Annotated in this window: 129 protein-coding genes, 1 tRNA gene, 1 other RNA gene and 1 pseudogene (2 of these 132 running past the window's edge); 78 read left to right on the top strand and 54 right to left on the bottom strand. The window is 59.9% G+C overall.

What is annotated here, in order from left to right; genetic code table 11:
* A protein-coding gene (gene recJ, locus KUW67_RS13585; RefSeq protein ID WP_224825862.1) for a single-stranded-DNA-specific exonuclease RecJ crosses the window boundary here: on the top strand, positions 1-782 show its end. The gene continues 976 nt to the left of window position 1, outside the view; 782 of the gene's 1,758 nt are visible here — the last part of the coding sequence; its start codon lies beyond the left edge, outside the window; the stop codon is at positions 780-782.
* A 72-nt stretch (positions 783-854) separates the two neighbouring features.
* Positions 855-929 (top strand) — tRNA-Glu (locus KUW67_RS13580).
* A 7-nt stretch (positions 930-936) separates the two neighbouring features.
* On the opposite strand, the gene cueR is transcribed toward KUW67_RS13580, so the two are convergent.
* The 6 genes from cueR to KUW67_RS13550 form a co-directional block, all read right to left on the bottom strand.
* Positions 937-1,329 (bottom strand): Cu(I)-responsive transcriptional regulator, encoded by a 393-nt coding sequence (gene cueR / locus KUW67_RS13575; RefSeq protein WP_224825861.1) that lies wholly within the window; start codon positions 1,327-1,329, stop codon positions 937-939.
* On the bottom strand, positions 1,326-3,800 hold the full coding sequence (locus KUW67_RS13570) for a heavy metal translocating P-type ATPase (RefSeq protein WP_224825860.1): 2,475 nt from the start codon (positions 3,798-3,800) through the stop codon (positions 1,326-1,328). The genes cueR and KUW67_RS13570 overlap by 4 nt, the downstream gene beginning before the upstream one ends.
* A gap of 88 nt (positions 3,801-3,888) precedes the next feature.
* A complete protein-coding gene (locus KUW67_RS13565; protein WP_224825859.1) occupies positions 3,889-4,899 on the bottom strand; it encodes a GGDEF domain-containing protein in 1,011 nt (336 codons plus the stop codon).
* On the bottom strand, positions 4,896-5,492 hold the full coding sequence (locus KUW67_RS13560) for a heme NO-binding domain-containing protein (RefSeq protein ID WP_224825858.1): 597 nt from the start codon (positions 5,490-5,492) through the stop codon (positions 4,896-4,898). The genes KUW67_RS13565 and KUW67_RS13560 overlap by 4 nt, the downstream gene beginning before the upstream one ends.
* A 60-nt stretch (positions 5,493-5,552) precedes the next feature.
* Positions 5,553-7,265, bottom strand: a complete 1,713-nt coding sequence (locus KUW67_RS13555; RefSeq protein ID WP_224825857.1) for a DUF4153 domain-containing protein — start codon at positions 7,263-7,265, stop codon at positions 5,553-5,555.
* Positions 7,266-7,361: 96 nt separating this feature from the next.
* Positions 7,362-7,823: an Lrp/AsnC family transcriptional regulator gene (locus KUW67_RS13550; RefSeq protein WP_224825856.1), complete on the bottom strand. Its 462-nt coding sequence runs from the start codon at positions 7,821-7,823 to the stop codon at positions 7,362-7,364.
* A 106-nt stretch (positions 7,824-7,929) separates the two neighbouring features.
* Between KUW67_RS13550 and KUW67_RS13545 the strand changes: the two genes are divergently transcribed.
* From KUW67_RS13545 to KUW67_RS13535, 3 genes are all read left to right on the top strand, one after another.
* Positions 7,930-8,172, top strand: coding sequence for a DUF6356 family protein (locus tag KUW67_RS13545; RefSeq protein ID WP_224825855.1), 243 nt, complete (start codon positions 7,930-7,932; stop codon positions 8,170-8,172).
* A 68-nt stretch (positions 8,173-8,240) separates the two neighbouring features.
* Positions 8,241-8,570 carry a helix-turn-helix transcriptional regulator gene (locus tag KUW67_RS13540; RefSeq protein WP_224825854.1) on the top strand — a complete coding sequence of 110 codons (330 nt, stop codon included), beginning with the start codon at positions 8,241-8,243 and terminating at the stop codon, positions 8,568-8,570.
* The gene (locus KUW67_RS13535) at positions 8,563-9,582 is read left to right on the top strand and encodes a permease (protein ID WP_224825853.1); all 1,020 of its coding nucleotides are present in this window, start codon (positions 8,563-8,565) and stop codon (positions 9,580-9,582) included. Before KUW67_RS13540 ends, KUW67_RS13535 begins: the two co-directional genes overlap by 8 nt.
* A gap of 18 nt (positions 9,583-9,600) precedes the next feature.
* Here the strand turns inward: KUW67_RS13535 and KUW67_RS13530 are convergent, their stop codons facing one another.
* The 3 genes from KUW67_RS13530 to KUW67_RS13520 all read right to left on the bottom strand — a co-directional run bounded on the left by KUW67_RS13530 (position 9,601) and on the right by KUW67_RS13520 (position 12,422).
* On the bottom strand, positions 9,601-11,160 hold the full coding sequence (locus KUW67_RS13530; RefSeq protein WP_224825852.1) for a trimethylamine methyltransferase family protein: 1,560 nt from the start codon (positions 11,158-11,160) through the stop codon (positions 9,601-9,603).
* Between the two features lie 98 nt (positions 11,161-11,258).
* The gene (locus KUW67_RS13525) at positions 11,259-11,975 is read right to left on the bottom strand and encodes an HAD family hydrolase (protein WP_224825851.1); all 717 of its coding nucleotides are present in this window, start codon (positions 11,973-11,975) and stop codon (positions 11,259-11,261) included.
* A 168-nt stretch (positions 11,976-12,143) separates the two neighbouring features.
* Positions 12,144-12,422 (bottom strand): DUF3572 domain-containing protein, encoded by a 279-nt coding sequence (locus tag KUW67_RS13520; protein ID WP_224825850.1) that lies wholly within the window; start codon positions 12,420-12,422, stop codon positions 12,144-12,146.
* Positions 12,423-12,506: 84 nt separating this feature from the next.
* On the opposite strand from KUW67_RS13520, the gene KUW67_RS13515 reads away from it, so the two are divergent.
* Positions 12,507-13,877 (top strand): diguanylate cyclase, encoded by a 1,371-nt coding sequence (locus KUW67_RS13515; protein WP_224825849.1) that lies wholly within the window; start codon positions 12,507-12,509, stop codon positions 13,875-13,877.
* Here the strand turns inward: KUW67_RS13515 and KUW67_RS13510 are convergent.
* The 4 genes from KUW67_RS13510 to KUW67_RS13495 are packed head-to-tail and all read right to left on the bottom strand — an operon-like array spanning position 13,874 to position 15,782.
* On the bottom strand, positions 13,874-14,344 hold the full coding sequence (locus KUW67_RS13510; RefSeq protein ID WP_224825848.1) for a periplasmic heavy metal sensor: 471 nt from the start codon (positions 14,342-14,344) through the stop codon (positions 13,874-13,876). The two genes, KUW67_RS13515 and KUW67_RS13510, sit on opposite strands and share 4 nt — an antisense overlap.
* Positions 14,345-14,347: 3 nt before the next feature.
* A complete protein-coding gene (locus KUW67_RS13505) occupies positions 14,348-14,674 on the bottom strand; it encodes a hypothetical protein (RefSeq protein ID WP_224825847.1) in 327 nt (108 codons plus the stop codon).
* Positions 14,664-15,245 carry an RNA polymerase sigma factor gene (locus tag KUW67_RS13500; protein WP_224825846.1) on the bottom strand — a complete coding sequence of 194 codons (582 nt, stop codon included), beginning with the start codon at positions 15,243-15,245 and terminating at the stop codon, positions 14,664-14,666. The genes KUW67_RS13505 and KUW67_RS13500 overlap by 11 nt, the downstream gene beginning before the upstream one ends.
* A 54-nt stretch (positions 15,246-15,299) precedes the next feature.
* Complete coding sequence (locus KUW67_RS13495; protein WP_224825845.1) at positions 15,300-15,782, bottom strand: EF-hand domain-containing protein; 483 nt, start codon at positions 15,780-15,782, stop codon at positions 15,300-15,302.
* Between the two features lie 187 nt (positions 15,783-15,969).
* On the opposite strand from KUW67_RS13495, the gene KUW67_RS13490 reads away from it, so the two are divergent.
* Positions 15,970-16,365 carry a DUF983 domain-containing protein gene (locus KUW67_RS13490; RefSeq protein ID WP_224825844.1) on the top strand — a complete coding sequence of 132 codons (396 nt, stop codon included), beginning with the start codon at positions 15,970-15,972 and terminating at the stop codon, positions 16,363-16,365.
* Between the two features lie 7 nt (positions 16,366-16,372).
* Complete coding sequence (locus tag KUW67_RS13485; protein ID WP_224825843.1) at positions 16,373-17,062, top strand: NUDIX hydrolase; 690 nt, start codon at positions 16,373-16,375, stop codon at positions 17,060-17,062.
* On the opposite strand, the gene KUW67_RS13480 is transcribed toward KUW67_RS13485, so the two are convergent.
* From KUW67_RS13480 to KUW67_RS13470, 3 genes are read right to left on the bottom strand one after another with little or no spacing between them, the layout of a single operon-like run.
* Positions 17,034-17,936 carry an EamA family transporter gene (locus KUW67_RS13480; protein ID WP_224825842.1) on the bottom strand — a complete coding sequence of 301 codons (903 nt, stop codon included), beginning with the start codon at positions 17,934-17,936 and terminating at the stop codon, positions 17,034-17,036. The two genes, KUW67_RS13485 and KUW67_RS13480, sit on opposite strands and share 29 nt — an antisense overlap.
* A gap of 38 nt (positions 17,937-17,974) precedes the next feature.
* Entirely contained in the window at positions 17,975-18,856 is an 882-nt protein-coding gene (locus KUW67_RS13475) for a fatty acid desaturase (protein ID WP_224825841.1), read from the bottom strand.
* Complete coding sequence (locus KUW67_RS13470) at positions 18,843-19,076, bottom strand: DUF2061 domain-containing protein (protein ID WP_224825840.1); 234 nt, start codon at positions 19,074-19,076, stop codon at positions 18,843-18,845. The genes KUW67_RS13475 and KUW67_RS13470 overlap by 14 nt, the downstream gene beginning before the upstream one ends.
* A gap of 83 nt (positions 19,077-19,159) precedes the next feature.
* Between KUW67_RS13470 and KUW67_RS13465 the strand changes: the two genes are divergently transcribed.
* Complete coding sequence (locus tag KUW67_RS13465; protein WP_224825839.1) at positions 19,160-20,017, top strand: helix-turn-helix domain-containing protein; 858 nt, start codon at positions 19,160-19,162, stop codon at positions 20,015-20,017.
* Here KUW67_RS13465 and KUW67_RS13460 read toward each other — a convergent pair.
* The 9 genes from KUW67_RS13460 to KUW67_RS13420 form a co-directional block, all read right to left on the bottom strand.
* Positions 20,001-21,782 (bottom strand): SLC13 family permease, encoded by a 1,782-nt coding sequence (locus KUW67_RS13460; RefSeq protein WP_224825838.1) that lies wholly within the window; start codon positions 21,780-21,782, stop codon positions 20,001-20,003. The two genes, KUW67_RS13465 and KUW67_RS13460, sit on opposite strands and share 17 nt — an antisense overlap.
* 21 nt (positions 21,783-21,803) lie before the next feature.
* Complete coding sequence (locus KUW67_RS13455; protein ID WP_224825837.1) at positions 21,804-22,739, bottom strand: DMT family transporter; 936 nt, start codon at positions 22,737-22,739, stop codon at positions 21,804-21,806.
* Positions 22,736-23,548 carry a TIGR00282 family metallophosphoesterase gene (locus KUW67_RS13450; protein WP_224825836.1) on the bottom strand — a complete coding sequence of 271 codons (813 nt, stop codon included), beginning with the start codon at positions 23,546-23,548 and terminating at the stop codon, positions 22,736-22,738. Before KUW67_RS13450 ends, KUW67_RS13455 begins: the two co-directional genes overlap by 4 nt.
* A gap of 106 nt (positions 23,549-23,654) precedes the next feature.
* A complete protein-coding gene (locus KUW67_RS13445; RefSeq protein WP_224825835.1) occupies positions 23,655-24,218 on the bottom strand; it encodes a 5-formyltetrahydrofolate cyclo-ligase in 564 nt (187 codons plus the stop codon).
* A complete protein-coding gene (gene mgtE, locus KUW67_RS13440; protein ID WP_224825834.1) occupies positions 24,215-25,588 on the bottom strand; it encodes a magnesium transporter in 1,374 nt (457 codons plus the stop codon). Before mgtE ends, KUW67_RS13445 begins: the two co-directional genes overlap by 4 nt.
* A 153-nt stretch (positions 25,589-25,741) precedes the next feature.
* Complete coding sequence (locus KUW67_RS13435; RefSeq protein WP_224825833.1) at positions 25,742-26,167, bottom strand: CAP domain-containing protein; 426 nt, start codon at positions 26,165-26,167, stop codon at positions 25,742-25,744.
* A gap of 38 nt (positions 26,168-26,205) precedes the next feature.
* Entirely contained in the window at positions 26,206-27,546 is a 1,341-nt protein-coding gene (locus KUW67_RS13430; RefSeq protein ID WP_224825832.1) for an 8-oxoguanine deaminase, read from the bottom strand.
* Positions 27,539-28,351: a histidinol-phosphatase gene (gene hisN / locus KUW67_RS13425; protein WP_224825831.1), complete on the bottom strand. Its 813-nt coding sequence runs from the start codon at positions 28,349-28,351 to the stop codon at positions 27,539-27,541. Before hisN ends, KUW67_RS13430 begins: the two co-directional genes overlap by 8 nt.
* Before the next feature lie 51 nt (positions 28,352-28,402).
* Positions 28,403-28,771, bottom strand: a complete 369-nt coding sequence (locus KUW67_RS13420; RefSeq protein WP_224825830.1) for a helix-turn-helix domain-containing protein — start codon at positions 28,769-28,771, stop codon at positions 28,403-28,405.
* 330 nt (positions 28,772-29,101) lie between these two features.
* On the opposite strand from KUW67_RS13420, the gene KUW67_RS13415 reads away from it, so the two are divergent.
* Positions 29,102-30,061, top strand: coding sequence for an NADPH:quinone oxidoreductase family protein (locus tag KUW67_RS13415; RefSeq protein WP_224825829.1), 960 nt, complete (start codon positions 29,102-29,104; stop codon positions 30,059-30,061).
* Between the two features lie 80 nt (positions 30,062-30,141).
* On the opposite strand, the gene KUW67_RS13410 is transcribed toward KUW67_RS13415, so the two are convergent.
* A complete protein-coding gene (locus KUW67_RS13410) occupies positions 30,142-30,996 on the bottom strand; it encodes a LysR family transcriptional regulator (RefSeq protein ID WP_224825828.1) in 855 nt (284 codons plus the stop codon).
* A gap of 123 nt (positions 30,997-31,119) precedes the next feature.
* On the opposite strand from KUW67_RS13410, the gene KUW67_RS13405 reads away from it, so the two are divergent.
* Together KUW67_RS13405 and KUW67_RS13400 are read left to right on the top strand one after the other, a co-directional pair.
* Positions 31,120-31,329 carry a DUF1127 domain-containing protein gene (locus KUW67_RS13405; RefSeq protein WP_224825827.1) on the top strand — a complete coding sequence of 70 codons (210 nt, stop codon included), beginning with the start codon at positions 31,120-31,122 and terminating at the stop codon, positions 31,327-31,329.
* A gap of 137 nt (positions 31,330-31,466) precedes the next feature.
* Positions 31,467-32,243, top strand: coding sequence for a Bax inhibitor-1/YccA family protein (locus KUW67_RS13400; protein ID WP_224825826.1), 777 nt, complete (start codon positions 31,467-31,469; stop codon positions 32,241-32,243).
* Positions 32,244-32,319: 76 nt separating this feature from the next.
* Here the strand turns inward: KUW67_RS13400 and KUW67_RS13395 are convergent, their stop codons facing one another.
* The 5 genes from KUW67_RS13395 to KUW67_RS13375 all read right to left on the bottom strand — a co-directional run bounded on the left by KUW67_RS13395 (position 32,320) and on the right by KUW67_RS13375 (position 36,199).
* A complete protein-coding gene (locus KUW67_RS13395) occupies positions 32,320-33,699 on the bottom strand; it encodes a DUF3179 domain-containing (seleno)protein (RefSeq protein WP_224825825.1) in 1,380 nt (459 codons plus the stop codon).
* Positions 33,700-33,885: 186 nt separating this feature from the next.
* On the bottom strand, positions 33,886-34,389 hold the full coding sequence (locus KUW67_RS13390) for a GNAT family N-acetyltransferase (RefSeq protein WP_224825824.1): 504 nt from the start codon (positions 34,387-34,389) through the stop codon (positions 33,886-33,888).
* 70 nt (positions 34,390-34,459) lie between these two features.
* Positions 34,460-34,627 (bottom strand): 50S ribosomal protein L33, encoded by a 168-nt coding sequence (gene rpmG / locus KUW67_RS13385; RefSeq protein ID WP_007814563.1) that lies wholly within the window; start codon positions 34,625-34,627, stop codon positions 34,460-34,462.
* A gap of 121 nt (positions 34,628-34,748) precedes the next feature.
* An RNA gene (rnpB, locus tag KUW67_RS13380) (RNase P RNA component class A) lies at positions 34,749-35,119 on the bottom strand.
* Positions 35,120-35,536: 417 nt separating this feature from the next.
* Complete coding sequence (locus KUW67_RS13375) at positions 35,537-36,199, bottom strand: GntR family transcriptional regulator (protein WP_224825823.1); 663 nt, start codon at positions 36,197-36,199, stop codon at positions 35,537-35,539.
* 156 nt (positions 36,200-36,355) lie between these two features.
* Between KUW67_RS13375 and KUW67_RS13370 the strand changes: the two genes are divergently transcribed.
* From KUW67_RS13370 to KUW67_RS13325, 10 genes are all read left to right on the top strand, one after another.
* Entirely contained in the window at positions 36,356-37,411 is a 1,056-nt protein-coding gene (locus tag KUW67_RS13370) for a Gfo/Idh/MocA family protein (RefSeq protein ID WP_224825822.1), read from the top strand.
* 103 nt (positions 37,412-37,514) lie between these two features.
* Positions 37,515-38,522, top strand: coding sequence for a TRAP transporter substrate-binding protein DctP (gene dctP, locus KUW67_RS13365; RefSeq protein WP_224825821.1), 1,008 nt, complete (start codon positions 37,515-37,517; stop codon positions 38,520-38,522).
* A 21-nt stretch (positions 38,523-38,543) separates the two neighbouring features.
* Positions 38,544-39,143 (top strand): TRAP transporter small permease, encoded by a 600-nt coding sequence (locus KUW67_RS13360; protein WP_224825820.1) that lies wholly within the window; start codon positions 38,544-38,546, stop codon positions 39,141-39,143.
* Positions 39,140-40,435 (top strand): TRAP transporter large permease, encoded by a 1,296-nt coding sequence (locus KUW67_RS13355; protein WP_224825819.1) that lies wholly within the window; start codon positions 39,140-39,142, stop codon positions 40,433-40,435. Before KUW67_RS13360 ends, KUW67_RS13355 begins: the two co-directional genes overlap by 4 nt.
* Positions 40,435-42,171 carry a bifunctional sugar phosphate isomerase/epimerase/4-hydroxyphenylpyruvate dioxygenase family protein gene (locus KUW67_RS13350; RefSeq protein WP_224825818.1) on the top strand — a complete coding sequence of 579 codons (1,737 nt, stop codon included), beginning with the start codon at positions 40,435-40,437 and terminating at the stop codon, positions 42,169-42,171. The genes KUW67_RS13355 and KUW67_RS13350 overlap by 1 nt, the downstream gene beginning before the upstream one ends.
* Complete coding sequence (locus KUW67_RS13345; protein ID WP_224825817.1) at positions 42,168-42,962, top strand: citryl-CoA lyase; 795 nt, start codon at positions 42,168-42,170, stop codon at positions 42,960-42,962. The genes KUW67_RS13350 and KUW67_RS13345 overlap by 4 nt, the downstream gene beginning before the upstream one ends.
* 67 nt (positions 42,963-43,029) lie before the next feature.
* A complete protein-coding gene (locus KUW67_RS13340; protein WP_224825816.1) occupies positions 43,030-43,926 on the top strand; it encodes a sugar phosphate isomerase/epimerase in 897 nt (298 codons plus the stop codon).
* Positions 43,907-45,316 carry an aldehyde dehydrogenase family protein gene (locus tag KUW67_RS13335; RefSeq protein WP_224825815.1) on the top strand — a complete coding sequence of 470 codons (1,410 nt, stop codon included), beginning with the start codon at positions 43,907-43,909 and terminating at the stop codon, positions 45,314-45,316. Before KUW67_RS13340 ends, KUW67_RS13335 begins: the two co-directional genes overlap by 20 nt.
* A complete protein-coding gene (locus KUW67_RS13330; protein ID WP_224825814.1) occupies positions 45,316-47,109 on the top strand; it encodes a thiamine pyrophosphate-binding protein in 1,794 nt (597 codons plus the stop codon). The genes KUW67_RS13335 and KUW67_RS13330 overlap by 1 nt, the downstream gene beginning before the upstream one ends.
* Before the next feature lie 12 nt (positions 47,110-47,121).
* Complete coding sequence (locus KUW67_RS13325; RefSeq protein ID WP_224825813.1) at positions 47,122-47,886, top strand: HpcH/HpaI aldolase/citrate lyase family protein; 765 nt, start codon at positions 47,122-47,124, stop codon at positions 47,884-47,886.
* 78 nt (positions 47,887-47,964) lie between these two features.
* Here KUW67_RS13325 and KUW67_RS13320 read toward each other — a convergent pair.
* The 6 genes and pseudogenes from KUW67_RS13320 to KUW67_RS13295 all read right to left on the bottom strand — a co-directional run bounded on the left by KUW67_RS13320 (position 47,965) and on the right by KUW67_RS13295 (position 52,796).
* A pseudogene (locus KUW67_RS13320) lies at positions 47,965-48,596 on the bottom strand (tyrosine-type recombinase/integrase).
* 235 nt (positions 48,597-48,831) lie between these two features.
* The gene (locus KUW67_RS13315; RefSeq protein ID WP_370634993.1) at positions 48,832-49,494 is read right to left on the bottom strand and encodes an N-acetylmuramoyl-L-alanine amidase; all 663 of its coding nucleotides are present in this window, start codon (positions 49,492-49,494) and stop codon (positions 48,832-48,834) included.
* Complete coding sequence (locus KUW67_RS13310; protein WP_224825811.1) at positions 49,494-50,306, bottom strand: hypothetical protein; 813 nt, start codon at positions 50,304-50,306, stop codon at positions 49,494-49,496. The genes KUW67_RS13315 and KUW67_RS13310 overlap by 1 nt, the downstream gene beginning before the upstream one ends.
* 34 nt (positions 50,307-50,340) lie before the next feature.
* Positions 50,341-51,822 (bottom strand): Asp-tRNA(Asn)/Glu-tRNA(Gln) amidotransferase subunit GatA, encoded by a 1,482-nt coding sequence (gene gatA, locus KUW67_RS13305; protein ID WP_224825810.1) that lies wholly within the window; start codon positions 51,820-51,822, stop codon positions 50,341-50,343.
* Positions 51,822-52,109 carry an Asp-tRNA(Asn)/Glu-tRNA(Gln) amidotransferase subunit GatC gene (gene gatC, locus KUW67_RS13300; protein WP_224825809.1) on the bottom strand — a complete coding sequence of 96 codons (288 nt, stop codon included), beginning with the start codon at positions 52,107-52,109 and terminating at the stop codon, positions 51,822-51,824. The genes gatA and gatC overlap by 1 nt, the downstream gene beginning before the upstream one ends.
* Positions 52,110-52,139: 30 nt before the next feature.
* Complete coding sequence (locus tag KUW67_RS13295; protein ID WP_224825808.1) at positions 52,140-52,796, bottom strand: ceramidase domain-containing protein; 657 nt, start codon at positions 52,794-52,796, stop codon at positions 52,140-52,142.
* A gap of 77 nt (positions 52,797-52,873) precedes the next feature.
* On the opposite strand from KUW67_RS13295, the gene KUW67_RS13290 reads away from it, so the two are divergent.
* Positions 52,874-53,566 (top strand): metal-dependent hydrolase, encoded by a 693-nt coding sequence (locus KUW67_RS13290; protein ID WP_224825807.1) that lies wholly within the window; start codon positions 52,874-52,876, stop codon positions 53,564-53,566.
* 104 nt (positions 53,567-53,670) lie between these two features.
* Here the strand turns inward: KUW67_RS13290 and KUW67_RS13285 are convergent, their stop codons facing one another.
* Complete coding sequence (locus KUW67_RS13285) at positions 53,671-54,123, bottom strand: nucleoside deaminase (RefSeq protein ID WP_224825806.1); 453 nt, start codon at positions 54,121-54,123, stop codon at positions 53,671-53,673.
* A 64-nt stretch (positions 54,124-54,187) separates the two neighbouring features.
* Between KUW67_RS13285 and KUW67_RS13280 the strand changes: the two genes are divergently transcribed.
* From KUW67_RS13280 to KUW67_RS13250, 7 genes are all read left to right on the top strand, one after another.
* A complete protein-coding gene (locus KUW67_RS13280) occupies positions 54,188-54,976 on the top strand; it encodes a pseudouridine synthase (RefSeq protein WP_224825805.1) in 789 nt (262 codons plus the stop codon).
* Positions 54,977-55,153: 177 nt separating this feature from the next.
* Positions 55,154-56,023, top strand: coding sequence for a 5-bromo-4-chloroindolyl phosphate hydrolysis family protein (locus KUW67_RS13275; RefSeq protein ID WP_224825804.1), 870 nt, complete (start codon positions 55,154-55,156; stop codon positions 56,021-56,023).
* 15 nt (positions 56,024-56,038) lie between these two features.
* Entirely contained in the window at positions 56,039-57,232 is a 1,194-nt protein-coding gene (locus KUW67_RS13270) for a toxic anion resistance protein (protein ID WP_224825803.1), read from the top strand.
* 4 nt (positions 57,233-57,236) lie between these two features.
* Positions 57,237-58,187: a DUF2927 domain-containing protein gene (locus tag KUW67_RS13265; RefSeq protein WP_224825802.1), complete on the top strand. Its 951-nt coding sequence runs from the start codon at positions 57,237-57,239 to the stop codon at positions 58,185-58,187.
* Positions 58,184-59,470 carry an NADH:flavin oxidoreductase/NADH oxidase family protein gene (locus KUW67_RS13260; protein ID WP_224825801.1) on the top strand — a complete coding sequence of 429 codons (1,287 nt, stop codon included), beginning with the start codon at positions 58,184-58,186 and terminating at the stop codon, positions 59,468-59,470. Before KUW67_RS13265 ends, KUW67_RS13260 begins: the two co-directional genes overlap by 4 nt.
* A gap of 18 nt (positions 59,471-59,488) precedes the next feature.
* Positions 59,489-60,568 carry an SPFH domain-containing protein gene (locus KUW67_RS13255; protein WP_224825800.1) on the top strand — a complete coding sequence of 360 codons (1,080 nt, stop codon included), beginning with the start codon at positions 59,489-59,491 and terminating at the stop codon, positions 60,566-60,568.
* A gap of 47 nt (positions 60,569-60,615) precedes the next feature.
* Complete coding sequence (locus KUW67_RS13250) at positions 60,616-61,716, top strand: TFIIB-type zinc finger domain-containing protein (RefSeq protein ID WP_224825799.1); 1,101 nt, start codon at positions 60,616-60,618, stop codon at positions 61,714-61,716.
* A gap of 235 nt (positions 61,717-61,951) precedes the next feature.
* Here the strand turns inward: KUW67_RS13250 and KUW67_RS13245 are convergent, their stop codons facing one another.
* The gene (locus KUW67_RS13245) at positions 61,952-62,605 is read right to left on the bottom strand and encodes a S24 family peptidase (RefSeq protein ID WP_224825798.1); all 654 of its coding nucleotides are present in this window, start codon (positions 62,603-62,605) and stop codon (positions 61,952-61,954) included.
* A gap of 108 nt (positions 62,606-62,713) precedes the next feature.
* On the opposite strand from KUW67_RS13245, the gene KUW67_RS13240 reads away from it, so the two are divergent.
* The 19 genes from KUW67_RS13240 to KUW67_RS13150 all read left to right on the top strand — a co-directional run bounded on the left by KUW67_RS13240 (position 62,714) and on the right by KUW67_RS13150 (position 72,643).
* Positions 62,714-62,992 carry a hypothetical protein gene (locus KUW67_RS13240; protein ID WP_224825797.1) on the top strand — a complete coding sequence of 93 codons (279 nt, stop codon included), beginning with the start codon at positions 62,714-62,716 and terminating at the stop codon, positions 62,990-62,992.
* A complete protein-coding gene (locus KUW67_RS13235) occupies positions 62,989-63,213 on the top strand; it encodes a hypothetical protein (protein WP_224825796.1) in 225 nt (74 codons plus the stop codon). Before KUW67_RS13240 ends, KUW67_RS13235 begins: the two co-directional genes overlap by 4 nt.
* A complete protein-coding gene (locus KUW67_RS13230; protein WP_224825795.1) occupies positions 63,213-63,479 on the top strand; it encodes a hypothetical protein in 267 nt (88 codons plus the stop codon). Before KUW67_RS13235 ends, KUW67_RS13230 begins: the two co-directional genes overlap by 1 nt.
* Positions 63,480-63,772: 293 nt before the next feature.
* Positions 63,773-64,048, top strand: coding sequence for a hypothetical protein (locus KUW67_RS13225; RefSeq protein WP_224825794.1), 276 nt, complete (start codon positions 63,773-63,775; stop codon positions 64,046-64,048).
* A gap of 167 nt (positions 64,049-64,215) precedes the next feature.
* Positions 64,216-66,336, top strand: coding sequence for a helix-turn-helix domain-containing protein (locus KUW67_RS13220; RefSeq protein WP_224825793.1), 2,121 nt, complete (start codon positions 64,216-64,218; stop codon positions 66,334-66,336).
* The gene (locus KUW67_RS13215) at positions 66,333-67,058 is read left to right on the top strand and encodes an ATP-binding protein (RefSeq protein ID WP_224825792.1); all 726 of its coding nucleotides are present in this window, start codon (positions 66,333-66,335) and stop codon (positions 67,056-67,058) included. Before KUW67_RS13220 ends, KUW67_RS13215 begins: the two co-directional genes overlap by 4 nt.
* A 2-nt stretch (positions 67,059-67,060) precedes the next feature.
* Entirely contained in the window at positions 67,061-67,414 is a 354-nt protein-coding gene (locus KUW67_RS13210) for a hypothetical protein (RefSeq protein WP_224825791.1), read from the top strand.
* Positions 67,411-67,659 carry a hypothetical protein gene (locus tag KUW67_RS13205; protein WP_224825790.1) on the top strand — a complete coding sequence of 83 codons (249 nt, stop codon included), beginning with the start codon at positions 67,411-67,413 and terminating at the stop codon, positions 67,657-67,659. The genes KUW67_RS13210 and KUW67_RS13205 overlap by 4 nt, the downstream gene beginning before the upstream one ends.
* Positions 67,660-67,673: 14 nt before the next feature.
* Entirely contained in the window at positions 67,674-68,288 is a 615-nt protein-coding gene (locus KUW67_RS13200) for a DUF3164 family protein (RefSeq protein ID WP_224825789.1), read from the top strand.
* Positions 68,289-68,338: 50 nt separating this feature from the next.
* Positions 68,339-68,611, top strand: coding sequence for an HU family DNA-binding protein (locus KUW67_RS13195; protein WP_102856333.1), 273 nt, complete (start codon positions 68,339-68,341; stop codon positions 68,609-68,611).
* A 58-nt stretch (positions 68,612-68,669) separates the two neighbouring features.
* On the top strand, positions 68,670-69,002 hold the full coding sequence (locus KUW67_RS13190) for a hypothetical protein (protein ID WP_224825788.1): 333 nt from the start codon (positions 68,670-68,672) through the stop codon (positions 69,000-69,002).
* Positions 68,999-69,238 (top strand): hypothetical protein, encoded by a 240-nt coding sequence (locus KUW67_RS13185; RefSeq protein WP_224825787.1) that lies wholly within the window; start codon positions 68,999-69,001, stop codon positions 69,236-69,238. Before KUW67_RS13190 ends, KUW67_RS13185 begins: the two co-directional genes overlap by 4 nt.
* 51 nt (positions 69,239-69,289) lie before the next feature.
* Positions 69,290-69,784, top strand: a complete 495-nt coding sequence (locus KUW67_RS13180) for a regulatory protein GemA (RefSeq protein WP_224825786.1) — start codon at positions 69,290-69,292, stop codon at positions 69,782-69,784.
* On the top strand, positions 69,771-69,983 hold the full coding sequence (locus KUW67_RS13175) for an ogr/Delta-like zinc finger family protein (protein ID WP_158525036.1): 213 nt from the start codon (positions 69,771-69,773) through the stop codon (positions 69,981-69,983). The genes KUW67_RS13180 and KUW67_RS13175 overlap by 14 nt, the downstream gene beginning before the upstream one ends.
* A 1-nt stretch (position 69,984) precedes the next feature.
* Positions 69,985-70,323 carry a hypothetical protein gene (locus KUW67_RS13170; RefSeq protein ID WP_224825785.1) on the top strand — a complete coding sequence of 113 codons (339 nt, stop codon included), beginning with the start codon at positions 69,985-69,987 and terminating at the stop codon, positions 70,321-70,323.
* An 8-nt stretch (positions 70,324-70,331) separates the two neighbouring features.
* A complete protein-coding gene (locus KUW67_RS13165) occupies positions 70,332-70,526 on the top strand; it encodes a hypothetical protein (RefSeq protein ID WP_224825784.1) in 195 nt (64 codons plus the stop codon).
* Between the two features lie 88 nt (positions 70,527-70,614).
* Positions 70,615-70,983, top strand: a complete 369-nt coding sequence (locus KUW67_RS13160) for a dATP/dGTP pyrophosphohydrolase domain-containing protein (RefSeq protein ID WP_224825783.1) — start codon at positions 70,615-70,617, stop codon at positions 70,981-70,983.
* The gene (locus KUW67_RS13155; RefSeq protein ID WP_224825782.1) at positions 70,980-71,897 is read left to right on the top strand and encodes a hypothetical protein; all 918 of its coding nucleotides are present in this window, start codon (positions 70,980-70,982) and stop codon (positions 71,895-71,897) included. The genes KUW67_RS13160 and KUW67_RS13155 overlap by 4 nt, the downstream gene beginning before the upstream one ends.
* A gap of 125 nt (positions 71,898-72,022) precedes the next feature.
* The gene (locus KUW67_RS13150) at positions 72,023-72,643 is read left to right on the top strand and encodes a hypothetical protein (RefSeq protein ID WP_224825781.1); all 621 of its coding nucleotides are present in this window, start codon (positions 72,023-72,025) and stop codon (positions 72,641-72,643) included.
* Between the two features lie 110 nt (positions 72,644-72,753).
* Here KUW67_RS13150 and KUW67_RS13145 read toward each other — a convergent pair whose 3' ends face one another.
* The 8 genes from KUW67_RS13145 to KUW67_RS13110 all read right to left on the bottom strand — a co-directional run bounded on the left by KUW67_RS13145 (position 72,754) and on the right by KUW67_RS13110 (position 78,767).
* Complete coding sequence (locus tag KUW67_RS13145) at positions 72,754-72,957, bottom strand: hypothetical protein (RefSeq protein WP_224825780.1); 204 nt, start codon at positions 72,955-72,957, stop codon at positions 72,754-72,756.
* A complete protein-coding gene (locus KUW67_RS13140) occupies positions 72,957-73,391 on the bottom strand; it encodes a DUF1353 domain-containing protein (RefSeq protein ID WP_224825779.1) in 435 nt (144 codons plus the stop codon). Before KUW67_RS13140 ends, KUW67_RS13145 begins: the two co-directional genes overlap by 1 nt.
* A gap of 186 nt (positions 73,392-73,577) precedes the next feature.
* The gene (locus KUW67_RS13135) at positions 73,578-73,796 is read right to left on the bottom strand and encodes a hypothetical protein (protein ID WP_224825778.1); all 219 of its coding nucleotides are present in this window, start codon (positions 73,794-73,796) and stop codon (positions 73,578-73,580) included.
* Complete coding sequence (locus KUW67_RS13130) at positions 73,796-74,626, bottom strand: lysozyme (RefSeq protein WP_224825777.1); 831 nt, start codon at positions 74,624-74,626, stop codon at positions 73,796-73,798. Before KUW67_RS13130 ends, KUW67_RS13135 begins: the two co-directional genes overlap by 1 nt.
* Before the next feature lie 26 nt (positions 74,627-74,652).
* Complete coding sequence (locus KUW67_RS13125) at positions 74,653-75,279, bottom strand: hypothetical protein (protein ID WP_224825776.1); 627 nt, start codon at positions 75,277-75,279, stop codon at positions 74,653-74,655.
* Positions 75,280-75,321: 42 nt separating this feature from the next.
* Positions 75,322-75,738, bottom strand: a complete 417-nt coding sequence (locus KUW67_RS13120; RefSeq protein ID WP_224825775.1) for a hypothetical protein — start codon at positions 75,736-75,738, stop codon at positions 75,322-75,324.
* Entirely contained in the window at positions 75,735-77,471 is a 1,737-nt protein-coding gene (locus KUW67_RS13115) for a terminase large subunit domain-containing protein (protein WP_370634984.1), read from the bottom strand. The genes KUW67_RS13120 and KUW67_RS13115 overlap by 4 nt, the downstream gene beginning before the upstream one ends.
* A 15-nt stretch (positions 77,472-77,486) precedes the next feature.
* Complete coding sequence (locus tag KUW67_RS13110) at positions 77,487-78,767, bottom strand: phage portal protein (protein ID WP_224825773.1); 1,281 nt, start codon at positions 78,765-78,767, stop codon at positions 77,487-77,489.
* 249 nt (positions 78,768-79,016) lie between these two features.
* Between KUW67_RS13110 and KUW67_RS13105 the strand changes: the two genes are divergently transcribed.
* The 18 genes from KUW67_RS13105 to KUW67_RS13020 all read left to right on the top strand — a co-directional run bounded on the left by KUW67_RS13105 (position 79,017) and on the right by KUW67_RS13020 (position 91,956).
* Complete coding sequence (locus KUW67_RS13105; protein ID WP_224825772.1) at positions 79,017-79,937, top strand: XkdF-like putative serine protease domain-containing protein; 921 nt, start codon at positions 79,017-79,019, stop codon at positions 79,935-79,937.
* On the top strand, positions 79,934-80,869 hold the full coding sequence (locus tag KUW67_RS13100) for a P2 family phage major capsid protein (RefSeq protein ID WP_224825771.1): 936 nt from the start codon (positions 79,934-79,936) through the stop codon (positions 80,867-80,869). The genes KUW67_RS13105 and KUW67_RS13100 overlap by 4 nt, the downstream gene beginning before the upstream one ends.
* 2 nt (positions 80,870-80,871) lie before the next feature.
* Positions 80,872-81,294 (top strand): hypothetical protein, encoded by a 423-nt coding sequence (locus KUW67_RS13095; protein ID WP_224825770.1) that lies wholly within the window; start codon positions 80,872-80,874, stop codon positions 81,292-81,294.
* Between the two features lie 9 nt (positions 81,295-81,303).
* Positions 81,304-81,762, top strand: coding sequence for a hypothetical protein (locus tag KUW67_RS13090; protein WP_224825769.1), 459 nt, complete (start codon positions 81,304-81,306; stop codon positions 81,760-81,762).
* Positions 81,759-82,196, top strand: a complete 438-nt coding sequence (locus KUW67_RS13085) for a phage baseplate assembly protein V (protein WP_224825768.1) — start codon at positions 81,759-81,761, stop codon at positions 82,194-82,196. The genes KUW67_RS13090 and KUW67_RS13085 overlap by 4 nt, the downstream gene beginning before the upstream one ends.
* The gene (locus tag KUW67_RS13080) at positions 82,196-82,489 is read left to right on the top strand and encodes a PAAR domain-containing protein (protein ID WP_224825767.1); all 294 of its coding nucleotides are present in this window, start codon (positions 82,196-82,198) and stop codon (positions 82,487-82,489) included. Before KUW67_RS13085 ends, KUW67_RS13080 begins: the two co-directional genes overlap by 1 nt.
* A 1-nt stretch (position 82,490) precedes the next feature.
* On the top strand, positions 82,491-82,844 hold the full coding sequence (locus tag KUW67_RS13075; protein WP_224825766.1) for a GPW/gp25 family protein: 354 nt from the start codon (positions 82,491-82,493) through the stop codon (positions 82,842-82,844).
* Complete coding sequence (locus KUW67_RS13070; RefSeq protein ID WP_224825765.1) at positions 82,841-83,737, top strand: baseplate J/gp47 family protein; 897 nt, start codon at positions 82,841-82,843, stop codon at positions 83,735-83,737. The genes KUW67_RS13075 and KUW67_RS13070 overlap by 4 nt, the downstream gene beginning before the upstream one ends.
* Positions 83,730-84,302, top strand: coding sequence for a phage tail protein I (locus KUW67_RS13065; protein ID WP_224825764.1), 573 nt, complete (start codon positions 83,730-83,732; stop codon positions 84,300-84,302). The genes KUW67_RS13070 and KUW67_RS13065 overlap by 8 nt, the downstream gene beginning before the upstream one ends.
* Positions 84,299-84,997: a hypothetical protein gene (locus KUW67_RS13060; protein ID WP_224825763.1), complete on the top strand. Its 699-nt coding sequence runs from the start codon at positions 84,299-84,301 to the stop codon at positions 84,995-84,997. The genes KUW67_RS13065 and KUW67_RS13060 overlap by 4 nt, the downstream gene beginning before the upstream one ends.
* A 1-nt stretch (position 84,998) precedes the next feature.
* Entirely contained in the window at positions 84,999-85,643 is a 645-nt protein-coding gene (locus tag KUW67_RS13055) for a hypothetical protein (RefSeq protein ID WP_224825762.1), read from the top strand.
* Entirely contained in the window at positions 85,636-86,808 is a 1,173-nt protein-coding gene (locus KUW67_RS13050) for a phage tail sheath subtilisin-like domain-containing protein (RefSeq protein ID WP_224825761.1), read from the top strand. Before KUW67_RS13055 ends, KUW67_RS13050 begins: the two co-directional genes overlap by 8 nt.
* A gap of 15 nt (positions 86,809-86,823) precedes the next feature.
* Positions 86,824-87,330, top strand: a complete 507-nt coding sequence (locus KUW67_RS13045) for a phage major tail tube protein (RefSeq protein WP_224825760.1) — start codon at positions 86,824-86,826, stop codon at positions 87,328-87,330.
* 13 nt (positions 87,331-87,343) lie between these two features.
* Complete coding sequence (locus KUW67_RS13040) at positions 87,344-87,637, top strand: phage tail assembly protein (RefSeq protein ID WP_224825759.1); 294 nt, start codon at positions 87,344-87,346, stop codon at positions 87,635-87,637.
* A 115-nt stretch (positions 87,638-87,752) separates the two neighbouring features.
* Positions 87,753-90,329, top strand: coding sequence for a phage tail tape measure protein (locus tag KUW67_RS13035; protein WP_224825758.1), 2,577 nt, complete (start codon positions 87,753-87,755; stop codon positions 90,327-90,329).
* The gene (locus KUW67_RS13030; RefSeq protein WP_224825757.1) at positions 90,322-90,777 is read left to right on the top strand and encodes a phage tail protein; all 456 of its coding nucleotides are present in this window, start codon (positions 90,322-90,324) and stop codon (positions 90,775-90,777) included. The genes KUW67_RS13035 and KUW67_RS13030 overlap by 8 nt, the downstream gene beginning before the upstream one ends.
* Positions 90,774-90,980 carry a tail protein X gene (locus tag KUW67_RS13025; RefSeq protein ID WP_224825756.1) on the top strand — a complete coding sequence of 69 codons (207 nt, stop codon included), beginning with the start codon at positions 90,774-90,776 and terminating at the stop codon, positions 90,978-90,980. Before KUW67_RS13030 ends, KUW67_RS13025 begins: the two co-directional genes overlap by 4 nt.
* 4 nt (positions 90,981-90,984) lie before the next feature.
* Entirely contained in the window at positions 90,985-91,956 is a 972-nt protein-coding gene (locus tag KUW67_RS13020) for a contractile injection system protein, VgrG/Pvc8 family (RefSeq protein ID WP_224825755.1), read from the top strand.
* Between the two features lie 69 nt (positions 91,957-92,025).
* Here KUW67_RS13020 and KUW67_RS13015 read toward each other — a convergent pair whose 3' ends face one another.
* From KUW67_RS13015 to KUW67_RS12985, 7 genes are all read right to left on the bottom strand, one after another.
* Positions 92,026-93,195: an HlyD family efflux transporter periplasmic adaptor subunit gene (locus KUW67_RS13015; RefSeq protein ID WP_224825754.1), complete on the bottom strand. Its 1,170-nt coding sequence runs from the start codon at positions 93,193-93,195 to the stop codon at positions 92,026-92,028.
* Positions 93,195-95,348: an ATP-binding cassette domain-containing protein gene (locus tag KUW67_RS13010; protein WP_370634992.1), complete on the bottom strand. Its 2,154-nt coding sequence runs from the start codon at positions 95,346-95,348 to the stop codon at positions 93,195-93,197. The genes KUW67_RS13015 and KUW67_RS13010 overlap by 1 nt, the downstream gene beginning before the upstream one ends.
* Positions 95,349-95,443: 95 nt before the next feature.
* Positions 95,444-96,745 (bottom strand): TolC family protein, encoded by a 1,302-nt coding sequence (locus tag KUW67_RS13005; RefSeq protein ID WP_224825752.1) that lies wholly within the window; start codon positions 96,743-96,745, stop codon positions 95,444-95,446.
* 239 nt (positions 96,746-96,984) lie between these two features.
* Entirely contained in the window at positions 96,985-98,040 is a 1,056-nt protein-coding gene (locus KUW67_RS13000) for a YeeE/YedE family protein (protein WP_224825751.1), read from the bottom strand.
* Positions 98,041-98,077: 37 nt separating this feature from the next.
* Entirely contained in the window at positions 98,078-98,416 is a 339-nt protein-coding gene (locus KUW67_RS12995; protein ID WP_224825750.1) for a helix-turn-helix transcriptional regulator, read from the bottom strand.
* An 11-nt stretch (positions 98,417-98,427) separates the two neighbouring features.
* Complete coding sequence (locus tag KUW67_RS12990; protein WP_224825749.1) at positions 98,428-98,919, bottom strand: heme-binding protein; 492 nt, start codon at positions 98,917-98,919, stop codon at positions 98,428-98,430.
* The gene (locus KUW67_RS12985; RefSeq protein ID WP_224825748.1) at positions 98,916-99,290 is read right to left on the bottom strand and encodes a hypothetical protein; all 375 of its coding nucleotides are present in this window, start codon (positions 99,288-99,290) and stop codon (positions 98,916-98,918) included. The genes KUW67_RS12990 and KUW67_RS12985 overlap by 4 nt, the downstream gene beginning before the upstream one ends.
* Positions 99,291-99,355: 65 nt before the next feature.
* Here KUW67_RS12985 and KUW67_RS12980 point away from each other — a divergent pair, with 65 nt between their 5' ends.
* From KUW67_RS12980 to KUW67_RS12930, 11 genes are all read left to right on the top strand, one after another.
* Positions 99,356-100,096 (top strand): cytochrome c biogenesis CcdA family protein, encoded by a 741-nt coding sequence (locus tag KUW67_RS12980; protein WP_224825747.1) that lies wholly within the window; start codon positions 99,356-99,358, stop codon positions 100,094-100,096.
* 18 nt (positions 100,097-100,114) lie between these two features.
* Complete coding sequence (locus KUW67_RS12975; RefSeq protein WP_224825746.1) at positions 100,115-100,693, top strand: thioredoxin family protein; 579 nt, start codon at positions 100,115-100,117, stop codon at positions 100,691-100,693.
* Positions 100,694-100,815: 122 nt separating this feature from the next.
* Positions 100,816-101,295: a sulfur oxidation c-type cytochrome SoxX gene (gene soxX, locus KUW67_RS12970; protein WP_224825745.1), complete on the top strand. Its 480-nt coding sequence runs from the start codon at positions 100,816-100,818 to the stop codon at positions 101,293-101,295.
* A gap of 26 nt (positions 101,296-101,321) precedes the next feature.
* Complete coding sequence (soxY, locus tag KUW67_RS12965) at positions 101,322-101,744, top strand: thiosulfate oxidation carrier protein SoxY (protein WP_224825744.1); 423 nt, start codon at positions 101,322-101,324, stop codon at positions 101,742-101,744.
* A 24-nt stretch (positions 101,745-101,768) separates the two neighbouring features.
* The gene (gene soxZ, locus KUW67_RS12960; RefSeq protein ID WP_224825743.1) at positions 101,769-102,098 is read left to right on the top strand and encodes a thiosulfate oxidation carrier complex protein SoxZ; all 330 of its coding nucleotides are present in this window, start codon (positions 101,769-101,771) and stop codon (positions 102,096-102,098) included.
* Positions 102,099-102,126: 28 nt separating this feature from the next.
* Positions 102,127-102,984 (top strand): sulfur oxidation c-type cytochrome SoxA, encoded by an 858-nt coding sequence (gene soxA, locus KUW67_RS12955; protein ID WP_224825742.1) that lies wholly within the window; start codon positions 102,127-102,129, stop codon positions 102,982-102,984.
* 122 nt (positions 102,985-103,106) lie between these two features.
* Positions 103,107-104,801: a thiosulfohydrolase SoxB gene (gene soxB, locus KUW67_RS12950; protein WP_224825741.1), complete on the top strand. Its 1,695-nt coding sequence runs from the start codon at positions 103,107-103,109 to the stop codon at positions 104,799-104,801.
* Between the two features lie 18 nt (positions 104,802-104,819).
* Entirely contained in the window at positions 104,820-106,094 is a 1,275-nt protein-coding gene (gene soxC, locus KUW67_RS12945; RefSeq protein ID WP_224825740.1) for a sulfite dehydrogenase, read from the top strand.
* Positions 106,078-107,124, top strand: a complete 1,047-nt coding sequence (locus tag KUW67_RS12940; protein WP_224825739.1) for a c-type cytochrome — start codon at positions 106,078-106,080, stop codon at positions 107,122-107,124. The genes soxC and KUW67_RS12940 overlap by 17 nt, the downstream gene beginning before the upstream one ends.
* Positions 107,125-107,127: 3 nt before the next feature.
* Complete coding sequence (locus tag KUW67_RS12935; protein WP_224825738.1) at positions 107,128-107,832, top strand: c-type cytochrome; 705 nt, start codon at positions 107,128-107,130, stop codon at positions 107,830-107,832.
* Positions 107,833-107,863: 31 nt separating this feature from the next.
* Positions 107,864-108,133, top strand: partial view of an NAD(P)/FAD-dependent oxidoreductase gene (locus KUW67_RS12930; protein ID WP_224825737.1) — the beginning only. 996 nt of this gene lie beyond the right edge of the window; only the first 270 of its 1,266 coding nucleotides appear in the window; its start codon is at positions 107,864-107,866; its stop codon lies beyond the right edge, outside the window.

The following is a 108,133-nucleotide window of genomic DNA, read 5'->3' as shown; positions in this document are numbered from 1 at the left end:
TGGCCGAACGATTGGACGTGTTGAACTCTGAGCGCCGCGAGATCGAAAACGCCGTGCGCGCCGCCGCAATGGAACAGGCGGAGGCGCGCGGGCTCGACGCGCCGCTTGTCTGGGCCGCTGCCGATGGTTGGCATCCGGGCGTCGTGGGAATCGTTGCCTCGCGCCTGAAAGAGGCGACCAACCGCCCCGCGATTGTGATCGGCTTTGATGGGGATGCGGGCAAAGGATCGGGCCGCTCGATCAGCGGGGTCGATCTGGGCGCAAGCATCCAGCGCCTCGCCGAAGAAGGGCTGTTGGAGAAAGGCGGCGGGCATAAAATGGCGGCGGGTCTTTCGCTGAACCGCGCGCAGTTGGAGCCCGCGATGGCACGGCTTTCAGAGCTGCTGGCCAAGCAAGGCGCAGGAGAGGCGGGGCCGAAGGACTTGCGGTTGGACGGGATGCTCATGCCCAGTGGGGCAAGCATTGATCTTGTAGAACAGATTGAAAAGGCTGGACCTTTCGGCGCGGGCGCCCCTGCCCCGCGCTTTGCGTTTGCCGATGTGCAGGTGCTTTTTGCCAAGCCCGTGGGCGAAAGCCACCTCAAGCTGAGCTTTGGTGACGGGCTGGGTGCCAAGCTGGACGCGATTGCATTTGGGGCGTTTGATACCACCCTTGGCCCGACACTTTCGAGCCTCGACAAAGGCGCGCGGGTGCATCTTGCGGGACGGCTTGAAATCAACACCTGGGGCGGGCGGCAATCTGTTCAGCTGCGTCTGGAAGACGCCGCATTGGCACATCCATAAATCGTCACGTTTGGTGCAAAAACCCTCTTGCCACCGCCCAGCACTTTGCCTAGATAACGGCGCACTGAGAGTGGCCCGTTCGTCTATCGGTTAGGACGCCAGGTTTTCAACCTGGAAAGAGGGGTTCGATTCCCCTACGGGCTGCCATTTCTCCTTACAGCTTTGCATTGCCCAATGATTTCAGGATCGGACAATCCGGTCGGTCATCCCCCGCGCAGGCTTTCACAAGGCTGGACAGCGTATCGCGCATTTCTTCAAGATCGGTGATTTTCGCCTCGATATCTTTCAGATGATCGCGCGCCAATGCGCGCACGTCGGCACTGGCACGATCCTGATCCTCCCACAGGGCCAGCAATGTGCGGCAGTTTTCAATCGTGAACCCCAAGGCACGGGCGCGGCTGAGAAAGGCCAGCTTGTGCATGTCGCTGTCACGAAACGCGCGGTAGCCGTTAGTATCGCGCGGTGGGGCTACAAGGCCGATCTCTTCATAATAGCGGATCGTTTTCGGCGGGATGCCGGCACGTTTGGCCACTTCGGAGATGTTCATGCGGGAACCTCTTTGAAGGTCGGTTTGCTCGGGTCCGGGGCTGCGTGCGGGGCCGCGACCCAACGCAAGCGCAACGCATTGCCCAGCACGAAAAGGCTCGACAATGTCATCGCACCGGCGGCGAGCATAGGCGACAACAGCACGCCCGTCGCGGGGTAAAGAAGGCCCGCGGCAACCGGGATCAGCAGGATGTTATAGCCAAACGCCCAGACGAGGTTTTGTCGGATATTAGCCAGCGTTTTGCGGCTGATCTGCACGGCGTTTACCACGCCGTCCAGCGCGCCCGACATTAGCACCACATCTGCCGCTTCAATCGCCACATCCGTTCCGGTGCCGATCGCAATGCCGATATCAGCCGTCGCAAGCGCCGGGGCGTCGTTGATGCCGTCGCCAACAAAGGCGACCGCGCCGCCTGCTTGCAAGTCCTTGAGGGCATGCGCCTTTTGATCGGGCAACACGTCCGAGATGACGGTGTCGATACCAAGCTCATCTGCGATGGCCTGTGCGGCAGAGCGGGCATCTCCGGTGATCATGGCAATGCGCAGGCAATTGGCTTTGAGGGCGGTGATCGCCTGATGTGCCCCGCGTTTCACCGGGTCAGAGACAGCGAGCGCTGCCGCAAATTTTCCGTCGACCGCCACATAGATCGGCGTCTTTCCTGGGCCAAATTCAACCTCAGCCGGAAGTGCGATACCTTCCCGCGCTGCGAGACGCGCAGCTCCGATCAGGATGGATCGCCCGTCGATCTGCGCGCGCAACCCGTAGCCGGGCAAGGTTTGCGCCGCATCCACCGCGCCAAGTTTGAGGCCCATGGACTGCGCATGCGCGAGGATGGCGCGCGCGATGGGATGTTCGGAATGCGCCTCTGCTGCGGCGACCCAGGAGAGAACGCTCGCTTCGTCAAAGTCGGACGCAATATGGATATCGGTCAAAACAGGGCGACCTTCGGTCAACGTGCCTGTTTTGTCGAACGCGATTGTGCGCACCGATTGCAGGCTTTGCAGCGCATCACCTTTGCGAAACAGCACGCCCAGCTCTGCCGCGCGGCCTGTTCCGACCATGATCGACGTGGGTGTGGCCAAGCCCATTGCGCAAGGACAGGCGATAATCAGCACCGAGACGCCCGCGACCAAGGCAAAGCCAAGGGCCGGCTCTGGGCCGAAGGCAAGCCATGCGAGGATTGTGAGCGCGGCCACCGCCATGACCGCAGGCACGAACCATAAGGTTACCCGGTTCACCAAATCCTGAATGGGCAAGCGCGCGCCTTGGGCTTGGTTGACCATGCGGATGATCTGGGCCAGCACTGTCGCCTCGCCCACTGCGGTGGCGCGGATGTCCAACGCGCCTGCGCCATTGACCGTGCCACCAGTGACCGCATCGCCCGGTGCCTTTGCGACGGCGAGCGGTTCCCCGGTGATCATGGCCTCGTTCACATAGCTTTCGCCAGAGGTGACCAATGCGTCTGTCGGGATCGTTTCGCCGGGGCGAACACGTAGAAGGTCTCCGGCACGCAGGTCGGCAACGGGGCGTTCTTGCAGGGTGTCGCCGTCGATGACCAAAGCCATTTTAGGACGTAGGTTCAGTAGCTTGCGGATCGCAGAACCGGTCCGCCCCTTGGCGCGGGCCTCAAGGGTGCGGCCCAGCAAGATGAGGGTGACGATCACGGCGGCAGCCTCGAAATAGACGGCTCGTGCGCCGGGTGGCAGAAGCGATGGGGCGAAAAGGGCCACCGTCGAGAAGCCCCATGCGGCAGAGGTGCCGAGCGCGACAAGCGCGTTCATATCGGGGGCGCGGCGCAGCAAGGCCGGGATGCCGAGACGGAAAAAACGTGCACCGGGCCAGAGGAGCACAAGGCTGGTAAGCACAAACTGGATCAACCAACTGGTCTGAAGGCCAATATTGGCCATGACCCAATGATGAAAAACGGGGATCAGATGGCCACCCATTTCAAGGATGAAAACCGGCAGCGTCAGCAGGGCCGCAATCAACGTCATGCGGCGCAGTTCGGTGCTGTCATCGGCGGGGGTGGCGGGCTGCTCTGCCAATTCGAGTTCGGCGGGATAACCGGCTTGGGCCAATGCGCCCGAGATAGCGCTGGGTGCAGGGCCGCCGACAAGGGTCGTTACACGCGCTGTTTTGGTGGCCAGATTGGATTGTGCGGACAAAATGCCCGGCACCGCGTTCAAAGCGGCTTCGATGCGGGCGGAACATGCGCCGCAGTTCATGCCGGCGATGGCGAAATTATATGTCTCTGTGCGGGCGGGCGTTCCAGCCTCTTCAAGGGACGCAAGAATCTGCAGCAAGTGCGACGGCCCTTGATCGAACTCAATGCGCAACATGCCAGTGGCCAGATTGACCTCGGCACGGTGGACGCAGTTCAGCTTGAGCAAAGCAGCTTCGGCGCGAGCTGCGCAGGCACCGCAATGCAGGTTATCAACCGGGAAGGTTTGAGTTTGGGTTTGAGGCGTCATGACCGGGATCTTTCAAAAGACACCCATGATATAGGGCTTCCAGTCACTGGAAGGTCAAGCACCCCACCCTGCGCACCTCGTCGCAGGGTCAGGCGGTTTTGCGGGCTTCATCTTCGATGTCCCGCAAGGCCGATGCGTAAAATGTGTGGCACGCCCGGCCCGCGCGTTTGGACGCATAAAGTGCGACATCCGCGTCATCCATCAGGATGGCGGCTTGCGGATCTTCGTAATCAGCGCTGATCGTGGTGCCCGCGCTGGCGGAAATACGGCACTCCTCCCCATTGAAGGGGATCGGTTTTTCAAGTGCCGCGATCAGGTGTGTCGCGAGGTCTTCGATGCGCGTTCGGTCTGTCAGGCCGTGCAGCAGCAAGACAAATTCGTCGCCCCCCACGCGGGCGATGGTATCGCCGGCACGGGTCGCCCCGATCAGCGCGCGTGCAACAACCTGCAAGACGTGATCGCCCGCGGCATGGCCCATCGTATCATTGACTGCTTTGAAGTAATCCAGATCGAGATGCATCAGCGCAAATGGCATCTGGTGATCCAGGACCCGGTCCAGCACATGATCCATCGCGCGGCGATTTTTCAGACCAGTCAGCGTGTCGGTGAAGGCCTGTTCTTCCGCGGCGATCTTGGCCCCTTGAAGACGTAGGTTCAGATCGCGCGATTCCTCCATCACGGCGGACTTGGCTTCAACGAGATACAGCATCTCGACCGTCAAATCGGTGGGCGCGAAATCGGAATTGGTCAGACCAAAGCGACCGACAGCCTCAATCACCGAGATCCCAAAGGACAGATTCAGGATCAAGCCCTGATTGGCCGGTTGGGCGACAAGAACCCCTTTGAAACTGGTCTGATCACCATTTCGAAATTGCAGATGAAGCGGGCGCCCTTCAAGGCTGAGCAAGCCTCGCATCGACGGCTCACACCGGGGGCGGCGGATGTCGAACACTTCAAGAAACCGCATACCAACCAGATCATCGCGCAGCAATTTGCGCAGCGTCGGGCCTGCATGGCTGATATGGCCAGTCGGGCCGACCAACATATGCATCGGCATCATCGTATCGAGAAATCGATTGAGATCACAAAGAGCCGTCATGGTGCACCCGTCGGAGCGGTGACCAGCTCGAAACTGCGGCCCTTTGCAAAGGCTTCCTCGACCACGTCAATCGAGAGGCTTTCGACGGCACCTTGTGTGCGTTGATGATCCAGCAAGACAAGCGCGCCGTAATCATCGGCCATCGCGCGCAGAACGCCCAACAGAACATAGCCAAACCCCGGCATGGCCCCATGGCATTCCAGCGAAAACCGGGACGGCGTATGATCGCGCAGCACAAGGTGCGGCAGGCCAAGATCAGGCACCGCAAGGCGTGCACGGTCGGGCAAATCATCGAGCGAGTGGATGAAGTCAATGAAATCCGCCCCGCTGAACCGCAGCAAGCGGCGCACGGCCCCTTGGGTCGGATGAGAAACAAGATAAGTTCCGAGATCTTCCAACAGCTCGTCACGGGGCTTGCCCAAAAGACCCACAGCCGCGTCCATCACGGCTTCGGTCAGGGCGTCGTCGTAATGCAACATCGCCTCGAACGCATTGAACCCCAGATCGGCGCGGCGGGTAACATCCTCCCACGCGGCGTCACCATAGGTATCAAGAACGAAACACTGGATCGCCCGGTTCACCAAACCATGCATGAAGTCACTCCTTACCGCGCTGATCCTGCGCAGAGGAGTGTTAAGAAACGCTCAATATCTCTAATTGAACGGATTAAAGGTCATGTCGCCCACCCTTAGAGCGTTGATATCTACGGGTGTTACGGCAAAGCCATCACTCAGGATTTGCGCGATCAAGGCCTCGCCAGTGACGTCGATGCGGGGCTGTTGGCGCAGCAGCAGACCGGTTTCGGACAACCAATAGACCAGCGGGCGATTGGCCTGCGTGCCGATGAGCAACGCATATTCCAAGCCCTCCGCGGCGGTCAGAAAATCGGCCTGCACAAGAAGACAGCGTTCGGGCAGGTCCGCGTCAACCTGCAGGCAGGTGCGGCGGATCTCGTCAAGCTGCCACGGGCTGAGCTGGGTGAACGCCGCCTCGGGGAAGGTCATGCCCTCAGGGCGCGTGATTACGCGCTCCCCCAAAAGCGCGATGCTGGCGGCACGGCGGGCGTCCTCGGATGCACCGGTATTGTCTGTATCCGCCGCTGCGAGCGCCGTTTGCACCAGCGGGTCATCGCTGTCCGAGAGGGCCGCAAACGCAGCAGCCCCGGCCTTGCCCCAGTCGTAGCGCAACTTGCGAAAAGGCAGCTCATCTGCGGTGATCGCGCCGCGCTCGAACCGGGCAAGTTGCGAGTTGACCGACAGTTTTTGCGGGTGGATCAGCGGCGTCATGCAGAGCGCCAACGCCGCCATCACGCCCAGCGCCAGCCAGACATTGGCGCGCCGGATGCGGGCCATCCAGTCGGGTCCGCGCAGAACCGTGATTGCATAGGTAACACCGTAAGCCAGCGTCACGGCAGCGATGAAGAAGGCGGCAAAGCGCGGCGGGGTCCAGCCATATTCGACCACCCGCAGCACCACCGCATAGACGGCCAGCCCGGTCAGGACGACCAGCAACCCACAGGAGATGCGCGTGGCCGTTTGCATGATCGGCCCGGCGATAGCGTCCTCGTCGTCCCGCTCCACTGCGACGGAGATAAGCGAGATCAGCCCGATCGCTGTGGCCATCATCACAAGCGCGGGCGACAATGTATCAAAGAGGTTGGACAGCCCGCGGAAGGGCAGTGCCAGCAGAAAAATCGTGACGATCACCGCCAGAGGGATCAGCAAAAGGCGTAGCAGGCTGAGCACCAGATAAGGCGAGATATAGTCAGACAGCTCGAAGATGACCGCAAGACCGAGCCCCAAAACAAGGCCGGTGAAGATAAAGGCGAACACCTCTTCATTAATGAGGTCCTCGATAATCGTGATGCCCACCAGATCAAGCAGAACGCCCGACAGCGCCAGCATAGCCCAGCACAGGCCTGCGAAAATCCACGCGGCCGTGAAATGCACTACAAGCCGCCACGAGGTATCAAAAAGTGCGGTGTAATCGCGCCAACGCCCGTCGCGCAGCGCACAGATCACAAAGGGCAGCACCAGCGAGATCAAAAGGAGCGTTACGATGATCAGATGACCGCTGTCGAGCGTTGCGTCCAGCGTCTCAAAGCGCAGACTGGCAAGGCCGACCAGAAACGCCACAGGCACCGCGACCACGAGGCCGCTCGTAACCGCTTTGCGCACGGGCAAAGGCCCCATCGCCGTCATCGCGCTGATAAAAAAGCTGACGGCCAAAGCCCAAAGACCCAGAACCACCGAGTGTGCCAGATCAAGATCGTGCAGCGGGTCGCTGAGCGCCCAAAGCGTCAGACCGCCCAAGCCTCCCAATCCGGCAAGGGTAGTGCGGAACACGGGTTTGGACGGCTCGGTCATGGGGGCCTCATTGGACAAGCTGCTCTTGTGGGGCAGCGTAACGCGGGGCGTTTGGGGATGCCAGAGCCATCGCGGTTTGGCCGCAGCGCGTCTGGTTTACGTGGGCAGTGCCGTGGTGTCCTTGATGTCGTCCATCACGAAACTGGCCGAGATTTCGGCGACGGGCACTCGTTTGATCAGACGCTGGTAAAAGCGGTCATAGTCTTTGACGCTGGCCACGCGGACGCGCAGGACATAATCCAGATCACCGCTCATACGATGCGCACCGATGATTTCAGGAAGGGCTTTGACGGCGGCCTCGAACCGCTCCAGCCAGTGGGGTTCATGAGAGGCTGTGCGGATCATCACAAAGACCGACAGGCCAAGGCCCAGCGCATCCGGGTCGACCAACGCAACGCGGGCTTTGAGGATGCCCGCCTCCTCCATCTGTTTGACGCGGCGCCAGCAGGCATTGCGCGACAGATGCACCAGTTCTGACAGCGCATCCATGCTGATCGTGGCGTCCCGTTGCAAGACCGACAGGATTCGGCGGTCTGTTTCGTCGATAATATGGCTCATATATAGGATGATATCTCATATCCTGCAGATTAACCAGTATGATTGGGATATCGTCTCTGCCATCTCGTGCAAAATTGCATTGAGATACACAGACTAGAGAGAGCCCATGTCCGCATCCCAAACCAACCCCGCCCGCACGGGTTTCTTCGCCTCTTTCAAGGCCCACCCCGCCAGCGTGGGGGAAAGCTATTTTGGCCATATGCTGTTCGCTTCCCGCTTCGCCGCCCGTCTGTTTGCGATCGCCATCGCCGCCCTGATCCACGCGATTGTGCCTGCGTGGTTTGAGACGACGGCCAGCGACCACATCAAGGCGATGGCGGATGAGATGGCGGCGCGTAAGGCGGGCTAGGCACACAAATTTGACAGTACGCAATTAAACTATTATTCTAGAATTATAGTTTAATAAGGAACTGCGTCATGCTGTCGATTGAAGAAGCCTGTCAGGGATTTGCCGCCGTCGGTTCAGAGCCGCGCATGGGCGTCTTGCTGGCGTTGGTTCAAGCGGGCCACAAGGGTCTGCTCTTTCGCGATGTGGCCGAGCGAACGGGCCTGCCCGGCTCCACCCTGTCCCATCACCTGCGCTTTCTGGCGGCGGCCGAACTGATCACTCAGGAACGACGCGGACGCGAGACGATCAATCGCCCGAATTTCGAGCGTCTGGAGCATCTGTCCTCGTTCATCCTCGCCACATGCTGTGCGGCCGTTCCGGATGCTGAGCTGACCGTGGACGCGCAGTCCAATGACTGAGCTTCTGGCCCGCCTCAACACCTCCCTCACACCGCGCTTAGCCACGGTTTGGGCCGTTTTGGCTGCCTTATGTCTGCTTCTGGCATTCGCAGCACCTGACCAACTCCCCCTTTCATTGTGGTTCACGGCACAGGCGGTCTGGTCCACCCTGCCCTTCATCCTCTTCGCCGTCGCCTTGATTGCTGGGTTAGAGGCGACCGGGGCTGCCTCGGTCCTCTCCAAAGCCTTCGAGGGGCGCGAGATACGGATGATCTTTCTGGCAGCCCTTTTCGGCGGGCTGGCCCCATTCTGCTCGTGCGAGGTGATCCCATTCATCGCCGCGTTACTGGCGGTTGGCACGCCGCTATCGGCGGTGATGGCGTTCTGGCTCGCCTCACCGCTGATCGACCCGCCAAGCCTTGTCATCACCGCAGGCGCAATCGGTTGGAATTTTGCCATCGCAAAGGCCGTCGCGGCTGTGGGCATCGGGCTTCTGGGCGGGTTTGTTACGAAATGGATTGTCTCAGCCGGTGCGTTGTCCGATCCACTGCGCGCCCGCAAAGGATGCAGCGCTTGCGGCAGTGACCCGTTCGCTGGCCGCCCCGTTTGGCGCTTCTGGACCGACGCCGAGCGGGTCGAGCGGTTCAGGACCGCAGGTCTGCACAACCTGGTTTTCCTGCTGAAATGGCTGACGCTGGCCTATTTTCTGGAAAGCCTGCTGATCGCTTACATTCCTGCCGAAACCATCGCGGGCATCGTCGGCGGTGCCGGCCTTGGGCCGATCATTCTGGCCGCATTGGTCGGCGCACCGGCCTATCTGAATGGCTATGCCGCCCCGCCGCTTGTTGCCGGGCTGATGGAGCAAGGCATGACCGCAGGGGCTGCAATGTCGTTCATGGTCGCAGGCGCCGTCAGCTCGATCCCCGCGATGACAGCCGTTTTCGCGTTGGTCCGGCGTGAGGTCTTCGCGCTTTACGTGGCTCTTGGTTTCACCGGCGCAGTTCTGAGTGGCGTGCTTTATAGCCTGACCTAAGCAGCCTCAGAAATCCGCTTAAAAATCTGTGGGTGCGCCGCCTTCGGATTTGCGCTTCTCGACGAAGGCCGCAAGCTCGTCCTTGATGGCGATGTCCATCGGGGGTGCTTCAAACTCTGCGATGATCTGCTTGAAGAGCTTATGCGCCCGCTCGGCGGTCCAGACGCCACCGGCCAGCTCCCAGCCTTCATAGTTGCGCCAATCCGACAGGAAGGGCTGGTAGAAGGCCGTCTCATAGCGATCCTGCGTATGCTGGATGCCAAAGAAATGGCCATCATTGCCCACATCCGCAATCGCATCGACCGCGATCTCGTCGGGGCCGGTGTCACAGATCACGGGCTCCAGATAACGCTGGATATGCTGGATCACTTCGCAATCCATGATGAACTTTTCGGGGCTGGCAATCAGCCCCCCCTCCAGCCAACCTGCAGCGTGGTAAACGATATTGGTGCCCGACTGCACCGACGCCCAGAGCGAGTTTGACGTCTCCCACATCGCCTGACCATCCGGAACATTGGCCGCGCACACGCCGGACGAGCGCATGGGCAACCCGTAAAACCGCGCCATCTGCCCGGTCATCTGGGTGGAGCGCATATATTCCGGCGTGCCAAAAGCTGGCGCGCCTGATTTCATGTCGACGTTGGAGGTGAACGTGCCGATTACGCACGGGCATCCGGGCTGCACATATTGAAAAAGCGCAATTGCCGAGAGCGCTTCGGCCAAAGACTGCGCCACAGCACCCGCCATGGTCACAGGCGCCATCGCCCCGGCCAGAGTGAACGGCGTCACGACAACCGCCTGCCCGCGCCGGATCAGCCGCAAACAGCCGTCAATCATCGGAATGTCATGCTTGAGCGGCGAGGTCGAATTGATGTTGGTATACATCTTCGGCGAAGCGTCGAATTCCTCATGGCTCCAGCCGCCGGAGATGCGGATCATCTCCATCACATCCTCAACCCGCTCAGCCCCCAATGAGTAGGCATGGGCAACCTTGTCGCACAGCGTCAGCTTGTCATACAGCACATCCAAATGCCGGACGGAGGCGTGGATATCCACCGGCTCTACCGGGTAGCCACCGGCAAAATGAATGCAGTTGAAATACTGCGTCAGCTTGAGCAGGTTCGCGCATTGCTGGCGGCTGCCCGAGACCTTGGTGCCGATCTCAAGATCCAAGTAGTTGGGCGGCGAGGACACGTTGCCGAAAAGGATGTGCTTGCCGCCGATCGGCAACGCGCGGTCCGGATTGCGGGGCGTGATCATGAACTCGGACGGCGCCTTGGCGATCATCTCCATCACCCAATGGCGATCCATCTTCACGTTGGTGCCGTCAATCTTGCAGCCTGCCTCGCGCAGAATTTCCAAGCCTTCAAGGTTCAGAAACTCGATCCCGATTTCCTCGAGGATGCGCATGGCCCCGTTGTGAATCGCCTCGACGCCCTCGGGACTAAGCGGTTCGGTCGGGGCATCCGTATTGACGGGAATGCGCCATGGCATCTGACTTATCGCAGCGCCACCGGTGCGAGCGGCATGGCCTTTGCGCCCACCAGAACGGCGACGGCGAGGGGCGGCATCTTCCATAGGGGTTCTCCAGGATCACGTTTGATCCATGGAACCATCCGAAGCCGGCTCAGAGTTTTAGAAAACCGACATATTCTGTCGCTTTTAAAATGCGCAGCCTATTGCGCGGCGGTGCTGACTTGTTCCAAGTCATTCAGCCAAGCGGGCAAACCGCCCACATCGGGCAAGACCGCATCGGCCAGCGGGGCCAGCTCTTCTTGCGTGGCAAGCCCGGTCAGAACACCCACAGCACACATGCCTGCCGCACGCGCAGCGATCAGGTCGTGACGGCTATCCCCAACCATGAGCACCTGATCTGGGCGCAAATCCATACGGTCGCAAAAGCCCAGAAGCGGGCCTGCATCGGGTTTGGCACCATACCCGCTGTCAAACCCAACGACGTAATCCAGAAGATCGCAGATACCCGCGCTTTTGAGATGCGCACGGGCGGGCACTTCGGCGTCATTGGTCACGCAACCCAGCTTGATACCCTGGCTGCGCAACCGCCCCAGAAGCGGTAAGAGCGGTGCGGCTTCGGTCATCGGAGCCACGGCGGCGGTGCGATTGATATGGGTGATCAGTGCAGAAGGTGTCGTGCCGGGTAAATGCGGCAACAACCGTTCCGCGATCTCACCAGGCGTGCCAGCAACGGCCGGCGAGCCCGGCAAAAAGCGTTTACGGCCCGGATCATACTCGATCGCGTTGGACAGCAGCTGCATGCGAAGCATGTCACCGCCCGACAGTTTCATCAAGAAACCATAGGCCCAGTCGCCCCACGTTGCGTGAAAATCAAATAAGGTGCCATCCTTATCGAACAGCACACCCGAAAAGTGCATGATGCGATCCTCCCTCGCCTCACCAAGATGGCGGTTGACGTGAGGTTATGCAATAGTCTGCAACAAAGTTGCGACAGTCCGGCAAGGCTTGGCCGAATATTGCGCAGCTTTTGCTGCATTTTGAGGCAAATTGGTTAACGCCTTGGCTGCGCCGTGACCGAGGCGCGCTTAGGTCCAGTGAACTTGTGCGCCGCCCGGCAAGGACTGCCGCGCCGTCTGCGGAGTGGTATAGTCAAATCCGTTTGCATCGCAAAACCGTACGACCCAAGCGTCATCCATCATCAGGAAATCCAGCACAGAGATCAGGAATTCCGGGTCACCGGCGCGGATGCGCATATCCTCGGCGCTGGCACCGGTCGCACCCATGAAAACGTCCCGCAGGTCATCATCGCCAATCAGAAAGGCGAGAGCTTGCAGAGCGATAGTTTCGGCGGATTCTTGCTTCATGACGCGCAGAGTTAATAGATCGGGAACGTTTTATTAACCCTTTTTCGAGCAAGCTGTGAAAACCACGATGGAAAAGGCTTCGTCATGCCGGGACGCGTCCTGATTATAGATCCGATTGCAACCAACCGCATCTTGCTCAAGGTGCGGCTTGCCGCGTCGAATTACCGTGTGCTGCAGGCAAGCACGCTGGCGGAAGGGGTATCGCTGACCGGGTCTGCGACGCCTGATCTGATCGTGATTGATCAGAGCCTGATTGCCGCTGATGTGTCCGCGCTAAGGGGGCTGACCCGCGCGCATCCCTGCCCCATCGTTGTGCTGACCCCACCCGAAGGGCTGTCGGCACGCGCCCAGATGTTGGCCGCTGGTGCTGCCGATTGTCTGCAAAAGCCGATCAACGACGCGCTGCTTCTGGCGCGGCTGCGCAGCCTCATGCGGTTTGAGACGACGCGTCGCGAAACCGGCCTGCGCGATGACACCAGCCGGGCGCTGGGGCTGGCCGAGGACGGCGTGGGGTTTGCCCCGCAAAGTCGCGTCTCCGTTGTCACTGCGGGCCCTGCACAAGCTCATGAGTGGGCACAACACCTGCGCGGCGAGACCAGCGCGCAGGTCAACGTGCTAAGCCTTGATGACGCGTTGGATCTGGGCGATGCGGACGCGGTGCCCGATCTTTTCCTGCTGGCGCTCTCGGATAAAGAGGATGACCTGCATCTGCAAGCCATCACAGAGCTGCGCTCGCGCGCCGCGACGCGCAGTGCGGCAATCATCGCTGTCACACCGCAAGATGCCCCGGTCACAGCCGCCATGGCGCTTGATCTGGGGGCCGATGATGTCACCAGTTGCCCGTTTGATGCGGCCGAGATTGGACTGCGCATCACGACCCAGCTGCGTCACAAGCACCGGGCGGATCAGTTGCGCGCAACAGTGCAGCACGGGTTGCAAGCCGCTGTCACCGACCCGCTGACAGGGCTTTTCAACCGCCGCTATGCTTTGGCGCATCTCAAACAAATCGCGGAACGCGCCGCCGAGGAAGGTGCACCCTATGCGGTGATGATCCTGGATATCGACCGGTTCAAACTGGTCAATGACAGCCACGGCCATGCCGCGGGCGACAGTGTTTTGCGTGCGCTTTCAAGCTGTCTCAGCGATAACCTGCGATCTGTTGATATGGTGGCACGCCTGGGGGGCGAAGAGTTCGTGATCGCCCTGCCCGATACGGGCGAGACGCAAGCCAGGATCGTGGCCGAACGGCTGCGCCAGTTGGTCTGCGACATGCCCGTGGTGGTCGACGCCAAGACCACACTCCGGATCAGCGTCAGTATCGGGCTGACCATCTCCCTTCCCGAAGTGACCGAATGTGCCGACCCGAACGACTTGCTGGAGCAAGCCGACATGGCGCTTTATGGCGCCAAGGATAATGGCCGCAATCAGGTCATCATGAGCCCGAACGCCGCCTAGGGTCGCTTACCGGGACCACGGCGCAAGACCTCCTCCAGACGATCTGCAAAGGCGGCGCGGTCTGCCGCACCCATCTCGGCGATATGCTCTAAAAGCGCCGTCTTGCCTGCGGCCTGACGCGCCTGCGCCAACGCGCCTTGCGCCTCAAACACACGCGTCATCTCGGCGACATCCAGCGGCTCGGTCCTCAACACGTTCAGGAATGTCTGAAAATTCTCGCGCGCCGCAGCCCGGTTGGGGCGGTCTGATCTGTCACGGATGGCGCGGCGCAGGGCGCGGCGATCCTCACGGCTGAGCGCCGCTGTATAAGGGCCAAAGCTGACATCGCTCATGCGCGGGCCACCCTTTTTCCCGCTGGAGACAGCGCCCACCACTGCGCCCACGATCAAAAGGTTGAGCGCCAGCGACAGGACAAGCACAACCCGCATCCAGCGCGGCGCGCGGCTTTTTATCGTTTCCTCCGTCATGACTTACCCTTCTTCCAGCAAGGCATCGAAGCCCGGCAAGTATTCGACCGTCTGCACCTCGATCAACGTCTCAACCATCTCAGGCGGGCTGATCCCTATCCACACACCCGCCATCGTAGCCGTAACCAAACCCGCCATCGCAGGCCAACCGCCCAAACCCTGCAGCACGTCGCGCAGCCTGTTGCGACGCCGCACCGGCGGTGCATTTGCTGCAAGCGCTGCGTCGGCATCGGCCAGTATACGTGCCTGCAAGATGTCCGAAGGTTGCGGAGCGTCATCGCGCGCCGCCTCAAAGAACCCCTCAAGCGGGTCGTTTTGGTCAGTCGTCATATCCCAACTCCTCGCGCTTAGGTGCTAAAGCCGCCCCCAAAGCTCGTTTGCCACGGGCTGTCAGACTTTCGACCGCCCGTGCGCTGATCTCCATGATCTGCGCAATCTCCGGGTTCGCCAAGCCCTCGATATGGCGCAGAATTACCGCCTCGCGCTGCCGCTCTGGTAACTGGTTCAAGGCCATTTGCAACGCCGCCGCGCGGTCTTGCGCGATCAGGCTTGCCTCCACCGATGGCGTGCCATCCTCGGGCTCGGCGATCTGATCGAGCCCGACCCCACGCGTTTTGCGTAGCCGGTCGGTGCACAGATTGCGCACCACACGATAGAGCCAAGTGGCCGGCTCTGCCTCGCCTTGCCGCCACTCCGGCGCGATTTTCCAAAGCCGCAGCATCGCCTCTTGGGTGACGTCTTCTGCCTCGGCCAGATCGCCCAACATGCGCGCCGCAAAGCCCAGCGCGCGCGGGCTCAGCCGCTGGGTCAGCACCACGGCCGCCAGCCGGTCGCCATTGGCGAACCGGACCAGCAGGCCCGTGTCACTGACCTCTGACATCGCATCAAGCGGCATATCCATGGCTCACGATTAGAGCGAAACGGGCAGCAGGTCACCCCGCTGCCCAACCGCGCTTCAGCCATCATTCTGGTTGCGGCGCTTGTCAGCATGCGCCCGGCGCTTGTCCTTGGCGGCGTCAAATTCAGCCTTTGTGACAGACCCGTCCCCATTGGTATCCATGCGACCAAAGCCGCCGCCGCCACGGCGCTTGCCGCGCATCTCGGTCAGCTCTTCGGCGCTCAGCTCGCCGTCGCCATTCGCATCGACACGCTCGATCATGCGGGCGGCGCGGTTGGCTTTGCGTTGCTCGGCTGCGGCGGTCAGCTCCTCCGCGCTCAGACTGCCATTGCCGTCGCTGTCCATCGCGGCAAAGCGCGCCGCGCGGTGGGCCTCAATCTCGGCCTCTGTCAAAGTGCCGTCGCCATTGGCGTCCAGTTCCTCAAAGCTGGCTCCTCGCGGGCCAGAGACGCTTTCGGCATAGGCCATCGGAGCGGCGGCCAGCGTGGCCCCAAGAACAATTGCGCCTGTCAGAACGGTGAGTTTCAAAGTCTCGGACATCAGGTTTTTCCTTCTTCATGCTCGTCACGCACAGCACCCTGCCGCCCGTGATCTGAGCGTTAAACGGGGCGCTTGCCGCTTTCCGTCGCACATTGTGACGGAAATCTGCGGCATGCAGCCGCAAGGACGGTTTGGCCAATGGGAAACCACCCCCAAAAGGCGCAGTGTTAGCGCCAAAGGAAAACCTATGACCACAGCCCAACACCCATTGTCAGACCGCCCCGTGCGCCCCGCCTTGATGCGCGGGTGGCGACGCAAGTGCCCGTGCTGTGGCACCGGTCCGCTGATGAATGGCTATCTGAAAGTGCGCGATCACTGCACGGTTTGCGGTGAAAAGCTGTCCCATCACCGCGCCGATGATGGACCGGCCTATCTGACGATACTGATCGTCGGCCACATCATGGCCCCGCTGATGCATATCGCCTTCGTGCGCTACCGGCCTGATCCGCTCTTGATGGCCACGGCCTTTACCATTGGCTGCGTGGCGCTGTCGCTTTACCTTCTGCCGCGACTCAAAGGGGTGGTTGTCTCGTTGCAATGGGCCAAGCGCATGCACGGGTTCGGAGCCGCCCCCACCACCTGACAGGGGCATGATGGACAAATCCGCAATCAGAGACGCCGCGACCGTGATCGTGCTGCGCGATGCCGCGACGCGCCCTGCGGTGTTGATGGGCCAGCGCGGCGCGACAGCGGCTTTCATGCCAAACAAGTTTGTCTTTCCAGGCGGGGCTGTGGATGCAGGCGACGGGGATGTCCCTTTTGCAACATCGCTCAACCCGGTCTGTTCAGGGCGGTTGTTGGATCAAAGTACGACCGCGCCCACCGCCCTCGCCGGGGCCGCCATCCGCGAGCTTTGGGAAGAAACAGGCCTGATTCTAGGCGCACCGGGCGACTGGCCTAATGCTGCGCCTGACTGGCAGAGCTTTGCGGCCCAGGGCATGCAACCCGATGCCAGCGCGCTGAAATTCGTCTTCCGCGCCATCACGCCACCGGGTCGCCCGCGCCGCTTTGATGCGCGGTTCTTTCTAGCCGATGCCGCCGCGTTGCAGGGCGATCCAGACGATTTCACCCATGCTTGTGACGAGTTGAGCCATCTGCAATGGGTCCCGCTTGATCGCGCCCGCAGCTTTGATCTGCCCTTTATTACAGAGGTTGTTCTGGCCGAGGTCGAAGGACTTTTGCCCGCGTTGAAGGCCCCCGACTCCGTCCCGTTTTTCAAGAATGACGACGAGGAAAGCCTGTTCCTGCGCCTCAAAGCGACAGGATCAGCACCAGGATAGACAGCACGATCAGGCAGACGCCCAGCACTTCGCGCTTGTCTGTTTTCTCGCCAAAGAAAAACTGTGAGGCGAGAAAGGCGAAGACCAGCTCGACCTGCCCCAGCGCTTTCACATAGGCCGCGTTTTGTAACGTGAAGGCCGTGAACCACCCCAGCGAGCCGATCATCGAGGTCAGCCCGACCCAGCGCGACACCCGCCAGCTTTTCAGCACCAACAGGATTTGTCCGCGCTCGCGCAGGGCCAGCCATGCGCTGAGCAGAACGGTTTGGGTGACGGTGACTAAGGCCAGCGTCATCATAGCCGCCAAAAACGGATCGGGTTGTTCCAGCGACAGCGACGCCCCGCGATATCCGATGGAGGACATGCCGAACAAAAGGCCCGAGAGCAAACCCAACCCCGCCGCGCGGTTCCAGATGCGGTCGCTCCAGCGGCCTTCGGCTTTGGGCGGGTCCGACAAGACCAGCACGCCCGCCAGCCCGATGAAGATCGCGACCAACGCCAACGGGTGCAGCCCCTCGCCCAGCAGCACAAAGCCGATGATCGCGGTCTGGATCACCTCGGTTTTCTTGAACGTGATCCCGATGGCGAAGTTGCGGTGCTGAAAGATCGACACAACGCACATGGTGGCGATGATCTGGCTGACCGCTCCGGCCAAGGCGAACGCCCAGAAACGCGGCGAGGTGTCGGGCAGCGCCTGATCGGTCAGGCTCGCATAGGTCCAGACCAGCAACGCGGCCAATGGAAACGAATAAAGAAACCGCGACAAGGTCGCCCCGCCCGAACTGAGCGAGGTGTCCTTGAGGTGCTTTTGCAGCATGAAGCGCAGGTTTTGCGCAAACGCCGCCAGCAAGGTGATCGGGATCCACAGGGCCATGGCAGCGTTATCTGCCGCAACGCCCTGTCATGCAAGGTTTATCTGCGCCAAAGCGGGTGTGCTACAGGATCCTTGGCGCGCCAGAAATAGCGGCGAAAAACCTCGGCGTAAGAGGTGTAGCGGTAGCCGCCATTGCGCTGCAAATAACGATCAGGGTTGCCGAAATAGACCTGCGGCAGGCGATACCACGGCAGCCTCGGGTGCATGTGATGGACGACATGCAAGTTGTTGTTCAGAAACAAAAATGCCAGCGGCCCACGATCTTCGATAATGACCGTGCGACCACGGGCGCGCTCATGGGCCTGATGCTCAAGGAAGGTGCGGATTTTCAGGACGGATAGGCCCAGATAAGCAGCGATTAGATAGGCCCAAAGCGGGATAGCCGCCAGCCAGACCCAGGTCAACACCAGCGCGATGGACGGCACATGCCAAAGCCAGCCGCGCAAAACGGCGAGGTCCCCGTCGCGGGCAGCCCGCCAATCGGCACGCATGAAGGCGATTTGCGCAATAACCGGCCCGATCACAAGACGCCCCAGAAGGGTGTTGTTGAACCGCAAGACAGCGCGGGTCGTCGGGGCCAACTCGTCCCAATCGGCCGCGTCCAGATAGTTGCTTTCGGGGTCGTCATAGGGGTCGGTCAGCAGGCTGTCGGTGTGATGCGCCAGATGCGTCTCGCGAAAACGATGATAGGGGATCGCGAGGCAGAGCGTGGGAAAGACCAGCGCCTCGTTCAGCAGGCGATTGTCGAACGGATGGCCGTGGATCACCTCATGCTGGAGCGAGCAGAACAGCGCAACGCACAGCGCCGTCACGACGATGGCCAGCGGCAGGGAGAGCGCCACCAGCCATGTCGTCGCCACCGCCCAGACTGCAAGGCAGCCAAGGATTAGCGCAAGCGTCGGCCATTCAATGCGCGGCATGGCGGCCCCACTGGATATGTGCCCAGATACGCTCGTAAACGATATATGTGGTCAGACCGACGCAGGCGTTGATGATCGCCATCGCGCCGCCGATGCCCCAGGATCCGGTCAGCAGGAAGCCCACCAGAGCCATGACAGCAAGGCCGATCAGGTTCCAGATGACAGCCTTGACGATGGTCCGTGTGCGGGTTTCGCTTGTGAAAGAAGACAGGGATTGCATGGGGTCAGGGATAGGCCGTTTTTTGCCGTTACAGAATTCTGTAAATAGTTAGCAAAATCTGCAAATGGTGATATTAATCAACAATGATTGAAAAAACCGACAAAAGAGATCGTGCCAAGCTGTTCCGCGACCGGCTACTGCAAGCCATGGCCGACGCACGTGAGACGCAATCAGGATTGGCGCGGCGCATCGGGGTCGATCGCTCGACGATCTCACAAGTGCTCAGCGGAGGCGGTGCGCGTCTGCCTAATGCGCAGGTCGTCGCAGAATGCGCGGCGGCATTGGGCGTGTCGTCAGACTGGCTTTTGGGCCTTTCGGAACGGCCAGAAAGTGCCGCTGATATCCTTGCCACGGCGGTCGAGATTACCGCCGCGCCACGCGCGCTGATCGATCAGCAGATCTTCGACTGGCATATCGAGGCGGCGGGTTACAAGATCCGCCATGTTCCCGCTGGCCTGCCTGACATGATGAAAACTCGCGAAGTCTTGCAGTGGGAATACGAGCCGTCGCTGGGCAAGACGACCGACCAAGCCATCGGCGCATCCGAGGACCGCTTGCAGCTGATGGAGGAATCGCGCTCGGATTTCGAGATCGCGTTGCCCAGCCACGACTTGCACGCTTTCGCCCATGCGGAGGGGTATTACGCAGGTCTGCCCGCCCATCACAGACGCGCCCAACTGGACCGGATGATCGCCCTACATGAAGAGCTTTACCCCTCCCTCCGCCTGTCGCTTTTCGATGCGCGCAGGCTCTATTCGGCGCCAATCACGGTCTTTGGGCCAATGCTGGCAGTGATTTATCTAGGTCAGAACTATCTCGCGTTCCGCGACACCGAACGGGTCCAGGCCTTCACCCGACATTTCGACGGGTTGGTGCGCGAAGCGGACGTAACCGAGCGGGACCTGCCCGCGCATCTTCACGCCCTTAAAGCGGCCATATGAACGGGATCAGGAAGCTGGCCAGCAGTCCAATGGTCAGGTTCAGTGGAATGCCGACGCGCAGGAAATCCGTGAATTTATACCCGCCGGGGCCGTAGACCAGCATGTTCGTCTGATAGCCGATCGGCGTGGCGAAACTGGCCGAGGCTGCCACCATCACGGCCACCACAAGCGGGCGCGGGTCGATGCCAAGTGCGGTCGCAAGCCCGATAGCGATGGGCGTGACGACCACCGCGACGGCGTTGTTCGAGACCAGCTCGGTCAGCACCGAGGTCAGCAAATAGATCGCCCAGACCAGCAGGAAGGGCGGCAGATTGCCCAGCGCGGGGGCAATTGCCTCGACGATCAGCGACACCGCGCCTGAGGCTTGCAGCGCCTGCCCGATCGCCAGCATCGCAAAGATCAGCGCCAGCAAGCGGCCATCGACAAAGCCAAACGCCTCGTCTGCGTCGATGCAGCGGGTCAGGAAAATGACAGCGACGGCAAGGATCGACAGCATCAAAATCGGAGCTACACCAAGTGCGGCCAATGTCACGATCCCCAGCAGCGCAAGAACGGCGATGGGTGCATGGCTGCGCCGGAACCCGCGCGCAGAAGGCTGGCTCACATCGACCAAATCCATCTCGGAAGCGAGGCGCTGAATATCCTCCGGCGCGCCTTCCAGCAGCAGTGTATCGCCCACGCGCACGATCAGATCGTCCAACTGACGGCCAATGTTCTGGCTGCGCCGATGCACCGCAAGCGGATAGACACCAAACCGCCGCCGCAAGCGCAACGCGCCCAGCGACCGGCCCACCATCTTGCAGCCCGGTGTAATCAGCACCTCCACAGTCGAGGTCTCCACCGCCGACACCTGATCCACGCGCTTGAGCGATTTGTTGCGCTGCAGGCTCAGCAGTTCGGTCATCTGGGTACGCAACACCACGCGGTCACCGACCTGCAATTCAACGCCCTGCAGATTGCGCCGCAACGACAAGTCCCCGCGGATCACGTCAATCAGCCGGACGCCATCGCGCTTGAACAACTGAACGCCGGTGACTTCGCGCCCGATCAGGTTGGACTCCGGCGGGATCACGGCTTCGGTAAAGAACTTCATCCGAGATTTATCGCTAAGCAGGTTCGCCATACTGTCCCGGTCCGGCAGCAGGCGCGGCGCGATGAAGCGCAGGTAGATCATGCCCCAAGCCACAAGCGCCAGACCCAGCGGCGTGACCTCGAAGATCGAAAACGCCTCTAGCCCCTCGGCGCGCGCAACGCCGTCCACCAGCAAGTTCGTGGACGTCCCGATCAGGGTCAGCGTGCCCCCCAGGATCGCCGCATAACTAAGCGGGATCAACAGCTTGGAGACCGACAGCCCCATCGTGCGCGCCAGTTGCGTGAAAACCGGGATCATCACAACGACCACAGGCGTGTTCGACACAATAGCCGAGGACAGGACCACAAACGCCATCAGCAACACAATGGCCAGCGCCGGGTTCGTCTTGGCTTTGCGGTCGGCGACCGACGTGAACGCCTCCAACGCGCCCGTGCGCACCAGCGCGCCCATCACGATGAACATCGCCGCGATCGTCCATGGCGCGGGGTTCGACAGCACGTTCAGCGCCTTGTCATAGGGCAGCACGCCCATGACCAGCATCAAGGCAACGCCGCCGATGGCCACGACCTCGGTCGGGTAGGTTTCGCGCAAAAACAGCACGAACATCACCACGACGACGCCCAATGTGGCGACGGCGCCTCCGGTCGATCCTAGGGCAAAAAGCTCGGTCACGTTTGGGATAACCCTTTTAAGTCAGGCCGTATCTTCGCCTGTTGCGCCGGTCGGCACAAGCGCCACATTGGGGCGCGGCTGCACCAGGAAAAGCCCCACAAACATGATCGCCATGGCCGCCCAGACCGGGCCGGCATAGGCTTCACTCAGCAGCAACATCGCCCAGATGACGCCGAACCCGGTGACCAGATAACTGATCTGCACGGCAAAAACCGGCCCCGCGCGGCCCACGAGCCAAACATAGGTCGTGTAGACTGTCGCATGGATCAGCGCTGACAGTGTTAACGCCAGATCGGGCAGCCCGTAAGGCGGCAACGGAGAGATCCACTGACCAGAGCCAATCGCCACCGGCAGCATCACGATTGTGCCGATCACAGAGGCGCCGAAAAGCACCTGCACCGGGTCCAGCCCATGCGTGCCCCATTTGGCGACCACGTTGCCCTCCACCGCGTAAAACATCGGCGCGATCAACGCGACGGGGATCCAGAACAGCATGCCTGGCTCAGGCAGGCTTGCATCCGGCGCGACCAGCAAGATCACCCCCAGCAACCCGCAAGCCAACCCGGCAAAGCGCAGCGCGCTGAACCGGTCGAGGTCAAGGGACAGCGCAACGGGAAAAGCCAGCATCGGCACCAACGACAGCAGGATCGACACAATGCCCGAGGGCAGATGCGTGATCGCCTGATAACTGGCCGAGTTCGGCAGCACCGTCCCGATCAGCGCGATCATCAGATAGAAAGCCAAGTGTTTCGCGCTTAAAGGCAATCCCTTGCCGCGCGCAGTATTCAGCGCGCCCAGCGCCACCGCCCCGATAGCCAATTGCCAAAAAACCAGACCGAAATGTTTGTAGCCTTCGCTCACGGCGATCTTGGCCAAAGGTTGGGTCACACCCCAGCCCGCGCCCGCAATCACAAGGACCGCGATCAGGCCCGCGCGCCCTGTGTTGACCGTGCTCATGGCAGGCTTTCAGCTAATCGCCCGCCAATGCGAAGTGCCTTACATTTCAAGGCCTTACCGGTCTTATCATCGGTCTCGACATAAAGCCCTGCCAACGTGGCCTCGTCGGTCGCAGGCGTGAACCGCCCTTTGCTCATGCCCGTAATGAAGCGGCGCAAAGGCTCTTCCTTGTCCATCCCAATGACCGAATTGTAATCGCCGCACATGCCTGCATCGGTTAGATACGCTGTGCCTTTGGGCAGCACCATCGCATCGCCCGTGGGAACATGGGTATGGGTGCCCACCACGACCGACGCGCGCCCGTCGCAGTAATGCCCCATCGCCATCTTCTCGGATGTTGCTTCGCAATGGATGTCGATCAGACTGGCCTGCGCCAAACCTCCCAGCGGGTGGGTCTTCAGCACGGTCTCCACCGCCGAGAAAGGATCATCAAAGGGCCGCTTCATGAACACCTGACCCAGCACTTGCGCGACCAGAACCTTGCGCCCGCCCCGCGCTTCATAGAGCCGCGCGCCCTTGCCGGGAGCGGCCTTGGAGAAATTCAAAGGCCGCACGATGCGGGGTTCCTGGTCGATAAAGGAGAGCATCTCGCGCTGATCGAACGCATGGTCCCCAAGGGTCACGCAATCGGCCCCAGCCTCCAGCAGCGCCTTTGCATGGGCCGGCGAAAGCCCCGCGCCATTGGTCGCGTTCTCGCCATTGACCACCACAAAATCGAGCCCAAGGCTTTCGCGCAGCCCGGCAAGACGCTCGGTCACCGCGGCGCGTCCCGCGCGGCCCATGACATCACCTAAAAAGAGAAGTTTCATGAAGATGATGGGTAGGGCGCAGAACCTGCAAGAGCAAGGGTTCAGAACAGCCCGCATGCGATTTGCTCAAAAATATCACCAAAGAAGCCTTTGAGGCCGGGACCCGCTAGCGCGGCGCCACCTCAATCACATTTGTTTCCGTGATGACCAGATCAAGCGGCTGATCGGTCGGCTCCAACGGCAGATCATCCGCCTCCTGCGCACCAAAAGCAAAGCCCACGGCCAGCACGGATCCACGCGACCGCAGCCCCTCTAGCGTGCGGTCATAAAAGCCACCGCCATAGCCCAGACGGCCCCCTTGGCGGTCAAAAGCGACCAATGGCACGATGACGATCTCTGGCACCATCAACCGCTCCACCGCAGGTACCATGGCTTTGAAAGGGCCTTCCACAAGCGCGCCATCCGGCTCCCATTGGCTGAACACCAAAGGCCGGCCTTTGCCCCGGATCACCGGGACGCCCACCGGGCCATAGGCCGCGGCCTCGGCCATTGCGGGCAGCGGATTGATCTCTGAGTTGATCGGCATGAAGCCCGACACAGGCACACCGCGATGCCCGGCCAGAAACTCCGAAAGGATCGCGGCCTGCCCGGGGCCTGCGGCCTCGAACGCGGCCTTGCGGCGCGCGAAGGCGGCCTTGCGGGCGGTAGACTTGACCGTCTCCAAGCTCACAGAAGTACAATCGCCGCGAGGCCTAAAAAGGCAAAGAACCCAACGACATCCGTCACAGTCGTCACAAACGCGCCCGAGGCAAGCGCCGGGTCAACGCCCAGCTTTTCAAGCACCACCGGGATCACGGTGCCAGCAAGCCCCGCCACGACCAGATTGACGATCATCGCCACGGCGATGACCACGCCCAGCATGGGCGAGCCGAACCAGATGACGCCCACAATGCCCATCACGACCGCGAAAATTGCGCCGTTCACAAGCCCCACCAGAACCTCGCGGCGGATGACCCGCCAGACGTTTGAGCCGGTCAGGTCTTTCGTCGCAATCGCGCGCACGGCCACGGTCAGGGATTGCGTGCCTGCATTGCCGCCCATGGAAGCCACGATGGGCATCAGCACAGCCAGCGCCACGAACTGCGCGATGATATCCTCAAACTGCGCGATCACCAGCGAGGCAAGGATCGCAGTCACCAGATTGACCGCCAGCCACGGGAAACGCCGCTTAGTGGTGTTGATCACCTTGTCGCTCAGCGAGCCCTCACCCACACCGGCCAGACGCAGGATGTCTTCCTCATGCTCTTCGTCCAGCACGACCATCGCGTCGTCGATGGTGATCACACCGACCAACCGCCCATCCTCATCAGCGACCGGGGCCGAGATGAGGTGATACTGGTTGAACGCATAGGCGACCTCTTCTTCGGGTTGGGTCGCGGGGATGATGCGGAAACTATCTTCGGTGATGTCGGTCAGCTTCACCGCACGCGGCGCGCCCAGCAGCTTGCCCAGCGTCACATAGCCGACGGGCTTCATGCGCGGATCAATCAGAATGACATGGTAAAACTGTTCGGGCAGATCATCTTCGGCGCGTAGGAAATCAATGGTTTGACCGACATTCCAGTGGGCCGGCGCACGCACGACCTCGCGCTGCATCAAGCGACCGGCGGATTCCTCGGGATAGGCCAGCGCCTGCTCGACCGCGACCCGGTCAGCATCGCCCAACGCCTCCAGCACGGCCTCTTGCTGCGCGCCGTCAAGATCCTCGACCAGATCGACAACGTCATCGGATTCCAGATCACGCACCGCGTCTGCCAGTTCTGCAGGTTGCAGCGTATCGATGATCTCGTCGCGCAGGGCATCGTCCAACTCGGACAGCACTTCACCGTCCAGACCGGTCTGCCAAAGTGCGAGAAGATCGCGCCGCTCAGCCGGGCTGATCTGTTCCAGAAGATCGGCGATATCAGCGGGGTGAAGCGGCTCCAGCAGCGTCTCAAGCGAGGCGGCATCCTGCGTCGTCGTCGCCTCCAGAATGGCGCCAACGTTCCCCGCGTCCAGCGCGTAGCTTTTGTCTTTTTCTGGCTGTGCCTGCTCGCTCACATCGCACCCCTTTGGCTTGCCCTGTGCATAGCATGTTCCGGCGACGCGAACAGCGCCAAAACACGCCTCATGAGACGGTGGTGAAACTTCACGCAGCGCAGAGAGCGTGCCGCATCAAGCCTACCTTAGAAACGGCTCGTAAGCCTTTGACCATCAACACGGTTCAGCAAGAACCAGAACCCAATAAGGTCCGGCACGCCCCAACCCGTATTCACGCACATCCCTGAGAAGCATGTTACGCCGATGCCCGTCAGACGCCTGCCATCCCTGAAACGCTGTGCGCTGATCGGGATAACCGTTGCCGATATTCTCGGCCCCCAAACAGGCGCGGTAGCCGCCACGCCGCAGGCGCTGGCGCAAGGTGCTGCCATCGCTGCCTTTATGGGCAAAGAAGCCATTGCGCGCCATGTCCTGTGCATGGGCCTGTGCGATCGCGGCCAAGCGCGTGTTGGCGCGAACGGGCTCTCGCCCACCTTGCGCGCGGAAGAGCCCGAGCATCCCGTCAAATTCACCCGACGACGCCAATGTGGGTGTCGCGGTTGACGCTGTATTCGTCACAGTTTCCGACACACAAGACATCAGAAAAAAACATGCTATCAGAAGGATAAAGCGCATAGTTAAACCATTTCCGCCAGCCCACGCGCCAGCCTGTTCTGAGTTTCAATCATCAACGGCAAGTCTTGCGTCGTAAGCTGCCCCTCGGCCACGATCCGTCGACCTTCGACGTAAAGATCGCGCACCCGCGTTGGACCGGCAAGCAACAAAGCCGCCGGATCCCAGCTGCCCGCGCTTTCAATGCCAGACACATCCCAGATCGCAATATCGGCCCGTTTGCCCACGGCGATCTGGCCGCAATCAGGGCGACCCAACACCTCGGCCCCGCCGCGCGTTGCAATCTCCAACGCTTCGCGCGCGCTCATCGCGTCAGCCCCGCGAGTGACCCGTTGCAGCAGCATGGCCTGCCGGGCCTCTGCGACCAGATTGCTGGTGTCATTGCTGGCCGAGCCATCGACGCCCAGCCCGACCCGCACACCCGCATCGCGCATCGCCCGCACCGGCGCAATGCCAGAGCCCAGCCTGCAATTGGAGCACGGGCAATGGGCGACGCCTGTGCCCGTTTTCGCAAAGAGATCAATCTCTTGCACGTCGAGTTTCACGCAATGGGCATGCCAGACATCCGCGCCCGTCCAGCCCAGATCTTCGGCGTACTGCCCCGGACGGCAGCCAAACTGTGCCTTGGAATAGGCGATGTCCTGGTCGTTTTCTGCCAGATGCGTGTGCATCATCACGCCCTTGTCGCGCGCAAGGATCGCGCTGTCCCGCATCAGCTCGCGACTGACCGAAAAAGGCGAACACGGGGCCACGCCGACCCGACACATCGACCCCTCGCGCGGATCGTGAAACCTGTCGATCACCCGGATCATATCGTCCAGAATATCCGCCTCTGCCTCGACCAGCGCATCGGGTGGCAGGCCACCCGCACTTTCACCAATGCTCATCGCGCCGCGCGTCGGCTGGAACCGGATACCGAGGGATTGCGCCGCCTCGATCGTGTCCTCCAATCGGGATCCATTGGGATAGACATACAAATGATCCGAGCAGAGCGTGCAGCCCGACAGCGCCAGTTCCGCCAGCCCGACCTGCGCCGAGACGCGCATATGATCCGGCGTGAAGCGCCCCCAGATCGGGTAGAGCGTTTGCAGCCATCCGAAAAGCAGCGCGTCCTGCCCTCCCGGCACAGCGCGGGTGAGCGTCTGATTGAGGTGGTGATGGGTGTTCACAAGGCCCGGCGTCACAACACAGCCCGTTGCCGTCAACGTCTCTCCGGCCGAGCGCAGGCCGGTCCCGATTTCGGCGATCACGCCGTCGCGGATACGGATATCGATGCCTGACAATTCGCGCCGCGTATCGTCCATGGTCAGCAGCGTTGCGGCGTTGCGAATGACGGTCTCAGTCATGGGCGTAAGGTGCCAGAAGGGCCAGCGCTTCAGCGTGCAGACCAGCCGAGCTGGCCGCGATCACCTGTCCGCCCTCGTGCACTGGCTGACCGCGCCAGTTGGTCACAAAACCGCCCGCCGCCTGCACAACCGCCATGGGCGCCTGAATGTCATAGGCCTGCAATCCGGCTTCGACCACCAGATCAATCTGGCCCTGCGCGAGTAGCGCATAGGCATAGCAATCCATCCCGTAGCGCACCAGTTGCACCCGGTCGCGCACGGCCTCGAAGCCTGCGCGATCCGCATCCGTGCCCACTTCGGGGAATGTCGTGAAAAGTGTAGCGGCCTCAAGTCCCTGCCCGTCGCAAACCTGCAACGCATGCGCCCCTTGCGGCCCGGTCATCTGTGCGACGCCAAATCCGCCCTCGAACCGCTCGCCAATGTAGGGTTGATCGACAATCCCGTAGATCGGGCCATCCGCGTTGGAAAGCGCGATCAAAACGCCCCAAGTGGGCGTGCCGCTGATAAAGCCGCGCGTGCCGTCAATCGGATCCAAGACCCAGGTCAGCCCGGACGAGCCCGCAACATCGTCAAACTCTTCCCCCAGAATGCCGTCTTGCGGGCGCTCTCGCGCCAAAATCGCGCGCATCGCCTGCTCGGACCCGCGATCCGCCGCCGTAACAGGGTCAAAGCCCGCCGCATCCTTGTTGTCGGCACTCAACCCCAGCTTGCGGAAATACGGCAGTGTTGCAGCCCGCGCGGCATCGGCCAATGCGTGGGCTGTCTGGCGCAGCTGCGCCTGCTCATCAATGCTGAGATTTGTCATGGTCGCCTGCACTCCGCCTGCTAAGGCGGTAGCGCGGGCGAGCCGTTGGCGTCAAGCCACGTCTGACAGAACGCGCGCCAGATCAAACAGGCGACGACGCTGGTTCTCCGGGATCGCGTAATAAGAGCGCACAAGCTCCATCGCTTCCTTGTCGGCCAGAATATCGTTTGGTGTCCCCGTACCAACCGTGCCAACATCATGGCCCTCAAGCCCTTCAAAGAAAAAGCTGACCGGAACATCCATCGCATCGGCGATATCCCAAAGACGCGACGCGCTGACGCGGTTCATGCCGGTCTCGTATTTCTGTATCTGCTGAAACTTGATCCCCACTTTCTCGGCCAGTTGTTGCTGAGTCATACCGACCAGCCAACGACGATGGCGGACACGCTTACCAACATGCACATCGACGGGGTGTTTCATTTCTTTTGCTCCTATTTTTTCCCAACACGGCGCTCGATAACTCTAAATATCCGAGCGCCCACCACCGGTTTAAGCGGCCCGCGCTCGCGCTATCTAGGGAGAAATCGGATTATCAATTCTCATTTTGGTTGAGGACGAGAGGCAAACTAACTTTAAGACAGGTCCGCCGTCTCAACCCTTGCGTGTGATTTGCAAAATGCAACGATCCACATTTGGTTTACCCTGCGTAAGCTTAACGTAAACATCGTCTGGCGCCCTCAGAGCGCTGGTTTCGACAGAATCGCCGCGTTAAACAGCATTCACGACATGCCGCGACAGGGGACCTATTAGATGAAAGCCTTTCACATCACCGAACAAGGGGCGTCTCCTGCGTTGATGGACCTGCCGAAGCCAGAGCCTGCGCAAGGACAAGTTCGTCTGCGCATCGCCGCCTGCGGTCTGAACTTCGCGGATCTCTTGATGATCAAAGGCCAGTATCAGGACACGCCCGAGCCGCCCTTTACCCTCGGCATGGAGGTTGCAGGCACCGTCGATGCCATCGGTGCCGATGTCACGGACTGGCAACTTGGCGACCGTGTGGCGGTTTTTGGCGGTCAAGGCGGGCTGGCTGAATACGCCTGTTATGATGCGGATCGCTGCATGGCCTTGCCCGAGACGATGGATTTTACCACTGCGGCGGGCTTCCAGATCGCCTATGGCACCAGCCATCTGGCACTGACCCACAGCGCGCGGTTGCGCCCCGGCGAGACGCTTTTGGTGCTGGGGGCCGCAGGCGGCGTCGGCCTGACCGCGGTCGAGATCGGTAAGGCGATGGGTGCAACCGTCATTGCCGTCGCACGCGGCACCGACAAGCTGGAGGCGGCTCGCGCTGCCGGGGCGGATCACCTGTTTGACAGCGACACTACCGACCTGCGTGCAGAGGTCAAAGCGCTTGGCGGGGCAGATGTGGTTTACGATCCGGTTGGCGGCGATCTTTTTACCGCGGCCCTGCGCAGCACCAATCGCGGCGCGCGCGTGTTGGTCATCGGCTTTGCCAGTGGGGATATCCCGCCCATCCCGGCCAACATCCTTCTGGTCAAGAATATCTCGGTCATTGGGTTCTATTGGGGCGGCTATCTGAGCCTTGATCCACAAGCGATGATCGGCTCTATGCAAGAGCTGATGCGCTGGCATGGCGAGGGCAAGTTGCACCCCCATATCAGCCACACCCTGCCCTTGGAGCAAGCGGACGAGGCTTTGGAGTTACTCCGCGCGCGCAAATCGACCGGCAAGGTCGTCGTGACGATCTGAGGCAAAGCTTTGCGGGGCAGACGCGCGCCAGATCAATCCATACGCCCGGGGGCGGTAGCCTCACCGCCTAAATCAATGCCCTAAAACGTCTTCCATGCCTGCTCGATCAGCCCGGTCAACTCCGTAATGACCTCCGACTTATCGGGATTGCGGGCATACATATTCACTTTCGTCGTGCGCAGCTCCGGCAAAGCCCCCCCATGGGCGATCCGCTCGGCATAGTCAGGCTCGCTGCCCTCAATCATCACATGAACAGCCAGATCGGCGCTGACGGAGGCATCAATCGTGCGCGAGCTATTGGATTCCACCCCCATCTCCCAAGGGATACCCGCCGCATCCAGCGCCTCGATCGCACCTTTGCGGAAAATGCAGTTCTTCTCGAACGCCAACCGCAAAGGGCGTTGCCGCCACGCCTGCCCGCCGGGCGCGCCCAGCCAGATCAGGGGCTTTTCGCACAGGATCTTGCCACCGGGGTCGCAATGATCCTCGGTCGTCAGGATCACATCGACCTCGCCGCGATCAAACTGACCTTTCAGCGCCCGCGTAAAAGACGACAAAAGCTGCACGCGAATGCGCGGATACATCTCGTGCAACCGCCGCAATACCTGCGGGATCGCGGGATAGACAATGTCATGGGGGACACCCAGCGTGATCTCCCCTTCAAACTCTTGCGCGGTCAGACGGCTGAGCGCTTCATCATTCAGCGATAGCATCTTGCGGGCATAGCCCAGCAACTGCTCCCCTGAGGCGGTCAGCGATACTGTGCGGTGGGCGCGTTCAAAAAGGCTGAGATCAAGCGCCTCTTCCAATCGTTTGAGCTGCATCGACACCGCCGATTGCGTCAGGTTCAAAAGCCCTGCCGCCCGGGTCACCCCGCCTGCATCCGCCACGGCCACGAAAGACCGCAGGGCCGTCATATCCATATTTCGGGCCATATCACATTCCTTGATGGATTAATTCATAAACATTCGTTTTTCATATGAACCACATTGCCCCATATAGATCAACAAGATTGATACACACCCGCAAACACATCACGCATTCCGAAAGGACCCGATATGACCACGTACACGATCCACCGCACAACCTCTGCCCGCGCCACCGGCTTGTTTGACCGCATTGCAAACGCCTTCAGCCTTTACCGTCAGCGCCGCCAGCTGGCTGATCTGGACGCCCACATGCGCGCCGATCTGGGCCTGACCGAAGCCGATATCCTGCGCGAAACGAACCGCTCGATCTGGGACGCACCGCAGAGCTGGCGTGCCTGAGCCAAAAAACAGACTGTTTTAGTCATAAATCCGGACTGAAACGCTTGAAATGGCAGGCGTCTCTGCCAATATTTGACCCAAGACCGTTGCTGGCACCCGCCCGCGACGCAAACAGGGACCAACTGGAGACGTCAAACATGGCACAATATGAGACGATCCGGAGCACGGCAGGCGTCCGTACAGCCGAGATCGACGAGGGCCTCAAAGCCCATATGAACAAAGTCTACGGCACGATGTCCGTCGGCATGCTGATTACAGCATTGGCCGCTTGGGCAATCGCTGGCCTTGCGACAACAACTGACCCGGCACAAGCCGCGGTGCAGATGCAAAACGGCACATTGCTGACCGGTCTGGGCGCGGCGCTTTATACATCGCCCCTGCGCTGGGTCATCATGTTCGCCCCGTTGCTGATGATTTTTGGCTTCGGTGCCGTCATGCAGCGCGCCTCTGCCGCAGCGACACAGCTGTTCTTCTTCCTGTTCGCCACGCTGATCGGTGTGTCGCTCAGCTCGATTTTCATTGTCTTCACGTCCTTCTCGATCGTGCAGACCTTCCTCGTGACCGCGATTGCCTTCGCGGGTCTCAGCCTCTGGGGTTATACCACGAAGAAAGATATCTCGGGCTGGGGATCGTTTCTGATCATGGGTGTGATCGGCCTTCTGGTCGCGATGATCATCAACATTTTCCTGCAGTCGCCTGCCATGATGTTTGCGATCTCGGGCATCGGTGTTCTGATCTTCGCAGCGCTCACCGCCTATGACACGCAGAACATCAAGAACCAGTATTTGGCGCATGCCCATATGGGCGATGCCGAGTGGCTTGAGAAATCCGCCATCCACGGCGCGCTCAACCTCTATCTGGACTTCCTGAACATGTTCCAGTTCCTGCTGATGTTTATGGGTCAGCAAGAATAGCGGACACCGCAACCGAACACAGAAAAGGGCCGGTCACTGCGACCGGCCCTTTTTTCATCTGCGCGTGTCAAAGACCCTATTCCGGCCAAAGCATCGTGTCCGGATGAAATTGCGACCAGGCAAACCAGAACGCCTGATGGCTGCCCAGATCGGTCCCATCCGCATCCACCGCGCGAATACCGCCGGCATCCAACTGCAACTGCACATTCTCCACCCGGATCGACGCGCCCTGCTGCAAGGCGACCATCGCGGCACTGCGCTGGAACGCCACCGGCGTGCCAGAGGCGGTCACAACCCCGATCACATCCTCATGCACGGGCAAACGCGGGTCCACATCCCCCACCGGGAAGATCGGACCACCCGCATCGCGCCCGTTTCGGAAGTCGAAATCCCGCCCCAAGGCCAGCTCTTCGGCCAGAACGGTGGTATCCGGACGCGCCTCTTTCCACGCGCCCCATTCCGAGGTCACGACACTGGCCTGCTCCAGCTGCACGCCTTTCGCGGCCAATTGCCCCGTCACTGCCTTCCCCAGAAACGTGTCAAACACCGAATAGGTGTTCACATCATACATCACCTTGTTGGAGCGGATCAGCAGCCCCGAGGTGCGAAATACCGGACGCTCCACGCCCGCAGGCAACTCATCGGTGAAATACGCCTGCGCAGCCCCACATAGCGTGCAGTAAGGAATGCCCAAATCACGCCCGCCCAACGTGTCATTGATCATCTCGCGCACTTCCATGATCTGACGCGGATAGGCGCGGGCCTCGCCGTTGATCTCAATGCCAAAGACGATGTCATCATCGTCCAGCCAAGTGGCCTCCGCTGCTGACGTCACTTCCGGATTGTCCGCCGCCGGGATGCAGTTGCACCGCTCATCCGTGGTGTCATAGGCGCGATCATCAATCAGCACCCCGCCCCACGAGACCATGCGCCAATCAATATCGCCTTCAACAAAGATACGTTCCCAACCGGGAATGAGGTTGGTGAAAATCGCGCGCTTGACCTCCAGATAATCGGGCGGCGCGGGGATATCCCACGCAATCAGATGATCGGTCACAACACCCCACGCATTGCGCGGCGCGATCTCTTTGCCCAGCAAGCTGGACGCCGCCTCTGCCAGCGCGGCCGTCAACTCCGGCCCGTTGGAAAAGCGCATCAGATCGCTGATGATCCAGGCCAGCCTTGGATCGCCCGAGGCCGCCACCTCGGACAATGCCGTTCTCTGATCGCGGCCCCATGTCGACTGGGTCACACTATCGACAAATGCCATCTTCACCGCCGTCTGCAAGCCAGGCGACAGCGACCCCGAAGGCACCACAGGCGGCGCTCCAAACTCCGCAATCACATATTCAGGCAGCGCCGCAGTCTCTTGCGCCCAAAGATCTCCCGCACTGAAAACCGATAAAACCGCCACAAGGGCAACAGGTTTGGCAAATGTCGTGACACGAGGCCTCATGTAGATGTCCTTCAAAATTTACAAAAGATCATCCACAGCCTCACCGCAAAGCCGCCCCCAACCCAATCACGTCTCATCAGGCCTGCGTGAACGCCTCCTTCTTTTGTCCCCAAATACCTCGGGAGCGCGAGGGCAGCGCCCTCGCATCGGGCGATTTGCGCGCAAGCGCAAAGCGCAACCCGCCTCTCAGAGCGCGCGCTCCATCCGCACAGCCGGGAAGACCACCCCTGTGCCAAGCGTAACCTCCATCGGTCCCAAAACCTCAAAGCCCACAGCCTTGTAGAACGGCACGGCCGTGCGCGTTGCCCAGCATTCCAGCGTGACAAGGCCATTGGCGCGCGCAACAGCAAAACTGTGCTGCATCAGCGCCCGGCCAATCCCCTGCCGCAAGGCCAGCGGATCCGTCACCACATGGCGGATATCTCCGCGCGTCTCACGCCCTTTACGCGTCCAGCCGCCTGCCCCAAGAAGCTGTCCATTATCACCCTCGGCCACATAATACGTCCCGCACGCCATCAGCGACGGGCGCGCCTTGATCATGCCCGGCAAAGCCAACACAAGCGTGGAGGGCGGATAATCCGCTTTCAGCAGCTTGGGATAGCTGCGTCTCAGCAACCGGTCGACCGCCCCCAGATCGCCGGGCGTCGCGGTGCGGATGCGAAAGCCCGCACGGGTGTCGTCTTGATGCATCACGTTCTCCTGAAACGAAAAAGGCCACGCATCTGCGTGGCCCTTCAAAACTTGTCTGATCAAAGACGGCTTATTTGATTTTGCCTTCTTTGTATTCGACATGCTTGCGAACCACAGGATCATATTTCCGTACCACCATCTTTTCAGTCATGGTGCGTGCGTTTTTCTTCGTCACGTAGAAATGGCCCGTGCCCGCGGTCGAGTTCAGACGGATCTTGATCGTGGTCGGCTTCGCCATGGGTCGTGTCTCCTGATCGCGAGAGCACCCCCTCGCGTGTAAACCTAGAAGCCCGCCTTTTAAGGATCACCCGCCCCCTGTCAACCGGATTCGCGGCGTCAAAGCACGCGGGGCTGAAAATATGCACGGACGGCCTGTAAGCCGGATTCTGTTCCGGGCGTTGCCGCCCTTCGATGACCATTCCTCTAAACGCAAGGTTACCCCTGCGCCTCTAGCTGCCAACCCGGACCTCTGGGCTGAAACGTCCCTGCCGCACGCGGCGCGAGGTCCCTATTCGGCGTTGCTCCCGGTGGGGCTTGCCATGCCGGTCCGGTTGCCCGTCCCGCGGTGGTCTCTTACTCCACCGTTTCACCCTTACCCTGCATGCAGGGCGGTCTGTTCTCTGTGGCGCTCTCCGTCAGGTTGCCCTGCCCGGGCGTTACCCGGCACCGTCGTTCCAAGGAGTCCGGACTTTCCTCGACGCTTGCGCGCCGCGGCCATCCAGCCATCCGTGCGAGAGGTGGCTTACGCCCCGCGCCCCCTCGCGTCAATCTGTAGAGCAAGACGCACTCAAACCGGATACAACGTGTAGCTTGGTGCTGATCAAGCGTCGGCATGACGTCGGAGCTTTGCAAATACTCACATATGGAGACCAAAGTCAGTCTATATCCCGGACTGCAACAAATGCGGCTGTGGGGGACAAACCGGACTTGTGCAACTGCGGCTATTGCTGGCGCAGCATTTGTTGACGCGTATAGATACTTATTTACGTCATCATACTGAGTTTCATCAAAGCGGTCATTGAAGCCAGCAAAGGTGCGACAGAAACGGACAAGGCTTTCAGCAAATATCTAGGTGAGTTCCACCATAAAGCTTCGTCACGATGCCGGGCCCACAAACGACACAATAAAAACTCTCAGGTCTTCAATCTTACAGCTCCGCCATCGCCGCCAGAGTGTGCTCCAGACCCAAACGGATATGTGTTTCCAAGGCCGCTTTGGCTTTCGCGGTATCGCGGGCCAGTGCTGCATCGAACATTGTCTTATGTTCGAGCACGGCGTCGGCACCGCGATAAGTCAGAACAAGCATTTGATAGCGCAGGTATTTGTCGAAGATTGTACCGTGCAGCGATAACAGGTTCTGCGAATTGCAGGCCTGAATGAGCGCTTGATGGAATTCCCAATCATAGCGCTTCCAAAGCTCTTTTTGCGTGACGTCGCCGTCCAGCATCCTTTGTTCGATCAGGTGCAGCTTGTGATGGGCCGCGACAAGGTTTCCTTCCCAATCCGCATCCCCGCATGCGATCGACGTTTCAAGCGCCGAGCATTCCAGCAAAATGCGCAACTCGGCGATCTCTGTCAGGTCTTCGGCGGATACGGGGCGCACGAAAAATCCGCGCTGTTCGGCAGCTTGCACAAACCCTTCGCTGGCCAAACGGTTCAGCGTTTCGCGTAACGTTGACACGCTGGCGGCATACCTGTCGCGCAGGCCGTCGAGCTTCAGCTTGGCGCCGGGGGCCAGCTCGCCAAAGATGATGTCGTGCTTGATGCGTTCATATGTGCTTGACCCGACGGTGGGTGCGGATTGTGACATGACAGACCTTATGGTTTCGAATGCGTCGGTGAATAACACGATCATCCGATATTTCTCAATGCAAGATAAAATCAGCTGTTATTAAAAATATCATATATTATTGCGAATCTAATTCCGTCTGCTAACGTGCCCCCGAGAAAAGGGGATGAAAGCCACATGGCGCAACCAAGAAAATTAGCGGTCGTTGGGGCTGGTCTGGTCGGACAGCGCCACATTGCGGCGATCGGTCAAGTGCCGGGCGTCGAACTGGTCGCGGTCGTGGAGCCTGGGCCGAGTGAACAAACCGTTCCCGTTTATCCTGATCTGAACGCGCTATTTGCCGCAACGGATGTCGATGGCGTCATTCTTTCAACACCGACCCTTTTGCACGTGCACGGCGGCATGGAATGCGTGGAGCGTGGCATCCCCGTTCTGATTGAAAAGCCGCTGGCGGCCTCGGCCGATGATGCGGAAGGGTTGGTGCGCGCCGCCGCCGTCAAGGGTGTGCCGATCCTTGTGGGGCATCACCGCAGGCACAATCCGATCATCCAGAAAACCGCCGAGCTCATCAAAGACGGCGCAATTGGCCAAGTGCGTGCCGCGCAGGTGACCTGCTGGTTCTACAAGCCAGATGATTACTTTGACGTCGCCCCGTGGCGTAAGAAGGCGGGCGCTGGCCCGATTTCTGTCAACCTCGTGCATGACGTCGACTTGATGCGCCACTTCTTAGGTGAGGTCGTTACGGTGCAGGCGCAGATAGCGCGCTCCATGCGCGGATTTGAAAACGAAGACCTCGCTGCTGCCGTTTTGCGTTTTGAAAGCGGGGCCGTTTGTACGATCACCGTGTCGGATAGCGTGGTGTCGCCGTGGAGCTGGGAGCTGACATCGCGCGAATACCCGATTTATCCGGCCACGAACGAATCCTGTTACCTGATTGGCGGCTCTGAGGGCGCGCTCAGCATCCCTGATATGCGGCTTTGGCAGCATGAAGGGGGCACAAGCTGGTGGAACCCGATCAAGGCGACGGCGATGCCCGTCAGCTCGTCTGATCCGCTCATCAATCAGATTGCACATTTTGAAGACGTGATCCGTGGCCGCGCTAACCCCTTGGTTACAGGGGAAGAAGGTCTCAAGACACTGCGCGTTGTCGAAGCGATCCAGATCGCCGCGCAAACGCAAACCACCATTCACCTTGGCGACCTAGCCGCAAAATCGGCAACGGCGGGTGGATAAAATATCTGATATTTCTTAAAATGTATTGCGAAATGAAGAAAACACGGCATTAATCTGCCGCATAACCTGCCCGAACGGGCATTCAATCGTCTGGGAGGACACTATGAAACTTACAATGACCCGCCGTTTTGCGATGGCCGCCATGGTTGCAGCTGGCACAATTGCCACCGCTCCTGCATTTGCCGATGGACACGCTATTCAATTGCGCATGTCCACATCCGGCTCCGAAACGGATGCACGTTCCGTCGCCCTCGCCGAAGTGTTCGGCCCCGCCGTCGCTGGCTTTGCATCCTACGAGCCATCCTATAACGCGACATTGTTCGACCAGGGCACCGAGTTGGACGCGATCAGCCGTGGCAACCTTGAAATGTCGATCACTTCGGCACAGGAACTGGCACAGTTCTTCCCCGAGTTCTCAATCTTCGCCACAGGCTACGTGCATCAGGACGCCGCCCATCAGGTGCGCGTGTTCAACGATCCGCTGATGGCGCCGTTCCTTGCGACGGTCGAAGAAGAGCTTGGCGTGAAACTGTTGTCCGTCATGTATCTGGGCCGTCGTCACGTGAACCTGCGCCAAACACGCGAAGAACTCGACGTGCAGACACCAGCTGATCTTGCTGGCGTGAACCTGCGGATGCCGGGCACGGATGCGTGGCAGTTTCTTGGTGCCGCTTTGGGTGCAGCACCGACACCCATGGCCTTCACAGAGGTTTACACCGGCCTGTCCACCGGCGCGATTGACGGTCAGGACAATCCGCTGCCGACAGTTGTGGACCGCAAGTTCTACGAGGTGACCAACCAGATTGCTCTGACGTCGCACCTTGTTGACCTGAACTACATCGCAATCTCTGCCGAGACGTTCAATTCCATGACGCCCGAGCAGCAGTTGACCGTTCAGAAAGCCGCTGACGCAGCAGCCTCTGTTGGTCGTTTGCGTCAGCTGGAAATGGAAAACAACCTGGCTGCTTTCCTCGAAGAGAACGGTGTGGAAGTCTATACACCTGACGTCGCAGCGTTCCGCGAGCACGTGCAGGCGCAGTATGTGGACTCCGAGTTTGCCGCGAGCTGGCCCGAAGGTGTTCTGGACGCGATCAACGCGCTCGGTAACTAAGACTAGATAGGGAGATCCACCATGAAGCGTGTTTTCAAGTGGGTCTCCCGTATCTCTGACGCAATCGCGGCCACGTTGTTGGCCGTGATTTTCTTTACCTTTCTGCTGCAGATCGGGTCGCGCTATACGCCGCGCATCATCCGCAGCCTCGGTCTTGAAGAGACCTTGCCGACCCTCGCCGCAGTGCAACCCCTGGGCTGGACGCTTGAGCTCATCGCGATCCTCTGGGTCTGGGTGATCTTTTTCAGCTGCGCATTCGTGGTGCGCGAATGGGATCATGTGAAATTCGACATTATTTATCTGGCTGTGTCGCGGCGGATGCGCACGATCTTCGCAGTGATCTCGGCCGTCGCGATTGTGGCGGGCATGCTTTATGCGCTGCTGCCGACGCTGGACTACATCGACTGGATGAAAATCCGCAAAACATCCACCGTACGCAATCCGTTCACGGGCGGCAAAATCCCCATGCGCACGATCTTCAGCGTCTACGGCGCGTTCATGATCGTGGTGGCCGCGCGATACGCGTGGCTCGCGGTTGATACGTTCCGCAACGGCCCGCCCAAGACCGAACTTGAGATCGTTCTTGAGGCAGAAGCCGCAGCAGAGGAGGCCAAGTCATGAGCTTTGAGCTCGTCTCCCTCCTCGTCACCTTGTTTGTACTGGCAGGCATAGGCACGCCCATTGGCTATGCGATCTTGCTGGCTTCGGTCGTCTATCTCGGCATTTCGGGATTGGACGTGGCGCTGGCGGGGGAGAAAATCCTTCAAGGATTTTACGGCAGTGCGATATTGCTGGCGGTGCCGCTGTTTATCGTGGCCGCCAACATCATGAACGCGGGGTCCATTACGGACCGATTGCTGAACTTCTGCGTGGCCGTGGTGGGCCGTTTCAAGGGTGGCATGGGACACGTCAATGTCGTTGCTTCGCTGATCTTCTCTGGCATGTCCGGTTCCGCCGTAGCGGACGCGGCGGGCATCGGCAAAATCATCATCTCGATGATGACCCGCAGCGGCAAATACAGCCGTGGATATGCCGCCGCGATCACCGCCGCGTCAGCAACCATCGGCCCGATTATTCCGCCGTCTATCCCGATGGTTCTCTATGCGCTGGTATCCAATGCCTCGATCGGGGCGTTATTTTTGGCAGGTATCCTACCGGGCCTGATCATGGGCGTCGTGTTGATGGGGATGAACGGCTACCTCGCCCACAAACGCGGGTTTGAGGTCGAAGAGGCCGTGCCCTTCAAGGAACTGCCCAAAGTCACCGCCAATGCGTTTCCCGCGCTACTGATGCCCGTCATCCTTCTTTATGGCATCTATGGCGGGGTCACGACGCCAACCGAAGCCGCGGCAGTGGCTGCATTCTACGCCCTGATGCTGGCCGCGCTATTCTATCGGTCTTTGTCGTTCAAAGCGCTTTACAACGTATTCGTTGACTCAGCCCGCTCGTCCGCAGCAGTCGGCATCGTCATCGGCGGGGCGTTCATCCTCAACTACATCGTCATTACCGAACAGATCCCGCAGAGCATTTCCGGCGCTTTGGAAGGGGCAGACATAAGCCCGTTGATGTTCCTGATCATGGTCAATGTGTTAATCCTGCTTTTGGGCTGTGTGCTGGATGCAACTACGATCATCTTGGTGATTGTGCCGCTGTTCATCCCGACCTGCGAAGCCTTGGGCATCGATCTGGTCCACTTTGGCGTCTTGGTCGTGGTGAATTCGATGATTGGTCTGATCACGCCGCCCTACGGCATCCTGTTGTTCGTCATAAACGCGGTCACTGACATTCCCTTGCGCGAGATCATCTCGGAAGTCTGGGCTTTCCTTGCTGTCCTGGTTGCCGCGCTGATCGTGATGATGCTCTCGCCTGATCTTGTGCTCTGGCTGCCACGTTTGCTTGGATATCAGGGCTGATGTTGACGATCCCGCTGAGCACCGCGCCCGGCGATCTGGCCGCGAAACTGGCGGCCATTGCTACAGTCGGGTTTGAGGCAATTGATCTCAGCCTGACGGACGTTGCCCAGTTTGATGGATCGCTTGACGAGCTGGCAAAGCGCATTGCGGATGCGGGGCTTAAGATCGCGTCTCTGGGGCCGCTCGACGCTGGCGCCTCGTCTGCCTTGATTGAGGCCAAGGCCGCTGTGGCCCGAGGCTTAGGCGTCGACCTTTTGATCCTCGCTGTTGACGGGGATGTCCCGACAGCACTGCCGAACATCAACGGCGTGCGTCTGGCGCTGCGACCAACGCGAACGGCTGAGGGCGCCGTGATCGCCTTTGTCAAAGACCAAGACGATCCCGATATTGGCCTTGCGCTGAATGCGTTTGATATCTTGGGCGACGGATCGCGACCAGCCCGTCTGCGTGATCTGGATGGGACATCGGTGTTCCATGTCACCCTATGTGACGGCCCGACCTCGCCCGTCTTGCCGGGCCAAGGGACATTGAATCTTGGTGGATTTGCCCGTGTGCTGGCGCGGATTGGGTATGATGGCCCGTGGTCGGTCAGTGCGGCTTCGGGTCCCGTCCGCGTGCCGGATGCCTACCGCGCGCTTGTCACGGTCCTGTCTGACGCGGCAGGCACTGAACCGCTTTTGCGTAGCACCACGCCCGAACTCCCCGCGAAAGTCCCCGCGGGTGGGGTTGAATTTATTGAGTTTGCCGTTGATGAAACGGGTGCTGTCCAGCTTGAGGCCGTGCTGAGCTCAATGGCGTTCCGGCGTGAGCGTAGTCACCGTACCAAAGACGTGGCGCTTTGGCGTCAGGGGGCGGTGAATATCGTCATCAATCAGGACCGACAGGGCCACGCGGCGCGTACCCTTGCTCAACACGGGCCTTGCGTGTGCGACATGGGGCTGCGGGTTCAAGATGCGTCCGAGACTGTTGCGCGCGCGACGGCGCTCGGCAGTCAGGATTTTTCGCAAGCAGTTGGCCTTGGTGAACTCGATATCCCAGCAATTCGGGGCGTGGGGGGCAGCCTGCTGCATTTCATTGACCAGCATTCTGATCTGCACCGCGTTTGGGACATAGAATTTGAACCCGTCGCACGCACGCACGCGACGCCACCCGCTGGATTGCGCAGGGTCGACCACGTTGCCCAGACGATGCGCTTTGAGGAGATGCAAAGCTGGCTGCTGTACTATTTGACCACATTCGAGATGACGAAGTCAGCCATTGTGAACGTCGCGGACCCGTCCGGCATCGTGCGCTCTCAGGCGATCGAAACCCCCGAAGGCGAGGTGCGGTTGAACCTGAACGGGGCCGCCGATGCTGACACGCTGGCAGGGTCTTTCGTGGCGGGTCGTCTTGGTGCGGGGGTTCAGCACATCGCGTTCCAGACCGATGATATCTTCGAGACTTCGGCACAGCTTAAGGCCTCAGGCTTTGTCCGCCTGAGCATTCCGCAAAACTACTTCAGCGACACGCAGGCGGCGTTTGGCTTGGACGACGCCATTACGGATGATCTGCGCCGTCACAACATCCTTTATGACGAAGACGAACACGGGTCCTATTTCCAGCTGTATGGCCAGACGATCTTTGACGGGTTCTTCTTCGAGATCGTTCAGCGCAAAGGCCGCTACGCAGGCTACGGCGCACGCAATGCACCGATCCGGCTGGCCGCACAAACACGAACCCTCAAAGGTGCCGCATGAGCGCAGACGCAGAGGCCATCCGCAACTGGTGGCGCACGTCGATTATCGACATGGAGCCGGGCAAAATCGCCTTTCGCGGTCACCCGATCGAGGATTTGATCGGCAACGTATCCTTCACACAGATGATCTGGCTCATGACGGTCGGGCGGCTTGCCTCGGCTGAGGAAGCGGCCTTACTTGAGGCCGCCTTGGTTGCGGGTGTCGATCACGGGCCCCAAGCGCCGTCTATCGCTGCGGCACGCATGACCGCGACCTGCGGTGTCGGCTTAAACAACGCGATGGCCAATGGCGTGAACATGCTGGGTGATGTGCATGGTGGCGCGGGCGAGCAATGCGCAGAGCTGTACTACGATATCAATGGGCGCATGGACGCGGGTGCCAAGTTGGAGGACGCAGTACAAAGCGGACTGGACGATTGGCGCGCGCAGAACGGCAAGATCGTCAGCGGGTTCGGTCACAGGTTCCACAAACCTGTCGATCCGCGTGCTCCGCGCTTGATGGCATTAGTCCGCGCGGCGGCCAATGCGGGCACAGTGTCGGGGCGGTATGCGGACATCGGCGAGGCCGTGCAGGCCAACCTAAGCGCGCGAAAACCCCTCGCGATGAACATCGACGGGGCCACGGCGGTGATTTTCTGTGAACTTGGCTTCCCAGCACCGCTGTCGCGCGGGTTGTTTTGCCTGTCCCGATCCGTGGGCATTCTGTCCCACGCGTGGGAGCAAATGCAGCAGGGTGGGCGCAACAAAGGCCCGATGCCACCTGCGTATCTACCAAAATATGATAAAGTATAAAATCTCATAGATTTTGGATGATCTATTATGATACTGCTTGACGCAGATATCATGAGGTGATTCCAAAATGCCGGACGAGACAGGTGAACCGCTTTACTCCCTCGCGCATCTGACCCTCATCAATGCGACAGCGCCCGAGTTGATCTACATCGCCGCGCGCGCGGGCTATGACGCCGTGTCGCCGCGTTTCATCCAGATGAACGTGCCGGGCGAATTCCGCGAAAGCCCCATGGACAAAGCCATGGTCGCGGCCACCAAAACTGCCCTTCAAACGACAGGTCTTAAGGTGCTCGACGTTGAGCTCGCGCGCATTACTGAGGATTGCGATCCGCGCAGCTTTGAGCCCGCCTGTGAGCTGGGTGGTGAACTCGGCGCCAGCCGCATGATCATGTCCGCGTGGACGCCCACCCGCGATGATCGCAATTTCATCGTCGATTGCTACGCCGAAACTTGCGAGATTGCGGCTCCCTACGGGCTGTCCGTCGACCTTGAATTCCCCAGCTTCAGCCGTCTGCGCACCTTGGACGAGGCTTTGGACATCGTGCGTGCCGCAGATCAGCCCAACGGCGGTATTCTGGTCGATACGCTCTACATGCATCTCAGCCGTGTGGACCTTGCAGAACTTCTGCACATCCCCGGTGATCTGTTGAATTTCCTGCACATCTCTGACGCATTGCCCGGCATCGCCGACACCCGCGAAGGCATGATCCAACTGGCCCGCGATGCGCGTCTTTACCCCGGCGAAGGCTGTATCGATTTTGCAGGCATCATCGAGCGGATGCCCCCCGTCGATTACTCCGTTGAGTTGCCCAACCAATCCCGCGTGACGGAACTCGGCTTTGAAGAACACGCGCGGCGTTGTTTGCAGCACGCCAAACGCACCTTTGGCGACGTGAGATCGCAACGCCGGACCCACCCCATTCCCACACAAGAAAGCATGACAGATGGCCAAAGAGCTTACTGAACAAGACCGCGCATTGGCGGCAGACATGATCGCCCGCGCCCGCGCAGCGATGGCAGAGATCGAGGATTGGAGCCAAGCTGATCTGGATCGGTTGTCCCAAGCGATTGCGTGGTATGCAGGAAACGAAAAGACGTTTACCCGCCTCGCAGAACAGGGCGTAGATGAAAGCGGCATTGGGGATCGCGAAGGCCGCCCCGCCAAGCGGTTCAAAATCCAGATGGTGCTGCGGGATGTATTGCGCACGCCGTCCACGGGCGTGGTGGAGGTGGACGAAGAAAAGGGGCTGGTGAAATACGCCAAACCCGCCGGTGTTATCGCGTCCCTGATCCCGATGACAAACCCCGCGATGACGCCGCCGGTGACAGGCGTGTCATCGGCCAATGCGCGCAATGCGGTGATCTTTTCCCCGCACCCGCGCACGGCGGGCACAACGTTTGAGATGACGGAAATGATGCGCAAAGCCTGTGTTGCCGTTGGCGCCCCCGCTGACTTGTTTCAGGCGGTCCGGCATCCGTCCATCCCACTGACGCAGCATCTGATGGAGGAATGTGATCTGACGCTGGCGACAGGCGGCAAGCCGATGGTCAAGGCGGCCTACTCCTCTGGTCGTCCGGCGTATGGCGTTGGAGCGGGAAATTCTTCGATCGTGATCGACGAGACGGCGGATATCGACATCGCCGCCCAGAACACGCGCATTTCCAAAACGTCCGATTTTGGATCCGGCTGTTCTGCAGATGGCAATATCATCATCCAGAGATCGGTCTATGACGACATGGTCAAGGCGCTTGAGGCCGAGGGCGGGTACCTGTGTTCGCCCGAAGAAAAGGCGCTGCTTGAGAAGGCGATGTGGGACGAAAAGGGCAACCGCACTTTCCCGACTATCGCCTGCAAACCCCAGCAGACGGCAGATGTGGCTGGATTCTCGATCCCCGAGGATCGCAAATTCCTGATGGTTGAAAACCAAGGTCAGATCGGGCCCGAGCATAAGTTCAGCAAGGAGAAGCTGACGACTGTTATGGCGCTTTATCACTTTGAGACGTTCGACGACGCTCTTGAGACCGTGCGCCAGATTTATGCGACAGGTGGCATCGGCCATTCCTGCGGGATCTACAGCCACAACGACGATCATATCGACGCACTGGCCCGCGTGGCGCCCGTCAGCCGGATGATGGTGCGCCAGCCGCAATCGAAAGCCAACGCAGGGTCTTGGACCAACGGCATGCCGATGACCAGTTCGCTGGGATGCGGCATCTGGGGCGGCAACATCACAAATGAAAACGTCACCATGAAACACATGATGAATTACACATGGGTCGCCCGACCCATCGCCGAGGATCGCCCCTCTGAGGAAGAGCTTTTCGGTGAATTCTACGGACAGGAGATCGCGTGATGGACGGGACCAAAGTAGACGGCAAAACAGTCGCAGAGCACATCGTAGATTTCCTTGGACGACGCGAAGTTGAGCATGTGTTTGGCTTGTGTGGTCACACTAACATCGCCGTTCTGGCGGCCTTGGCGGAAAGCCCGATTGAGTTCATCACGGTGCGTCATGAACAGATCGCCGGCCATGCGGCGGACGCTTATGCGCGCGTCACGGGCAAGGCCTCTGTTGTTCTGTCGCACCTTTCACCGGGGCTGACGAACTGCGCCACGGGCGTCGCCAATGCCGCACTGGATTGCATCCCGATGGTGGTGATCGCAGGAGACATTCCGACGCATTACTATGGTAAACACCCCCACCAAGAAGTCAATTTGCACGCGGATGCCGCTCAGTGGGAAATCTACCGCCCCTTCGTAAAACGCGCCTGGCGTGTAGATCGCGCAGACCTGATGGCGGAAATTTTGGAAAAGGCATTCCACCTCGCGGAATCCGGCCAACCTGGCCCCGTGCTGGTCAACGTGCCCATGGATATTTTTTCCGAGGTCATCCCCTCCGACACGTTTGATCGCATCGCCTCTAACACCAAACAGCTCGTCAAACCTTCCATGGATGACGAGACAGCCCGCCGGATAGTGAGTGGTCTTGCCGCGGCCAAAGATCCTGTCGCCTATATCGGTGGGGGGATCTTGTTGGCGCAGGCCAGCGGCGAGATGGAAGAGTTTGCCACCCACATGGGCCTGCCGATTGCCCATTCACTAATGGGTAAAGGCGCTGTGCGTGATGATCATCCGCTGGTTATGGGCATGACAGGTTTTTGGGGGACCGAACTGGTGAACCAGACCTGCCTGAACGCTGACGTGGTCTTTGCCGTTGGGACGCGGTTCAAAGAGGCAGATTGTTCAAGCTGGTACCCCGGCTACACCTTCAACATCGGGGCCGAGGAGAATGACACGAAGGTCATCCATATCGACATCGAACCTCAAGAGATCGGACGCAACTATCCGACCGAGATCGGCGTGGTAGCAGATGCGAAGGCGGCGCTGCGTGTCCTGATGCGAGTCGCCAAGGACATGTTCCCAGATGGCTTTGATCGCACCGAAAAGAAGGCCGAAATCGCCGCCTTCCGCGAGGGGTTCAAAGCCTCTAACGTCGAGATGCAAACCTCGACCGCGTTCCCGATGATGCCCGAACGCATTTTGGCAGACACCCGCATTGCCTTGCCCGAGGACGCAATTATCACAACGGACGTGGGTTGGAACAAGAACGGTGTGGGTCAGCAGTTTGATATCCTCACACCGGGCGCGATCCTGACGCCGGGCGGATTTGCGACGATGGGCTTTGGTCCACCTGCGGCCATCGGAGCAAAACTCGCCGCACCCGAACGGGTCGTTCTCAGCTTGGTCGGTGATGGTGGTTTCGGACAGAACCCCTCGATGCTGGCGACGGCTGTCGAGTTGAACCTCGGGATCATCTGGCTGGTCATGAACAACAACGCGTTCGGCACCATCGCTGGCCTGCAAAAGGCACATTACGGGCTGACCTATGGCACAACCTTTCCGGGCAGTGCTGCAGCACCCACAAACGGGCCGGGCTACGCCGAAATCGCGCGCGCCTATGGTGCCGAAGGCATCCATATTTCATCTGCGGATGAATTACTGCCCGCGTTGCGGGCCGCCATTGCCAGCGGCAAACCCACGGTGTTGGATGTGCCTATGATCAACAACCCGACGCCCACGACAGGGCATTGGAATATTCTGGATATCTACAGCCCAGACAAAGACGTGAGCCACGTTTCCACCTGAAGGATCAAAACAATGGAGAACCCCAAAAACCGCTTCAAAGCCGCCATCGCAAATGGCACGCGGCAATTGGGGGTCTGGAACACCATTGGCGGCAACACGATCCCAGAACTGCTGGGCGGGGCGGGCTTTGACTGGGTGCTGGTGGATTGTGAACACGCGGCGATTGAAACGATCGAGGTGCTGCCCGCCCTTCAAGCCATCGGGCAAAACCCAGATACGACCGCTGTGGTGCGGGTTGCGGCTAACGATCCGACCCTGTTCAAGCGCGTGCTTGATATGGGCGCGCAGACTGTGATGGTGCCCTATGTACAGACCGCGCGTGAGGCGGCGGCGGCCGTTCATGCGATGCGCTACGGCCCGCAAGGCATGCGCGGCATGGCGGGCATGACCCGCGCCACACGGTACGGAAAGGTCGATGACTATCATAACGTGGCCGAAGAAGAACTCTGCCTGATTGTTCAGGTCGAAACGCTGACGGGCCTGCAAAATCTCGGTGAAATTGCGGGGACCGACGGCGTGGATGCTGTGTTTATCGGCCCCGCAGACCTCAGCGCGAGCATGGGCCTGCGCGGACAAGTAACCCATCCTGACGTTGTTGCGGCTGTCAGCGATGCCATCAATCGCTTGGTCGAAATGGGCGTGCCGGCGGGGGTCATGGCGCTCGATCCTGATGTCGCAGACCGATACCTCACCCTAGGCGCAACCTTCGTGGCCGTTGCGGTAGATTTGGTGGTTTTGGCAGACGCCGTGCACGGCATTAGAGTCCGTTTTACATGAAAAATTTCTCAATGATCGCGCGCAATCGCAAGTGTCTGACCCAAGGCTGGCGAGCAGCCTGAGCCGCTCACCAACTTATTAAATGTCGACATTTTCCGCGATATTCAAAGCATCTTCAAGTTCAACTCCCAAATACCGAACAGTGCTGTCCACCTTTGTGTGACCGAGAAGCAATTGAACAGCGCGCAGATTTCCTGTTTTTCGGTAGATTTCTGCAGCTTTCGTCCGGCGCATGGAATGCGTGCCATACCCACTTGGATCCAAACCAATCGCTTTGACCCAAGCCCTGACAATGCGTCCATATTGGCGCGTGGAAATGTGCGGCCGGTCGTGAAACCTGCTCGGAAATAGGAAGCGGCACGCGAACATCTCGGGCGATCTGACCCAAGCCAAGACAGTCTCGCGCGTGTTTTCAGTCAGTTCAAATTGAACCGGCTTTTTGGTCTTGCTCTGGATCACCGAAACACGCTCACGAACGCGGTCATCTTTAACCAAATCAGTCACGGCAAGTTTGACCAAATCGCAGCCACGCAATTTGCTGTCGATAGCGACGTTGAAAAGGCTAGGTCCCGCTGATTTCCAACGAGTTCTAACCTCGCTCGGATTGCCCAAACCTGCCTCGGTAACAGCGGCCGTTTCTGACCAATGATCCGCCCTTTGTTCCAGGCTTTACGTTTCGGGGTGGTCGCAAGGAGTTGGACTCTTGGCATGATATGCCCTCCTATCCGCCCTCCGTGCCCTGTCATCAGCACCGCGCTGATAGCAAGAACATAGCATATTCCGAACGACCGCTTTCTTCGCTGGGTTACAGTACTTTGCACGGTTCACTTGCGGCGTTTTTCGTGCTGCGAGCGCACGCAGCAAGACTTTGACACTTCCGCTATGGCCTCACTGCCGACATTCGCTGCAGCTCACGCCTATCTCCGGTCTTTCATCCTAGACCCGCTACGCACACGAAGGTGCAGCGTTGACTGTTACAGCAGCCGCCCGCGCGCAATCCGTGCCTGTCAGCGGCCCGGTGGCGCCTTGGTTGTGGCGCAAACGAAACGCCGCCAAACGTGTCTCGGGATCGCAAGGGGGGTATCCGATGCGATCCAGCGCTGCCGCGAAAGCCTGCGCGTCGACCACATCGCCGACAGCATCGCTGCCCACAGCGAACCCGCCACGCACCAGCCTCGCCCAGTCGAACCGCGGCCCCGGATCCACCTTGCGCCCCGGCGCCATGTCCGAATGGCCAATGACATTGGCCGCCGGAATTGCCCAGCGTGCCATGATCCCCGGCATCAGCCTCTCTAGCGCATCCATCAACGGCGCGGAAAAGGGCGAGAACCCGTCATTATCCAACTCAATCCCGATAGAGCGGGAGTTCACATCCGTGAAATCACGCCACTGCCCCGCCCCCGCATGCCAAGCGCGCGTCTCTTCATTCACAAGTTGGAAAACCGTCCCGTCCCGTCCAATCACATAATGCGCGGAGACCTCGAATTCCGGATCACACAGCCGCGCGCAGGCGGCCTCAGCCGACAGCATCGCGGTATAATGCAGCACAATCATATCCGGTCGCGCGCCATCGCGGCGCGGCCCAAAGTTGGGGGAAGGTCGCTGGATCAGTTGTTGATCGCCCGGCGGAACGGAGCCGGATCCCAGCCGCAGGCAAAGCCATCGCCGTCGGGATCAAGCGCCAAGCGGTCGCGGTTTGGACCGCCCAGACGCAGGAATTCCTCCTGCGCGGCATCGTCACTTTCAAACCCTGCGCAGTTGCGGCGGTTCTTATTGGCCAGATTAAAGCCCACACGGCGCACGATCTGTTCGCCCTTTGCGTGGCGCGTGGACAACGCATATTCGATGATATTCGGACCGCTCGCCTGACGCTCCGGCACGGCCGTAGGCGCGATCACCTGATACTGCGCGGCTTGGCGCGCGCGGCGTTCGGCATCCGATTCAATCGTTTGACGGGCCGAGACGGCGTCGAAATCCTGCTCATCCGAAATGCCAGGATTGTTCACAATCGTCGGCGCGGGGTTTGACGGGCTGGCCTGCACCGGCTCGGTGCTGGAATTGCTCAGCGCGGCGCGCGCACCTGCCGCGATCTGGGCGGCATCATCAGTTTGCGGGGCCGTCGATCCGGCGCGCGGCACAGTCACAGGCTGGGTCGCAAGCGCTTGCTTGGCCGGTGTCGGCCCCCCTGTGGTGGCGGGGGCAGTCGTCGCGCTGGCCGGATCGAGCGTCTGCGCGGTCACGGGAGCGGCTGCTGGCAGGCTGCTGCCTTGCAAAGCGCGGTCACGCTCCAACTGGCGCTGCTGATATTCCGAGTAGCTGCCAAAGCCCACACCAGCCCCGCGATCAGGGTTGCTGTCGGGCACGGCAGGCGCGCAGGCCACAAGCCCGCCAACTGCCAAAAGCGCAATAAATCCACGCATAATCCGTCTCTGCCTCATTCTTTTGAGGCGCAGATTACCACCATTTTTCGGGTTTTGCCACAAAACCTGCTGCACGCTCCAGCGTGTGGGCAAATTGCAGCAACTCGCCTTCCTCGAACGGTTTGCCGATCAGCTGCAAACCCAGCGGAAGCCCTTGTTTATCTAGTCCAGCAGGCACGGAAATGCCCGGAAGACCGGCAAGGTTCACGGTCACCGTGAAGACGTCATTGAGATACATCTGCACCGGATCGGCGTCTTTCATCTCACCCAAACCGAAGGCCGCAGAGGGTGTCGCAGGCGTCAGGATTGCGTCGACACCTTGGGCGAACACATCCTCGAAATCCTTCTTGATGAGCGTCCGCACTTTTCGCGCGCGATTGTAATAGGCGTCATAAAAGCCCGCCGACAGCACATAGGTGCCGACCATGATCCGGCGCTGGACCTCGGGGCCAAACCCCTCGGCGCGGGTTTTCTCATACATCTCCGTGATGCCATCGCCTTGGCTCAACTTGGCGCGGTGCCCGTACCGCACCCCGTCATAGCGGGCCAGGTTCGAGGACGCCTCCGCCGGCGCAATCACGTAATAGGCGGGCAGCGCATATTTCGTGTGCGGCAGGGTGATATCAACGATCTTCGCGCCTGCGTCCTTGAGCATCTCTGTGCCTTGGCTCCACAGAGCCTCAATCTCATCCGGCATCCCGTCCATCCGGTATTCCTTCGGGATACCGATGGTCTTGCCTTTGATATCGCCTTCCAGCGCGGCCTCGAAATCCGGCACGGCCATATCCACGCTGGTGCTGTCTTTCGCATCATGCCCGCACATCGCTTCCAGCATGATCGCCGCATCACGCACGGTCTTGGTCATCGGCCCCGCCTGATCCAGCGAGGACGCAAACGCCACAACGCCCCAGCGCGAACACCGCCCATAGGTCGGCTTGATACCGACGATCCCCGTGAACGCTGCTGGCTGGCGGATCGAGCCACCCGTATCGGTGCCGGTTGCGGCCAAACACAGATCGGCGGCCACAGCCGAGGCAGACCCACCCGAAGACCCACCCGGCGTCAGGTTGCGATCATCGACTTTCCAGGGGTTCACTACGTCGCCATAAACAGACGTCTCATTCGACGAGCCCATCGCGAATTCGTCCATGTTCAGCTTGCCCAGCATGACAGCACCGGCATCCAGCAGGTTCTGCGATACGGTGCTTTCATATTCCGGCTTAAACCCTTCCAGAATCGCCGATCCGGCTTGGCTTGCCACACCCTTGGTGCAGAACAAATCCTTGATCCCAATCGGCAAACCGCACATCGACGGCGCATCGCCCTTGGCCAGCGTCGCATCCGCTGCCTTCGCTTGCTCCAACGCCAGATCAGGCGTGTCATGAACAAACGCATTCAGCGTTTTGCCGCCTTCAACCGCGCTCAGACAGGCCTCTGTCAGCTCGACCGATGTGATCTCTTTTGCGCGCAGCTTGTCGCGCGCATCGGCCAGCGTCAGTTTGTTCAGATCAGACATTATTCCACCACCTTCGGCACCGCGAAAAAGCCTTCCCGCGCATCGGGCGCGTTGCTCAGAACCTTCTCTTGCTGATCGCCATCCATCACCACATCCTCACGCCGCTTCAACCGCTGAGGCGTCACGGAGGTCATCGGTGCCACGCCCTCCACATCCACTTCCTCAAGCTGCTCGATAAAGCCAAGGATCGCGTTGAACTCCTCGGCCAGCGCGGGAAGAGCGTCGTCTTCCACCTTGATGCGGGCCAGCTTGGCCACTTTGGCAGCCGTTGTGATGTCGATGGACATGGGCGTTTCCCTCGTAAGATCGCGCAGGGTTTAGCGCGCCCCGATAGGGTTGCCAAGCACATGCCTGCGGTAAACTTCGATCATCCACGCCAGCATGATCCCGTTGAGGATATGCCACATGAAATGCGTGCCAAACGGGATGCCGTCACATAGCGGATAATCCAGCGTCCGAAAAGTCAACGACACGACCAGTATCGTCGCCCCAATCGCCAACCCCTTGGCCGTCTCAGGCGCACGATCCCGCAACCAAAGCGCATAGAAATAGATCAACAGCGGCACCGGCGCATAGCCCGCCGAGGACCCCAACCCGGGGATCAACGAAAAAGCGGGCACCATCATCCCCGCATAAGGGATGAACAAAGCCACGCCGCCCAATGCACCCCAAAGACCCAGCCCCAGAAACGCCCGATTGGCGACATAGATATAGAGCAAAATGTAGATCAGGATCGGCACCACATCCGCCGTCGCCGCCCAGCTGGTCGCATAGGTGTGGAACAGAAACGATCCAACTCCGATGGCAAACAACACCACGCACAGCGCGCGTGCTAGGGGCAAACCAGCGCTCCGGCGCCACATAAACAGCGCGGCCAGAATAAAGGCCAAATTCGTCACCGCATTGATCGGCTCTGCCCAAAACGACGGGTCCATCCGCTCGCAATAGGCATCAATCTGCTCGCTCCAGTTCATGTTTTGGCTTTCCCTGAATTCCCGCTACCCTGACAGATAACAATCCCCAGCCCCAAGACCAGCCCGGAGACCACCCCATGAAGATCATCCCCCTCGGCCATGCCAGCCTGCGCATCAAGATCGAAGATCAGATTCTGCTGATTGACCCTTGGCTCGAAGGTAATCCCGCCTTCCCCGATGACCGCCGCGCCGACGCTCTGGACGGCGTCACCGCCATCTTCCTCACCCACGGCCATTTCGATCACGCCGCCGAGATCCAGGCGATTGCCGACGAGACCGGCGCTCATATCTATGCCATCGTCGAGCTTGCCTCGTGGATCAGCGAAACGCTCAAGGTAGAGGCGACCGGTTTCAACAAAGGCGGGACAATCACGCTGGGTGAGGTCAAAGTGACGATGGTCAACGCAACCCATTCCAGCTCCCTTCCGCTGTCAGACAAGCTGATCTATGCCGGGTCCGAGGCGGGCTATATGGTCTCAGGCGACGGCCACACGATCTACATCTCCGGCGACACGGATGTGATGGCCGACATGCAGGTCTTCAACGCGCTCCACGCGCCCGATATCGGGATCCTTTGCGCAGGCGGACATTTCACGATGGACATGCACCGCGCCGCCTTCGCCGCGCGCACGTTTTTCAACTTCAAGACGGTGATCCCCTATCACTACAAAACCTTTCCGGTTCTCGCACAATCGGCCGACGAGATGATCAAGCACCTGCCCGACGTTCAGGTCATAGAACCCGAACCGATGGTCGCAATCGAGATGTGAGGATGCCTCCGGCGGAAGTATTTATGCAAAGATGAAGCCGACAATTTGATTAAAATGCTGGCTTCTTTTGTCTCCAAATACCTCCGCCGGAGGCTCAAGCGGCCCTAGCCGCGCAGATTTTCGAAGAAGGTCTTCAATACGCGCTCGGCCTCATCAGACGCGATCCCGTCATAGACCTCCGGCGCGTGGTGGCATTGCGGATGGCTGAACACCCGCGCGCCATGGGCGACGCCACCGGATTTCGGATCGCTCGCCCCATAGTAAAGCCGCCTGATCCGCGCGAAAGAAATCGTTGCGGCGCACATGGGGCAAGGCTCCAGCGTCACGTACAGATCATGGCCGGGAAGCCGATCCGACCTGACGGCAGCGCAGGCAGCCCGTATCGCCAGCACTTCGGCATGTGCCGTCGGATCGTTCAGTTCCCGCGTCCGGTTACCCGCTTGCGCCACGACCGCCCCATCCGGAGCGACGACAACTGCGCCCACAGGCACCTCGCCGCGCTCTGCGGCCAAGCGCGCCTCGGCCAGTGCGGCCTTCATATGGCTGATAAACTCCATCCGTCTTCCCTGCCCCAGCCCACGCGCTCTGGCAAGCCTGTGCGAAACCCGATAAGGCCTGCGCATGAGCACTGAAACTCCAAAAGGCAGCCGTATCGCCAAGGTTCTGGCCCGCGCGGGCGTCGCCTCGCGCCGCGAAGCCGAGCGTATGATCGAAGCAGGCCGTGTGACCGTCGATGGCACCCAAATAGACAGCCCCGCGCTGAACGTGACCGAAAGCGCCGAGATCACCGTCGACGGCAAACCCATCGCGGCGCCCGAACCCGCCCGGCTTTGGCTCTACCACAAACCGACTGGCCTTGTAACAACAGCCCGCGATGAAAAGGGCCGCGAGACGGTGTTCGATGCGCTGCCCGACGACATGCCCCGCGTGATGAGCGTCGGACGGCTCGACATCAACTCCGAAGGTTTGCTGCTGCTGACCAACGATGGCGGGCTGAAACGCACGCTTGAGCTGCCCTCCACCGGCTGGCTCAGAAAATACCGCGTGCGTGTGAATGGCCGACCCAATGACACCACACTGGAGCCGCTCCGCCGCGGCATCACCATCGACGGCGAGAAATTCCAAGGCATGCAAGTGACCCTCGACCGCCAGCAAGGCGCAAACGCCTGGCTCACCATCGGCCTGCGCGAAGGCAAGAACCGCGAAATCCGCCGCGCGATGGAGGTCGTGGGCCTGCCCGTCAACCGCCTGCTGCGCGTCAGCTACGGCCCCTTCCGCTTGGGCGATCTGAAACAAGGCGCGGTTGAAGAGGTCAAAGGCCGGGTTCTGGCCGATCAGATGGGCTGGAACGACAAGCCCAAGCCCCAGCGCAAGCGCAAACCGCAACGCAGACGGAACGATCCGCGCTAAAATTCCCCCTTCTGGTATTCTTCCAAGCGCTTACATATAGTTTTGATGTTGGTGGGTTAAGTGCGACGAACTTCTGGCCGAGGGGGCCTTTATGTCAGCAACCGGACTGCAAAAATTGGCCTATGGGCTGCTCTTGGCGTTGATCGTCTATGTCTCCGTCGGCGGAGGCCTGTAAGCATGGCGCAACGCTTTGGCGGCAAATACAGCCCCGACGCGCCCGACAGCCCGTCGGAGTTTCGCGGCAAGACGCGCACCCGCGCCGGAGGCCGCGCAAATGTGCTTTTTTTCGTGCCGATCCCGCTGGCGATCCGTGCGTTCACGGGGGATGCGAGCCAACTTGCGCTGAACCTCATCGCCTTCGGCACGCTCATCCTCGCCGCTTGGCTGACCCGCGAAGGGCTCAAGGCACACGAAGCCTATGACGCCCGCAAAGTCGCCAAACGCCCTGCATTTCCTCGCAAAATCGCGGCCTCCCTGCTGACAGGTGGCGCGCTGTTCGTCGCCGGGTTCGCCTCTGGCGGCCTGGGCCTTGCCCCCATCGTGTTCGCTGTCGCGGGCACCGTCCTGCACAGCTTCGCTTTCGGTCTCGACCCGCTCAAAGATAAGGGCGTCGAGGGCATCGACGCCTTTCAGCAATCCCGCGTCGCCCGCGCCGTGGATGAGGCCGAAGATCATCTGAAGGCCATGAAAGACGCCATTCTGCGCGCGCAAGACCGCCAGATGGAATCCCGTGTCGCGCGCTTTGCCAACACCGTCCGCGATCTGGCCCGCACGGTCGAAGAAGACCCACGCGATCTGGCCGCCGCGCGCAAATATCTGGGCGTCTACCTGCTGGGCGCGCGCGACGCGACCGCCAAGTTCGCCGACATCTATGCCCGCACCCGCGACGCGCAGGCGAAAGCCGATTACGAGGCTCTGCTGACTGATCTTGAGCAGAACTTCGCCGCCCGAAACAAAACCATGTTGCTGGCCGACCGCAGCGATCTGGACATTGAAATCGACGTCCTGCGCGAGCGCCTCGCCCGCGAAGGTGTCAGAACTGAGTAACCAGGGAGCCCCAAAATGGATGAAAATGTGCGCAAAGAGGCCGAGAAAACCCTCGCCGCTGTGGAAGAGCTGAACGCGGTTGTCTTGCCGGAACCGACCCCGGCCACGGATATCGTGCCGATGGAGAAGGCCAACAAGACCCAGACCGCCGCCATCAAAAAGCGCATGGACGAGATTGATATGGAGAACACCCAGTCGATCATCTCCTTTGGCTCCGCCGCCCAGGCCGAATTGCAGCAGATCAGCCAGTCGATGCTGTCGGATGTGCGCAACAAGGACGTCGGGCCCGCCGGCGACAGCCTGCGTAACATCGTGACCACGATCCGTGGCTTTTCCATCTCTGAACTGGACGTCCGCCGCGAGCGCAGCTGGTGGGAAAAACTGCTGGGCCGCGCGGCCCCAATGGCGAAATTCGTCGCCAAGTTCGAGGACGTGCAAGACCAGATCGACCGCATCACCGATGAGCTGCTCAAGCACGAACACACGCTTCTTAAGGACATCAAATCGCTGGATGTGCTCTATGAAAAAACGCTGACCTTCTATGATGAACTGGCGCTTTATATCGCCGCCGGAGAAGAGAAGATCAAAGAACTGGATGCAACCGCGATCCCCAACAAAGAGCGTGAGGTTGAAGCCGCCTCCGAAGAAAACCAGGTCATGAAAGCGCAGGAACTGCGCGACCTGCGCGCCGCGCGTGACGATCTGGAGCGCCGCGTGCATGACCTGAAACTGACCCGTCAGGTGACGATGCAATCGCTCCCGTCGATCCGGCTGGTGCAGGAAAACGACAAGTCTCTCGTCACCAAGATCAACTCGACCCTCGTCAACACCGTCCCTCTTTGGGAAACCCAGCTGGCACAGGCCGTCACGATCCAGCGCTCCCGCGAGGCGGCGGAGGCCGTGCGCGGCGCCAATGACCTGACCAACGAATTGCTCACCGCCAACGCCAAGAACCTGCGCGAAGCAAACAAGGTCGTCCGCGAGGAAATGGAGCGCGGCGTCTTCGACATCGAAGCGGTCAAGACCGCCAACGCCGAACTGGTCGCCACCATCGAGGAATCGCTGCAGATCGCCGATGCGGGCAAGGCGCGCCGCGCCGAAGCCGAGGTTGAGCTGCAAAAGATGGAGACAGAGCTGCGCGACACACTCGCCGCCGCAAAGTCCCGCAAGACCGGCACAGGCGACACTATCGGCACAGCGGCTGGCTAAAGGCATGAGATCGGCACTCAAATGGATCGCAGGAACGGCCGCGCTTTTCGCACTTGTTGCCTGCGAGCCTGTGCCGCCCTCGCCCAAACCGCAGGCCCGTCCGCCCGGTCTGGCCGCCACTGCGCCCAAGCCCACGCCCGAACGCTCTGCCGAAAGTCTCCAGCTCGAGCGCTACTATACGCGGGTCGAAAATGACCTGCTGGTCCAAGGCCTTCTGCGTCAGGATGGCGGGGGCGCGGACACGCCTTTCAACAAACGCCAGCTGGTCGAAAACTTCACCCGCATCGCGATGTTCAACGAATATACCGAGCGCGCGAATGCACTGGCCCGCGTCGAAAGCGCATCCGTCTTGCGCCGCTGGTCCAAACCCATCGTCATGGCGGTCGAATTCGGCGCGAGTGTCCCCGAAGCCAAGCGCAAAGCCGACCGGGCCGAAATTCAGCGCTTTACCCAGCGCCTGTCACGGCTCACCGGCCTGCCCATTCGCCTGTCCAAACGCAACGCCAATTTCCACGTCCTGATCCTGCACGAAGATGAACGCCGCGCTTACGGCCCGCGCCTGCAACAGCTCGCGCCCGGCATCACCCGCTCTGCGCTGGATCGCATCGTGAACCTGCCACGCTCGACCTTCTGCGTGGCGCTTAGCCAGTCGGTGGGTCGCAACGAGGGCAGCTATGACCGCGCCCTTGCCGTGATCCGTGCCGAACATCCCGACATCCTGCGGACCGCCTGCCTGCACGAGGAAATCGCGCAAGCCCTTGGCTTGGCCAATGATAGCGCCGCCGCGCGCCCGTCGATCTTCAATGATGACGAAGAATTTGGTCGCCTGACCACCCATGACGAATTGCTGCTGCGCATCCTTTATGATCCGCGCATGAAAACAGGCATGACCGTCGATCAAGCGCGGCCCACAGCCGAAGTCATCGCCGCCGAATTGCTTGGGGGCCCCGCATGAGCGATCCTCTGGCCCAGCCCATGACCTTGCCTTGCGGCGCGGTGCTGCCCAACCGGCTTGTCAAAGCCGCCATGACCGAAGGTCTGGCAGCGGGCGACAATCACGCCAATCAGTGCTTTTCCACGCTCTATCGCCGTTGGGGGGCTGGCGGTGTCGGCCTGAATATCACCGGCAATGTCCATGTGGACCGCTGGCATCTGGAACGCCCCGCGAACCTTGCCATCGAGGATGCGCAATCCAACGCCGCGCTGGCGGCGCTTGCCGATATGGCAGCCGCCGGTAAAGAAAACGGCGCGCTGATCGTGATGCAGCTCAACCACGCAGGCCGCCAGACGCAAAAGGCCGTCAACCCGACACCCAAATCCGCCTCGGATGTTGGCCTGAAAATGGGCAATGGCCGTTTCGGCAAACCAACCCCGCTCAGCCTTGATGAGATCGCGCAAGTCAAGAAGCGCTTTCTCAACGCCGCCCGCATCGCGCAAAACGCAGGCTTTGACGGTGTGCAGGTGCACGCCGCCCATGGCTACCTGATGAGCCAGTTCCTCAGCCCGCTCTCCAACCGGCGCACCGATGCCTATGGCGGCTCTCTTGAGAACCGCGCCCGCCTTCTGGTTGAGGTGGTTGCCGAGATCCGCGCCGCCTGCGCCGCGCCCTTCATCGTCTCGGTCAAGCTGAACTCCGCCGACTTTCAAAAGGGCGGCTTTTCCGAAGATGACAGCGTTCAGGTTGCCAAATGGATCGAAGACGCAGGCTGCGATTTCTTGGAAGTCTCGGGCGGGAACTACGAACAGCCCCGCATGTTCGACTTTGAACGCAAGGACCCGAAGGCCGAGGAAAAGCGCGCCAGCACCTTGGCCCGCGAAGCCTATTTCCTTGATTTCGTTCCGAAACTCCGCGCCGCCACCACGATACCCCTGATGGTGACCGGTGGCTTTCGCTCCCGCGCGGCGATGGAAAGCGCACTCGGCGATGGCGTCGATCTGATCGGGCTGGGCCGCCCGCTGATCCTAAGACCTGACGGTGCCGCCGACCTGCTGTCGGGTACGAAAGACCGGCTCGACAGCCGCGATGATGATCTCAATATCGGGCGCGGGCTTTTCGGCCCGACCTCTCCCATCTCATTCCTGCGCGATCTGAATGCCTGGGCCGGTGTCGGCTGGTATTTTGAACATATCTACAGCCTCGCAGACGGCAAAGATCCCGATACCGACCTCAGCCCGTTCAAGGCGCTCATTGCCTATGACCGCACTGAAAATCGCGCTGCCAAAGCGTTGAAACGATAGCAAAGAAGGACCATTCCCATGGGCATTTTCGATTTCCTCAGCGGAGAGTTCATCGACGTCATCCACTGGACCGACAACACGCGCGACACCATGGTGTGGCGGTTTGAACGCGAAGGCCACGAGATCAAATACGGTGCCAAGCTGACCGTGCGCGAAGGCCAAGCCGCCGTTTTCGTGCATGAAGGCCAACTGGCCGATGTCTTCACCCCCGGTCTCTATATGCTTGAGACCAACAACATGCCGATCCTGACGACGCTGAACCATTGGGATCACGGCTTCCGCAGCCCCTTCAAGTCCGAGATTTACTACGTCAACACGACGCGCTTCAACGATCTGAAATGGGGCACCAAAAACCCGATCATGTGCCGTGACCCGGAATTCGGACCGGTCCGCCTGCGCGCCTTCGGCACCTATAGCGTCCGTGTCACCGACCCTGCGAAGTTCCTGATCGAAATTGTCGGCACCGATGGTAAATTCACCATGGACGAGATCAGCTACCAGATCCGCAACATCATCGTGCAGGCCTTCTCGCGCCTGATCGCGGGCTCTGGCATCCCTGTGCTCGACATGGCCGCCAACACCGCCGAGCTGGGCAAAGCGCTGGCCGAAAAAATCTCCGAACAGATCGCCGAATACGGGCTGACCCTGCCTGAACTCTACATCGAAAACATCTCTCTGCCCGCCTCCGTCGAAGCCGCCCTCGACAAACGCACCTCTGCGGGCATTGCTGGCGATCTGGGCCGCTTCACCCAATATTCCGCGGCCGAAGCCATGACCGAAGCCGCCAAGAACCCAAATGGCGGCGGCGGCATGGGCGCGGGCCTCGGCATGGGGATGGGCATCGCGATGGCTGGCCAGATGCAGCCCCAGATGGCCCCGCCACCGCCGCCCGTCGAACATGTCTGGCACATCGCCGAGAACGGCCAGACCAAAGGCCCCTTCTCCAAAGCCCGCATGGGCCAGATGGCCCAGGACGGCACGCTCACCCGCGACACCCATGTGTGGACCGCAGGGCAAGACGGCTGGAAAACCGCCGACGAGGTCGCTGAACTCGCGCAACTTTTCACCATCCTCCCCCCGCCACCACCCGGAGCCTGATTGGTTTCATTTTGGAACAAATATCCGCGCCGAAGGCTTCCTGACGCATGCAAGTCGTCCCAACATCCGTCCAAGATCACCGTTTTCCCTGCGATCAATGCGGGGCTGACTTCCGCTTTGCCGCCGGGGAAAACACGTTGATCTGCGATCATTGCGGCAACACCCAGCAAATCGTCGAACCCTCCGGCACAGCCGCGATCCAGGAGCTTGATTTCCGCGCCGCCCTAGAGGCCCGCCTTCCCGAGGCCGAGATCGAGGAAACCCGCGTTCTCGCCTGTCCCAATTGCGGCGCGCAGACCGAATTTGATGCCGACACCCACGCCAAGGAATGCCCGTTCTGCGCCACCCCCGTCGTGACCGACACCGGCACACATCGCCACATCAAACCCAAGGCCGTGCTGCCCTTTCAGCTGGATGAACGCGCCGCCAAGGCCGCGATGAACGGCTGGCTCGGCAGCCTCTGGTTCGCCCCGAACGGGCTGAAAGACTACGCTCGCAAGGGCCGCAAGATGCAAGGCATCTACGTGCCCTACTGGACCTATGACGCAGGCACAGCCTCGCGCTATTCCGGCCAGCGCGGCGATGATTACTACGTTACCAGAAAAGTCCGTATCGACGGCAAAATGCGCACCCGCCAAGAACGTCGGACCCGCTGGTCCGCCGCCTCAGGCCGCGTGTCGCGCTTCTTTGATGACGTGCTGGTACTGGCCTCAAAGTCCTTGCCCAAACGCTTCACCGACGCACTGCAACCGTGGGATCTAAGCTATCTGGAACCCTACCTGCCCGAATTCCTCGCAGGCTTCCGCGCCGAAGGCTACACGGTCGAACTGTCCGACGGTTTCACAGAGGCCCGCCATTACATGGACCGCATCATCGAACGCGACGTGCGCATGGATATCGGCGGCGACCGCCAGCGCGTCCACAATATCGACACGCAGCTCAGCGATGTGACCTTCAAGCATATCCTGCTGCCCGTCTGGCTGGCCGCCTACAAATACCGCGGCGAGACCTACCGCTTCGTCGTCAACGGCCAAACCGGGCGCGTGCAAGGCGAACGTCCCTATTCCGCATGGAAAATCGCCTTCGCCGTGATCGTTGGAGCTATCGTTGCAGGCGCCGCGGGCTACGCCATCGCCATCAACCAATAGGCCTTCATCTTTGTAAAAATACTCCCGCCGGAGGCGTCCCTAATGGGGGGGATCGGAATGAATTGGAATGGTGAGCACGTTCTAAATTGGAATGCATGAAAGGGCTCATCTCTGAAAGGCCTTTGTTTATGGGCGATCCGACAAACGCGGGCAAAATTGGCCGATTAGCAAGAGCGGCACGCTTTATTTTAGAATATCGCCGCTTGATGCCGCAAGTCACCAAACGCGGCATCAACTATGGCCATTCATGCATTGATGCGACCACACGCCCAATGATCTCAAAATTGGCCTCATCCAATGGGAGATCGAGCTCGCGCGGTGGGTAAACCTTATTGGCGCTGATCAATGAGATGCTATCCTTGCCCGTCCTCTGGACGTGCTTGACCACCAGCTCATCCCATATACGCACCACGTATGTGCTGCCATCGGATGGCATTGCCTGGGCGCGATCCACCAAAATCAGATCACCATCGACCAGCTTGGGCTCCATGCTGTCACCCTTGACGCGCACAATGTGGAGCATCTTGGGGTCAAGGCCCTTGCCTTTGATCCAGCTCTCTTGAAACGCATAATGCGTAATCTCCAGAGGATCAGAGACGAAAGAGCCGCCATTACCAGCGCTTGCGGAAACGGTGTATTTCGGAACCGTCACAAATGACGGCGAGTTCGCCGTGTTGGTTTCGGAACCAATCTTACCCTCAAAGAGCTCATTGAGGTCCACTCCGTAAACAGTCCGCAGCGCTCCTAAGACTTCGTGATCGGCTCTCTGCTTTCCCGTTTCAATATGGCGAATTTTGTCAGGCGACACCCCAAGCGGCTCGGCAAATGCTTCGCGAGATAGCCCCATATTTCTCCTAATTTGGGAAATATTATCATTAAATTCAGTCATTTATCCAAAAATTGCCCATAATGGTCAATACTCCCCTTGCATAAGGTGTAACTATTGGTCATATTCTGACTTATGCCACCACGGCACAATCGAGACATGAGGCAAGATATGGCACTTTCTGACAATATGTTCCAGCCTGGAGTGATCCTGCATGAGGTCATTGCTGGCGTTTTGAAGGCAAAGGGCACCAGCTTTGATGCATGGTGCCAAGACAATGAAATCAATCGCAGCAGTGCGCGCCAAGCCACCTATGGTCAATCTGGCGGGGATCGCGGCAAAGCAATCCTCTCGCGCTTGATTAACGATGCTGGCCGCGATGTCGTAGCGCTCAGCTACCGCGCCCGCATTGAGGCAGAGGCCAAGCGCCTCTCTGAGGTCGCGGCATGACCCACCTGACCCAACAAAAACAATTCGAGTGCGCTCAGCGCGCCACGGCGGAGGAGGCCCTCAAAGGCCTGTCAGATAAAGAGAAGGCCAACTTTGCGCTGGCTCTGTTGATGAAGATCACAGACCCCGACGCGGCGGCGGTGCTGCGCTTTGCGGGTAATCAGCTCACCGAGCTCTCCAACATCCTGATGCGGGAAGCGTTTGAGCGGGAGTGCGGATGATGAGCCACGTTCCTGACCACATTCAAAGCGCGGCTTTTGAGGCGCATATGGAGGCCAAGGAGTGCCTTGAGCGATCCTTAGGCCGTGTGCCCACCCATGAGGAGATACTCCTCGCCCTGGCCGAGGCCTTTGGCGATATGATGGGCATCTATGCTGGCGCGGGCGCTCAGCCTCACCAGATAGATGCGATCAACCGGATCGCCCAGCGGGCCTATACCAGCATGCTCTCCAAGATCATGGCGCATGGTTGCGAGGGCTCAGCATGAGGGCCGGTTTTGAGATCAAGCAATCGGGCCGCAACCTGCGTGTGATGCGCAACGGTGTTTGCGTTTATGGCCCCGTCACGCATCGGGCTGATGCTGAAAACATGCGGGATAAGCTGGAGCGCACTGATGGTCACAAGCGCCGCAAATGCATGACGTGCGCCGACCCATTCATGAGCGAGGGAGCGCACAACCGCATGTGTAATCCCTGCCGCACTCGCACCAGCGCTGACACGGGTTCCTATAGTTTTGCCCCTCGCGCATCCCGCCGATCAATTTCGCGATAGGAGGCTCCGATGCCTGCCAACACACGCCCAATCCTTCACCCTAAAGTGAAAATTGACATAGCTGATGGTGCGCGTGACGCCGTGCATGAGGACCTTTCAGACCTCATCCAAGAGCATGCGCTTCCAATAGAAGTGGCGGGACTGCTCTCATCGGCGTTGGCCCGTGAGTTGGCTGGATGCATCTTGTCTGGCGTAAGTCTCGCTGAGGTTCAGGAAATCTATCGTGAGCTTGGTCGGGAAGTTGACCTCTATGTCGAGCGCATCGCAGCTTTTGGAGCTGAGTAGGCATGGGCAAAGTTTCAAATGACTTCGATGCGGATTGCGCTCAGATAGCCGCTGAAAATGTAATTGCGTTAGCCGAGGATCAAGAACCGACTAACGCAACTACTAACGCAAATCTAACGCAAGATGATTTATGGATCACAACTGCTGAATTGCAAGAGTTGTCCGGCTTGCCGTTGCGCACCATCCAATACGCTTTTCAAGTGAAGCGCCTTGGCGGATTTCCACTTCTCATAAAGGGCGTCAAATCGAATGTCGGGCGGGGCGGAAAGACCTTCTTGGCATTTGTGGATCAGTTGCCCCACGAGCTCAAAGAGACATGGTATCTCCAGCGCGGCATCAAACTGCATGAAAAGGTTGATCCCATCACGGGCAAAACCGTCATGGTGCCTGACCAGAAATATCAGCCGGACGCTAAGTATCAAAAGGCGCTGTCGATAGCGCGGTGGCGTTTGGATGTGATCCAGCCTGCGCTCAATCATGCCAGCGGTTCGCCAGAGCGCGCCGCCGCCGTGAGCGAGATTGCTGGTGTGGCGCGCCTTTTGCCTAGCGGCAAACGCAAAAAGCTCACCACCGCCACAGTATACAACTGGATCAAAGCTTATGAGGCTGAGGGGCTAAGTGGCCTGATCCGCAAGACGCGCGCCGATACGGGCGCAAAGCGGAAAACGGTGAGCCGTGCATGGGACGCTTTTTTTGAGCGCCATATTGATGAGACCACTCATGCGAGGGTGAGTGATGAGCTCACTGCGCACATCCAATCACTTTGGGCCTCTGGCGAGCGCGGCTGGCGCACAATCACTGAGAAATCCACCACCAAGCTGATCGAGATCAGTCGCGACCTAAAAGTGATCGACTTTGAAGCCTTGCCGCTGGGTAGGTCTGGCGACAAGGCCAGCACCAAGACGCAATTTGGCGTGTGCTGTGTCAGCCGCCGCCTTGTGGAGCGTGACCGCGATCTCAAGCTGATAGCGATCCAGGACAAAGATAACGCGGTGTTCCAAGACTATTATGTCCCGTCGATACGCCGCAACTATAACAGTCTCTTGCCGCGCCAGATTGTCGTGGGTGACGTCCACCCCGTGGACATCATGATGCGCCGCGAGGATGGCACAGTGGTCTATCCCAAGGCGATTGCTTGGTATGATGTGGCCACCAACGAAATTCATATGACGTTTGCACTATTGGAGCCTGGTGAGGGCATCCGGCGCGAGCATGTGGCCCAGAGCTTTGAGGCGATGGTCGATGAGTGGGGGCTTCCGCAACTGCTCTACCTCGACAACGGATCAGAATATTCTTGGGATGATATGATTGATGGCTTCACCGAGCTCTCTCAGGTCTCCAAGGGTGGCATGAAAGTCGCTGATCTCGACGGTGATCCAGAGGTCAACAAGCGCGTGATGGAGCAAGGCAAAGCCATTGTGCGCTCGCTCCCCTACAACGCGAAAGGCAAGCCAGGCATCGAGGGTGCCTTTGGTAACATCGAGCAAGTTTTCTTCGCCACAATCGAAGGCTGGACCGCTGGCGACCGCATGAACAAAAAGACCCACGCGAAGGGCAAAGACCCAATAGCGTTCAAGGGCAACGCGCGTGACTTCCTGGAGATCGCTGGCAAGGCTCTGGAGTGGTATCACAAGCGGCCTCAGCAAGGTGCCAAAATGCGCGGCAAAAGCCCCAACGAGGCTTTGCGCGGGTTCATCAAAAATGGCTGGGGCAAGGCTGTCTTGTCTAGCCCTGAGGTCATGGCTCTGGCGTTCTCCAATGAAGTCCAGCGCACACCGGATCGCGGGCGGATCAGCTATACGCCGCGCCGTGGCGAGACCATGTATTTCTATGCGGATGAGCTCTTAGGGATTGATCACGAAATCACTGTCAAAGTGCCAGCGTTCAATCCTGAATTTGTGTTCTGCTTGGTCGATGGTGAGATCATTTGCCAAGCCTTCCCTGAGAAAACCTATGGGGTGCTCGATAGTGAGGGTGCCTATGAGCTCAATCGACGCAAAAAGGCATTCCGCCGCCAGATCGCCGAAAAGCGCAAGCATGTGGCCCTCCTCAGCCTCACCGAGGAAACCGAGCGCCACATCGCCCACATGCCCGATGCACCAGAGGCCCCAGTCAACGCGATTGTGGACGCTGGGATCATCGACCGCATGGCCCGCATGCAAGGGGAGAGCCGCAAGGCGCTCTTGGATGAGGCCGAAAACAAGAAACCCAAAGGCCCAGTCGAGCAATGGAAAACAGGCCCCAATGAGGTCCTGGCTGGGTTCCAATTTGCAGAGGATGAGGAATGAGCGATTTCATTAAGACCGCCCAGGCCGAGCAAGCGTTTGAGATGTGTCAAACCGTGCTCAAGGCTCGGCCATATAGCAAGATCGGCCAGATCACCGGCGATCCAGGCACCGGCAAATCCACCCTGACCAACTGGCTCGCGGATGAGTTTGAAGGGGTGCGGGTCGAGTGCTGGATGGACATGGGTGACAAGGCCCTCCTGGAGGAGATCGCAATGGGCTTAAACGCGCGCGGAGCAAGCCTCGATGTGAGCGGCACCGCGCCCACCTTGTTCCGCAAGATCAAGGGCGAGTGCGCTGGCAAGCTGATCATCATCGATGAGGCCAATCAGCTCAAATGGGCCACCCTCGAAAAGCTGCGCGGCCTGTCTGACATCGGTGGCGCGGGTCTAATCCTGGCGGGCACTGACATCTTGGCCAAGCGCCTGATCGAGGCGCGGGTGCGGGTGTATCTTGCCCAGCTTCGCCAGCGGATCGGGGCCAAAAAGGTGCTGATGAAACCCATCACCGATGATGTCGAGCTCGCCGCCTATGTGATCGCGCCACGCTTTGGCCAGGTCACCAAAGGCACCGCCAAGCGGTTCCGCATCCTGACCCAGGGCCAGTGGCGCTCAGCGCTTGAGCTGGCCGATGCATGCGAGCGCCTGATGGCCAATGAGAGCCTCACCAAGATCGATGAGCGCGTGGTCGAGACCGCCGCCGCATGGATGGCGGGGAGGAGCTGATGATGGCCTTTCCTGAAAACGTCCAAGAGCTGATCTCGGTTGCCGCAACCTATGCTCTCGATGGCGCACCCTTCACCGCCGCTGATCGGCTCCACAAGGCCGCTGATGCGCTCAAGATGAGCGCTATCGCGGCGGGCTATCCGATCCCAACGGCCATGCAAGCCAAGCTCAAGCCGCTCGATGCTGATCTCGCCCACCTTCTGGAGACCCTGGAGATGGATGAGGAGCTCAATGCTGATTTCGATTGCGGTGATGGCGCGATGAGCCTTGAGGCCAGCCGCCTTGTGACCACCGTGCGCCGCCTGGCGCGTGAGGCGGGATATGCCCTGCCAGAAACCGTGGGAGGCGCATCATGAGCCTATCCTCGATCACCTATGACCTGTCGGCCAGTGGTGGCCCAGAGAGCATCACCGCTGAGGAGCTCACGCGCATGGCGGTGCGCGCCAAGAGCAAGGTGAAGGCAACCGCGCGAGGCTGGAGCATGCTGAGCCAGCATGAGGTCCTCGCCCTCGCATGGTTTGCCGATCTCCTCTTGGAGGATGGCGAGCTTGTTGCGCCCCCTCCAGCCAAACCAGAGCCCGCCGTTATCTCCAACGTCTAACTAAAGGAAAGACAATGCAAAACGATGAAATCCCAAAGGGTTATATGAAGAACGCCGAGGGCGCTCTGATGCCCATCAACAAGGTGAAGCCCGCCCATATCCAAGAGGATAAGACGGTGCGCCGCCTGATCGATCAGGCCAAGGCCGTGAGCGCCCAGCTTGCCAAGTTCAAGGCCGATGCGATGGGCGATGCCCAGGCATTCCGCGCCATGATCGCCGATCAATACGGTGCCACCAAAGGCGGTGCCAAGGGCAACATGACCCTGCGCTCCTATGACGGTGAGATGATGGTCCAGGTCCAAGTCTCTGAGACCATCGATTTCGGTGTCGAGCTGCAAGCGGCCAAAGAGCTGATCGATGAGTGCATCGCCAAGTGGTCCAAGGGCTCCAATAACAACATCAAGGTGCTGGTGAATGACGCTTTCCGCGTCAACAAAGAGCGCAACATCGACACGGGCCGAGTGCTCGGCCTTCGCCGCCTGGAGATCGATGATCCGATCTGGGCCAAGGCGATGGATGCGATCTCTGATGCCGTTCGAGTGACCGGATCGCGCAGCTACATCCGCTTCTATGAAACCGATCTTGAGGGTGGCCGCAAGGCGATCCCTCTGGACCTGGCATCGGTCTAACCGAGCCACAACCCAACGGCCAAAACGGCCACAACACAAGGTAAGAAACCATGACAAAAGCAGACCTTTTGAAAGCCATCTCAGCCGATGCCGGTGAAACCGCCGCAACCGTTGATGCGGTCCTGACATCCCTGGCCAACGTCACATCCAAGGCGCTCGGCGAGGGTGAGGATGTGACTATCCCAGGCTTACTCAAGCTCGACACCAAAGAACGCGCCGCCCGCAAGGGCCGCAACCCCAAGACTGGTGAGGAGATCGACATCGCCGCCAAGACTGTTGTTTCGGTGAAGGTCCTCAAGGGCCTGGCTGATCACGTCGCCTAACCAGTCGCCACCGCGCCGATCCTCCCTCAGCGCGGTGGCACCATCGAGGAGAAACGGAATGTCAGAGATCAAGATCACAACCTCAGGAGAGCTCCACCTAGATGGTGATGTCGTGGGGCGGATCGAGTGGCTCAAGCCCTACGTCGAGAGCGATGTGGCGGGCATATTTAGCCAGGATGATCCCTTTGTGAATGAGTGGGGCGAGCGGAATGATTGCACAGCGTGTGAGGAGAAAGTCGAGCTCCTGGCGGCGCTGGAGAATGCAGTCACGGTCAAGCTCAAGCGCACCCTAGCCGGTGTCCGTAAAGAGGCCTTGAGCGAGGACGGTGTTTTGATCGCAAGTCTCGATGCGGTCGATGCGCTCATCGATGAGTTGGATTTCGAGACATGACCCCGCAACACGTCACCATCACCGAGATCGCCAAGGTCTCAGGCCTCACCCGCAAGCATGTGCGCCGCATGGCCTATCGCGCCACCCAGGGGCGCTCTTGGTGCGGTGCTGACATGCGCTTGATCACTCCCGCAAAAGGTGATTGGTCGGTCGAATTTGCAACCCTGCCAGCGCACATCCGCGAGGCTTTCGTGATGGTGGACCAAGAGGAGCTCCCGCTCCCAGGGATCGCCTGAGCACAAATTAAATTGGAATGGCGCTGAGCTCGCCATTGATGAGGACTTGATATGAGCAACCCAAAGACATCGCCACAGCGCCGCAATAGCGATCTGGCCATGATCCACATCGGAGCTAAGCGGCTCTTTGGTGATGTCTCAAAAGGGGGCGATGGCCGCGAGGCCTATGAGGATTGGCTGGAGCGCCACACTGGCAAACGCTCGGCGGGCAAGCTGACCACCGGCCAGCGCATCGATCTGATAAAGATGATGCGCAAGGATGGCCTGATCCCTGATCGATCCATTGGCGGCAAAGGCCCCACGGCCAATGGCGAGGAGCGCCCCACATCATCCCAGTGGGCCAAGATCGCGGCGCTTGGCCGTGCAATGGGTTGGGCGCAAGGCCTGGAGGATGAGCGCTTGCGGTCCTTTGTGAAGCGCACCGCCAAGGTGAGCTCCACAAAGTTCCTGAGCCGGACCCAAGCGAGCAAGGTGATCATGGGGCTGGAGGTATGGGTGGCCGAGCGCCAGGACACCAATGAGGGGGGCGGCAATGCAGTGTCCTAAATGCGGTGGCCGCGCCTACGTCTATGCGACCAAGCCAGCCGGAACCCTCAAGCAACGCTATCGCCAATGCCGCATATGCGGCCATCGCTTCTCCACCTGGGAGGAGATCGAGGATCGAGAATTGCGCGGATATGAGAGCTCGAAAAAGGCACCTGCGCCCGATCTCTTTGAAACCGCTGACACCTCGAAAGCCAGTTAAAATGGTGGCGAGAGGCAAGGGCCGTGTAGCGGCACCCGCTGCACAACCCTTGGCGGGGATCGGGCACAATGGCGCGCCTGATGATGACGCGCTCACCCTCGATGATCTGGCCGTGCGCCTCTTTGAGGTGATTGGCCCGCGCGCTGATCTGGAGATTGAGCCCTTTGAATGTGGTGCGCCCTGGACCGCCCATGCGACCGAGGAGGAGCTCAAGCGCCTCGGCACCCTCCAGGCCCGCATCATCCGCCGCGAGCAAGCGCTCAAAGAGCTCAAGGCCGAGCGCAAGCGGATCATGAATAGAAACATCCGGCGCATGCGCCGAGCTGATGGCAAAGAGTAGGAAACCCCATGAAACACCTCCCCAACGCGGTCAAAATAGCTGAGGCGCTCAAGCCTCTTGGCACCGGCCAACTGCCCCAAGAAATCCTCAGCCTCAGAGAGGATGGCAACCTGATCGGCATCGTGGTCGAGGTCGAGGGCATCGATTTCATCCTGACCATGCAAGAGGTGCCGCACCAGAGAAAGCGGCCCACCGTTCAATAGCCCGCCCCATCTCGGCCCGATCTGGCCGATCTGGAATTGAGCTGGCCTTCCAGAGACTTCCACAGACTTCCAAACGAAAGGACCAATCATGACCAACCTTGAGCAACACCTGACACGGCAAATGGCATTCAGCCGCGCCACTTATGGCCCTGGAGAGCGCCGCAAAGGGGTGTGCGATCACATCCGCAAAGAGATCGAGAAAGAAATCCTCAAGGATGGGGTGGATGCCGCTGATGCCGCGACCGAGTTTGTCGATCTGGTCCTCCTGTCCCTGGATGGCTTGTGGCGCGCGCTTGAGGCCTCAGGCGTTGAATGGGAGCGCATCCCATATGTTGCCACGCAAATGATCACCGCCAAGCAAGGCCGCAATGAGCAACGGGTCTGGCCCGACTGGCGCACGATGAGCGCTGACAAAGCCATCGAGCATGATCGCACGGTGCCAGAGGTGATCTCATGAGCCTGGCTGAGGATGCAATCAAAAGCGCCGCCACGCGCCGCCTAGCGCGCTCGGTGGTGATCAAGGATGCCGAGGCCTATGAGCGCCTCTATGGCGAGCTCCAGACGGGCATGACCAATGCCTGGTCTGATGCCATGCGCAAGGGCATAGCCGCCGCCCTGGACCGTCTGAGAGACCTTGGGCCAGGCAAGTTCACCCGCGAGGATGGTGATGCCATCATGCGCGTCCTGGAGGCCTCGGTGGGGCCTGAGGCGATTGCCGCCGCCATGCGTGAGCCGGTGATAAACTTGACGGATGCGCTATTCCGCACGGGCGCTGAGGAGGTTGGCCAGGCGGCGGGTGTTGCCATCGCCTTTGCCCGCCCCGATCTCGATGCCCTCGATGTGCTCAAGACTGGCAACCTCTATTGGGTGGGCAATAGCTGGAACATCCGCACCCAGACCACCATTGCCAAAATCCTTGAGGACTATTTCACCGAGGGCATGACCCGCGAGGGGCTGACCCAGCGTTTTGCCGAGGACTTTGCGGGCATGACCGATAGGAGCCGCGTCTATTGGGAGATGCTCGCCGATCACACCGCCACCAAAACGCGCGAGATCGGGCGGGTGTCTGGCTATGAGCGGGCGGGCATCGAGCGTGTCAAGGTCCGCGCCCAGATAGATGAGGGCACCACCGAGATATGCCGCCAGATGCACGGTCGGATCATCGAGGTCACCAAGATGCGCGCCCAAGCAAGCGAGTATCTGGACGCCATGAGCAAGCGCGATGAGCGCCGTGCCAAGGCCGCATGGGCCATGAATAGCGATGATGATGTGGACCTGAGTGAGATCGCTGATGAAAACCTGCCCAGCGACATCGCAAGCCCGCCCTATCACTTCCGGTGCCGCACCATCACGGTGGCATTTTTCGGGTGAGGCTTAGCATTGAAGGCTTGGCGAGCGCCAAGTAGAGTGCATCACGCACAGTTTAGGGGAACAAAATGAAACGATTTATCATAGCAGTGTGCGCATCATTATCGCTGTCAGCATGCAACCTTTGGGTGGAGGCAGACCTTTTCACCTCGGACCTGTTAAAGGTCTATGAAACAGGTGAGGCGCTGACGACGCCAATGGTGCTGGCTTTCGAGATCAGCAGCGCCAGTCAGTGCGAGGCGTCCATCGAGGGGCTTACGCCTGCCTTGACTGCCGCATATGGTCAAGCCGAAAGCCTTGGGTGCGATAAGCGCGGATTTAGCGACGTTGCAAACTTCCGAGTGCCTGCGGAGGTTGTTCACGAGATCGCAAACCAAAGCTCCGATAGCGATCAGCCTATCTATATTGGTGTTTATTCTGATGATCCTGGGTTGATTGTGGTCGGCATCTTTCAGAATGGGGACGGTATCCGTGCCTTTGAGGCTGCGATACCTGAGGAGCTCACACAGTTCGCGCGCAATGAAATCCGACCCTTGCTCAGCGCCAGCCTTCAAAACGATCTGCCCGATGCCATGAAACTGCGGCTGTCGAGCGTCTTTGCAAATGGCTCGGCCATTCCTGTTCTGGCGTCGGAGGACTTCGATTTGGAGCGCCGTGGTCAGGTCGATATCGTGCTTTCCGATGTGTCAAACGCTTCGCTTTCGGAGGGCTTTAGCCACGCACTGATCGGGACGATTGTGATGCCATAGTCTAGATTTTCAGATCGGTGGCGCTTTCTTTTAGCGGGATCTGATGCGGGGTAGGAAGGCCCTGATTTACAAGGCAAAAAGGGCGGGCTCTGATTTCAGGCCCGCCCTTTTCATTTGTCCACTTTGCCATCCAGCTTGCCCTCGATGCGGGCCAGTGTGCGCTCGATCCGCCCCATGCTCTCCTCATGGTGCTCTTTCTGGAGCTCTTGTTTTGTCTCCAGGATCGCCACGCGCCCCTTGAGGTGGAACCATTGCGCCACCAGGCCAATCGCCATGCCACCCCATGTGAGGATGTCTTTGAGGTTCACTTCCATCAAGAAACCCCCTGAATGATGCGCCGCGCATGCCATCGCACCGCGCCGAGGCGCACGGCCCAGAACATTGCAAGCCGCCAAAAACGAGGTATTCCTAAGACGCCAAGCGCCTCATAGAATACCTGATCGCAATACCGGCGTGAGTGTCGGCCACTCTCCAACATCCAGTCATGCAGCGCAGCCGCTTGGATGTAGTCTGGGTGAGCCATCGGCACCAGCATCCGAAACGGCAAGGGCACTGATGCGCCATCGAATACGAAAGAGCCAGGCACCTTGATCACCTCGGTGGGGTTTTCCAGATCGCCCACGGCATATTCAAAACCGATCCAGATTTTCCAGCGAGGCCTTTGCATGCCAGGAGGCAAGACGCGCCGCCAGCCAGATGGCTTGCCTTGCACGGCGGTCACGATGAGAGGTTGTGTAAAACTCGACATCACACGCCCGCCCCTCTGATTTTGGATAGCTCAGCGCGCCGCTCGGCGCTCGCAATCGTGTGGAGGTTGCAAAGCTCAGTCGAGTAAAGACCCGCCGCGCATGCCCGCGCTACAGTCTCATCGATCCGGTTTTGGTCCTCGATGGTTTCACCTTGCGCCCCTGGGAGCGCATCGCCGATCACGCGATCAACGCCCTCGACACTGGCCGGTTGCAAAGTCGAACACCCCGCCAGCGTCAATGCAGCGCTCAAAAATAGAGCTTGCTTGGTCAGCCGCATCTCCTGCCTCCTGATTTTGTTTCATGACATCGACCTGGGCGCTCTCGCGGCCAAGCCCGTAAATGCTAACGGCAATGGCAAAGATCGCCACCGCCGCCAGCCCGATCAGCATGATCCGCGCGCGCATTACGCGACCCCACGCAAGCAAAGCTCAGTCTCCTCGGTGCGGCGATTGACCAGCCCGCGCACTACGCGCCCGCCAGCCTTGTTCCACCATCCGAGTGCCGTGCATGCCCCGGCGATGCTGCCCTCATTTAAGCGGCGCACGGCGGTGCTCTTTGAGGTGCCTGACACCCCCACGTTATAGGCTAGGCTAGTGAATGCCACGTCACGCGGGATGGGGAGCCGGTTTGCGAGAGTTTGGGCGGTAAAGGCGGGCCGCAATCGGTCGCGATAGGAGATGATCTCGCGGGCAAGCATCTCATCGCACTCGGTTTTGGTGTAACTGTCACCCAAGCGCACCCCCTTGGTCTCGCCATAGCAGACCGTAGGGACGCCCACGATGTCGAGATAGGCCTCCAAACGGAGGCCCTCCCAACGCCCGACAAAGGGCACCGCGATCTCCAGAAACGCGGCATCGCTGGCCACGGTGGTGGCTGGTGCTGATGCCGGTGTTGCGATCTCGGCCGCCACGCTCGGCGCGCTGGTGCCGGTCACCGCATTGGTGAGGCTGGTGCCGTGTTGCATGGCCAGCACCGCGACCAGGCCAAGGGCCATCATGCCCACAATCCAGGGCGAGCTTGTCTTGGTGCGGTCGATGCCCTGATCCCAAAGCCGCCCGATGATGCCATAGATCAGGAGCGCCACACCCAGCACCCACCAGATACGGGGATTGGTATCGATCTCAAAGCCCCAAAAGAGCACCTCAGGCAAGAGGAGGCAAAAGAGGCTGGCGTAAAAGGCCCACATGCTATGCGCGGTTTTGGCCACTGATTTCCAATTCGCGATAAGTTTCATCGGTCATTCCTTTCGAGGTTTGGGGCTTAGCCGGTTTGCAGATCGCTCAGGACAAAGGCCTGGAGCTGGAGGATGTGTTGCGACCACTCGCGCATTTTGGATGGCGCATTGGCGGTGAATGCGTAGCGGCGCAAACGCCAGGCCAGAAAGTGGATCACCAGCTCGCCCTCATCGCGATCCGCGAGGGTCTCGATGCTCTCAGGATCGACCTTGCCATCCTCAGCGCTGATGCCCACCTTACTCAGGAGGATCGCGGTGATCTTGGCTCCTTGATGCACGGCGCAGTCAAACACGGCCACGGCCAGCTTGGGCGGCATGGCCTCGCATGCCAAAGCATCCCAGAGCTCACCGGCGTTTGGTGCCGTGCCCCCACTGGCATGGCCGCTCATCGAGAATTGCACGGCTTGGTCAAAGACGGTGGGGATCGGTTGCGCTTGCTCCTGGTCACCGCTTGTTTGCGGATCGCCAGCGCCTTGCGTCTCTCCAGCACCGGCTTGCGCATGGGCGTTGGTGTCGCCTTGGGTCATGGTTTGGGTTTGCGCCTCAGCGGTGGCCGTGGTGGCCGGTTGCGTTGCGGTTTCAGTGGCTTGCGCCTTTGCCTCAGCCGCCTTTTTGGCGGCGGCTTTCTTCTGGGCTTGGGTCTGTTTTGCCATGTGAGTTTCTCCTTTGGCTGGGTTGAAGTTGAACGGGATCGCCTACCTTTGGCGCACCGCCAGACCACGGGCGCGCAATGCATCCGTGAGCTCATCGGCCACATCTTGGCCAAGCTCTGGAGCGAGAAAGTCGAGGCCCTCGCGCTCCAGCTCATCCACCGCGCGGGCCAGCCAAGGGTTGCCCTCGCGGGCGGGTTGCTTGACCGATTTTGCGGGGTGCCGCCCGCCCTTCCAGGCGAGTGCTTTCTTGCGTTTTGGTTTGATGGTGAGCGCGGGCCTGCCATCGTGAACGGCGCGCGCATAGGGCGTATTGGCCGCGAGGATCGCGTCCTCGGTGCCTGATGGCTCGACCACATGCGCCTTGCGCAAATCGCCCTTGTCAAAGGGCACATTGCCTTGACGTGTTGCGATCTCGCGTAGCTTTTCGGCCACCTGGAGGCTGATGCGCTGGAGGTTCATGAGAGCACCTCGACGCCCAGCCCGCCACCGCCACCGCCTGGCTTTGCGCGCCCGTCGGCGGCAAGGGCAACGGCCCAGAAAAGGTCACCATGCCCCTCATCATTGCGCTCGGCGTCATACTTGATCGAGGTGCCGCTGGTGATCTTTTGGATCGAGTGCATTTGCGCCAAGACATCGGGATCATTGGGCAACAGGAGGCGGCGCTCCTCGGCCAGCTTAAGCACGTTCAAGGCTAGCTTTGACTTGCGCTGAGCTGAGAACCAAACGCCCTCAAAGCGCTCAGGGCTGGCGGTGTGGAGTTCCTCGGCGAGCTGCATGCCGAGGCCTGTCTTGTCGATCTTCCAGCTCTCAATATCGAAACGCCCATCAACTTCATGGATGGTGGCTTTCTGTGCATCGAATTTCATGCCCTTGTGCATTTCGTGGTGGATCAGGGCAAAGCGATCTTTCCACTTCTTCCCATCAACCTCCTGGCCCACCAAGGCGATGGCCGTTCGGTCATTGATCCGGCCCACATCGACACCACCGCGCAAGCGGCCATAGCGATGCGGCAAGATGCGCTCCTCGGTGAGTGAGTGAAGGAGCTCCCAGGACAAGAGCGCTGAGCCATTCTCGGCCCACTGGCACTCATAGAACATCGCCCAGCTCTCGCTATCAAAGAGCATCCGCAGCTCATCGAGACCGCCAGGCAAAGGCATACCTTGGCTGATCGCGTCCTCGATGGTGATGGTTTTGCGCGACCAATGGCCGTGCTTGTTTTTGTGATTGGTGGCGATCTCCCAGAACAATGACCCAGGCAAGAACGGCGTGGAAAACACCGTGACGCGGCCACCCATTGCGGTGATCGATGGGATCACCGCCGCCCAAAGCATGCGCTGATTGCGCACCCAGGCAAACTCATCGAGCCAAACATCGCCAGGCCAACCCTGGGCGGTGCGGAAGTTGGTGGACATGGCCACGATCTCAGTGCCCATGATCTTGAGTTTGTTGGCCTTGTCCTCATCGATCAGGACCTCCAGGCGCGCGGCGTGGTGGCGCACATAGGCGAGGATGATCTGAGCTTGGCGCTCGGATGCAGAGACCACAATCTGAGGGCGTCCAGCCATCGCGCCGAGGAGCACGGCCAGCCCCACAACGTAGGAGAAACCGATCTGGCGCGCCTTGAGGATGATGCGGAACCGGCCCTCATCCTCAAGAAACTCGGTTTGATACCCATAGAGCCCATATTCGGGATCAAGGACGCGGGCCAATGCCTCGGATGAGACTGCATTGGAAACCGTGGGCCGAGGCTTGGGCTTGGGTTGTGACTTCTTCACTCGGTCCAATGACTTGGTGAGCATGGCGAGGCGTTGCGCCTGGGCGTTGCTTGGGTTCTTGACGCGGCTGAGCCGGTGGATTTGCGCCTCGATCCCGTCCGATGTCTCGCGCCGCTTGCGCAAGTCACTGCCCCAATCGCCTTTAGAGGCCCAAGCGCGCACTGTGCGCTCAGAGCACCCGATCACCGCCGCGATCTCGCTGGTGCTGTCACCGGCCATGTAGCGGGCCAAGGCATCCTCTTTTTGAGCCTCTGTGAATTTAGGAGGGCGTCCTGGGCGCTTGAATGTAGCTGAGAGCCGCTGAGAGCCGCGAGAATGCGTCAAGTCATTCTTTTTTGGGTGAGGGGTGCGGATAGGTGGACAATGCCCCTCAGTGGCGCTCTCTGTTGATGTATTGGAAACGGGTTGCTTAGCCATTGCCACTCAGACCCCTCAGGACCGCGCCAGGAGGGCCACGAGGGCATCCATCGACCCAGATGGTGCCGAGCGTTCTACTGGCGCTCCTGAGGCCGCTGAGCCGCTCTGAGCGAAATTGGCCAAAGCGGGCATGAGCACACGCGCCTCCTCGGCAGTGATGATCCCTGCGTTTACCAGCCCTGGCAGGTCCTTGGCGTCGTCGCCTGGTGGGGTCAAATCGAGCGGGCGGAATGCGATCTCGCCCGCGCCAAGCGTTGCATCGGCATTGCCTGGCTTGAGGCCCAGCTCTTTGAGGAGCGGGCGGAGCTGGTCCAGCATGCGCCTTCTCTTGGGTTTGAGGGTTAGGTGCTCAAAAGTGAAAAGTTGCCCAGTCACCTCGCCACCGCCGCCGAGCTGGCCAGCGGTCATGATGCCAAGGACGCGCGGGGGGGTGCCGTGCGCCACGGGGATGCGATCCCGTGCGGCATCGATCAGCTTGAGGAAATCACCATCTTTGACCTCAGCGGTGAGGCGCTTGATGTCGATCTCACCCTCCTCGCCAGTGGTCATGACCAGTGTGCGGTGGGCGTTGTCGAGCCCCTGGTGCTCATTGCGGAAAAAGTCTTGGATCGCCTTTTTCTGCGCGGCGGATGGGGTCAGGCCTTTGAACGTGATCGCATACTCAGGTATCGCGTTATTCTTGAAAAACGAGGCGTTATAGCGGGTCGCAGCCAGCGCCAGCTCCAGCATCCCCTCAGCGCCGATCCATGTGGGCAAGGCATAGCGCCGCCCCATCGGGCAAGGCTCGCGCAAGTGAACTATCTCGCGGGCGGTGAATGTCACCTTGCGGGTGTCGCCATTGGGCTTACCGATCCGCTGGAGATAGCCATCGCGAAAGCGGCTCATGGTGATCGCGGGCAAGCGCCGCAAGCCGATGATGCGCTCGCCATCGCTGGATCGGATCACTTGGAGGAATGCATTGCCATAGGTGCCGAGATCGAGGTCGAGCAACATGAAAAGCTCAGTCGCGCCGGTATCGCAAAGCTCCTCGATCCGCTCGGCCTCACCCAAGAGACCACCCCCGAATGCGCCCTCGGCCTTCACATGGATCGCGCGGCTATGCTCGGCGCTGGCACGGTAAAGCGCTGAGAGATTGCGCACTGGGATCGGCCAGAGAAACTCACCATCCAAGCCGACCTCGGCCCGTGACGTGAGCAAGCCATCGATCTCGGATTTATGCACCGAGATGGTGACCGCCTCGGCGGTGGATTGGGCCTCGGTTTCGGAGCCTGCGGGTTTGGTTTCATCTTTGCTCATGAGCAAAGAGATACCGCGCAAAATAAAGCGGCAATATCCCTCTAAGGCATTGAAAGTTTAGATATAAACCAGAACCCGCCCACCTATCTGGCACGGCATTAACTGATCGGGCAAGAGTGAATTATCAGAATTGTTGGTGAGCCCGACAAGGAGACAAAACTGGAGAGCGCCATGATCTAGGTCGGGCCAAATCCTGACGCCACGAAACCAGAGGAGGCCCTTGCCTTGGCTAAGCTAACAGACCTTTCAGTGAGCTTTCTTTCGCTGGTCAAAACACCGGCCACGGGTAAGGGCCTAACCTTGAAAGCCGCCGATGGTGAGCGCGCCGCCGCTTTCGATTTGGTGGTCAAAAATGACGATATGATGCGCGCTTATGGCGTAGTCTATGCGCCTGACCAAGAGGATGCGCACGGCGACACCGCCGATGCCGACACGATCCGCAAAGCTCAAGCCGAGTTCATGCGCGAGGGTCGCCTCAAGAACATCGACACCGAGCACTCATTCACCAGTGAGATGGCCTATGTGGCCGAAACCTGGCTGGTGCGCAAAGGTGACCCGCTTTTCCCTGATGAGCCTGAGGGCTCTTGGGCCGTAGGCATCCAGATCGGTGATCCTGACCTCTGGAAGCAACTGAAATCCGGCGAGCTGACTGGCATCTCTTTGGCTGGGATCGCTCGCATGGAGCCTGGGCCGGATGATCCAGCCCTCCCCCGCTACACCGAGAAAGACGCTGAGATCAGCTTGATCGCACGTCTCATAAAAGCGCTGACCGGCGCGCCCAACCAAGAACCTGTCGAGGAGACTGACATGACCAAAGATGAGGTCCAAGCGCTGGTGGCCGAAACGCTGAAAAGCGTCCTGCCCGATGCGCTCAAGGAAGCAAGCCAACCGGCTGGCGATCCTGCCCCCAAGGCCGATGCGGCTGAGCTGGAAAAAGCCAAAGAGCTTTTGAAGGCCAACGGCATCGATGTGCCTGATCCTGCCCCTAATGCGGATGCGGATGATCTGGACACCAAGATCGCCAAAGCCGTGAAAAAAGCCGTTGGCGAGCCCAAAGGCACCGAAAAAAGCATTGATCAAAAGATCGATGATGCGGTGACCAAGGCGCTGGCCAAGGGCGTGACCGAAACCGACCCAACCACGGGCGCAACCGAGGAGAGCTTCGCATGAGCCTGATCACCATCAACGGCCAACAGATCGACGATATTGTCGCGGTTTCCAAAGGCATGATCGATGCCGAGGACCTGCGCAATGGCGGCGAGCTGAAACCACAGGCCGCATCACGCCTGATCTCGATGCTTTTCCAGGACACTTTCCTGACAAAGATCACAACCGAACGCATGAGCCGCCTGACCAAGGATGTGGACGTGCTGGACATCATGCGCCGCCAACTGGTGCGCGTTCCCCAAGGCACTGACCCTGATCAGGGTCAATTCGGCGATGCCGCTGAGTTCGGCTGCAAGCTGACCGCCCTCGATGTGCAGCTTTTCCCCACCCTGACCTTGGATTTCTTGCGTGAAAACAAGGACAATCCCAACCTTCTCAAAGAAATCGAGACGGGTTTCAATACTCGCCTTACCACCGATCTGGTCGATCTGGGTTTCAACGGCATCGCTGATGATGCGGCGGGCGCGGATCGCGCGGCCAAGTTCATCCGGCTCAACAAAGGTTGGCTCCAGATCATGCGCGATGCGGACAACACGCCTAAGATCAACATCGATCCCGCGACCGATGGCTGGATCGCGTCACTGCGCACCATCATGGATGCGTCTGACACGCGGTTCCGCAGCTCCTCGGTGTTCCTCATGAATGAGGCCGATGCCGATAATTATGCGCGCGAGCTCAATGCGCCGATCACCGGCACGGCGATGAATGCCGATAGCCCGTTGCGCCGCTTTGAAGGCAAGCCCATCGAGGCCCACCCTGACATGCCGCGCGGCTCGGTGGCGTTCACGCCGCTGAAAAACCTGGTCTATGGCGTGAGCACTGATGTGCGCCGTGATCGCTCCTACCACTCGCGCAAGCGGGTCCTTGAGTACACCTTCGATATGGCGGTGGATTACGAGGTGGCGGTCAAGCAAGCCGCTGTCTTGGGCGAGTAACCATGCCTGAGGTCGCAACTGTCACACCGGCTGAGATCAGAGCCTTTGCCAACCTCCCAAGCGAGGTTCCAGAGGCTCTCCTCAGCAAGCACATCGAGATCGCCGAGCGCGCTCTCGCAAGTGCCGCCGGTGTGGCGGTTGCGCCTGAGGGCCTGGAGCAAGAATGGACCGAGGCGCTCACCGTGCGCGCCTTGGCCAGCGTCTTTCCCTGGCTCAACACCTTCGCGCTCGATGGCGCGGCAAAGGTGGGGCGTCTGGAGGGATCGGTCGAATACCGGTTCCTCGATGCCGATGAGGTCGAGGCGAAAGTCAAAGGATTGATGAGCCGTTTCGAGGAGCTGGTGGCCAAGGTCACCCCCGCTGATCCGGCTGACGAAACACAAGGCCAAGCCAGCGCTGACACCGCCTGGCTCGGCGCTATCTGAGGACCGTTCATGCGCCTGCGCACCCGCCTTTCTGAGGAGCTCAAAGCCCGCCTGATCGCCACCTTGCCTGAGGCAGTGGAGACGATCTGGGATCACGTTGCCGTTGTGGTGATGGTCGAGCAACTCAAATTTACCTCAGCCGGTGGGCTGGAGGGTGACTGGGAGCGCCGCACCCAATTTGAGGGCGTTGTGCGCGCCGAGCTGCGCGCCGATGCCATCGATAGCCTGGAGGTCGAGCCCCTGATCACCAACTTGGTGGCCGATCCCGTATTTCTGGATTTTGAGGCTGATCCTGAGATCGATCAGATCAGCGAAAAGGCCCGCATCGTGCTGGCTGAGTGGCGCGACACCATCCGCGATCAGGATGTGGCCAGCGCCTTGCGCTTCACTGTCACCGGCACCATCGCCGCCTATCATGGCCAAGTGGTGCGCCCCCAAGATGAACCCATCATTCGGGGTGCAGCATGAGCGATTTTGAAACCACTGAAAATGACCGTCGCCTTGCCAATATCGCCCAGATCGGGGTGATCGAGGAAGCCCGATATACCAGCCCACCCAAAGCGCGGGTGCGCGTTGGAGAGCTCCTAACCGGCTGGTTGCGGATGGGACAACTGCGCGCGGGTGGTGACAAGGATTGGATTGTCTATGAGCCTGGCGAGGAGGTTCTTGTTGTCTCGACCTCAGGCAATCTGACCCAAGGGGTGATTGTCTGCGCGATCAACAACGGTGCCAATCAGGCAAATGCTGGTTCCAGTGATGTGCGCCGCACAGATTTTGGCAATGGCTCTTTCATCGAGCATGACCGCACCAGCGGGAAACTCAGCATCAACGCCACCGGCGATATCGACATTATTGCGGGCGGAAAAGTCAAAGTTAACGGCGCAAGGATTGATCTAAACTGATGCCGAAAACCGCACGCATATCAGATGTTTGCACTGGGCATGGCTGTTGGCCTTCGCGCGGAAACGCGCAGGGAAGCAGTGACGTTTACATCGAGGGCCTTGCTGCACATCGGCAGGGTGATGCTTGGCTCCCTCACACCTGCCCCTCAATCCCTGAGACACACGCTGGCGCTTTGGGAAGCGGATCAAGCACTGTCTACGTCAACGGTAAGCAACTTGGCCGCGTTGGCGATCCGGTGAGCTGCGGTTCATCGGTCGCCTCAGGCGCATCCACTGTGTTTGCGGGAGGTTGAGATGAGTGTGATTGGTCTTAACGCAAACAACGGTCGCGCCATCGATAGCTTGGATCACTTGCGCCAATCGGTGCGCGACATCCTGATTACGCCTCTGGGTTCGCGTGTCATGCGCCGTGACTATGGGTCTGGGCTCTTTGACCTTATCGATACCAACCTGACACCGCTCACCTTGGCCCTGATCTATGCGGCAACCGTCGATGCCCTGCGCAAGTGGGAGCCGCGCTTGCGGGTCACGCGCGTCCAGGCCGAGGCGTTGCCTGCAGAGCTGGAGGATGGGCGCATCTCAATCACAATTGATGCGCAGTATCTACCCAATGGCGAGGAAATCCGGCTGGATGGGGTGGTGCTATGAGTTTCACAGCCATCAAACTCGACCGTTTGCCCGCGCCTCAGATCATCGAGCAACCTGATTTTGAGACCATCTTTGCAGCTCGCAAAGCCCGTCTGATCGAGCTTGCACCACACCTTGCGCCAGCACTGGAGCTGGAGAGTGAGCCGCTGGTCAAGCTCCTCCAAGAGGATAGCTATCGCGAGCTCATCTTGCGCGCCGCCGTTCAAGACGCAGGCGCTGGCAACCTCTTGGCCTTTGCCTCTGGTGCCGTTCTGGATCATCTCGCCGCCTTCTATGGTGTCAAGCGATTGGTGGTCCAAGAGGCCGATGCATCGGTAAGCCCTCCCATCGAGGAGCTCCTAGAGGATGATGCTCGCTTGCGCGCTCGCGTCCAGCTTGCGCCTGAGGGGTTCACCACCGCTGGCTCTATCGGCTCCTATACGTTTTGGGCGCTGAGCGCAGCGGCTGCGGTCAAGGACGTTGCAATCCTGCAAACGGCCAATCCTGGTGAGGTGCGCGTCATTGCTCTATCGACAGAAGGCAACGGGGTGCCGGATGCGGCCTTGCTTGAGCTGATCGCCGATAACCTTGAGCCGCGCCGCCCATTGACTGACTTGGTGACGGTCGAGGCTGCAAGTGTCCTCGAATACACGGTCGAGGCTGAGCTCACCCTCTATGAAGGCCCTGGCGAGGAGCTGGTCCGGCAAGCGTCTATTGCCGCTGTCGGAGCCTTTGTCGCTGAGCGTCATCGGCTCGGCCATGACATCACAATCGCGGGCTTGCATGCTGCGCTCTATCAGGCTGGTGTCCAAGACGTAACGCTCACCCAGCCAGCCGCATCCGTCGTGATCGATCCAGATGCTTCCGCCTTCTGCACCGGCATCACAGTGACTGTGGGAGGCCGCGATGTCTGATATTGATCGCCTTTTGCCCCCCAATGCCACCGCCTCAGAGCGCGCAATCGAAACGGTGATTGCTGAGCGCACGGTGGGCATCGATGCGCCGATCTCAAAACTTTGGAATGCGGACACATGCCCTGAGGAGCTTTTGCCGTGGATGGCTTGGGCGCTCTCGGTGGAGACTTGGGATCACGACTGGTCAGAAAGTGCAAAGCGTGAGGTGCTGCGCAATTCCATCCATGTGCATCGCCTCAAAGGAACCCTGCAATCGGTCCAGGCGGCGCTCAAATCAGCGGGCTACGGCGATGCCGAGGTGATCGAGCGTTACGGCTGGGATTTCTATGATGGCGCGGCTAGCTATGATGGCTCGATCACCTACGCGGAGCCAGACCACTGGGCCGAGTATCGCGTCAAGCTGGTGCGCCCCATCACCGTCGATCAGGCCAATCAAGTGCGCGCGATCTTGCGCGATGTTGCCCCCATTCGATGCCACCTCAAGGCCCTCGACTTTACCGAGGCGCTCAACACCTACAACGCCCGTATCACCAATGACGGGCAATTCACACATGGAGTAGCATGATGCCAGGATTACAAGAGCAAGCGCTTTGGGATGCTGAGATTTATCAGATCGAGCAAACCGATCCCGTTGTCGGTGGACCTCCTAATTTGGCGCAAGGTCAGGGCATCACAAACGTGCCACATCAAGCGCTGGCCAATCGCACGGCATGGCTCAAGGCTCAATTACAGCAACTTCAAAATGCATCTTTAACGCAAGCCGATCTAGACGCGGCAATCGCCGCTTTGATCGGTGGTGCGCCCGCTGCTCTTGACACTCTTAATGAGTTGGCAGCGGCCTTTGGGGATAATCCTAATTTTGCGGCAACGGTAACGCAGTCGCTTACCGACAAGCTATCGGAGGCAGACGTCAATAGTGGTGCAATCGACGGTCGTTTTTATCGCAAAGATGAATGGTCGGGTGGTTTTGGCGCGACAGGCTGGCAGCGCTTTCCATCGGGTCTGATTATGCAATGGGGCGCGTCTGCGACAGCGAGCAATTACACATATATCACCTTCCCTCTCGCGTTTCCGAATGGCTGTCGGTCTGTCATCGCGACCCATGATTTTGTCACGTATGCCACGAACGTGCACCTGGTGATGATGGCGGGTGCGATCACAAACACCCAAGCAGTATTTCGAGGCAACATGAACGGTGACGCAAATTCGACCGGCCAGCTTTCATCCGCACCGTTCTGGTGGCTGGCAATCGGAGACTGACATGAGAATGCTTTATTCAGCACAGACCAAGGGCTTCTACAGCCGCGCGGTTCATGGGGATCAAATCCCAGACGACGCCGTTGATATTACGGACGAAAGATATGCGCAGCTCCTCGACGGCCAGAAGTCGGGTCATACAATTGACGGCGATAGTAAAGGTCAGCCTGTAACTATCGCACCGCCGCCCGCGACCCGCGAGAGCCTTCAAAAAGCGGCCTTTGCCCGTCTTGACCAGGAACACGCCAACTATCTGGTTGCACTCACTGGCGGTGCCACAGTTGCCGAACGCGACACTTGGAAGGTCAAGGAGGAAGCTGCCCGCGCTTTTGAGGTAGGCACCGCAACACCTGGTCAAGCCGCTATGCTTGCCGCAGAGGCCGAAGGCGCTGGCATCACTAAGGCCGCACTCGCTGCAAACATCATCGCCAAGGCCGATGCCTTTCTTGAGCTGATCGGTATCGCCGCCGGTCTGCGCGCGAGAGGCCGCAGCGCAATCGTGGTCGCAACCGATGAGGCCGTGCCGCTTGATCAGGTCGAGGATCAGATCGCGGCGACATTCACGCAGCTTGCCCAAGAGGTGCAGGCCGCAATCACCCAAATCCAAAACGCAACTGCTCTTAACGAAGGAGGCAACAATCATGCCTGAGCAATTTCTCCACGGCGTCGAGGTTGTCGAGATCGACACCGGCACACGCCCGATCCGCACCGTGCGCTCCTCGGTCATTGGCCTTGTGGGCACAGCCCCCGACGCCGATGCCGCCAAATTCCCGATCAATACTCCGGTCTTGGTGGCGGGAAAGCGCTCTGATGCCGCTGGCTTGGGCGCTAATGGGACCTTGGCACCGGCCATTGACGACATCTTTGACCAGATCGGCGCGGTCGTGGTTGTGATCCGCGTTGAGGAAGGCGCCGACGATGCCGCTACGCTGAGCAATATCATCGGCGGCACCGACGATGTGACCGGCCAGCCTGAGGGCTTGCAAGTGCTCTTGGCCGCTGAGAGCGTGGTCAAGGTTGCGCCGCGCATTATCGTGGTCCCCGAGTTCTCTCAGGAGCAAGCCGTGGTCTCTGAGCTGGTCTCGATTGCCACCAAGCTGCGCGCCGTGATTATCGCGGATGGCCCCAACTCGACCGATGCGGACGCCATCACTTACCGTGAAAATTTCGGTTCTGATCGCATCTATCTGGTCGATCCCTGGGTAAAGGTCTGGGATACCGCGACCAGCACCGAGATCGTGCGCCCTGCATCCGCCCGCGTGGCTGGTGTGATCGCCAAGTCCGATGCTGAGCGTGGGTTCTGGCACTCGCCATCGAACCGCCTGATCGATGGGATCACCGGCACCGCCCGTGCCATCGATTTCACCTTGGGTGACACGACATCGCGGGCCAATATTCTCAATGAGAATGAGGTCACCACCATCATCCAGCGTGATGGCTACCGTCTTTGGGGCAACCGCACCCTGAGTGCTGACCCCAAGTGGGCGATGCTCAAGCGCCGCCGTATTTCCGACATGATCAATGAGAGCATCATGCAGGCCCACTTCTGGGCGGTGGATCGCAACGCGGATCGCACCTATTTCGAGGACGTGGTTGAGGGCGTGAACGCCTACGGCTCACGCATGGTCAATGTGGGTGCCTTGGTCGATTTCAAATGTTGGGCCAACCCTGATCTCAACACCCCTGAGGAGCTTGAAGCGGGCAACGTCTATTTTGACTATGACTGGGTGGAAACACCGACCGCCGAGCGCATCACGTTCCGTTCCAGGATCAACAATGGCTACCTCACCCAGGTTCTGCCGAACGCGGCCTAAGGAGGGCTCATTCCAATGCGTGATATTCTGAAATTTATGAACACCTTTGTCGATGGCTATGGCTTTGCCGGTGTGGCCTCGGCGGTGGAGGTGCCCAAGATCGAGGTCGCAACTCGTGACTTTACGGCGGCGGGAATGTCGGGCCCAATCGAGGTGCGCATGGCGCGTTTGGCCAATGCGCTCACGGCCAAGCTGACCTTTGAAGGCTTTGACCCGCATCTCTATGAGACGCTGGACATCACCGAGGGTTCGCTGATCCCATTCACCTGCAAAGGCTCGACTGAGGACGGTGACGGGACCACGCATGCGCACAACGTGGCGATGCGCGGTTTCCTAAAGGTCCTCGATGAGGGCGAGTGGAAAGATGGCGAGAGCGTTCCGCTCAAGATCGATATGAGCCTGCGCTACTACCGCCGCGAGCGCGATGGCGTAGAGCTTTTCGAGATTGAGCCGGCGCGCATGTTGTTCCGCGTGAAGGGCAAAGACCTTTTGGCGGAACACCGCGCCAATGTTGGCCGCTAGGAGGAGGTGACACATGGCACAAACTGAGACCTATACGCTCGAATACCCCTTCACCTACAAAGGTGAGGAGGTCACCGAGCTGACCATCCGTCGCCCAAAAATGCGCGATCTCAAGAAATTTGAGGGGATCAAGGACAATATGAAAAAGAGCTTCACCATGCTCTCTGACCTTGCCGAGATCGCCCCCGATGCCGTGGAGGAGCTGGACCCCGTTGATTTCAACGCGGCCTCGGTGATGATCGCGGGTTTTTTGGGCGTATCGGAGGAGGAAATCCAAAAGATTTCAGGGCAATTTCACTCTTCATGAGCCGACATTTCCACTGGCAACCATCCGAGATTGATGCATTGCCAGTGGAAGAGCTCCTCGATGCTTTCGAGGATGCCAAAGATTACCTGAGAATTGAGGCGGAGGCGCAAAACTCATGATACCTACAAGTGTTGGCGTCGATGTCCTTGTAAGCCTGCAAAACGCACTCACGGCTCCTCTTAGGAGTGCCGAGGATACGGTGGCTAAAGCCACCGACCGCATGCAAAAACGGCTTAACCTCTCTTTGAAGCTGGCGGGCGGTGGTGCCGTTGCTACTGGTGTCGCCTTGGGTGCAAAGCGCATGGTTACAGGCTTCACCGATAGTATCCGCGATGTGGAGCGAGCCAAGGGCGAGCTGGCCACCTTGGGTGTGCGCGATCTTGATGCGGTGGTGCGCCGTGGCCAAGAGATGCAAATGCAGCTCGCGGGTGTCACGGCGGATGCCTTTGTGCGCGCCTCCTATGACATCAAGTCTGGGATCAGCTCGCTCACCGATCAGGGTGTGGCCGATATGACCGCCTCGGCCATGTTGGTGGCTAAGGCTACCAAGGGTCAAGCCGAGCAAATGACCTCCCTTTTTGCGACGTCATATGGGATTTTCAAAAAGCAGATGGGGGACCTAACTGACGCGGAATTTGGCGAGCAATTTGGCGCGGCTCTTTCGGCCTCGGTGCAACAGTTCAAAACCGATGGCGCGGCGATGCAACAGGCCATCGAGAGCACGGGTGCGGGCGCGGTCAATCTCGGCATGGATATGACCGAGCAACTCACCCTCCTGGGCATGATGCAACAACAGATGCAGGCCGGTGAGGCTGGCACTGCCCTGCGCGCTTTTGCGACCAACGCCGCCAAGGCACATGAGGCATTTGGCAAGATGCAAGTGAGCGCAGATCGCCCCGTGCGGGTGCGCATCCTGGATGAGAATGGCGGATTGCGGGACATGCCTGACATCCTGGCCGATCTCCAGGCGCGCTATGGCGAGACCCTCGATGCCTTTGAGGCGGCTGAGATCAAAGAGGCCTTTGGCACCGATGAGGCCATGAAAATGATCAACGCTCTTTATGGCCAGGAGGCGGCGGTGCGCGCCAATGCTGATGCGCTCGATGATGCGGCTCAGAAAGGCTCTGAGTTCACCTCAGTGATGGCCGCTGCCGCTGATAACAACTGGGATGCCACGATGGTGCTGATGTCCCAAAAGATGGACGTGATCACCCAAAAGATTGGCGAGCGTCTCTTGCCCGTGGTGCAACGCTTGGTGCCCTATATCGACGCTTTCATCGCCACCGCCTTTGACTGGATCGATGCCAACCCAGAGCTGATCACTGGGATCGGCGGGGTGGTCGTGGGCTTGGGTGCTCTTGCGGCGGTGATCGCGCCCATCCTGATCGGCGCGGGTGCGCTGGTTAGCGGCTGGGCCATGATGAGCTTTGGGGCCACCAAGCTGGTGCTGAGCTTGGCGGGGATGGCCAAGTGGGTGCTGGGCGCGGGCAAAGGCCTCTTGTGGCTCGGTCGCGCCGTGCTCCCATTGGTGGGCAAGGCCGTGATCTTTCTAGGCCGTGCTCTCATCGCTAACCCCATTGGCCTCATCATCGCGGCCATCGCGGGTGCGGCCTATCTGATCTATAAGAATTGGGAGCCAATCGCTGGTTTCTTCTCTGATGTGTGGGGGCGTGTCACTGATGCGGTAAGCTCGGCCTGGAGCTATATGCAGGGGCTCTTTGATCGCTACAACCCGCGCGATATGATCACCAACGCTTGGCAAGGTGTGGCGGGTTTCTTCGGGCGGCTTTGGGATCGCATCAAAGGTGGTGTGAGCGCGGGCTGGGAGCTGATCAAATCCACGTTCCTAAACTATCATCCAGTGGGCCTCATCCTATCAAATTGGGATAGTCTCGCCGAGACCTTTGCGGGCTACTGGGAAAGCATCCGATCCGGTGTCAATGCCGGTTGGTCTGCTATCAAAATGGCTCTCGCCCAATATGGTCCATCGGGAGTGATCTATCTTGCCTGGGGCGGCTTGTCAGACTGGTTTGCCGGTCTTTGGGAGCGTGTCAAGATGACTTTTGTGACGGCGTGGGCATCTATTAAGGCCGAGGTTGCGAGCTGGCCCGCGCAGATGAAGGTTTACGGCGAGCAAATCATCCAAAAGCTGATCGATGGCATCAAGAGCAAGATCGCCGCTTTGGCGGCAGTGGTGAGCGAGGCTTTGAGCAAGCTCAATCCGTTCTCTGGTGTTAATATCAATGTGGGAGGCACCACCGGCTCCAGTGACCGCAGGCGTCGGCGCGGCGGGCCAGTGCAAGAGCGAGCTGGCGGCGGATCATTTGGACCAGGCTGGCTACTCACCGGCGAACTAGGCCCAGAGCTAGAGTATCGCACCGAGGGCGGTTTCATCGCCCACAACCGTGCCCTACGCAACATGCTCGACATGGCCACGCGCACACGCGACTTGGTGAGCGGCATTGGCTTTGATGGTTTTACAGGGGCATCCATGCCCGCGATGGCAACAGTGGCGGCGGCGGGCGGATCATCCATGCAGCGTGGCCCGATCACCTTTGCGCCTCAATATAATATGCCTTTGACCTTTGAGGCCGGAACCGACCTTGATGAGGTGCGGGCAACCGTGCGCGCCGAGCTGAGCGAGGCTGAGGATCGCGCGCTCGCCGAATTGAGAGGGCTCTTGCATGACTAAGGTTATGATGATGCTCGGCGCTTACCCGTTCATGCTGGACACCGCCGCTTATCAACAGCTCAAGCGTATTTCGACCTATCGCTGGAAACAGCAAGACCGGATCGGGCGCAAGCCTGGCCAGCAATTTGTGGGGCCTGGTGCCGATCAGATCACGCTCTCAGGTGAAATCCTGCCCCACTGGAAAGGCGGCTATGGCCAGCTCAACCTCATGCGCGCTCAAGCGGATCGCGGCAAGCCTTTGGTGCTCCTGGAGGGCTATGGTGGCTTTGTGCTGGGAGATTGGGTGATCCTCAAGATCGAGGAGACCAAAAGCGAGCTGGAGGCCGATGGTGCGCCCCGCGTGATCACCTTTTCGATCACGCTCAAGGAATATGGCGGCGATGAGGGTGGCTTTGGTGGCTTTGGTCTTGCGCTCGCGGCGCTTTCAGCATTGGCGAGGCTGGCATGATTTATCGCACCAAGGATGGCGATGTCCTGGATCAAGTATGCGCCATGCACTATGGCGATGCCCCATATAGTGTCGAGGACGTCCTCGCGGCCAATCCAGGTCTGGCGACGCATGGGCCCGTCATGAGCTCTGGCATCCTCATTGAGCTCCCAGCGGTCGAGGAGACCGCCCAAGAGAAACCCACAATCCGGCTGTGGGATTGACCGCATGACCCCTGATTTCAAAGTGATTGCGGCGGGCGTCAACATCACCAGCCAGATCGGGGACCGCCTGCTGAGCTTGATGGTGAGCGATCACGCTGGTTTTAAGTCTGACACGGTGGAGATCACCCTCGATGATCGCGACAACGCCATCGAGCTCCCTTTGCCTGGTGCGCTGCTCGTTGTGTTCATGGGATATAAAGAGACATTCCTTGCGCCGATGGGCGTTTTCACGGCGGATGAGGTGGTGGCTAAAGGCCCGCCAGATCGGGTCACTATTCGCGGCAAGGCCGTGAACCTGGGCGGATCGATCAAAGAGCAAAAGACCCGCAACTGGGACAATAAGACCATCGAGGATATTGTGGCCACCATCGCGGGTGAACATGGCTTGGAGCCTAAGGTGGCCAAAGAGCTCAAGCCCTTTCTATATGAGCACCTCGATCAGACCGATGAGAGCGACGTCAACTTTCTCACCAGGATTGCAAAGGATCATGACGCCATCTCCACTGTCAAAGGTGCGGCGCTCCTCTTTATAGGTAAGGGTGAGGGCAAGACCGCCAGCGGCATTCCGATGATCCCGCGCCCGATCACCAAGAGCGGCGAGCTGCGCTGGTCCATGACCTTGGCCAGCCGTGCCAACTTCCAAGCGGTTGAGGCCCACTGGCACAATGAGGAGAGCGGCCAGAAAGAGACCGTAACCGCTGGCAAAAGATCGCCAGTCAAGCGCCTACGCCACCTTCACTCGACCAAGGCTGAGGCTGTCAGAGCCGCCAAGGCAAAGCTCGATGAGCTCAAGCGCGGGAATGATACTCTTGCCATCACGATGCCAGGCGATCCAACAGTCGCGGCTGAGGGTCAGATCATCGCTCTAGGTTTCAGGATCGGAGTGAGTGGTCTGTGGTCAGTTACAAGCGCCCGTCACCAGATCAGCGGCGGGGGCTTTACTACTTCAATTCAGACGGAAAAACCGAAAGAATGAGCTTGGACCGGCCCGTGGAACATTCCAAAATAAAATGATCCGCAATCCAAAAAAATTTGGTCCGGTCCACTAAGGCTCCCGAAACGCCTCACGCGACTTATAAAGCGGCTTCATCAAATACTGCAAAAACGTCTTCTGGCCCGTATGCAGCTCCACCGTCGCCTGCATACCGGGCCGCAAATCCAGGCCTTTCTGACGGTCCGATAAAGCGTCCTTGTCGATCTTCAACGTTACCTTGTAATGCGCGTCATCCTCGGCCTTGCGCTCATCCTTGAACGTATCAGCCGAAATCACCTCGACCCGCGCCTGCAACGTCCCGTAGATCGTGTAATCATAGGCCGACAGCTTGACCGATGCCGCCTGCCCTGGCTGAATATTCGCAATATCCTTCGGCTTTACTTGCGCTTCTAGGTATAATTCATCGCCCAATGGCGTGATCTGAGCAATTTCTTCACCGGGCTTCACAACCCCGCCAATCGTCGTCACCGACAGATTGTTCACCACCCCGCGCATTGGCGCCTCAAGCACCGTCCGGTTCAGCTGATCCTGCGAGGCTTTCAGCGCTGCCCGCAAAGACCCCAATTCTTTCAACGTGTCCGAATATTCCTGCGCGCGCTCCAGCTCGGTCTGCGTGACGATCTCGTTATACTTGATCTCTGCATCGCCATGGGCTTTGCGCGCCCGCGTCACTTCGATCAACGCAACCACTTTGCGCTCAAGCATATTTTCCATCAGCGCCCGCTCTTTCGCAGCCTGATCCAGCACTTTTTGCGCCCCGCGCTTGCGGCTTTCAAAATCCGACTGGCGCGCGGTCAGCAACGCCGCCTCCGAGCGCACCATCTCTGGGTTCCGCTCAAACATGCTGCGCGTGACCTGAAAACTGGTCTTGCCCGCCATCTCGGCCTCAAGCCGCATCCGGCGAATATCCAGCGCATCAATCTGGTCGCCGATATCCTGAACAGAGCTTTGAAACTGCGTCCCGTAAAGTCGCGCCAGGACATCGCCCGGCTCAACAATATCTCCTTCGCGGACCAGTAATTCTGCCAGAATACCGCCCTCAAGGTTCTGAATGATCTGCGGGCGGGACGAGCTGATAATCTCGCCATCCGCGCGCACAATTTCATCAACCCACGCAAACGCGGCCCAAAGGATAAACACCACCAACGCCGCTGCCGACATCCAGATCGTCAGGCTGGGGCCACGCATTTCGCGCGTGATATGCGCATCCAAAGTCGCCATCAGATCGCCTCCCCCTTGCGCAGATGCGCCATGACCTGCTCGCGCGGGCCGTCAATCGCCATGCGACCGTTCTGCATGATCAACGTGCGCTCGGTCAGCGACAGGATCGGCACCCGGTGCGTGGCGATAATCACCGTGCGGCCTTGCAGCCATGTCTCAAGACGGCTGACTAACGTCGCCTCCAGCGTCTGATCCAGCGCTGCGGTAGGCTCGTCCAGCAAGCAAATGCGCGGGTCCTGCAACCACAGCCGCGCCCAACCCAGCGATTGACGCTGCCCCACCGACAGGCCCGCCCCGCCGTCGCGAATGTCCAGATCAAGGCCCTTGTGATGCCCACGCACAAACGGCCCAAGCCCGGCAAAATCGAGCGCTGCAAACAGCCGCTCGTCATCCCGCTCCAACTGCGTCAGGTTCAGGTTCTCGCGCAAAGTGCCTGCAAACAAACGCACTTCCTGCCCCAGATACCCGATATTGCGCCGCAAATCGCGCGGGTCAATCTGCGCCAGATCAACGCCGTCCACCAGCACGTGACCGCTTGTCGGCACCGTCAGACCCGTCAGCAACTTCAAGAGCGAGGTCTTGCCCGACCCGTTCGCGCCCAGCACAGCAACCCGCTGCCCCGGCTTGATCGCGACGCCCGGAATGTCCAGCGTCAGCGGCCCGTCTTGCTCATAGCGAAAAGACACCCCGCGCAGCTCAAACGCCCCCTCCAGCGTCTCGCGGCGCAAATGCGTACGATCTTCGGAGTAATCCTGCGGCGCTTCGGCAATCGCATCCAGTGCGGTCAGCGCCGTTTTGACATTGCTCCACCGCGCCATCGTACCTGCCAGTTGCGTCAGCGGAGCCAACGTGCGCGAGCACAAGATGCCCACCGCGATGATGGACCCCACCGTGAACTCGCCTGCGAACACCAGAAACGTGCCCGCGATCACCGCGCCGATATAGGTCGCCTGCTGAACCCCCTGGCTCCAGAACGTCAGCGCCGAGGCCAGCTTGCGCTGCTCGGACGTTTTCAGCGCCGTCAGCGTGGTCAGCTCCGCCCATGTCCTCGCGATCTTCTCATCCGCGCGTTGCGTCTTCACCGTCTCGAAATCATAGATAGTCTCATGCAGCAGGCGGCTCGATTTAACCGACGCGCCTTGCGTCTCTTCGGTCAGTGCCAGCATCTTCTTTTGCAGGAAAAACCCCGGCAAAATCATCAAGATACCGCCCAGAACCAACACCCAGACCACGTTCCCCGCGATCAAGCTGACCAGCAGCAGAAACAGGAAGATAAACGGCACATCGGCCAATGTCCCAATCGTTGACGCGGTAAAAAACTCCCGCACTGATCCGAACTCCCGCATCGCCGAGAACGTCTGCGACGGGCTGGACGGCCCCGCCGTCGGCGCGCGTCCCAGTAAGCGCTGCATCAGCCGGGTTTGTACCGACACCTCGATAGAGCGTCCCGCTCCATCCATCAGCCGCGCCCGTGCGATTTTGATCAACGTCTCGAACGAAATCGCCAGAACTGCGCCCAAAGCGAGCACCCAAAGCGTCGCCGTAGATTGATGCGGGATCACCCGGTCATAGACCTGCAAGGAAAACAGCGCCACCGCGACAGCCAGCATGTTCGCCGTGAACGATCCCACCATGATCTCGGCAATATGGCGGCGATGGGCTGCAAACTCTGACCAAAACCAATGGGCTTTCCCTTTGATCTGACTGTGTTTTTCCGTCAGCTGCGCGACAGAGACCTCCGCCCGCAAAACCAGTCCTGCATAATGCGGAACGAACTCTGTCAGCGGCACATCGGCGCGATGATCCGACCGCGTCGCGTCATAAATCGTCAGCGCATCGCCGGTCTGGCCCAGAACCAAAACCAGCGATCCGTGCTGCATCTGGACCATTGCAGGCCACAGATCTGGCCCGATCCGAGGCTCCTGCACCGCGCGTGCGGAAATCCCCTGTTGGCCCAACGCCTCCGCCAGAGCTCCAAGCGAAACCTTACCGCCGCGCTGGAGCTGATCTGGATTTTGCGCAGTCAGCGCTTCGACCAAATCGACCGCCAAGACCTCTCGCCCCAGAATGCCCGCATAAATGACGGCCAAATCCACGCGGCGCTTAGCGCCCTCGCTGACATCGCGCGACACCGCAGGCGCCGCCTCGTGCATCAACGCCGCTTTCGCCTCCGACAACCGCTCCAAAATCGCCGCCCCTGCGGCGCGCGCACCCGGAAACGGGATCATCTTGCCGTGGGGTGCGTCGGTCATACGTCACCCCCATCGGCCAGAACGCCGCGATCACGCGCGATCTCCAGCTTCACGCGGGCAATGTCATAGGGCAGGCTCGCTTGATCCTGCTCCAGCCGCATCATCGCCTCATAGGTGTTCACCACATCCATGATCGTGCGTTGCCCGGCCTGAAACTGCTCTTGAAACAGCTGAAAATTGGCGCGCGCGGGCGCAGTCAGCGCCGCCGCATCTGCCTGCTGGCGTTCCAGCGAGGCAAGCTGCGCCTCAAAGCGCCGCAATTGCCGGTTTGCATCTTCCTCCGCCTGGCTCACCTCGCGCTGTGCCGCTTCACGCTTGGCTTCCAGCGCCTTCAGGTTCGCGCCCATGCCGATATTCAGTAACCCGTCACCGCCTGCCGTTAACTCTCCGCTGGTGCCGCTCTCGTCAACCGTGCCACGCGCAGTCAGACCCGGCAGGATGCCCGCCCGGTCGATCTTGGCCTGCGCCACTTCGCGGTCCGCCTCAGCTTGCGCACGCACCACCGACAGGGCACGCTCACCGCGCGGCACGGCCAAAGACGTCACACCATCCACACCCTGAATATCCCGCGCGCTCATGGCGTTCAGTTCCGCCAGAGCGGTCACCTGACGCTCACGCTCGTTCTTGATTTCCGCGTCCAGCTCGGCCAGCTTTTGTTGCATCACGCGCAAGTCCGACAGATCCGACACACCGCCGTCAACGCGTTGGCGCACGATATCCTCGAACCGCCGCAACTGACTTTGACGGCGCACCATCACCTGCTCACGCGCACGCGCCGTTTGTGCATCAAGATAAAGTGACAAAGCACTGAAAACACGAGTATTTGTATCAATCGAAAGATCGGCCGCAGCCACCTCCACATCATGGGCGGCAAACTCACGTTCGGCCTTCTTGCGGCCGTGATCGAACAACACCTGCTCCAACAAAAGCTGCGTGACCACATCGCCCAAAGACGTCAGCGAGATCGACGGCCCGATGCTCGGCAACCAGTTCTTGGACGCCGCCCGCGCCCGCAACCGTGCGCTGCGCAATTCCGCTTCCGCCGCGCGGGAATTTGCGGCTAGAACTGCGTCTGAGATCCGCGCGTAAGAACTGCCCGCAGGCAGGATCGACCGACGCGCTTGCAAGGTCAGGATCGTTTCCGATTGCGCTTCTTCGGCGCCCATCGCCGCATCATCAGGTGCGGTCAGGTTCTTCACCGCCGCGATCGGCTTTGCGGCCATCCGCGACACCGTTTCGCCCGCCTCCGTTAACCCTGTTTCCCCCAGGCATCCCGCAACCGAGAGGGCCAAAACCATCGCAGCTCCGCCCCGCAAAACTGCGCGCGGAGTCCATCTGTGGACTGTCTTCCTGAGGGTCATACTCGTACCGCCTAGCCTCAATATATCACGGCTTATGCTGCCGCTTTCCCCTGCGATTTTTCGCTTATTGGGGTATCTTGAGATCAGTTATGCCGCGTTTCGCCTTAAATCTCTAGCGTTTTTTTGACGGTGAACCGCAAATTAGAGTGCGATTCCCTACGATTAGACGGCGATGCTTATCCGTTTTGGCCAAAGGCAAAGCCGGTGATCAGTTGCTTGAGACCCAAAGCCGCCCCGGCAAAGATCGCCAGAAAAGTCAGGGGCGCGCCCAGCGACAACACCGAAAATCCGGTGATGCCCTGTCCGACCGAACAGCCCCCTGCGATCACAGCGCCACTGCCCATGATCGCCGCGCCGATGATCTGACGGCGCAATTCGCGCGGGTCCTCGCAGGCCTCCCAGCGGAAATGACCTTTGATGAGCGAGCCGATAAAGGCCCCGACCCAGACCCCCACGACAGAGCCCACGCCAAAGGACAACGCCGATCCCGACGCCGTCATCGCAAAAAGGATCGTCTCGCCCACGGGCGCAGCAAAACTGTGCGAGATGACAGGGATGCCGTTGAAGCCTTGCGTGGCGACCCACGACGTTCCAACCCACCCCGAAACGATGGCCAGCCCCACGACGGCGCCCCAGAAAACGCTGGCTTTCGCGGCCCGAAACGCCCGACTGATCAAAGCCGCGCCCAAAAGGCCAATGCCCAGCGCCATACCTACAAGGGCCGCGCCCATCCCCACCAGGTCGCCCAGCGCAAACGCGTAGCCGCGCGGCGCGCTGATGACGGGTGGAAAGGCCCAGATGCGCAGATGCGCCAGCGGGCCGGACAGCGTGACATAGGCCGCGATGCCCATGACCACGACGATCACGAAGGACCGTAAATCGCCGCCGCCGAGCCGCGCCAACGCGCCGTAGCCGCAATTGCCGCACAGCGCCATGCCATAGCCGAACATCAGCCCGCCGATCACCGCCCCAATCAGGGGCGGAGCTGCCGTCAGCTGAAAAATTGACGCAACAGGCACCAGCCCCAGCGCCATCAGCAGATGCACCCCGAACATGGCGACACCGATCGCGACAAGCCACATGCGCAAACGGATATCGGAGCCTCCGTACAGGAAATCCTCAATCGAGCCGAGGGTGCAAAACCGCCCCAGCCGCGCGGCCAGCCCCAGCATGATGCCGCCGGCAAGGCCGATCAGCGCCACCCAAAGCGGTTCCGAGAAAAGATCAATCATGCGCCCGTCCTCCCCTCCGGTCGCGTGTCAGGTGGCGTTAAGGGCAGTCTTTGCAGAACAGGTCGTAGACCACCTCAAGCACCTGACGGGGGCGGTCATCCGCCAGCGAATAGTAAATCGTTTTGCCATCGCGCCGGGGTGTCACCAGCCCTTCCAGACGCAAGCGCGATAGCTGTTGCGAGACCGCCGCCTGACGCGCGCTCAGCAACTCCTCCAGCTCGGTGACGGATTTCTCGCCGCTGACCAGATGGCACAGGATCATCAAGCGGCCTTCATGGCTGATCGCTTTCAGAAAATTCGCCGCGTTCTGGGCGCTTTGCGCCATGCGGTCCAGCTCTTCCTTGGGCAGCGTTTCATCAAATACTGGCAGTCCCATGGGGTTATCCTCTAGAATGCAATCTCGTCTTCGATGGCAGCAATTCCGGCCTCGGCGCAGTCGTCATCCAGATCCGGCCCCGGCGCGCCCGACACACCAATTGCCCCCAGAATGGTGCCGTCCCCTTCGATCAGAAGACCACCGCCCAAGGGCAACGCTTTGCTGAGGAAACGAATACCGTAAGGCGATTTCTCAGGCTGGGTTTCTTCGGCCAAAGCCGTGGTCGACGTGCGAAAGCTGACGGCGGTCCACGCCTTGCGCTCTGCCGTCTCATAAACATGCAGCCCCGCAAACCGGTCCCGCACAAAGACCTGCGGGATGCCGAAGCGGTCCACGATGGACACGCCCACCTGATAGCCTTCACCCCGGCAGAACTCCATCGCTGCAACCGCGGCGCGCATCGCAACCTCGGGTTTCATCACCTTGAACTCGACAAAGGCGCTGTCGTCCTGCGCCAACGCCGGAGAGGCGGCCAGCAAAGCGGCCAAAATCAGCTTTTTCATCCTTGGGGGGCTCCTTCGGAATTTTCATCAATCATGCGCGCCAGCAGACCCCAGAAGAAATCCTCTCCCGGGTAGCCTTCGATGCGGGCCAGTTCGACCCCGTCGCGCACCAGCAAAAACGTCGGCGTGTAGACCACGCGGGAGGTCGTCTCGAGCCCGTCCAGCGGCAGCATGCGGATCATCACACGCTCCAACGGGGCGGCCTGACCTTCAGCGGTTTTGGGGTATTCCGGGGCAACTTCGGCGTCCCATTTCTCGCACCAGTGGCAGCCAACCTGTTCGACCATGACCAGTTTGAACGGCTCGGCCAAAACGGGCGACACCAAAGCAACCAGCGCAAACACACATGAAATCAGTAATTTACGTGGCATTTGACGCGCCGCCTTTATACAACTTAATTTGAATATATGAATTGAACGGGGGGCAGCGCAAGAAAATGATGGATATCTCCGCTGCCGGAGCCCTGATCGCAGGGCTGCTGTCGTTCCTGTCACCCTGCATCCTGCCGATTGTGCCGTTCTACCTGTCCTACCTCGCAGGCGTCGGCATGAACCAGATCAGCGCGGACGCCCCGATCACGGGAGCGGTCAAGCGGCGGGCTGTGATCTCATCGCTCTTTTTCGCCGCCGGAGTGATCGCGATTTTCGTGGCCATGGGGGCCACTGCGAATGCCGTTGGCCAATTGGTCCGCGACTGGTTCCACATCCTGCGATGGGTCGCGGCGGCGATCATCATCGCCATGGGGCTGCACTTTCTGGGTGCCTTAAAAATAGGCATTCTCTATCGGCAGTTCCGCGCGGACGCCGGAGACACGACAAATGCCTCATATTTAGGCGCTTTCGTCATTGGCCTCGCCTTCGCCTTCGGTTGGACCCCTTGCGTCGGTCCGGTGCTGGCCGCGATCCTGTTTACCGCCGCCGGGGCCGACACCGCCGCCACCGGCGCGTGGCTTTTGTTCGTCTACGGCGTCGGGATGACCGCGCCTTTCGTGCTGGCGGCAATGTTCGTCGGCCCCTTCATGCGCTTCATGGCCCGGTTCCGTCGCTACCTTGGTATGATGGAAAAGATCATGGGCGTTCTGCTGATCATCTTCGGGATCATGATCGGCACCGAAACCATCAACCGCCTCGCCTTCTGGATGCTGGAGGTCTTTCCGGCCTTCGGCGCTGTCGGCTAACCTTGGGAGGACTTTTTCATGAAACTGCTCACCACCTTTGCGATGCTTGTCGCGCTCGCTCTGCCCGCTACCGCAGCAGAGCTGGGCGATGACGGGCTGCACAAAACCGCATGGATGCGCGACACGTTCAAAGATCTGCGCGAGGATCTAACCGACGCCAATGCCGAAGGCAAACGGCTTGCGCTGATCTTCGAGCAGCGCGGCTGCATCTATTGCACCAAGATGCACAACGAAACGTTCCCGAAGCCGGAACTGGCCTCTTACATCACCGACAACTTCTTCGTGGTGCAACTCAACCTGCATGGCGACATCGAAGTGACCGATTTTGATGGCGAGGTGCTGAGTGAAAAGAACATGGCCCGCAAGTGGGGGATGCTTTTCACGCCGACGATTCTCTTCATGCCGGAAGAGGTGCCAGAAGACGCCACAGCCCAATCCGCTGCCGTTGCCATGATGCCGGGGGCTTTTGGGGCGGGCACCACGCTCGATATGTTCACATGGGTCAACGAGAAGCGCTACGAGCTTGATAACGGGGAAGATTTTCAGCGTTACCACGCCCGCCGCATTCAGGAACGCGGCGACGGTTCGTTTGACTGAATCGCGACGCAACCGCGCACTCATTCAAGGAAGCGAATATTATTGTTGATCGCTCACGAAATCGTGCGCTACGGTATACAAAGCCAAACGGGGACCAACCCCGTCGCCAAATGGGAGGAAACATGCGGCTCACGACAACAACACTCGCCGCCGTCGCGCTGGCCGCCGGAGCGGCCCTGGCCAACCCGGTCACACCCAACGACGTGCAATTTGATGAATATGGTGCCATCCCGACGTCCCTGACCGGGACTGCGGGAGACGCTGAAAACGGTCGCAACGTGATGATTACCCGCTCCAAGGGCAATTGCGTTGCGTGTCACGCGGTCTCGGCACTGGCCGATGTGCCATTCCACGGCGAAGTTGGCCCCAGCCTTGATGGCGCGGCTGATCGCTGGACCGAGGCAGATTTGCGCGGGCTTGTCGCCAACGCCAAGATGACCTTTGAAGGCACGATGATGCCTGCCTTTTATAAAGGCACCGGTTTTGTCCGTCCTGGTGATGGCTACACCGGCAAAGCGGCAGAGGGGGAGCTTCCCCCGATCCTGACCGCGCAGGAAATTGAAGACGTCGTCGCCTATCTGATGACGCTCAAAGAAGAATAGATCACACCGATCAAGAGGAGATCAAAATGACGCTCTCAAGACGCGATACCCTGGCCCTGGGCCTTGGCGCCGCTGCGTTCCTGACCTTGCCGAAAGCGGCCTTCGCAGCCGGTGATGCCACCGCGGCGATTGCCGAGTTCACAGGCGGTGCCGAAGCAGGCTCCGGTGACATCACGCTGACCGCGCCCGAGATTGCAGAGAACGGCAACACCGTTCCGATTGAGGTGAACGCCCCCGGTGCCGTCGCCATTGCGGTCTATGCCGCTGGCAACCCCACCCCGGCTGTCGCCACGTTCAAGTTCGGCAAGCTGGCAGGCTCGCACGCCGCCTCCACCCGCATTCGTCTGGCAGGCACGCAAGACGTGATCGCCGTGGCGCAACTGGCGGACGGCAGCTTCATTCAGGCCTCGCAAGAGGTGAAAGTCACAATCGGCGGCTGCGGCGGCTAAAAGCGAAAGAAGGAGACCACAACAATGGCATCCGGTGTAAAACCTCGCGTGAAAGTCCCCAAGACGGCATCCGCCGGCGAGACGATCACGATCAAGACGCTCATCAGCCACAAGATGGAAAGCGGCCAGCGCAAAGACGGCGACGGCAACCCCATCCCGCGCTCGATCATCAACCGGTTCACCTGTGACTTTAACGGTGAAAACGTGATCGACGTGGTGCTTGAGCCCGCAATTTCGACCAACCCCTTCTTCGAATTTGAAGCGGTTGTGCCGGAGAGCGGTGAATTCAAGTTCACCTGGTATGACGATGATGGCTCTGTCTACGAAGAGGCAAAGTCGGTGGAAGTCAGCTAAAGCTGGCACCACCAAGGGAGGATAATAAATGACAATAAAAGCAGCCACACGCGCCACGACCGCCATCGCCTTGGCAACAGGTCTGGCGTTTGCAGCCACCGCCGACGAATCCGCCGATCTGGTGGTCAATGGCGAGATCGAAATGGTCACGCGCACGGCCGCGCCAGAGCATACGGAAAACCTGGACGAGATCATCTCGGGCTGGGTGTTCCGCTCGGATGAGACGCAGCAATTGCAGATGGATGATTTCGACAATCCCGGCATGATCTTTGTGGATCAAGGCATGGATCAGTGGAACGAAGTTGCAGGATCGGCTGAAAAATCCTGTGCGTCGTGCCATGAAAACGTCGAAGACAGCATGGCCGGTGTCCGCGCGGTTTACCCCAAGTGGAACGAAGAGGCCGGTGAGGTCCGCACCCTTGCGATGCAGATCAACGATTGCCGCGAAAACCAGATGGGCGCCGAGAAATACGGCTACACCTCGGGCCAGATGGCCAACATGGAGGCGCTGATTTCGGTGCAGTCGCGTGGTCTTCCGGTCAACGTCGCCATCGACGGCCCGGTTCAAGCCACATGGGAAGCGGGCAAAGAGCTGTATTACACCCGCACGGGTCAGCTTGAACTGAGCTGCGCCAATTGCCACGAAGACAATTACGGCAACATGATCCGCGCAGACCACCTGTCTCAGGGTCAGATCAATGGCTTTCCTGTTTACCGTCTGAAAAACGCCAAGCTGAACACGGCACACGCGCGTTTCAAAGGCTGTGTGCGCGACACGCGGGCGGAAACCTACAAGCCCGGCTCGGCTGAGTTTGTAGCACTTGAGCTTTATGTCGCATCCCGTGGCAACGGCCTGTCGGTCGAAGCCCCGTCGGTGCGAAACTAAACACTTCCGAACCCGCGCAAGGTGCTCTTTGCGCGGGTTTTCTTTACGCTGAAATATTCACGAACGCGCATATAATCGCGATTATAACCGCGGTCATAAATGGGCAAAAAAGGACGACACAGATGATCTCACGGCGCGATTTCATGCAGGTGGCCATGGCAAGCTCGGCCATCGTGGGCCTCTCGGGCTTTGGCAACTGGTCTCGTCTGGCCGCCCAGCAGGCGCTGACCCAGGACCAGCTTCTTGAGTTCGACACCTCGGGCAACGTGACGCTGATCCACATCACCGACATTCACGCGCAGCTGAAACCCGTCTGGTTCCGCGAGCCTGAGATCAATCTGGGCGTCGGCATTGCCGAGGGCCAGCCGCCGCATCTGACGGGCGCTGATTTCCTGAAGCGCTACAATATCGAAACCGGCTCCCCCGCCGATTACGCGCTCACCTATAACGACTTCACCGCGCTGGCCCAGACCTATGGGCGCGTGGGCGGGATGGACCGCATCTCGACCGTGGTCAAAGCGATCCGTGCGGATCGCCCGGACGCGTTGCTGCTGGATGGCGGCGACACGTGGCAGGGCAGCTATACGGCGCTGAAAACGAACGGTCAGGACATGGTCAACGCGATGAACGCGCTGGGTGTGGACGCGATGACAAGCCACTGGGAATTCACCCTCGGCATCGACCGCGTCACAGAGATCGTTGAAAACGAACTGAATTTCCCCTTCCTGGGTGCCAATATCTTCGACACCGAATGGGATGAACGCGCCTACGAGCCTTACAAGATGTTCGAACGCGGCGGCGTGCAGATCGCCGTGATCGGGCAGGCTTTTCCTTACATGCCCATCGCCAATCCCGGCTGGATGTTCCCCGGCCTGTCTTTCGGCGTGCGTCAGGACAACATGGCCGAGGTTGTGCAGGAAGCGCGCGATGCAGGCGCCGAGCTGGTCGTCTTGCTCAGCCACAACGGCTTTGACGTGGACCGCAAGCTAGCGATGGATGTGGACGGCATCGACATCATCCTGACCGGTCACACCCACGACGCCCTGCCCGAACCGCTTCAGGTCAACAACACCTTCCTGATCGCATCGGGCAGCCACGGCAAATTCGTCTCGCGCCTTGATCTGGACGTTCAGGGCGGTGAACTGAAATCGGTGAACCACAAGCTGATCCCGATCTTCTCGGACGTGATCGCACCGGACCCCGAAATGACCGCCCTCGTGAATGCCGAACGCGCGCCTTACGAGGCCGAATTGACCGAGGTGATCGGCAAGACCGAAAGCCTGCTCTACCGTCGCGGCAACTTCAACGGCACGTGGGATGACCTGATCTGCAACGCCCTGATCGAAGAACGCGAAGCCGATATCGCGCTCTCCCCCGGCTTCCGCTGGGGTGCATCCGTGCTGCCCGGTCAGGACATCACCCGCGAGGATATCTTCAACGCGACCGCCATGTCCTACCCCAACGCGTATCGGTCAGAAATGACCGGCGAATTCCTGCATGTGATCCTCGAAGATGTGGCCGACAACCTCTTCAATCCCGACCCCTATTATCAGCAGGGCGGCGATATGGTGCGGGTTGGCGGCATGGGCTACCGCATTGATATCTCGAAAAAACAAGGGGAGCGGATCACGGATATGACCCTCCTCAAAACCGGCGAGGCGATTGACCCCGCCAAGACCTATGTCGTCTCTGGCTGGGCCTCTGTGAACGAGGGCACCGAAGGCCCGCCCATCTGGGACGTCGTCGAATCCCACATCCGCAAACAAGACACGATCAACATTGACCCGAACCAGTCGGTCAAAGTTGTCGGCACCTAACCCCCGGAGGACCCGACCATGAGCGATCCGACCCAAACCTCCCGCCGCGCGTTCCTGCGTGGCAGCGCCGCCGCCCTCGCAGGCGGTGCGGCCACAGCCGCCAGCGCAGGCACACCTGATCCGCTGATTACCGAGGTCCAAAGCTGGGCGTCGGGCCTTGGTGAGGGCGTGGACGAGACGCCTTACGGCCTGCCGATCGAGTTTGAAAGCGACGTGGTGCGGCGCAATGTGCCGTGGCTGACCGCCGATCCGATCTCGTCAATCAACTTCACGCCGATTCACGCGCTGGATGGCACGATCACGCCCCAGGGCTGCGCGTTCGAGCGGCACCACTCGGGTGCCATCGAGCTGCGCAAGGAAGACTACCGGCTGATGATTAACGGTCTGGTGGATACCCCGCTGGTCTTCACCTACGCCGATCTGGAACGCTTCCCGCGCGAAAACCACGTCTATTTCTGCGAATGCGCGGCCAATACCGGCATGGAATGGGCGGGCGCGCAGTTGAACGGCGTGCAGTTCACCCACGGCATGATCCATAACATGGAGTACTCCGGCGTTTCGCTGCGCACCCTGCTGGAAGAGGCCGGCCTCGATGCGGCTGGCGATCTGGCCGACAAATGGGTTTACGTGGAAGGCGCGGATGCGTCGTCGAACGGACGCTCGATCCCGATGGAAAAAGCGCTCGACGACGTTCTGGTCGCCTTCAAGGCCAACGGCGAGGCACTGCGTAAGGAGCACGGCTACCCGGTCCGCCTTGTCGTTCCCGGCTGGGAAGGCAACATGTGGGTCAAGTGGCTCCGCCGGATCGAAGTGATGGACGGCCCCGTGGAAAGCCGTGAGGAGACGTCGAAATACACTGACGTTCTGGCCGATGGCACCGCGCGCAAGTGGACATGGGTGATGGACGCAAAATCCGTCATCACCTCGCCCAGCCCGCAAGCGCCCATCACCCACGGCGCAGGCCCGCTGGTTATCACGGGTCTGGCATGGTCCGGCCACGGCAAGATCACCCGCGTCGATGTCTCCAAAGACGGCGGCATCACGTGGGAGACCGCGCGTCTGGGCAAGGCCGAGGAAGACAGCAAAGCCCTCACCCGCTTCTATCTGGATACCGAATGGAACGGCGAGGACTGGCTGCTGCAAGCCCGCGCGATGGACGAGACTGGCTATATCCAGCCGACCAAAGACCAGCTGCGCGAAGTGCGGGGCGAGAACTCGATCTATCACAACAACTGCATCCAGACATGGCACATCACACCCGATGGGGAGGCTGAAAATGTCGAAGTTTCTTAAAGCAACCGTCGCGACCTGCGTTCTGGCCACCCCGGTTTTTGCCGAAGGCTACGGGTTGGGCCGCGAAGCCCTGCCCGAGGAAATCCAGGCCTGGGACGTCGATATTCGCCCCGGCGGCGCAGGGCTGCCCGAAGGCTCTGGCGATGTTTGGACCGGCGAGGAAGTGTTCGCGGATTACTGCGCCGTCTGCCATGGCGATTTCGCGGAAGGCGTGGACAACTGGCCCGTTCTGGCAGGCGGCTTTGACACGCTGGCCGACAAGGACCCGGTCAAGACCGTCGGCTCCTACTGGCCACATCTGTCGACCGTTTGGGACTACGTGAACCGCTCCATGCCGTTTGGCGGCGCGCAGACACTGGAACCCGATGAGGTCTATGCCATCGTCGCCTATATCCTTTATTCCAACGACATGGTGGATGATGATTTCGTGCTCAGCGACGAAAACTTCGCCGAATTCGAGATGTATAACGAAGGCGGCTTCATCGTCGATGACCGGGCCGAAACCGAATACACGATCTGGCGCAAAGAGCCTTGCATGGAGAACTGCAAAGACAGTGTCGAGATCACGATGCGCGCCTCTGTGGTTGATGTGACGCCTGAGGAGACCGCCGAAGAAGAAGCCGCCGCGCAGGTGGAAGACAGCACTCAAGTCGCCGCAGTGGCCGAAGACGCGCCTGCCCAGGAAGCGCCTGTCGTCGCAGCGCTGGACCCGGAACTGGTCGCCGCCGGTGAAAAAGCGTTCAAGAAATGCTCGGCCTGCCATCAGGTGGGTGACGGCGCCAAGAACCGCACCGGTCCTGCGCTGAACGGGATCATGGGGGCTGCTGCCGGTCAGGCGGAGGGCTTCAAATACTCCAAAGCCTTGCAAGCCATGGCCGAAGAGGGTCTTGTCTGGGATGAAGCCAACATGACCGCCTTCCTCACCAAGCCGCGTGAGTTTATGAAAGGCACCAAGATGTCCTTTGCGGGCTTCCGCAAGGAAAGCGATCTGGAGGCCGTGATCGAATATCTCAAAAGCCACGCCGAGTAGCCGATGACCCGCACCGCAAGATCCTCCCTCGCACTGGCCGTGATCTTCGCGGCAGGTGCCCTTTGCGCGGATGAGATCGGGGATGCGGAAAACGGCGCCGTTTTGTTTGGCTATTGCTCGGGTTGCCATGAGGTTGGCGCAGACGCTGAAAGTGGCATCGGCCCGCATCTGAACGGTATTTTCGGTCGCGCGGCGGGCAGCATCGACGGGTTTTACTATTCCGACGGCTTGAACCGCATGGGCGCGGACGGTCTGATCTGGGATTTGCGCACGCTGGATGCCTATATCGAGAACCCCCGCGCGTTGGTTTCAGGCACACGGATGAGCTTTGACGGTTGGGACAACGCGCAAGAGCGCGCAGACGTGCTGGCCTATCTGCGCCTTTACTCCGACAACCCCGCCGATCTGCCAGAGGCCGAACCCACCGCGCGGCCCTCGGAAGTCGAATTGCCGCCAGAGGTTCTCGCCATTCAGGGCGATGTGGCCTACGGCGAATACCTCGCCAGTGATTGCAAGACCTGCCATCAGCAAGATGGATCAGATGCGGGCATTCCGTCGATTACGCGCTGGCCTGTGGACGATTTCGTCGTGGCGATGCATGCTTATAAACGTAAGCTGCGCCCGCACCCGGTGATGCAGATGCAGGCCGGACGCCTGTCCGACGAAGAGATCGCCGCGCTTGCGGCCTATTTCAAAGACCTCGACTAACGGGGCTTCATTTTCAATGGGAGGACCTAAAATGACTTTCAACAGACGGACCTTTATCGGGACCGCCGCTGTGGGCACGGCGGCTTTATCCGCCCCGCTTTTGGCCACGGCCCAAGGCAAACCGCGCGTCGTCGTGGTCGGCGGCGGCGCGGGCGGGGCAACGGCGGCCCGCTATATCGCGAAAGACAGCGAAGGCGCGATTGACGTCACGCTGATCGAGCCAAGCCGCGCCTATTACACCTGCTTTTTCTCGAACCTCTATATCGGCGGCTTTGAGGAGATGTCCTCGCTGGGTCACACC

The organism is Cognatishimia sp. MH4019 (assembly GCF_020177595.1).
Taxonomy (GTDB): domain Bacteria; phylum Pseudomonadota; class Alphaproteobacteria; order Rhodobacterales; family Rhodobacteraceae; genus JAHTBL01.
This window is presented reverse-complemented; position numbering and strand designations above follow the sequence as displayed.

What these genes read in the sequence shown, in the direction of transcription:
- cueR (WP_224825861.1), bottom strand. Translation starts at nt 1,329, where the DNA reads ATGAACATCTCCGAAGTGGCCAAACGTGCCGGCATCCCGCCGAAAACG.
- KUW67_RS13570 (WP_224825860.1), bottom strand. Translation starts at nt 3,800, where the DNA reads ATGACGCCTCAAACCCAAACTCAAACCTTCCCGGTTGATAACCTGCAT.
- KUW67_RS13565 (WP_224825859.1), bottom strand. Translation starts at nt 4,899, where the DNA reads ATGACGGCTCTTTGTGATCTCAATCGATTTCTCGATACGATGATGCCG.
- KUW67_RS13560 (WP_224825858.1), bottom strand. Translation starts at nt 5,492, where the DNA reads ATGCATGGTTTGGTGAACCGGGCGATCCAGTGTTTCGTTCTTGATACC.
- KUW67_RS13555 (WP_224825857.1), bottom strand. Translation starts at nt 7,265, where the DNA reads ATGACCGAGCCGTCCAAACCCGTGTTCCGCACTACCCTTGCCGGATTG.
- KUW67_RS13550 (WP_224825856.1), bottom strand. Translation starts at nt 7,823, where the DNA reads ATGAGCCATATTATCGACGAAACAGACCGCCGAATCCTGTCGGTCTTG.
- KUW67_RS13545 (WP_224825855.1), top strand. Translation starts at nt 7,930, where the DNA reads ATGTCCGCATCCCAAACCAACCCCGCCCGCACGGGTTTCTTCGCCTCT.
- KUW67_RS13540 (WP_224825854.1), top strand. Translation starts at nt 8,241, where the DNA reads ATGCTGTCGATTGAAGAAGCCTGTCAGGGATTTGCCGCCGTCGGTTCA.
- KUW67_RS13535 (WP_224825853.1), top strand. Translation starts at nt 8,563, where the DNA reads ATGACTGAGCTTCTGGCCCGCCTCAACACCTCCCTCACACCGCGCTTA.
- KUW67_RS13530 (WP_224825852.1), bottom strand. Translation starts at nt 11,160, where the DNA reads ATGGAAGATGCCGCCCCTCGCCGTCGCCGTTCTGGTGGGCGCAAAGGC.
- KUW67_RS13525 (WP_224825851.1), bottom strand. Translation starts at nt 11,975, where the DNA reads ATGCACTTTTCGGGTGTGCTGTTCGATAAGGATGGCACCTTATTTGAT.
- KUW67_RS13520 (WP_224825850.1), bottom strand. Translation starts at nt 12,422, where the DNA reads ATGAAGCAAGAATCCGCCGAAACTATCGCTCTGCAAGCTCTCGCCTTT.
- KUW67_RS13515 (WP_224825849.1), top strand. Translation starts at nt 12,507, where the DNA reads ATGCCGGGACGCGTCCTGATTATAGATCCGATTGCAACCAACCGCATC.
- KUW67_RS13510 (WP_224825848.1), bottom strand. Translation starts at nt 14,344, where the DNA reads ATGACGGAGGAAACGATAAAAAGCCGCGCGCCGCGCTGGATGCGGGTT.
- KUW67_RS13505 (WP_224825847.1), bottom strand. Translation starts at nt 14,674, where the DNA reads ATGACGACTGACCAAAACGACCCGCTTGAGGGGTTCTTTGAGGCGGCG.
- KUW67_RS13500 (WP_224825846.1), bottom strand. Translation starts at nt 15,245, where the DNA reads ATGGATATGCCGCTTGATGCGATGTCAGAGGTCAGTGACACGGGCCTG.
- KUW67_RS13495 (WP_224825845.1), bottom strand. Translation starts at nt 15,782, where the DNA reads ATGTCCGAGACTTTGAAACTCACCGTTCTGACAGGCGCAATTGTTCTT.
- KUW67_RS13490 (WP_224825844.1), top strand. Translation starts at nt 15,970, where the DNA reads ATGACCACAGCCCAACACCCATTGTCAGACCGCCCCGTGCGCCCCGCC.
- KUW67_RS13485 (WP_224825843.1), top strand. Translation starts at nt 16,373, where the DNA reads ATGATGGACAAATCCGCAATCAGAGACGCCGCGACCGTGATCGTGCTG.
- KUW67_RS13480 (WP_224825842.1), bottom strand. Translation starts at nt 17,936, where the DNA reads ATGGCCCTGTGGATCCCGATCACCTTGCTGGCGGCGTTTGCGCAAAAC.
- KUW67_RS13475 (WP_224825841.1), bottom strand. Translation starts at nt 18,856, where the DNA reads ATGCCGCGCATTGAATGGCCGACGCTTGCGCTAATCCTTGGCTGCCTT.
- KUW67_RS13470 (WP_224825840.1), bottom strand. Translation starts at nt 19,076, where the DNA reads ATGCAATCCCTGTCTTCTTTCACAAGCGAAACCCGCACACGGACCATC.
- KUW67_RS13465 (WP_224825839.1), top strand. Translation starts at nt 19,160, where the DNA reads ATGATTGAAAAAACCGACAAAAGAGATCGTGCCAAGCTGTTCCGCGAC.
- KUW67_RS13455 (WP_224825837.1), bottom strand. Translation starts at nt 22,739, where the DNA reads ATGAGCACGGTCAACACAGGGCGCGCGGGCCTGATCGCGGTCCTTGTG.
- KUW67_RS13450 (WP_224825836.1), bottom strand. Translation starts at nt 23,548, where the DNA reads ATGAAACTTCTCTTTTTAGGTGATGTCATGGGCCGCGCGGGACGCGCC.
- KUW67_RS13435 (WP_224825833.1), bottom strand. Translation starts at nt 26,167, where the DNA reads ATGTCTTGTGTGTCGGAAACTGTGACGAATACAGCGTCAACCGCGACA.
- KUW67_RS13430 (WP_224825832.1), bottom strand. Translation starts at nt 27,546, where the DNA reads ATGACTGAGACCGTCATTCGCAACGCCGCAACGCTGCTGACCATGGAC.
- hisN (WP_224825831.1), bottom strand. Translation starts at nt 28,351, where the DNA reads ATGACAAATCTCAGCATTGATGAGCAGGCGCAGCTGCGCCAGACAGCC.
- KUW67_RS13420 (WP_224825830.1), bottom strand. Translation starts at nt 28,771, where the DNA reads ATGAAACACCCCGTCGATGTGCATGTTGGTAAGCGTGTCCGCCATCGT.
- KUW67_RS13415 (WP_224825829.1), top strand. Translation starts at nt 29,102, where the DNA reads ATGAAAGCCTTTCACATCACCGAACAAGGGGCGTCTCCTGCGTTGATG.
- KUW67_RS13410 (WP_224825828.1), bottom strand. Translation starts at nt 30,996, where the DNA reads ATGGCCCGAAATATGGATATGACGGCCCTGCGGTCTTTCGTGGCCGTG.
- KUW67_RS13405 (WP_224825827.1), top strand. Translation starts at nt 31,120, where the DNA reads ATGACCACGTACACGATCCACCGCACAACCTCTGCCCGCGCCACCGGC.
- KUW67_RS13400 (WP_224825826.1), top strand. Translation starts at nt 31,467, where the DNA reads ATGGCACAATATGAGACGATCCGGAGCACGGCAGGCGTCCGTACAGCC.
- KUW67_RS13395 (WP_224825825.1), bottom strand. Translation starts at nt 33,699, where the DNA reads ATGAGGCCTCGTGTCACGACATTTGCCAAACCTGTTGCCCTTGTGGCG.
- KUW67_RS13390 (WP_224825824.1), bottom strand. Translation starts at nt 34,389, where the DNA reads ATGCATCAAGACGACACCCGTGCGGGCTTTCGCATCCGCACCGCGACG.
- rpmG (WP_007814563.1), bottom strand. Translation starts at nt 34,627, where the DNA reads ATGGCGAAGCCGACCACGATCAAGATCCGTCTGAACTCGACCGCGGGC.
- KUW67_RS13375 (WP_224825823.1), bottom strand. Translation starts at nt 36,199, where the DNA reads ATGTCACAATCCGCACCCACCGTCGGGTCAAGCACATATGAACGCATC.
- KUW67_RS13370 (WP_224825822.1), top strand. Translation starts at nt 36,356, where the DNA reads ATGGCGCAACCAAGAAAATTAGCGGTCGTTGGGGCTGGTCTGGTCGGA.
- dctP (WP_224825821.1), top strand. Translation starts at nt 37,515, where the DNA reads ATGAAACTTACAATGACCCGCCGTTTTGCGATGGCCGCCATGGTTGCA.
- KUW67_RS13360 (WP_224825820.1), top strand. Translation starts at nt 38,544, where the DNA reads ATGAAGCGTGTTTTCAAGTGGGTCTCCCGTATCTCTGACGCAATCGCG.
- KUW67_RS13355 (WP_224825819.1), top strand. Translation starts at nt 39,140, where the DNA reads ATGAGCTTTGAGCTCGTCTCCCTCCTCGTCACCTTGTTTGTACTGGCA.
- KUW67_RS13350 (WP_224825818.1), top strand. Translation starts at nt 40,435, where the DNA reads ATGTTGACGATCCCGCTGAGCACCGCGCCCGGCGATCTGGCCGCGAAA.
- KUW67_RS13345 (WP_224825817.1), top strand. Translation starts at nt 42,168, where the DNA reads ATGAGCGCAGACGCAGAGGCCATCCGCAACTGGTGGCGCACGTCGATT.
- KUW67_RS13340 (WP_224825816.1), top strand. Translation starts at nt 43,030, where the DNA reads ATGCCGGACGAGACAGGTGAACCGCTTTACTCCCTCGCGCATCTGACC.
- KUW67_RS13335 (WP_224825815.1), top strand. Translation starts at nt 43,907, where the DNA reads ATGGCCAAAGAGCTTACTGAACAAGACCGCGCATTGGCGGCAGACATG.
- KUW67_RS13330 (WP_224825814.1), top strand. Translation starts at nt 45,316, where the DNA reads ATGGACGGGACCAAAGTAGACGGCAAAACAGTCGCAGAGCACATCGTA.
- KUW67_RS13325 (WP_224825813.1), top strand. Translation starts at nt 47,122, where the DNA reads ATGGAGAACCCCAAAAACCGCTTCAAAGCCGCCATCGCAAATGGCACG.
- KUW67_RS13310 (WP_224825811.1), bottom strand. Translation starts at nt 50,306, where the DNA reads ATGCGTGGATTTATTGCGCTTTTGGCAGTTGGCGGGCTTGTGGCCTGC.
- gatA (WP_224825810.1), bottom strand. Translation starts at nt 51,822, where the DNA reads ATGTCTGATCTGAACAAACTGACGCTGGCCGATGCGCGCGACAAGCTG.
- gatC (WP_224825809.1), bottom strand. Translation starts at nt 52,109, where the DNA reads ATGTCCATCGACATCACAACGGCTGCCAAAGTGGCCAAGCTGGCCCGC.
- KUW67_RS13295 (WP_224825808.1), bottom strand. Translation starts at nt 52,796, where the DNA reads ATGAACTGGAGCGAGCAGATTGATGCCTATTGCGAGCGGATGGACCCG.
- KUW67_RS13290 (WP_224825807.1), top strand. Translation starts at nt 52,874, where the DNA reads ATGAAGATCATCCCCCTCGGCCATGCCAGCCTGCGCATCAAGATCGAA.
- KUW67_RS13285 (WP_224825806.1), bottom strand. Translation starts at nt 54,123, where the DNA reads ATGGAGTTTATCAGCCATATGAAGGCCGCACTGGCCGAGGCGCGCTTG.
- KUW67_RS13280 (WP_224825805.1), top strand. Translation starts at nt 54,188, where the DNA reads ATGAGCACTGAAACTCCAAAAGGCAGCCGTATCGCCAAGGTTCTGGCC.
- KUW67_RS13275 (WP_224825804.1), top strand. Translation starts at nt 55,154, where the DNA reads ATGGCGCAACGCTTTGGCGGCAAATACAGCCCCGACGCGCCCGACAGC.
- KUW67_RS13270 (WP_224825803.1), top strand. Translation starts at nt 56,039, where the DNA reads ATGGATGAAAATGTGCGCAAAGAGGCCGAGAAAACCCTCGCCGCTGTG.
- KUW67_RS13265 (WP_224825802.1), top strand. Translation starts at nt 57,237, where the DNA reads ATGAGATCGGCACTCAAATGGATCGCAGGAACGGCCGCGCTTTTCGCA.
- KUW67_RS13260 (WP_224825801.1), top strand. Translation starts at nt 58,184, where the DNA reads ATGAGCGATCCTCTGGCCCAGCCCATGACCTTGCCTTGCGGCGCGGTG.
- KUW67_RS13255 (WP_224825800.1), top strand. Translation starts at nt 59,489, where the DNA reads ATGGGCATTTTCGATTTCCTCAGCGGAGAGTTCATCGACGTCATCCAC.
- KUW67_RS13250 (WP_224825799.1), top strand. Translation starts at nt 60,616, where the DNA reads ATGCAAGTCGTCCCAACATCCGTCCAAGATCACCGTTTTCCCTGCGAT.
- KUW67_RS13245 (WP_224825798.1), bottom strand. Translation starts at nt 62,605, where the DNA reads ATGACTGAATTTAATGATAATATTTCCCAAATTAGGAGAAATATGGGG.
- KUW67_RS13240 (WP_224825797.1), top strand. Translation starts at nt 62,714, where the DNA reads ATGGCACTTTCTGACAATATGTTCCAGCCTGGAGTGATCCTGCATGAG.
- KUW67_RS13235 (WP_224825796.1), top strand. Translation starts at nt 62,989, where the DNA reads ATGACCCACCTGACCCAACAAAAACAATTCGAGTGCGCTCAGCGCGCC.
- KUW67_RS13230 (WP_224825795.1), top strand. Translation starts at nt 63,213, where the DNA reads ATGAGCCACGTTCCTGACCACATTCAAAGCGCGGCTTTTGAGGCGCAT.
- KUW67_RS13225 (WP_224825794.1), top strand. Translation starts at nt 63,773, where the DNA reads ATGCCTGCCAACACACGCCCAATCCTTCACCCTAAAGTGAAAATTGAC.
- KUW67_RS13215 (WP_224825792.1), top strand. Translation starts at nt 66,333, where the DNA reads ATGAGCGATTTCATTAAGACCGCCCAGGCCGAGCAAGCGTTTGAGATG.
- KUW67_RS13210 (WP_224825791.1), top strand. Translation starts at nt 67,061, where the DNA reads ATGGCCTTTCCTGAAAACGTCCAAGAGCTGATCTCGGTTGCCGCAACC.
- KUW67_RS13205 (WP_224825790.1), top strand. Translation starts at nt 67,411, where the DNA reads ATGAGCCTATCCTCGATCACCTATGACCTGTCGGCCAGTGGTGGCCCA.
- KUW67_RS13200 (WP_224825789.1), top strand. Translation starts at nt 67,674, where the DNA reads ATGCAAAACGATGAAATCCCAAAGGGTTATATGAAGAACGCCGAGGGC.
- KUW67_RS13195 (WP_102856333.1), top strand. Translation starts at nt 68,339, where the DNA reads ATGACAAAAGCAGACCTTTTGAAAGCCATCTCAGCCGATGCCGGTGAA.
- KUW67_RS13190 (WP_224825788.1), top strand. Translation starts at nt 68,670, where the DNA reads ATGTCAGAGATCAAGATCACAACCTCAGGAGAGCTCCACCTAGATGGT.
- KUW67_RS13185 (WP_224825787.1), top strand. Translation starts at nt 68,999, where the DNA reads ATGACCCCGCAACACGTCACCATCACCGAGATCGCCAAGGTCTCAGGC.
- KUW67_RS13180 (WP_224825786.1), top strand. Translation starts at nt 69,290, where the DNA reads ATGAGCAACCCAAAGACATCGCCACAGCGCCGCAATAGCGATCTGGCC.
- KUW67_RS13175 (WP_158525036.1), top strand. Translation starts at nt 69,771, where the DNA reads ATGCAGTGTCCTAAATGCGGTGGCCGCGCCTACGTCTATGCGACCAAG.
- KUW67_RS13170 (WP_224825785.1), top strand. Translation starts at nt 69,985, where the DNA reads ATGGTGGCGAGAGGCAAGGGCCGTGTAGCGGCACCCGCTGCACAACCC.
- KUW67_RS13165 (WP_224825784.1), top strand. Translation starts at nt 70,332, where the DNA reads ATGAAACACCTCCCCAACGCGGTCAAAATAGCTGAGGCGCTCAAGCCT.
- KUW67_RS13160 (WP_224825783.1), top strand. Translation starts at nt 70,615, where the DNA reads ATGACCAACCTTGAGCAACACCTGACACGGCAAATGGCATTCAGCCGC.
- KUW67_RS13155 (WP_224825782.1), top strand. Translation starts at nt 70,980, where the DNA reads ATGAGCCTGGCTGAGGATGCAATCAAAAGCGCCGCCACGCGCCGCCTA.
- KUW67_RS13145 (WP_224825780.1), bottom strand. Translation starts at nt 72,957, where the DNA reads ATGGAAGTGAACCTCAAAGACATCCTCACATGGGGTGGCATGGCGATT.
- KUW67_RS13140 (WP_224825779.1), bottom strand. Translation starts at nt 73,391, where the DNA reads ATGTCGAGTTTTACACAACCTCTCATCGTGACCGCCGTGCAAGGCAAG.
- KUW67_RS13135 (WP_224825778.1), bottom strand. Translation starts at nt 73,796, where the DNA reads ATGCGCGCGCGGATCATGCTGATCGGGCTGGCGGCGGTGGCGATCTTT.
- KUW67_RS13130 (WP_224825777.1), bottom strand. Translation starts at nt 74,626, where the DNA reads ATGAAACTTATCGCGAATTGGAAATCAGTGGCCAAAACCGCGCATAGC.
- KUW67_RS13125 (WP_224825776.1), bottom strand. Translation starts at nt 75,279, where the DNA reads ATGGCAAAACAGACCCAAGCCCAGAAGAAAGCCGCCGCCAAAAAGGCG.
- KUW67_RS13120 (WP_224825775.1), bottom strand. Translation starts at nt 75,738, where the DNA reads ATGAACCTCCAGCGCATCAGCCTCCAGGTGGCCGAAAAGCTACGCGAG.
- KUW67_RS13115 (WP_370634984.1), bottom strand. Translation starts at nt 77,471, where the DNA reads ATGGCTAAGCAACCCGTTTCCAATACATCAACAGAGAGCGCCACTGAG.
- KUW67_RS13110 (WP_224825773.1), bottom strand. Translation starts at nt 78,767, where the DNA reads ATGAGCAAAGATGAAACCAAACCCGCAGGCTCCGAAACCGAGGCCCAA.
- KUW67_RS13100 (WP_224825771.1), top strand. Translation starts at nt 79,934, where the DNA reads ATGAGCCTGATCACCATCAACGGCCAACAGATCGACGATATTGTCGCG.
- KUW67_RS13095 (WP_224825770.1), top strand. Translation starts at nt 80,872, where the DNA reads ATGCCTGAGGTCGCAACTGTCACACCGGCTGAGATCAGAGCCTTTGCC.
- KUW67_RS13090 (WP_224825769.1), top strand. Translation starts at nt 81,304, where the DNA reads ATGCGCCTGCGCACCCGCCTTTCTGAGGAGCTCAAAGCCCGCCTGATC.
- KUW67_RS13085 (WP_224825768.1), top strand. Translation starts at nt 81,759, where the DNA reads ATGAGCGATTTTGAAACCACTGAAAATGACCGTCGCCTTGCCAATATC.
- KUW67_RS13080 (WP_224825767.1), top strand. Translation starts at nt 82,196, where the DNA reads ATGCCGAAAACCGCACGCATATCAGATGTTTGCACTGGGCATGGCTGT.
- KUW67_RS13075 (WP_224825766.1), top strand. Translation starts at nt 82,491, where the DNA reads ATGAGTGTGATTGGTCTTAACGCAAACAACGGTCGCGCCATCGATAGC.
- KUW67_RS13070 (WP_224825765.1), top strand. Translation starts at nt 82,841, where the DNA reads ATGAGTTTCACAGCCATCAAACTCGACCGTTTGCCCGCGCCTCAGATC.
- KUW67_RS13065 (WP_224825764.1), top strand. Translation starts at nt 83,730, where the DNA reads ATGTCTGATATTGATCGCCTTTTGCCCCCCAATGCCACCGCCTCAGAG.
- KUW67_RS13060 (WP_224825763.1), top strand. Translation starts at nt 84,299, where the DNA reads ATGATGCCAGGATTACAAGAGCAAGCGCTTTGGGATGCTGAGATTTAT.
- KUW67_RS13055 (WP_224825762.1), top strand. Translation starts at nt 84,999, where the DNA reads ATGAGAATGCTTTATTCAGCACAGACCAAGGGCTTCTACAGCCGCGCG.
- KUW67_RS13050 (WP_224825761.1), top strand. Translation starts at nt 85,636, where the DNA reads ATGCCTGAGCAATTTCTCCACGGCGTCGAGGTTGTCGAGATCGACACC.
- KUW67_RS13045 (WP_224825760.1), top strand. Translation starts at nt 86,824, where the DNA reads ATGCGTGATATTCTGAAATTTATGAACACCTTTGTCGATGGCTATGGC.
- KUW67_RS13040 (WP_224825759.1), top strand. Translation starts at nt 87,344, where the DNA reads ATGGCACAAACTGAGACCTATACGCTCGAATACCCCTTCACCTACAAA.
- KUW67_RS13035 (WP_224825758.1), top strand. Translation starts at nt 87,753, where the DNA reads ATGATACCTACAAGTGTTGGCGTCGATGTCCTTGTAAGCCTGCAAAAC.
- KUW67_RS13030 (WP_224825757.1), top strand. Translation starts at nt 90,322, where the DNA reads ATGACTAAGGTTATGATGATGCTCGGCGCTTACCCGTTCATGCTGGAC.
- KUW67_RS13025 (WP_224825756.1), top strand. Translation starts at nt 90,774, where the DNA reads ATGATTTATCGCACCAAGGATGGCGATGTCCTGGATCAAGTATGCGCC.
- KUW67_RS13020 (WP_224825755.1), top strand. Translation starts at nt 90,985, where the DNA reads ATGACCCCTGATTTCAAAGTGATTGCGGCGGGCGTCAACATCACCAGC.
- KUW67_RS13015 (WP_224825754.1), bottom strand. Translation starts at nt 93,195, where the DNA reads ATGGCGACTTTGGATGCGCATATCACGCGCGAAATGCGTGGCCCCAGC.
- KUW67_RS13010 (WP_370634992.1), bottom strand. Translation starts at nt 95,348, where the DNA reads ATGCACGAGGCGGCGCCTGCGGTGTCGCGCGATGTCAGCGAGGGCGCT.
- KUW67_RS13005 (WP_224825752.1), bottom strand. Translation starts at nt 96,745, where the DNA reads ATGGTTTTGGCCCTCTCGGTTGCGGGATGCCTGGGGGAAACAGGGTTA.
- KUW67_RS13000 (WP_224825751.1), bottom strand. Translation starts at nt 98,040, where the DNA reads ATGATTGATCTTTTCTCGGAACCGCTTTGGGTGGCGCTGATCGGCCTT.
- KUW67_RS12995 (WP_224825750.1), bottom strand. Translation starts at nt 98,416, where the DNA reads ATGGGACTGCCAGTATTTGATGAAACGCTGCCCAAGGAAGAGCTGGAC.
- KUW67_RS12990 (WP_224825749.1), bottom strand. Translation starts at nt 98,919, where the DNA reads ATGAAAAAGCTGATTTTGGCCGCTTTGCTGGCCGCCTCTCCGGCGTTG.
- KUW67_RS12985 (WP_224825748.1), bottom strand. Translation starts at nt 99,290, where the DNA reads ATGCCACGTAAATTACTGATTTCATGTGTGTTTGCGCTGGTTGCTTTG.
- KUW67_RS12980 (WP_224825747.1), top strand. Translation starts at nt 99,356, where the DNA reads ATGATGGATATCTCCGCTGCCGGAGCCCTGATCGCAGGGCTGCTGTCG.
- KUW67_RS12975 (WP_224825746.1), top strand. Translation starts at nt 100,115, where the DNA reads ATGAAACTGCTCACCACCTTTGCGATGCTTGTCGCGCTCGCTCTGCCC.
- soxX (WP_224825745.1), top strand. Translation starts at nt 100,816, where the DNA reads ATGCGGCTCACGACAACAACACTCGCCGCCGTCGCGCTGGCCGCCGGA.
- soxY (WP_224825744.1), top strand. Translation starts at nt 101,322, where the DNA reads ATGACGCTCTCAAGACGCGATACCCTGGCCCTGGGCCTTGGCGCCGCT.
- soxZ (WP_224825743.1), top strand. Translation starts at nt 101,769, where the DNA reads ATGGCATCCGGTGTAAAACCTCGCGTGAAAGTCCCCAAGACGGCATCC.
- soxA (WP_224825742.1), top strand. Translation starts at nt 102,127, where the DNA reads ATGACAATAAAAGCAGCCACACGCGCCACGACCGCCATCGCCTTGGCA.
- soxB (WP_224825741.1), top strand. Translation starts at nt 103,107, where the DNA reads ATGATCTCACGGCGCGATTTCATGCAGGTGGCCATGGCAAGCTCGGCC.
- soxC (WP_224825740.1), top strand. Translation starts at nt 104,820, where the DNA reads ATGAGCGATCCGACCCAAACCTCCCGCCGCGCGTTCCTGCGTGGCAGC.
- KUW67_RS12940 (WP_224825739.1), top strand. Translation starts at nt 106,078, where the DNA reads ATGTCGAAGTTTCTTAAAGCAACCGTCGCGACCTGCGTTCTGGCCACC.
- KUW67_RS12935 (WP_224825738.1), top strand. Translation starts at nt 107,128, where the DNA reads ATGACCCGCACCGCAAGATCCTCCCTCGCACTGGCCGTGATCTTCGCG.